General features: G+C 62.5%; 111 protein-coding genes and 4 pseudogenes (1 of these 115 cut by a window edge). 30 read left to right on the top strand and 85 right to left on the bottom strand.

Annotation, left to right across the window (positions count from 1 at the left end):
• The 3 genes from AC56KW_RS13210 to AC56KW_RS13200 all read right to left on the bottom strand — a co-directional run.
• On the bottom strand, positions 1 to 312 hold the beginning of the coding sequence (locus tag AC56KW_RS13210; RefSeq protein ID WP_497171185.1) for a phosphoethanolamine transferase. Its footprint begins 1,329 nt before the window's first position; the window shows 312 of its 1,641 coding nt (coding positions 1–312); the start codon lies at positions 310 to 312; its stop codon lies beyond the left edge, outside the window.
• Positions 313 to 397: 85 nt separating this feature from the next.
• A complete protein-coding gene (locus AC56KW_RS13205; RefSeq protein ID WP_497171184.1) occupies positions 398 to 1,651 on the bottom strand; it encodes a sensor histidine kinase in 1,254 nt (417 codons plus the stop codon).
• Positions 1,626 to 2,315: a response regulator transcription factor gene (locus tag AC56KW_RS13200; RefSeq protein WP_273161511.1), complete on the bottom strand. Its 690-nt coding sequence runs from the start codon at positions 2,313 to 2,315 to the stop codon at positions 1,626 to 1,628. Before AC56KW_RS13200 ends, AC56KW_RS13205 begins: the two co-directional genes overlap by 26 nt.
• Positions 2,316 to 2,594: 279 nt before the next feature.
• On the opposite strand from AC56KW_RS13200, the gene AC56KW_RS13195 reads away from it, so the two are divergent.
• Positions 2,595 to 3,794 (top strand): cation:proton antiporter, encoded by a 1,200-nt coding sequence (locus AC56KW_RS13195; protein WP_497171183.1) that lies wholly within the window; start codon positions 2,595 to 2,597, stop codon positions 3,792 to 3,794.
• A gap of 5 nt (positions 3,795 to 3,799) precedes the next feature.
• Here AC56KW_RS13195 and AC56KW_RS13190 read toward each other — a convergent pair whose 3' ends face one another.
• The 21 genes from AC56KW_RS13190 to AC56KW_RS13090 all read right to left on the bottom strand — a co-directional run bounded on the left by AC56KW_RS13190 (position 3,800) and on the right by AC56KW_RS13090 (position 20,760).
• Positions 3,800 to 4,411: a YeeE/YedE thiosulfate transporter family protein gene (locus AC56KW_RS13190; protein WP_497171182.1), complete on the bottom strand. Its 612-nt coding sequence runs from the start codon at positions 4,409 to 4,411 to the stop codon at positions 3,800 to 3,802.
• Complete coding sequence (locus tag AC56KW_RS13185; protein ID WP_497171181.1) at positions 4,404 to 4,910, bottom strand: YeeE/YedE thiosulfate transporter family protein; 507 nt, start codon at positions 4,908 to 4,910, stop codon at positions 4,404 to 4,406. The genes AC56KW_RS13190 and AC56KW_RS13185 overlap by 8 nt, the downstream gene beginning before the upstream one ends.
• An 18-nt stretch (positions 4,911 to 4,928) precedes the next feature.
• Positions 4,929 to 6,308, bottom strand: a complete 1,380-nt coding sequence (locus AC56KW_RS13180) for an MBL fold metallo-hydrolase (RefSeq protein ID WP_497171180.1) — start codon at positions 6,306 to 6,308, stop codon at positions 4,929 to 4,931.
• 331 nt (positions 6,309 to 6,639) lie between these two features.
• Positions 6,640 to 8,367: a bifunctional metallophosphatase/5'-nucleotidase gene (locus AC56KW_RS13175; protein ID WP_497171179.1), complete on the bottom strand. Its 1,728-nt coding sequence runs from the start codon at positions 8,365 to 8,367 to the stop codon at positions 6,640 to 6,642.
• 175 nt (positions 8,368 to 8,542) lie between these two features.
• Positions 8,543 to 8,965, bottom strand: coding sequence for a DsrE family protein (locus AC56KW_RS13170; protein WP_497171178.1), 423 nt, complete (start codon positions 8,963 to 8,965; stop codon positions 8,543 to 8,545).
• 27 nt (positions 8,966 to 8,992) lie between these two features.
• Positions 8,993 to 9,991: an MBL fold metallo-hydrolase gene (locus AC56KW_RS13165; protein ID WP_497171177.1), complete on the bottom strand. Its 999-nt coding sequence runs from the start codon at positions 9,989 to 9,991 to the stop codon at positions 8,993 to 8,995.
• 43 nt (positions 9,992 to 10,034) lie between these two features.
• Positions 10,035 to 10,541: a GlcG/HbpS family heme-binding protein gene (locus tag AC56KW_RS13160; RefSeq protein ID WP_497171176.1), complete on the bottom strand. Its 507-nt coding sequence runs from the start codon at positions 10,539 to 10,541 to the stop codon at positions 10,035 to 10,037.
• Positions 10,538 to 11,035 (bottom strand): thioredoxin fold domain-containing protein, encoded by a 498-nt coding sequence (locus tag AC56KW_RS13155; protein WP_497171175.1) that lies wholly within the window; start codon positions 11,033 to 11,035, stop codon positions 10,538 to 10,540. Before AC56KW_RS13155 ends, AC56KW_RS13160 begins: the two co-directional genes overlap by 4 nt.
• 13 nt (positions 11,036 to 11,048) lie before the next feature.
• Positions 11,049 to 11,651, bottom strand: coding sequence for a rhodanese-like domain-containing protein (locus AC56KW_RS13150; RefSeq protein WP_497171174.1), 603 nt, complete (start codon positions 11,649 to 11,651; stop codon positions 11,049 to 11,051).
• A 10-nt stretch (positions 11,652 to 11,661) separates the two neighbouring features.
• Positions 11,662 to 13,374: a thiosulfohydrolase SoxB gene (gene soxB, locus AC56KW_RS13145; protein WP_497171218.1), complete on the bottom strand. Its 1,713-nt coding sequence runs from the start codon at positions 13,372 to 13,374 to the stop codon at positions 11,662 to 11,664.
• 60 nt (positions 13,375 to 13,434) lie between these two features.
• Positions 13,435 to 14,055, bottom strand: a complete 621-nt coding sequence (soxX, locus tag AC56KW_RS13140) for a sulfur oxidation c-type cytochrome SoxX (protein ID WP_497171173.1) — start codon at positions 14,053 to 14,055, stop codon at positions 13,435 to 13,437.
• Positions 14,056 to 14,064: 9 nt separating this feature from the next.
• On the bottom strand, positions 14,065 to 14,862 hold the full coding sequence (gene soxA / locus AC56KW_RS13135) for a sulfur oxidation c-type cytochrome SoxA (protein WP_497171217.1): 798 nt from the start codon (positions 14,860 to 14,862) through the stop codon (positions 14,065 to 14,067).
• Positions 14,863 to 14,945: 83 nt separating this feature from the next.
• Positions 14,946 to 15,257: a thiosulfate oxidation carrier complex protein SoxZ gene (soxZ, locus tag AC56KW_RS13130; protein WP_497171172.1), complete on the bottom strand. Its 312-nt coding sequence runs from the start codon at positions 15,255 to 15,257 to the stop codon at positions 14,946 to 14,948.
• A 28-nt stretch (positions 15,258 to 15,285) separates the two neighbouring features.
• Positions 15,286 to 15,747 carry a thiosulfate oxidation carrier protein SoxY gene (gene soxY / locus AC56KW_RS13125; RefSeq protein WP_497171171.1) on the bottom strand — a complete coding sequence of 154 codons (462 nt, stop codon included), beginning with the start codon at positions 15,745 to 15,747 and terminating at the stop codon, positions 15,286 to 15,288.
• A 49-nt stretch (positions 15,748 to 15,796) separates the two neighbouring features.
• Complete coding sequence (locus AC56KW_RS13120; protein ID WP_497171170.1) at positions 15,797 to 16,231, bottom strand: pseudoazurin; 435 nt, start codon at positions 16,229 to 16,231, stop codon at positions 15,797 to 15,799.
• A 54-nt stretch (positions 16,232 to 16,285) separates the two neighbouring features.
• Positions 16,286 to 17,359, bottom strand: a complete 1,074-nt coding sequence (locus AC56KW_RS13115) for a c-type cytochrome (protein ID WP_497171169.1) — start codon at positions 17,357 to 17,359, stop codon at positions 16,286 to 16,288.
• Positions 17,343 to 18,692 (bottom strand): sulfite dehydrogenase, encoded by a 1,350-nt coding sequence (soxC, locus tag AC56KW_RS13110; protein ID WP_497171168.1) that lies wholly within the window; start codon positions 18,690 to 18,692, stop codon positions 17,343 to 17,345. Before soxC ends, AC56KW_RS13115 begins: the two co-directional genes overlap by 17 nt.
• Positions 18,693 to 18,811: 119 nt before the next feature.
• A complete protein-coding gene (locus tag AC56KW_RS13105; protein ID WP_497171167.1) occupies positions 18,812 to 19,150 on the bottom strand; it encodes an ArsR/SmtB family transcription factor in 339 nt (112 codons plus the stop codon).
• Positions 19,151 to 19,322: 172 nt separating this feature from the next.
• Positions 19,323 to 19,892: a DUF302 domain-containing protein gene (locus AC56KW_RS13100; protein ID WP_497171166.1), complete on the bottom strand. Its 570-nt coding sequence runs from the start codon at positions 19,890 to 19,892 to the stop codon at positions 19,323 to 19,325.
• A 597-nt stretch (positions 19,893 to 20,489) separates the two neighbouring features.
• On the bottom strand, positions 20,490 to 20,630 hold the full coding sequence (locus AC56KW_RS13095; protein WP_497171165.1) for a transposase: 141 nt from the start codon (positions 20,628 to 20,630) through the stop codon (positions 20,490 to 20,492).
• Positions 20,631 to 20,694: 64 nt separating this feature from the next.
• Positions 20,695 to 20,760: a hypothetical protein gene (locus AC56KW_RS13090; protein ID WP_497171216.1), complete on the bottom strand. Its 66-nt coding sequence runs from the start codon at positions 20,758 to 20,760 to the stop codon at positions 20,695 to 20,697.
• Between the two features lie 302 nt (positions 20,761 to 21,062).
• Between AC56KW_RS13090 and AC56KW_RS13085 the strand changes: the two genes are divergently transcribed.
• Positions 21,063 to 21,224 carry a hypothetical protein gene (locus AC56KW_RS13085; RefSeq protein ID WP_497171164.1) on the top strand — a complete coding sequence of 54 codons (162 nt, stop codon included), beginning with the start codon at positions 21,063 to 21,065 and terminating at the stop codon, positions 21,222 to 21,224.
• Between the two features lie 216 nt (positions 21,225 to 21,440).
• On the opposite strand, the pseudogene AC56KW_RS13080 reads toward AC56KW_RS13085, so the two are convergent.
• From AC56KW_RS13080 to AC56KW_RS13030, 11 genes and pseudogenes are all read right to left on the bottom strand, one after another.
• Positions 21,441 to 21,554: pseudogene (locus AC56KW_RS13080) on the bottom strand (STAS domain-containing protein); the annotation flags it as partial.
• A 42-nt stretch (positions 21,555 to 21,596) separates the two neighbouring features.
• Positions 21,597 to 22,847: an IS256 family transposase gene (locus AC56KW_RS13075; protein WP_497171215.1), complete on the bottom strand. Its 1,251-nt coding sequence runs from the start codon at positions 22,845 to 22,847 to the stop codon at positions 21,597 to 21,599.
• A 74-nt stretch (positions 22,848 to 22,921) separates the two neighbouring features.
• Positions 22,922 to 23,770, bottom strand: a pseudogene (locus AC56KW_RS13070) (SulP family inorganic anion transporter); the annotation flags it as partial.
• Positions 23,771 to 24,265: 495 nt separating this feature from the next.
• Positions 24,266 to 25,524 (bottom strand): IS3 family transposase gene (locus AC56KW_RS13065; RefSeq protein WP_497171163.1). Its coding sequence is split into 2 segments (ribosomal slippage): positions 24,266 to 25,194 and positions 25,194 to 25,524, totalling 1,260 coding nucleotides; the frame shifts between segments, so codons are not numbered across the junction.
• A 513-nt stretch (positions 25,525 to 26,037) separates the two neighbouring features.
• Positions 26,038 to 27,198, bottom strand: a complete 1,161-nt coding sequence (gene ccsB / locus AC56KW_RS13060; protein ID WP_497171162.1) for a c-type cytochrome biogenesis protein CcsB — start codon at positions 27,196 to 27,198, stop codon at positions 26,038 to 26,040.
• 155 nt (positions 27,199 to 27,353) lie between these two features.
• A complete protein-coding gene (locus AC56KW_RS13055) occupies positions 27,354 to 27,983 on the bottom strand; it encodes a class I SAM-dependent methyltransferase (protein WP_497171161.1) in 630 nt (209 codons plus the stop codon).
• Positions 27,984 to 28,091: 108 nt separating this feature from the next.
• The gene (locus AC56KW_RS13050; protein WP_497171160.1) at positions 28,092 to 28,790 is read right to left on the bottom strand and encodes an MBL fold metallo-hydrolase; all 699 of its coding nucleotides are present in this window, start codon (positions 28,788 to 28,790) and stop codon (positions 28,092 to 28,094) included.
• A 45-nt stretch (positions 28,791 to 28,835) separates the two neighbouring features.
• Positions 28,836 to 29,642: a sulfite exporter TauE/SafE family protein gene (locus AC56KW_RS13045; protein ID WP_027868008.1), complete on the bottom strand. Its 807-nt coding sequence runs from the start codon at positions 29,640 to 29,642 to the stop codon at positions 28,836 to 28,838.
• 27 nt (positions 29,643 to 29,669) lie between these two features.
• Complete coding sequence (locus tag AC56KW_RS13040) at positions 29,670 to 30,107, bottom strand: YeeE/YedE family protein (protein WP_027868007.1); 438 nt, start codon at positions 30,105 to 30,107, stop codon at positions 29,670 to 29,672.
• 12 nt (positions 30,108 to 30,119) lie between these two features.
• Positions 30,120 to 30,551, bottom strand: a complete 432-nt coding sequence (locus tag AC56KW_RS13035) for a YeeE/YedE family protein (protein WP_497171159.1) — start codon at positions 30,549 to 30,551, stop codon at positions 30,120 to 30,122.
• A complete protein-coding gene (locus AC56KW_RS13030; protein WP_497171158.1) occupies positions 30,548 to 30,907 on the bottom strand; it encodes an ArsR/SmtB family transcription factor in 360 nt (119 codons plus the stop codon). Before AC56KW_RS13030 ends, AC56KW_RS13035 begins: the two co-directional genes overlap by 4 nt.
• 286 nt (positions 30,908 to 31,193) lie before the next feature.
• On the opposite strand from AC56KW_RS13030, the pseudogene AC56KW_RS13025 reads away from it, so the two are divergent.
• The 3 genes and pseudogenes from AC56KW_RS13025 to AC56KW_RS13015 all read left to right on the top strand — a co-directional run bounded on the left by AC56KW_RS13025 (position 31,194) and on the right by AC56KW_RS13015 (position 34,416).
• Positions 31,194 to 32,859: pseudogene (locus AC56KW_RS13025) on the top strand (bifunctional protein tyrosine phosphatase family protein/NAD(P)/FAD-dependent oxidoreductase).
• Between the two features lie 60 nt (positions 32,860 to 32,919).
• On the top strand, positions 32,920 to 33,390 hold the full coding sequence (locus AC56KW_RS13020; protein ID WP_497171157.1) for a methyltransferase family protein: 471 nt from the start codon (positions 32,920 to 32,922) through the stop codon (positions 33,388 to 33,390).
• 234 nt (positions 33,391 to 33,624) lie between these two features.
• Complete coding sequence (locus AC56KW_RS13015; protein WP_497171156.1) at positions 33,625 to 34,416, top strand: OBAP family protein; 792 nt, start codon at positions 33,625 to 33,627, stop codon at positions 34,414 to 34,416.
• Positions 34,417 to 34,511: 95 nt separating this feature from the next.
• Here the strand turns inward: AC56KW_RS13015 and AC56KW_RS13010 are convergent, their stop codons facing one another.
• Both AC56KW_RS13010 and AC56KW_RS13005 read right to left on the bottom strand, forming a co-directional pair.
• Positions 34,512 to 35,474, bottom strand: coding sequence for a c-type cytochrome (locus AC56KW_RS13010; RefSeq protein WP_497171155.1), 963 nt, complete (start codon positions 35,472 to 35,474; stop codon positions 34,512 to 34,514).
• Positions 35,471 to 36,199, bottom strand: coding sequence for a c-type cytochrome (locus tag AC56KW_RS13005; RefSeq protein WP_497171154.1), 729 nt, complete (start codon positions 36,197 to 36,199; stop codon positions 35,471 to 35,473). Before AC56KW_RS13005 ends, AC56KW_RS13010 begins: the two co-directional genes overlap by 4 nt.
• A gap of 446 nt (positions 36,200 to 36,645) precedes the next feature.
• Here AC56KW_RS13005 and AC56KW_RS13000 point away from each other — a divergent pair, with 446 nt between their 5' ends.
• The 5 genes from AC56KW_RS13000 (at position 36,646) to AC56KW_RS12980 (ending at position 40,281) form a co-directional block, all read left to right on the top strand.
• A complete protein-coding gene (locus tag AC56KW_RS13000) occupies positions 36,646 to 36,894 on the top strand; it encodes a hypothetical protein (RefSeq protein WP_497171153.1) in 249 nt (82 codons plus the stop codon).
• Positions 36,891 to 38,390 carry a cbb3-type cytochrome c oxidase subunit I gene (locus AC56KW_RS12995; RefSeq protein WP_497171152.1) on the top strand — a complete coding sequence of 500 codons (1,500 nt, stop codon included), beginning with the start codon at positions 36,891 to 36,893 and terminating at the stop codon, positions 38,388 to 38,390. Before AC56KW_RS13000 ends, AC56KW_RS12995 begins: the two co-directional genes overlap by 4 nt.
• 67 nt (positions 38,391 to 38,457) lie before the next feature.
• Positions 38,458 to 39,075 (top strand): cbb3-type cytochrome c oxidase subunit II, encoded by a 618-nt coding sequence (locus tag AC56KW_RS12990; RefSeq protein ID WP_497171151.1) that lies wholly within the window; start codon positions 38,458 to 38,460, stop codon positions 39,073 to 39,075.
• Positions 39,065 to 39,721, top strand: coding sequence for a c-type cytochrome (locus AC56KW_RS12985; protein WP_497171150.1), 657 nt, complete (start codon positions 39,065 to 39,067; stop codon positions 39,719 to 39,721). Before AC56KW_RS12990 ends, AC56KW_RS12985 begins: the two co-directional genes overlap by 11 nt.
• Positions 39,718 to 40,281 carry a hypothetical protein gene (locus AC56KW_RS12980; RefSeq protein WP_497171149.1) on the top strand — a complete coding sequence of 188 codons (564 nt, stop codon included), beginning with the start codon at positions 39,718 to 39,720 and terminating at the stop codon, positions 40,279 to 40,281. Before AC56KW_RS12985 ends, AC56KW_RS12980 begins: the two co-directional genes overlap by 4 nt.
• Here the strand turns inward: AC56KW_RS12980 and AC56KW_RS12975 are convergent.
• The 14 genes and pseudogenes from AC56KW_RS12975 to AC56KW_RS12910 form a co-directional block, all read right to left on the bottom strand.
• Positions 40,259 to 41,161, bottom strand: coding sequence for a CopD family protein (locus AC56KW_RS12975; protein WP_497171148.1), 903 nt, complete (start codon positions 41,159 to 41,161; stop codon positions 40,259 to 40,261). The genes AC56KW_RS12980 and AC56KW_RS12975 overlap by 23 nt on opposite strands.
• Entirely contained in the window at positions 41,118 to 41,411 is a 294-nt protein-coding gene (locus AC56KW_RS12970; RefSeq protein WP_497171214.1) for a copper resistance CopC family protein, read from the bottom strand. The genes AC56KW_RS12975 and AC56KW_RS12970 overlap by 44 nt, the downstream gene beginning before the upstream one ends.
• 386 nt (positions 41,412 to 41,797) lie before the next feature.
• Complete coding sequence (gene cydB / locus AC56KW_RS12965) at positions 41,798 to 42,799, bottom strand: cytochrome d ubiquinol oxidase subunit II (protein ID WP_497171147.1); 1,002 nt, start codon at positions 42,797 to 42,799, stop codon at positions 41,798 to 41,800.
• Positions 42,800 to 42,806: 7 nt separating this feature from the next.
• A complete protein-coding gene (locus AC56KW_RS12960) occupies positions 42,807 to 44,222 on the bottom strand; it encodes a cytochrome ubiquinol oxidase subunit I (RefSeq protein ID WP_497171146.1) in 1,416 nt (471 codons plus the stop codon).
• A gap of 304 nt (positions 44,223 to 44,526) precedes the next feature.
• Positions 44,527 to 45,354, bottom strand: coding sequence for a cytochrome c oxidase assembly protein (locus AC56KW_RS12955; RefSeq protein ID WP_497171145.1), 828 nt, complete (start codon positions 45,352 to 45,354; stop codon positions 44,527 to 44,529).
• 5 nt (positions 45,355 to 45,359) lie between these two features.
• A complete protein-coding gene (locus tag AC56KW_RS12950) occupies positions 45,360 to 45,830 on the bottom strand; it encodes a DUF2243 domain-containing protein (RefSeq protein ID WP_497171144.1) in 471 nt (156 codons plus the stop codon).
• Positions 45,831 to 46,005: 175 nt separating this feature from the next.
• On the bottom strand, positions 46,006 to 46,242 hold the full coding sequence (locus AC56KW_RS12945) for a YgaP family membrane protein (RefSeq protein ID WP_497171143.1): 237 nt from the start codon (positions 46,240 to 46,242) through the stop codon (positions 46,006 to 46,008).
• Between the two features lie 70 nt (positions 46,243 to 46,312).
• On the bottom strand, positions 46,313 to 47,062 hold the full coding sequence (locus tag AC56KW_RS12940; protein WP_497171142.1) for an MBL fold metallo-hydrolase: 750 nt from the start codon (positions 47,060 to 47,062) through the stop codon (positions 46,313 to 46,315).
• Positions 47,063 to 47,096: 34 nt separating this feature from the next.
• Positions 47,097 to 47,546 (bottom strand): hypothetical protein, encoded by a 450-nt coding sequence (locus tag AC56KW_RS12935; protein WP_497171141.1) that lies wholly within the window; start codon positions 47,544 to 47,546, stop codon positions 47,097 to 47,099.
• Between the two features lie 10 nt (positions 47,547 to 47,556).
• Positions 47,557 to 47,973 carry a hypothetical protein gene (locus AC56KW_RS12930; protein WP_497171140.1) on the bottom strand — a complete coding sequence of 139 codons (417 nt, stop codon included), beginning with the start codon at positions 47,971 to 47,973 and terminating at the stop codon, positions 47,557 to 47,559.
• Positions 47,974 to 48,441: 468 nt separating this feature from the next.
• Positions 48,442 to 49,227, bottom strand: a complete 786-nt coding sequence (locus tag AC56KW_RS12925) for an extracellular solute-binding protein (protein WP_497171139.1) — start codon at positions 49,225 to 49,227, stop codon at positions 48,442 to 48,444.
• Between the two features lie 117 nt (positions 49,228 to 49,344).
• Positions 49,345 to 50,784 carry a bifunctional metallophosphatase/5'-nucleotidase gene (locus AC56KW_RS12920; RefSeq protein WP_497171138.1) on the bottom strand — a complete coding sequence of 480 codons (1,440 nt, stop codon included), beginning with the start codon at positions 50,782 to 50,784 and terminating at the stop codon, positions 49,345 to 49,347.
• Between the two features lie 366 nt (positions 50,785 to 51,150).
• Positions 51,151 to 53,028, bottom strand: a complete 1,878-nt coding sequence (locus tag AC56KW_RS12915; RefSeq protein ID WP_497171137.1) for an ATP-dependent nuclease — start codon at positions 53,026 to 53,028, stop codon at positions 51,151 to 51,153.
• Positions 53,029 to 53,249: 221 nt separating this feature from the next.
• Positions 53,250 to 53,910: pseudogene (locus tag AC56KW_RS12910) on the bottom strand (efflux RND transporter permease subunit); the annotation flags it as partial.
• 47 nt (positions 53,911 to 53,957) lie between these two features.
• On the opposite strand from AC56KW_RS12910, the gene AC56KW_RS12905 reads away from it, so the two are divergent.
• Positions 53,958 to 55,154, top strand: coding sequence for a tyrosine-type recombinase/integrase (locus AC56KW_RS12905; protein WP_497171136.1), 1,197 nt, complete (start codon positions 53,958 to 53,960; stop codon positions 55,152 to 55,154).
• A gap of 70 nt (positions 55,155 to 55,224) precedes the next feature.
• Here AC56KW_RS12905 and AC56KW_RS12900 read toward each other — a convergent pair whose 3' ends face one another.
• A complete protein-coding gene (locus AC56KW_RS12900; protein WP_497171135.1) occupies positions 55,225 to 55,464 on the bottom strand; it encodes a helix-turn-helix domain-containing protein in 240 nt (79 codons plus the stop codon).
• Positions 55,465 to 56,196: 732 nt separating this feature from the next.
• Between AC56KW_RS12900 and AC56KW_RS12895 the strand changes: the two genes are divergently transcribed.
• Positions 56,197 to 56,853, top strand: a complete 657-nt coding sequence (locus AC56KW_RS12895; protein ID WP_497171134.1) for a hypothetical protein — start codon at positions 56,197 to 56,199, stop codon at positions 56,851 to 56,853.
• Here AC56KW_RS12895 and AC56KW_RS12890 read toward each other — a convergent pair.
• The 9 genes from AC56KW_RS12890 to AC56KW_RS12850 form a co-directional block, all read right to left on the bottom strand.
• A complete protein-coding gene (locus AC56KW_RS12890) occupies positions 56,850 to 57,311 on the bottom strand; it encodes a Wadjet anti-phage system protein JetD domain-containing protein (RefSeq protein ID WP_497171213.1) in 462 nt (153 codons plus the stop codon). The genes AC56KW_RS12895 and AC56KW_RS12890 overlap by 4 nt on opposite strands.
• Before the next feature lie 138 nt (positions 57,312 to 57,449).
• Positions 57,450 to 58,289 carry a hypothetical protein gene (locus tag AC56KW_RS12885; RefSeq protein WP_497171133.1) on the bottom strand — a complete coding sequence of 280 codons (840 nt, stop codon included), beginning with the start codon at positions 58,287 to 58,289 and terminating at the stop codon, positions 57,450 to 57,452.
• A 385-nt stretch (positions 58,290 to 58,674) separates the two neighbouring features.
• On the bottom strand, positions 58,675 to 59,640 hold the full coding sequence (locus AC56KW_RS12880; protein WP_497171132.1) for a hypothetical protein: 966 nt from the start codon (positions 59,638 to 59,640) through the stop codon (positions 58,675 to 58,677).
• Positions 59,641 to 60,178: 538 nt separating this feature from the next.
• Positions 60,179 to 61,198 carry an AAA family ATPase gene (locus AC56KW_RS12875; protein WP_497171131.1) on the bottom strand — a complete coding sequence of 340 codons (1,020 nt, stop codon included), beginning with the start codon at positions 61,196 to 61,198 and terminating at the stop codon, positions 60,179 to 60,181.
• An 8-nt stretch (positions 61,199 to 61,206) separates the two neighbouring features.
• The gene (locus AC56KW_RS12870) at positions 61,207 to 63,210 is read right to left on the bottom strand and encodes a Mu transposase C-terminal domain-containing protein (RefSeq protein WP_497171130.1); all 2,004 of its coding nucleotides are present in this window, start codon (positions 63,208 to 63,210) and stop codon (positions 61,207 to 61,209) included.
• A complete protein-coding gene (locus tag AC56KW_RS12865; RefSeq protein ID WP_497171129.1) occupies positions 63,207 to 63,854 on the bottom strand; it encodes a hypothetical protein in 648 nt (215 codons plus the stop codon). The genes AC56KW_RS12870 and AC56KW_RS12865 overlap by 4 nt, the downstream gene beginning before the upstream one ends.
• A gap of 549 nt (positions 63,855 to 64,403) precedes the next feature.
• Entirely contained in the window at positions 64,404 to 65,264 is an 861-nt protein-coding gene (locus tag AC56KW_RS12860) for a protein phosphatase 2C domain-containing protein (RefSeq protein WP_497171128.1), read from the bottom strand.
• 592 nt (positions 65,265 to 65,856) lie between these two features.
• Complete coding sequence (locus AC56KW_RS12855; protein WP_497171127.1) at positions 65,857 to 66,147, bottom strand: EAL domain-containing protein; 291 nt, start codon at positions 66,145 to 66,147, stop codon at positions 65,857 to 65,859.
• Positions 66,148 to 66,340: 193 nt separating this feature from the next.
• The gene (locus tag AC56KW_RS12850; RefSeq protein ID WP_497171126.1) at positions 66,341 to 68,122 is read right to left on the bottom strand and encodes an amidohydrolase; all 1,782 of its coding nucleotides are present in this window, start codon (positions 68,120 to 68,122) and stop codon (positions 66,341 to 66,343) included.
• A 208-nt stretch (positions 68,123 to 68,330) separates the two neighbouring features.
• On the opposite strand from AC56KW_RS12850, the gene AC56KW_RS12845 reads away from it, so the two are divergent.
• Positions 68,331 to 68,609 (top strand): hypothetical protein, encoded by a 279-nt coding sequence (locus tag AC56KW_RS12845; RefSeq protein ID WP_497171125.1) that lies wholly within the window; start codon positions 68,331 to 68,333, stop codon positions 68,607 to 68,609.
• A 20-nt stretch (positions 68,610 to 68,629) separates the two neighbouring features.
• Here the strand turns inward: AC56KW_RS12845 and AC56KW_RS12840 are convergent, their stop codons facing one another.
• Positions 68,630 to 69,790, bottom strand: coding sequence for a tyrosine-type recombinase/integrase (locus AC56KW_RS12840; RefSeq protein ID WP_497171124.1), 1,161 nt, complete (start codon positions 69,788 to 69,790; stop codon positions 68,630 to 68,632).
• 81 nt (positions 69,791 to 69,871) lie between these two features.
• Positions 69,872 to 70,207, bottom strand: a complete 336-nt coding sequence (locus tag AC56KW_RS12835; protein ID WP_497171123.1) for a four-helix bundle copper-binding protein — start codon at positions 70,205 to 70,207, stop codon at positions 69,872 to 69,874.
• 188 nt (positions 70,208 to 70,395) lie between these two features.
• On the opposite strand from AC56KW_RS12835, the gene AC56KW_RS12830 reads away from it, so the two are divergent.
• On the top strand, positions 70,396 to 70,791 hold the full coding sequence (locus AC56KW_RS12830) for a hypothetical protein (RefSeq protein WP_497171122.1): 396 nt from the start codon (positions 70,396 to 70,398) through the stop codon (positions 70,789 to 70,791).
• Between the two features lie 89 nt (positions 70,792 to 70,880).
• On the opposite strand, the gene pnuC is transcribed toward AC56KW_RS12830, so the two are convergent.
• Both pnuC and AC56KW_RS12820 read right to left on the bottom strand, forming a co-directional pair.
• Positions 70,881 to 71,459, bottom strand: coding sequence for a nicotinamide riboside transporter PnuC (gene pnuC / locus AC56KW_RS12825; protein ID WP_497171121.1), 579 nt, complete (start codon positions 71,457 to 71,459; stop codon positions 70,881 to 70,883).
• A 75-nt stretch (positions 71,460 to 71,534) separates the two neighbouring features.
• The gene (locus tag AC56KW_RS12820; protein WP_497171120.1) at positions 71,535 to 72,029 is read right to left on the bottom strand and encodes a pyridoxamine 5'-phosphate oxidase family protein; all 495 of its coding nucleotides are present in this window, start codon (positions 72,027 to 72,029) and stop codon (positions 71,535 to 71,537) included.
• Between the two features lie 174 nt (positions 72,030 to 72,203).
• Here AC56KW_RS12820 and nadB point away from each other — a divergent pair, with 174 nt between their 5' ends.
• The 4 genes from nadB (at position 72,204) to AC56KW_RS12800 (ending at position 76,762) form a co-directional block, all read left to right on the top strand.
• On the top strand, positions 72,204 to 73,832 hold the full coding sequence (gene nadB, locus AC56KW_RS12815) for an L-aspartate oxidase (protein WP_497171119.1): 1,629 nt from the start codon (positions 72,204 to 72,206) through the stop codon (positions 73,830 to 73,832).
• A gap of 3 nt (positions 73,833 to 73,835) precedes the next feature.
• Positions 73,836 to 74,741, top strand: a complete 906-nt coding sequence (locus AC56KW_RS12810) for a DMT family transporter (protein ID WP_497171118.1) — start codon at positions 73,836 to 73,838, stop codon at positions 74,739 to 74,741.
• 93 nt (positions 74,742 to 74,834) lie between these two features.
• A complete protein-coding gene (locus tag AC56KW_RS12805) occupies positions 74,835 to 75,731 on the top strand; it encodes an NAD-dependent protein deacetylase (RefSeq protein WP_497171117.1) in 897 nt (298 codons plus the stop codon).
• Positions 75,728 to 76,762, top strand: coding sequence for an alpha/beta fold hydrolase (locus tag AC56KW_RS12800; protein ID WP_497171116.1), 1,035 nt, complete (start codon positions 75,728 to 75,730; stop codon positions 76,760 to 76,762). The genes AC56KW_RS12805 and AC56KW_RS12800 overlap by 4 nt, the downstream gene beginning before the upstream one ends.
• 2 nt (positions 76,763 to 76,764) lie before the next feature.
• On the opposite strand, the gene AC56KW_RS12795 is transcribed toward AC56KW_RS12800, so the two are convergent.
• The 9 genes from AC56KW_RS12795 to queE all read right to left on the bottom strand — a co-directional run bounded on the left by AC56KW_RS12795 (position 76,765) and on the right by queE (position 84,547).
• Complete coding sequence (locus AC56KW_RS12795) at positions 76,765 to 77,085, bottom strand: hypothetical protein (RefSeq protein WP_497171115.1); 321 nt, start codon at positions 77,083 to 77,085, stop codon at positions 76,765 to 76,767.
• 35 nt (positions 77,086 to 77,120) lie between these two features.
• Positions 77,121 to 77,984 carry a carboxylating nicotinate-nucleotide diphosphorylase gene (nadC, locus tag AC56KW_RS12790; RefSeq protein ID WP_497171114.1) on the bottom strand — a complete coding sequence of 288 codons (864 nt, stop codon included), beginning with the start codon at positions 77,982 to 77,984 and terminating at the stop codon, positions 77,121 to 77,123.
• The gene (nadA, locus tag AC56KW_RS12785; RefSeq protein WP_497171113.1) at positions 77,981 to 79,120 is read right to left on the bottom strand and encodes a quinolinate synthase NadA; all 1,140 of its coding nucleotides are present in this window, start codon (positions 79,118 to 79,120) and stop codon (positions 77,981 to 77,983) included. Before nadA ends, nadC begins: the two co-directional genes overlap by 4 nt.
• 61 nt (positions 79,121 to 79,181) lie before the next feature.
• Positions 79,182 to 80,780: an ABC-F family ATPase gene (locus tag AC56KW_RS12780; protein WP_497171112.1), complete on the bottom strand. Its 1,599-nt coding sequence runs from the start codon at positions 80,778 to 80,780 to the stop codon at positions 79,182 to 79,184.
• Positions 80,781 to 80,873: 93 nt separating this feature from the next.
• The gene (gene ldcA, locus AC56KW_RS12775) at positions 80,874 to 81,791 is read right to left on the bottom strand and encodes a muramoyltetrapeptide carboxypeptidase (RefSeq protein ID WP_497171111.1); all 918 of its coding nucleotides are present in this window, start codon (positions 81,789 to 81,791) and stop codon (positions 80,874 to 80,876) included.
• A complete protein-coding gene (locus AC56KW_RS12770) occupies positions 81,788 to 82,717 on the bottom strand; it encodes an alpha/beta fold hydrolase (RefSeq protein WP_497171110.1) in 930 nt (309 codons plus the stop codon). Before AC56KW_RS12770 ends, ldcA begins: the two co-directional genes overlap by 4 nt.
• Positions 82,718 to 82,946: 229 nt before the next feature.
• On the bottom strand, positions 82,947 to 83,453 hold the full coding sequence (tadA, locus tag AC56KW_RS12765; protein ID WP_497171109.1) for a tRNA adenosine(34) deaminase TadA: 507 nt from the start codon (positions 83,451 to 83,453) through the stop codon (positions 82,947 to 82,949).
• Positions 83,450 to 83,893, bottom strand: a complete 444-nt coding sequence (gene queD / locus AC56KW_RS12760) for a 6-carboxytetrahydropterin synthase QueD (RefSeq protein ID WP_497171108.1) — start codon at positions 83,891 to 83,893, stop codon at positions 83,450 to 83,452. Before queD ends, tadA begins: the two co-directional genes overlap by 4 nt.
• 18 nt (positions 83,894 to 83,911) lie before the next feature.
• Positions 83,912 to 84,547, bottom strand: coding sequence for a 7-carboxy-7-deazaguanine synthase (queE, locus tag AC56KW_RS12755; protein WP_497171107.1), 636 nt, complete (start codon positions 84,545 to 84,547; stop codon positions 83,912 to 83,914).
• Positions 84,548 to 84,879: 332 nt separating this feature from the next.
• Between queE and AC56KW_RS12750 the strand changes: the two genes are divergently transcribed.
• A complete protein-coding gene (locus tag AC56KW_RS12750) occupies positions 84,880 to 85,869 on the top strand; it encodes a sensor domain-containing diguanylate cyclase (RefSeq protein WP_497171106.1) in 990 nt (329 codons plus the stop codon).
• An 87-nt stretch (positions 85,870 to 85,956) separates the two neighbouring features.
• Positions 85,957 to 88,824 carry a M16 family metallopeptidase gene (locus AC56KW_RS12745; RefSeq protein WP_497171105.1) on the top strand — a complete coding sequence of 956 codons (2,868 nt, stop codon included), beginning with the start codon at positions 85,957 to 85,959 and terminating at the stop codon, positions 88,822 to 88,824.
• A 236-nt stretch (positions 88,825 to 89,060) separates the two neighbouring features.
• Here the strand turns inward: AC56KW_RS12745 and AC56KW_RS12740 are convergent, their stop codons facing one another.
• The 3 genes from AC56KW_RS12740 to AC56KW_RS12730 form a co-directional block, all read right to left on the bottom strand.
• The gene (locus AC56KW_RS12740) at positions 89,061 to 91,163 is read right to left on the bottom strand and encodes a hypothetical protein (RefSeq protein ID WP_497171104.1); all 2,103 of its coding nucleotides are present in this window, start codon (positions 91,161 to 91,163) and stop codon (positions 89,061 to 89,063) included.
• A gap of 249 nt (positions 91,164 to 91,412) precedes the next feature.
• On the bottom strand, positions 91,413 to 91,676 hold the full coding sequence (locus AC56KW_RS12735; RefSeq protein ID WP_497171103.1) for a hypothetical protein: 264 nt from the start codon (positions 91,674 to 91,676) through the stop codon (positions 91,413 to 91,415).
• 9 nt (positions 91,677 to 91,685) lie between these two features.
• On the bottom strand, positions 91,686 to 92,474 hold the full coding sequence (locus AC56KW_RS12730) for a DNA/RNA non-specific endonuclease (RefSeq protein WP_497171102.1): 789 nt from the start codon (positions 92,472 to 92,474) through the stop codon (positions 91,686 to 91,688).
• Positions 92,475 to 92,698: 224 nt separating this feature from the next.
• Between AC56KW_RS12730 and AC56KW_RS12725 the strand changes: the two genes are divergently transcribed.
• The 5 genes from AC56KW_RS12725 (at position 92,699) to AC56KW_RS12705 (ending at position 96,488) form a co-directional block, all read left to right on the top strand.
• Complete coding sequence (locus AC56KW_RS12725; protein ID WP_497171101.1) at positions 92,699 to 93,049, top strand: hypothetical protein; 351 nt, start codon at positions 92,699 to 92,701, stop codon at positions 93,047 to 93,049.
• A 90-nt stretch (positions 93,050 to 93,139) separates the two neighbouring features.
• Positions 93,140 to 93,415 carry a DUF5985 family protein gene (locus AC56KW_RS12720; protein ID WP_497171100.1) on the top strand — a complete coding sequence of 92 codons (276 nt, stop codon included), beginning with the start codon at positions 93,140 to 93,142 and terminating at the stop codon, positions 93,413 to 93,415.
• A gap of 4 nt (positions 93,416 to 93,419) precedes the next feature.
• A complete protein-coding gene (locus AC56KW_RS12715) occupies positions 93,420 to 93,689 on the top strand; it encodes a DUF5985 family protein (RefSeq protein ID WP_497171099.1) in 270 nt (89 codons plus the stop codon).
• Between the two features lie 93 nt (positions 93,690 to 93,782).
• Complete coding sequence (locus AC56KW_RS12710) at positions 93,783 to 94,043, top strand: hypothetical protein (RefSeq protein WP_497171098.1); 261 nt, start codon at positions 93,783 to 93,785, stop codon at positions 94,041 to 94,043.
• 99 nt (positions 94,044 to 94,142) lie between these two features.
• The gene (locus AC56KW_RS12705) at positions 94,143 to 96,488 is read left to right on the top strand and encodes a hybrid sensor histidine kinase/response regulator (protein ID WP_497171097.1); all 2,346 of its coding nucleotides are present in this window, start codon (positions 94,143 to 94,145) and stop codon (positions 96,486 to 96,488) included.
• Positions 96,489 to 96,612: 124 nt separating this feature from the next.
• Here the strand turns inward: AC56KW_RS12705 and AC56KW_RS12700 are convergent, their stop codons facing one another.
• The gene (locus tag AC56KW_RS12700) at positions 96,613 to 97,791 is read right to left on the bottom strand and encodes a glycosyltransferase (protein WP_497171096.1); all 1,179 of its coding nucleotides are present in this window, start codon (positions 97,789 to 97,791) and stop codon (positions 96,613 to 96,615) included.
• Positions 97,792 to 98,177: 386 nt separating this feature from the next.
• On the bottom strand, positions 98,178 to 99,380 hold the full coding sequence (locus AC56KW_RS12695) for a hypothetical protein (RefSeq protein WP_497171095.1): 1,203 nt from the start codon (positions 99,378 to 99,380) through the stop codon (positions 98,178 to 98,180).
• A 146-nt stretch (positions 99,381 to 99,526) separates the two neighbouring features.
• On the opposite strand from AC56KW_RS12695, the gene AC56KW_RS12690 reads away from it, so the two are divergent.
• The gene (locus AC56KW_RS12690) at positions 99,527 to 100,819 is read left to right on the top strand and encodes an NCS2 family permease (RefSeq protein WP_497171094.1); all 1,293 of its coding nucleotides are present in this window, start codon (positions 99,527 to 99,529) and stop codon (positions 100,817 to 100,819) included.
• A gap of 104 nt (positions 100,820 to 100,923) precedes the next feature.
• The gene (locus tag AC56KW_RS12685) at positions 100,924 to 101,727 is read left to right on the top strand and encodes a DUF481 domain-containing protein (protein ID WP_497171093.1); all 804 of its coding nucleotides are present in this window, start codon (positions 100,924 to 100,926) and stop codon (positions 101,725 to 101,727) included.
• On the opposite strand, the gene AC56KW_RS12680 is transcribed toward AC56KW_RS12685, so the two are convergent.
• From AC56KW_RS12680 to AC56KW_RS12665, 4 genes are read right to left on the bottom strand one after another with little or no spacing between them, the layout of a single operon-like run.
• On the bottom strand, positions 101,715 to 103,058 hold the full coding sequence (locus tag AC56KW_RS12680) for an MFS transporter (RefSeq protein WP_497171092.1): 1,344 nt from the start codon (positions 103,056 to 103,058) through the stop codon (positions 101,715 to 101,717). The genes AC56KW_RS12685 and AC56KW_RS12680 overlap by 13 nt on opposite strands.
• 40 nt (positions 103,059 to 103,098) lie before the next feature.
• Positions 103,099 to 103,587 carry a GNAT family N-acetyltransferase gene (locus AC56KW_RS12675; RefSeq protein ID WP_497171091.1) on the bottom strand — a complete coding sequence of 163 codons (489 nt, stop codon included), beginning with the start codon at positions 103,585 to 103,587 and terminating at the stop codon, positions 103,099 to 103,101.
• Positions 103,584 to 104,879 (bottom strand): MFS transporter, encoded by a 1,296-nt coding sequence (locus tag AC56KW_RS12670; RefSeq protein ID WP_497171090.1) that lies wholly within the window; start codon positions 104,877 to 104,879, stop codon positions 103,584 to 103,586. The genes AC56KW_RS12675 and AC56KW_RS12670 overlap by 4 nt, the downstream gene beginning before the upstream one ends.
• Positions 104,876 to 105,196 carry a thioredoxin family protein gene (locus AC56KW_RS12665; RefSeq protein ID WP_497171089.1) on the bottom strand — a complete coding sequence of 107 codons (321 nt, stop codon included), beginning with the start codon at positions 105,194 to 105,196 and terminating at the stop codon, positions 104,876 to 104,878. Before AC56KW_RS12665 ends, AC56KW_RS12670 begins: the two co-directional genes overlap by 4 nt.
• A 176-nt stretch (positions 105,197 to 105,372) precedes the next feature.
• Here AC56KW_RS12665 and AC56KW_RS12660 point away from each other — a divergent pair, with 176 nt between their 5' ends.
• The 3 genes from AC56KW_RS12660 (at position 105,373) to AC56KW_RS12650 (ending at position 107,156) form a co-directional block, all read left to right on the top strand.
• Positions 105,373 to 105,549, top strand: a complete 177-nt coding sequence (locus tag AC56KW_RS12660; protein ID WP_497171088.1) for a DUF3606 domain-containing protein — start codon at positions 105,373 to 105,375, stop codon at positions 105,547 to 105,549.
• 155 nt (positions 105,550 to 105,704) lie between these two features.
• Entirely contained in the window at positions 105,705 to 106,544 is an 840-nt protein-coding gene (locus AC56KW_RS12655; protein ID WP_497171087.1) for a glucose 1-dehydrogenase, read from the top strand.
• Complete coding sequence (locus tag AC56KW_RS12650) at positions 106,545 to 107,156, top strand: M23 family metallopeptidase (protein ID WP_497171086.1); 612 nt, start codon at positions 106,545 to 106,547, stop codon at positions 107,154 to 107,156.
• On the opposite strand, the gene AC56KW_RS12645 is transcribed toward AC56KW_RS12650, so the two are convergent.
• Positions 107,083 to 109,590: a penicillin-binding protein 1A gene (locus tag AC56KW_RS12645; protein WP_497171085.1), complete on the bottom strand. Its 2,508-nt coding sequence runs from the start codon at positions 109,588 to 109,590 to the stop codon at positions 107,083 to 107,085. The genes AC56KW_RS12650 and AC56KW_RS12645 overlap by 74 nt on opposite strands.
• 108 nt (positions 109,591 to 109,698) lie before the next feature.
• Entirely contained in the window at positions 109,699 to 112,512 is a 2,814-nt protein-coding gene (locus tag AC56KW_RS12640) for a bifunctional diguanylate cyclase/phosphodiesterase (protein ID WP_497171084.1), read from the bottom strand.
• Positions 112,513 to 112,684: the final 172 nt, after the last annotated feature.

The raw sequence follows: 112,684 nt of genomic DNA, 5'->3' as shown, positions 1-112,684 counted from the left end.
CTGGACCATGGCCTTATCGATGACGATCCCATAGGACGCCATGAAATAGCTGGCAGCCGATGCCGTCAGTATCAATGCGATCAATACCGGTTTCGCGACATAGCGGAAGCTCGCCATGGTCAGGCACGCGTTGAAGAACAGGACAAGCATGAGGAATGCCCCTGTCAGCAAGGGCAGCCTGTCCAGCGAGGCGCCGCCTGTGGCCTGTGTAAAGGTCGACCAGAATGTCTGGTTGCTGGCGCTTGCCAGCAACAGTGCAACCGCCAGCGTGAGAACCGGCGCATCAACCCGCCGTGCAAATAGTTTTTCCACTCTCGTATCCATTCAAAGCTGCCGCCCACAGGGCAGCTTGCTTGAAGGATAGAGACGCGCCTATGAGGGCATCGTCAAGGTCGCGTTAGGTTTGCGTGAAACCGGGAGGAAAGATGATCGAGAAGCGGCTGCCGCCGTCCGGACGGTTCGCGTAGTCGAGCGATGCACCCAGGTATCCGCAAATACGTCTCACCAGCGACAAGCCAAGGCCTGTCCCGGCCGAGCCACTGGAGGGAATGGCAGTGGCGCCCTGCCTCAAGGTTTGTCGCACCGCATCCGGCAATCCCGGTCCGGTATCTTCCACGATCACGCGCCCGGGCTCGAGCACGACCGTTACCGAACCCTGCTCCGTGTACTGGCATGCATTGCGTATCAGGTTCGCTATTGCAGACTTGCATAATTCAGAAGGCGCGCGCACGCTGATCTCAGCACTACCCACACACAGCAGCTTGACAGGCTTGTGTGCCAGCATGGGCTGGTAACGTTCAACCTCGCGTCGCGCAATCTCGCTCACGGACACTGGTGCGAGCAAGCCGACTTCCGGTGCACGGGCCAGCATGAGCATGACACCGACGCATTCCGTGGCCTCTTGTGCCGCGCGATAGATGCGCTGTGCCGGTGCCTGGATTGCCGTGTCCTGGCTTGCTTCCAGCAGGATCTCGGCCGCCCCCATGATCACGGTGAGCGGCGTGCGCAACTCATGACTGACGTCGCCGGTAAAGAAGCGTTCCCGGTCGAGAACCTCCCGCAACTCGGTCGTATGTGCGGCCAGCGCCCGCGCAAGTACGCCAAGCTCGTCCCGGCGTTCGGTGAGCGGCAAGGTCGACGCACCGCGCTCGACCGCTTCGACGAGCGCGCGAACCGGCGCAACGATCCTGCGCCCGACAAAACGGCCAAGGAAGACCGCCAGCAGCACAAAACCTGCAAAAAACCCCGCAAATACCGAATACACCAGCAGCTCGACCTTCTCGTAGTCGCTTTCATGATCGACGACGACATAGGGGCCACGCGCGTCCGCACCCGACAGCACATGCAGGCCGATGCCATCCACGATTGCGTCCGACACGCCGGCTGGCAGCCCGCGCAGCGATAACGGGATCTGTTCGCCACGGTGGAAACGCAAGCCAGCCGGCAGGTCCGCCGCCAGCCCCGCAGCTTCTCGTGGACGCCCCCATTTCTCGACTTCGGCCAGCCGGTTGTCGACCAGGTAGACCTCGATTCCTTCGACAGCCAATGCAGCCAGCACCGCAAAGAATACGGACAGGACGATGCCAAATAGGAGGAAGGCGGCGACGATCGGCCGGCTCAAGGAATCAGCCTGGCGCATCGGGAAGAACAAGCCGGTAGCCAACGCCGGGAACAGTATGGACCATGGGGAGGGCAAAAGGTTTGTCGAGCGCCTGGCGAAGCGCGTGGATGTGCGTACGCAAAGCATCACTGTCAGGTCGGTCATCGCCCCAGACAGCCTGCTCGAGGTCATCGCGCGGGACGATCCGCGGAGCGGCACTCATCAGGCAGCGCAGCAAGACATAGCCTGTCCTGGTAAGCACGACTTTCTTGCCGTCGCGGGAAGCATCGAGCACATCGGGATCGAAGACCAGTCCGCCAAAGCGCAGCGCGCGCCCCACCAGAACCGATCCGCCGGAACGACGCACCAGGGCTCTCAGCCGGACCTCGAGCTCCACCAGGGAATAAGGCTTGACCAGGTAGTCGTCCGCGCCGCTGTCGAAGCCGGCAACCTTGTCGGGCAGGCTGTCGCGCGCCGTCAGCATCAGGACCGGTGTCGGTGCACGGAGCTCGGAGCGCAGTTTCCGGCACAGTTCCAGGCCATTCAAGCCGGGAAGCATCACGTCCAGGATGATCACGTCATACAGGCTTTCGGAAGCCAGGGCAAGCCCGCCGTAGCCATTGCGGGCGGAATCGACCGTATATCCCTTTGGTTCCAGGAAGCCGTACAAATTTGCCAGGATATCCGGATTGTCTTCTACGATGAGGATACGCATCCATGCATTGTAAGGCGAAACAGTCCTTGTCGAGCAGGGTCCGGCCCGCTAAATTTGTTGCAGGCAGGCATGACGAACGCCATGCAGTGCGCGTACGGCAGCAGCAGACGTGACGCCGGCCCGGACGCACGGGCCCCTCGACCCGCTTTGGCCGTAGCTGTACGGCATTGCGCTCGCCCACCAGTGCAATTGTTCTTGCAAGCATTTGAACAGTCGGGCGATACTCGCCGCTCACGTATTCGAGATACAAGATCACGCAGAGACGATATGCACGCAGCAATGGGCACGACCGAGATTTTCCTGATCGCCATGGCGATCATTTTCAGCATTCCCTACCTGATCTGGCGCTTGGGCGACACGGACTATTACGCCCCGCTGGTGGTGGTGCAGATCATTACCGGCATCCTGCTCGGACCAGGCATTCTGGGCAGGGTTTATCCGGAATACTATGGCTTCGTGTTCAATCCCGAGGTAATCCGGTCGCTCAACGGCATTGCTTGGTGGGCCGTGATGATCTTCGTGATGATCGCTGGCATCGAACTCGACCTCAAAGCGGCCTGGGCGCACCGCCGAGAGAGCATGATCACCGCATCGCTCGCGCTGGGTACGCCGCTGGTGTTCGGCTGCGTCGCCGCGCTCGGCATGCTGGGCTACGCCGGCTGGATCGGTCCGAAGGCCGAGAGCTGGCAATTCGTGCTGGGAGTCGGCATGGCGTGCGCCGTCACGGCCTTACCGATCCTGATTCTGCTCATGGAGAAATTGGAAATCCTGCGTCAGCCGATCGGGCAACGCATCCTGCGTTATGCAAGTCTGGATGACATTGCGATCTGGGGCGTGCTGGCCCTGATCCTGCTCGATTGGGATCGCGTCGGACGCCAGCTCGGGTTCCTCGCTTTGTTCGCCGTGGCCACCGTGTTGTTCCGTAAACTGATGGTCAAGTTACAAGAACGCGACCGCTGGTACGTCATCCTGATCTGGCTGACGGCCTGTTCCTTCGCAGCCGACTGGGCCGGACTGCACTACATGGTTGGCGCCTTCCTTGCCGGTGCGGTAATGGACTCGGACTGGTTCGACCAGAAGAAGATGGATTTGATGCGTCACCACGTACTGCTGGTCATCATGCCGGTGTTCTTCCTTTCTACCGGCTTGCGCACCAACTGGGCGATGGGTGGGCCGGCGGTGTTCCTCGTCGCCGCGGTACTACTGCTCGCCTCGGTGAGCGGCAAGCTGGCCGGCACCCACATCGCCGGTAAAATCCTCAGGTGGGGTGAGGGCGAGGCGTCCATCATCGGCTGGCTGTTGCAGACCAAGGCGCTGATCATGATCATCTTCGTCAATATCCTTCTGGACAAGGACATCATCACCAGCGAAACCTTCACGGCCCTGCTCCTGATGGCCGTCGGCAGCACCATGCTCACCGTTCCCGTGGTCTACCCAAGGCTGCGGCGCGTTGCCGCCCTGGTGTTCAAGGCCAGCTGAATTTGCTACGGAAAATACAGGTACAGCAGCCACAATGCCACGCCCAGCAAGGGCACGAACACGATCAGGAAGGGCGTGGTGCGCACTCCAATCAGATCGGGCAGCTGGATGCAGCCGCGGTCACCCCAGGCCAGCACGTTCGAGCTGAGGCTTCTGGACAATTCGGCGTAGAGATAGCTGCCCGCCAGGAGTCCGGCGATCCCGGCGACGGCATCCAGATTCCCTTGTCCCAAGGCTGCGGCGCCTGTTCCTGGGCAATATCCGATCAAGGCAAACCCTGCTCCGAAGACCAGGCCGCCAAGCACATTGGCCGCATACTTCGTGGGTTTGAGCTGCAGCTTGACGAGTCCGAGAGCGTGCATGGCGAAAATGCCGATCATCCCGACAAGAATAGCCGCCAGCATGATTTTCATGACCGTGAAATCGGTCAGCAGAAGCGCCCCCAGCAGAACCTCATACTTGGCAACGCCGCCTTTCTGCAACAGGAAACCGAAGATAATCCCAAAGAAAAGGCCCAATGCGAGCTGCCTTGGCGCGTCGCTTTTCCCGGCCCCGCCATCCGTGCTTCCTGGTGGCTTGGCGTGGTGAACGCCGGCCTTTGCGGATGTGTTATCCATACATCACCTGCGCTATCAGGGAACCGCCTGCGAAGAAGCATGCCAGCGCAATCCACGACCCGACCGACAGTTGCAGTGCGCCGCTGATTCCGTGGCCACTTGTGCACCCGCCTGCAAGCCGCGCCCCGAACGCCATGATCACTCCGCCAACGAAAGCGACAGACAGACGCAGCGGTACAGAGTTTCCGAAATGCGCCTCCCACAGCGGGGGGATCACGCTGGCATGGAATTCTCCACCCGACAAGGCGGCGAAGAATGCCCCGATGACAATGCCGAATGCGAGCATGACTTCCCACTCGATTTTGGGAGTCTTATCCTGATAAAACGCCAGGGAGTCGGTGTGTTCCCTGGAGACCAGGTAGCCCAGCAGGCCGGCCATGCGTGCGAAAGCAGTCGACACGCCCAGCGGTTTGCTGGAAAAGTAAAATGTCGCCATCGAGAGGACGCCGATAAGGGCGCCGACCACATACGGATTCCATGCGCCGCCAGCCGTGTTCATGTCCGTCTCCTTCGCGCGTTATTCGACCTGATTCCTGTTTAATGGCAGTCCGAGCTTGTCCCATGCCGTTATACCGCCAAGCATGTTAAAGACGTTCGTATACCCGTTACGCCGAAGGATACTGACCGCAAGCCCGGAGCGATGCCCCACGCTGCAGTGGGCGACGATCCGGCGATCCTTGGGAATCGCGGGAAGGTTTTCTTCGAGATGGCCCACGAAGCTATGGTGCGCGCCCGGTATGTGTTTCTCCTTCCACTCCATGTCGTCGCGCACGTCCAGGATAGTCAGGTCCCCTTCCTCGTTCCAGCGCGCAGCCTCGCTGGCGCTCGTCGTGCCCAATGCTTCGATGGGCAGGCCCGCTTCGCGCCATGCCTCGACCCCGTTCACAAGCACTCCCTCGACGCGGTCGATGCCGATGCGTGCAAGCTGTGCGATTGCCACAGGCGCCTTGAAGGGATGTTCCACGATCAGGAAGATGGGTGTTTGTTCGTCTGCGAGCCAGCCGCCAAAGGTGGACAGCCCCTCCAGCCATACGTTGTACGAGCCCGGAATGTGTGCACCTGCGAAGGCATCAGGCGATCGGGTATCGATCACTACCCCGTCCCTGGTGCGCTCCTGGAATGCCTTTGGCAACAGCACGCGATCGTCGGGGGATGAGGGCACGGGCCGTCCTGCCTCCAGGTTGACCACTTCCATGTGCGAGAAATACGGGGGCCGCGGCAGATGCTCACCGGCCTTCTGCGCCATGAATTCCGCGCGGCTTTTCGTGAATACGGGATTGGTCGCACGTTCGATGCCGAGTGTCGACTCGTCGCGCTCGGAGATGTTGCCCCCGCATGCGGACCCCGCCCCGTGCGCCGGCAGCAGGATCGCCTGGTCGCCGAGCGGCGCCAGTTTCTGGTGCACCGAATCGTAGAGCAGGCCCGCATTTTCTGCGGTCTTTTCCGGGTCCGACAGATCAGTCCTCCCAGTATCGCCCACGAACAGGGCGTCTCCGGTGAACACGCCCCAGCACTGGTCGCCGGCGTCATTGGGATAAACCGCATAGGACATGCTCTCGGGCGTATGTCCCGGGGTGGCCAGCGCGACGAAACGCGTCGTTCCCACCGTGAATTCCTCGCCATCCGCTACCTGCACATCGACGCGGCCGAACAAGGGATGTTTGCCCGCCAGAATCTTGGCGCCGGTGATTTCGGCCAGGCTTGCGGACCCGAACTCGAAATCCTCCTGGCGATGCGTTTCGATGCAATAGGCAATGCTCAAGTCATTGTCGCGTGCCAGTTGCAGATACTCTGCCACGTCCCGCCGCGGATCGACGACCACTGCAAGCCCGTTGCCGCATCCGAGCACATAGGCGTTGTGGCCTAATCCCTGCGTTTTAACCCGTTGAAAAAACATGTTCCGCTCCTTTCGTTGAGTCAGTCATGCCTGCGGGACGGCTGTGATTGCCGTCCTTACTGTCGCACAATGCGCTGCCGAGCAGCGCACATGTTGCGATGCGCAGGGCCTCCGTGCGTGTGGAATCGTTCGCCGTCGCCGATGCGCATGAGTCCCAGATCGGGCTCCATATAGCCGTGCAGATCACTGATCTGCATGATGGCCGGGCAGTGCTTCGTCGTTACCTCCATGGGCCCTTGACCTAGTGTCGCCACCCAGGATTAGCTGCACGTTAACGGGCGCGAGCGGGAAATGGTCGTGCCGCCAGATTTTCCCTGCCGCCCTCTGGTGCTTACCGGGCGACGGCGCCGAGCGGCTGTACCTCGACGATACCGTGGTGCGCGGCCGGAAGCGGCTTGACCAAGCGGATGCGGTCCAGCTCCAGCCCGCCTTTCGTCAGGCTCTTCCCCGGCAAAGAGTCGAGGTACGTCTTCACGACGTCGGTGCCGTCCAGCGGTGCTCCCTTCTCGTCCTTTACCACCACGACCCCTTGGGCCGGCAACCTGTTGACGAGGGCCGGAATCTCCTTGTACCAAAGTCCGGCCACGGTATAGGTCGCGTCCATGCGCATCGGCTTGCCATTGATGCGCATATTGCTCACACGCGAACCCTGCGGCGCCTGCGGGTTGAAATCCGCCGTCAGTCCGCTGATTCCCGCGGTCCAGCCATTAATCCATTCACCGGACCGGGCCTGCGTGTTCTGGGGATTGCCCTCGAGTGCTTTCTTGATCTGGATCCCGGTCAGCTCGCCGCGTGCGATCTGGGCTCCCACCGGCAGGAAGTGGTACAGATCCTCGAGCTTGATCGGCCCGGGCGCTACCGCCGTGCCATAGCGAAAGCCCGTGATCATGCCGAGCTGCGCCCCGCTCTGCCGGCGGAAGGCATCGGTCAGGAAGTCGTGCGACGAACCCTCGATCACCGCCGGCATGCGCTCGTTGCTGAAGTTACTGCGGTGCAGCGGGACTTCCGTCTGTCCGACCACGGTGTCGATCGGGTAGCGCAGCAAGGCGCCGCTGAACGGGTTGGCAATGGCGCCCGGTTTGAACGCAGGGCCGCTGACCAGCGGCGCCCGCACCTGCGCGACCATGGCGGCAATACGCTTGTCTTCGGCCAGCTGCTCCGTGATCCTGTGCGACACGTAGCGCCTGTCGGCGACCACGCCCTTGTGCACGCGCACCTGCAGTTCGCCCACCACCTGGCCGTCCATGCCCTGTTCCACGATCAGGGTGCCATTGCGGGACACTACCGGCTTCGGCGTGATCTCATGCTTGTCCGACGAAAGGATCACATCGACGCCAGGAATGGCATCGGCCAGCGTCAGGTTGCCGTGCAGGCCCAGCTCCGAGATAACGACGAGCAGGTCGACATCCTGCGCGCGCACTTGTTGCACGTACTTCGCATATTCTTCCTTGCCATCGGTGAAACGCAGGCCTGCCGTGACCTTCTGGTCACCCGCCTGCGGGCCGCGGTCCGAAGTAAAGCCTATGATGCCAACCCGAAGGCCACCGACCTGCTTGATGAGGTAAGGAGGAGCTACGGTCTGTCCATTCTTTGCTTTCAGACCGGGATAGTTATCGTAGTACAGGTTCGCGATCACTGGGTTCCAGCGCGCTTTCGGGTTTGGACCGGTAAAGTACGACAGGAATTTGTCTGCCCCGTAGACATAATCCCAGTTGCCGGGCGCATAGGCGTCGAAGCGGAAGGCGTTGAGCACCTCGATCATCGCTTCCCCCTTGGTGAACAGTGCTTCGGCTCCGCCATGCAAGGTGTCGCCTGTATTGACCAGTAAGGTCTTTTCGGGATTGGCGTGGCGGATCTGTTCCACCAGCGTGTAGATGCGCGCAACGCCGCCTTCCGTCTTGCCCGCCGCGTCGCTGCGCACGCTTGCGTGTGGCACCAGGTGGCCGTGAAGGTCGCCCATGTGGATCAGGGTTACCTCGCCCGTACGGTCCGAGGCGCTCGCCTGCGCTCCCATGCCGAAGACCAGGCCGGCGAGGGCAAACGTCGCTGCTTTATGCAATTTCATTCGAAGCTCCTTGAGTGGGACTGCCCCGCGCAACGGTCAATGAGGACCTGCGCTGGAGCGCTGCCCAATCGTAAGCGGCCGCGATTAAGGCAGCGTTATCGGCAGTACGGATATGCCGGCAACGCAGTCCTGCACTGGGCAGTGTCCACTACCATGGAGGCGCCGGGCTTCAAGGCTTGATGTAGGCGTACCCCTCCAGTGACTGCAGTCGCGCCACTTCCGCAACACCGGACGGCACCACGGTCGCTTCCGGAAGCACCCGCTTGCGATCGATCTTGCGCCCCTCGAGGGTGTTATTGCATACCCGGAACTGGACCTTGCGGTTCGCGAGTTCCTGGACCACCGCGTCGTAGGGATTGCCGTTCTTGTCCTTGGCGTCCTCGAGCAGGAAGTCGATCCCGGCGCCATGGGTGACCACGACGATGCTGGCCTTCGGACTGGCGTTCAAGTGGTTACGGATATTACCGAGCGCCTGCATGGCGTTGCTCGCGTCGCTGATGTGGTACACGACCTTCTCGGGCCGCCCGGCGGCGCCGGCGCTCACGGCAAAACTCAGGAACAGCATGGCAGCGATTACACGGAACAGTTTCATATCGTCTCCTTTGGATGGTAAGCGGCGTTACTTCTGCTGCAGGCTTTCCCGCTCCATGAGCAGGAAGGTGCCGTAGGCGTTGATGCGGTTGGCCTGCGCAAATGCAGGATAGCCTGCGTACGCGCTCCAGTCGACCTTCGCATAGGCTTCGTCGAAGGTCGCCAGCTCCGCGACCGCCTCGCCCATCACCTTGCGCAGGAAGATCAGGTAGGAGCGAGTCAGAGCAAGGTCCTTGCCCGGATCGCGCGACACATCGCCATGGCCGGGCACCACGACGGCCGGGGCCAGCGCCAGCATGCGCTCGAGTGCGCCCAGCCACACGCGGCTGTCGGCATCGCCCACAAAGGGCAGCCGGCCGGTGAAGAACAGGTCGCCCGCGAAGAGCAAGCGGTCTTCGACGACGGCCAACATGATGTCGTCCGGCGCATGGGCGCCGCTGGTGTCGATCACTTGGAAGTGCAGTCCGCCCATCTCGAACGCGATCGGCTTGCCTCCCGGGAAAGAGAGCCAGCGGTCCGCCGGCAGCAGGCGCGTGCGGCCGTCGACCCACGGCTTGAGAGCTTCCTTGCGCTGCGCCAGGCGCAGTGCGGCCGTGTCCGAGGCCAGGTAGGCGCGGCCCTGCTCGTGCGCCCAGATCTCGGCACCCGCCGTCTTGAATGCCTGGAGTCCGTAGAAATGATCAGCATGGTAGTGGCTGACGATGACGCGGCGGATCGGCTGTTTCGTCACGCTGCGAATGGCCAGCACCATCGCCTCGCCCAAGGCCGGCGTGCCGAGCGCGTCGAAGACGACCACGCCATCCCTGGTGACCACGAAGCCGGCGTTCGACATGAAGCCGGCGTTGGCCTTGTCGGCCATGCCGGAGTGCCCCCTGAACATGTACGCGTGTGCGCTGACCTTGATGGGCTGCAGCACTGGAAGCGGCGCAGCGGTGGCGCCAGCCGCCAGCCAGGACAAGGCGGACAACACCAGCAGGAGGCGCCGCCCCCTGTGCAGGAATGCCGCGGCGATACGAATCGACTGCATGTTCAGGTCCTCCTGCGCACGGTGGCGCATATCAAGAAGCGGGTCAGAAATTCAGGTCCTCGGCCACCGCTGCGATGCCCGCGCGTGCGCAGGTGTCGTCGGCGGCACCACCGGGAGCACCGGAGACGCCGATCGCCCCCACCAATGCACCGTTGGCCTCGACAGGAATGCCGCCACCGACGGCCAGCACGCGGCGGATGTGCCGGATCCCGCTGGCCTCGGCGCCCTCCTTGGTGGACAGCGCGAGCGCCGTGGTGCCCATCTTGAAACTGGCTGCGGTCCAGGCCTTGTCGGCCGCTGCGTCCACCGTATGGCTTCCCGCCAGGCGGTCGCGAAGCACTACCTGCACTTGGCCGCCGCGGTCGGCCACCGCCACCGCCACCTGGTAGCCGGCCTGGCGGCATGCGGCCAGCGCGGCCTGGGCCATACGCAGGGCCAGTTCGGGACTCATCAGGGTGACGGTGTAGGTGGCAGGCGCAGGCGCCTGCGCCGCGGCGGAGCCGGCGTTCAGCGCCAGCAGCAGCGCGCCGCCGAGGATGCGCAGTCTCATTCGGTTCTCCTGTTATTGGATGCGGCCAGCGCGCGGCGCGCGCCGGCCAAGGCTTCGTCGAGATAGGCGCCGTACATGCCGGCGACGTCCCCGCCCTCGAGCACAGGCACCAGCAGTTTACCGTGGCCGTCGAGTATGGCCACGCTGGGCGCCACCCGGATACCGTAGCGCGACGCCAATGCCTTGCCGCTGCTGGCCTGCTTATCGAAGCCGCGCAATGGCGCGGTCGACGCCAGGCCGGCTTCGCGTATGATCGGGCGCTGGCCCGGCACACCTTCCCGGGACAGAGGCAGAAGGTAGTTGCGCCGCACCGTTTCGCAGTAGCTGCAGTCAGGCAGCGAGAACAGAATCACGAGCGGTACGCGGCGCTGGGCGGCATCGCGGCCGTCCGCGGCCAGATCGCCCGAGGCAGGTAAAGCCGTGTGCTGCGCTGACGCGCCACTACCGGCCACGCACGCCGCCAGCAGCGCCGTGTGCACAATGGCGCGCAGCACAACCCCTGCACGCTCAGTAGGCCGGGAAGTAAGCACGCGTCTTGCCCAAGTCGTAGGACCACGGCAGGCCGGCGTTCTTCCAGCCATTCAGGATCCGCTGGCCGCGCTTCTCACCCGATGCCACGGCGTCTCCTTCGAAGCCGTCGACGACCGTGTAGACCGATGTGTAGCCCAGTTGGCTCAGCAGGTTGGCCGCGCGCGCGCTGCGGTCGCCCGAGCGGCAGATCACGAGCACGGGCGCATCCTTGCCGAGTCCCGCCGCCTGCAGCCGGCGCGCCAGTTCCGGGCCGAAGTCGCTGTTGACATCGAGCTTGAAACGGCCGGCCTTGTCGTCCCATGGGGCGTCCTCCGGGTGTTCGACATAGGGAATATTGGCATCCACCACGGTCGGCAGGCCGACGTAGGCGACTTCGTAGCGGGTCCGCACGTCGACGAAATAGGCGCGCGGGCCCAGCTCGCGCTTCATCGCGTAGGCTTCGCGTGCATCGAGGTAGCGTCCCGCTGTGGTCTGCTTGTTCCTGGGCACCGCACTCGCCTCGACCGCCCAGGCATGCGCGCAGGCAAACAATGCCAGCGCGGCCGCCAGGCCCCTGCCCTTCCGGATTATCATCGCCATCCTCACCTCCTCAGGCCATGATGCCTGGATTGCCCTGCACGCCGAGCAGCCGCGGCGTGTTCAGCTTGCGCGGCTTGACGACTTTCTCCGAACGCAGCCATTGCGCCACCACGTCCCACACCGGCTCGCCGGAAGCCCCTTCCGCCACCGGCGCCCAGCCGGCCACCTTGTAGGTCTTCCCCGCTTCGAGCAGCTTGCCGCCCAGGCGCATGTCGCTGATTCGCGAGCCCATCGGTGCGGTCGGATCGATCGCGTAGCTCATGCCGCCCACCCTCACCATGTCGCCGCCCTGCTGGTAGTAGGGATCGGGATTGAACAGGTTGTCGGCCACATCCTCCAGCACGGTCTTGATGGTTGCGCCCGTCATCGCGGTGAGCGTGGAATGCGAGTACGTCGTGGCGGTCTGGTCCATCAGGTGTTCCATCAGGATCGGGCTGTCCGGCAGCAGCGTGGTGCCCCAGCGGAAGCCAGGGGAGAACGCCATATCCGCACCCTTGACCGCCATCAGCGCATCGATGATCAACTGATCGAAGGTGCCGTTGAAGTTGCCGCGCCGGTAGAGCGTGCCTTCGGTGACCGCCAGCTTTTCGTTCAGGCGGGCTTCATAGGGCTTGCGGACCTTCCCCACCAGGGCCGCCATCTCGCGGTCGGCAGGCAGGAAATTGGAAAACACCGGCAGCAGACGGTACTGGAACGCCTGCACCTTGCCGCCGCGCACGTCGAAGTCGAGCACGCCCAGGAACTTGCCGTTGCTGCCGGCATTCGTCACCAGGGTCTTGCCGCCGCCATTGCTGACGATGACCGGCACCGGAATGCCATCGTGCGTATGCCCGCCCATGATGGCGTCGATGCCGCGCACGCGCGATGCCATCTTCAGGTCGACGTCCATCCCGTTGTGTGACAGCACGACCACCGCTTTCGCCCCCTTGGCGCGGGCCTCGTCCACCATCTTCTGCATGTTCTCTTCCTGGATGCCGAAGCTCCAGTCGGGGACCAGGTAGCGCGGGTTGGCGATCGGGGTGTACGGGAAGGCCTGACCGATGATGGCCACCGCCACACCGTTCATTTCCTTGATCACGTAGGGCGGAAACACCGGGTCGCCGAAGTCGTTGGTCTTGACATTCTGGGCCACGAAATCGACCTTGCCCTTGAAGTCCTTGCCAACGATTTCCTGTACCCGCTTGTCGCCCAGCGTCATCTCCCAGTGCGCGGTCATGACGTCGACGCCCAGCAGCAGGCCGGCGTCGACCATGTCCTGACCTTTGGTCCAGAGCGCCGTGCCGGAGCCCTGCCAGGTATCGCCGCCATCGAGCAGCAGCGCGCCGGGACGCTCCGCCTTCATCTTCTTGACCAGGGTGGCCAGGTGGGCGAAGCCGCCGACCTTGCCGTAGGTGCGAGCGGCCCGTTCGAAGTCGAGTGCCGTGAAGGCATGTGCCTGCGGCGTGTGGGGCGCCAGCCCGCTTTCCTTGAGCAGGGCTTCACCGACCAGGTGCGGCATGCGCCCCGCCGCCGGCCCGAGTCCGATGTTAACGCTCGGCTCGCGAAAATAAACCGGCATCAGCTGCGCGTGGCAGTCGGTGAAATGCAGGAAGTGGACGTTGCCGAAGCGCGGCAAGTCGTACAGGGCGCCCGGCGACGGCGCCGCCATGGCGCCCCGCGAGCCGAGCAGCATGCCGCCGGCGGCGGCAATCCCGAGCAGTTGCGCGAATTCGCGCCGATTCATACCCATGCTATGTCCTTGATACTGTTGGCCGGCTGGCATCCGGATGCCAGCCGGCGTGGTTCATTGGTTGACGGGCGAGGTCGGATCCATCAGCAATGCCATCACATCCTTGAGCTGGGCCTCCGTCAGAATGCCGCTGTGGCCGAAACGCGGCATGTTGGAGCAGGCCGTATAAGCCTGGGCGTTATAGATTTTCCCCCAGGTGTACTTGAGCATCTCGTCGCTGCTGCCGCGGATCTTGCCGTAGTTGTAGAGGCTCGGCCCGATATTGCCGAACGAGATTTCCTGCTTCGAAATCTGGTGGCAGGCGTAGCAGTTGCCGCCGTTGATGCCGCCGAGCTTGTCGGACGACTGCATGCCGCGCCCGTTCTGGGCGATCTTCTCGCCCTCTTTCCAGTTGCCCAGGTACTTGCCGTCGGCGGGCTGGCGGATGTTCTTCATTTGTGTGGCTTCGATCCGGGCCGCGACCTCGGCCGGGCGCTCCTGCGGATATTGGCTGCACAGCTGCTGGGCTTCGTCCTGAGTGGTGACGCGCTCCAGCGTCGCCGGCCCCTTCGAACGGAAATCCTGCTTCAGCAAAGCGAGCGCGGCCTGCCGGTAATCGGGCTCGGCTGCGACAGTTGCGCAGCCGGCGGCAGCGGCGCCCAGCACGACGATCAGCGTGGTATTCAGTGGTGTCATGCCGGTCTCCTATCGTTTCAGTGCCGGGCCGGCGTACACGCCGCCGTTCGCGTTTTTGGCAAGGAACATCGTGATGGCGGTGATCGCCTCCGATGCGTACATCGGCTCGGGGAAACGCTGCTGGCGGAAACAGTCGTTCAGGCGGTGCTGCATGGTGCGTACCTCGCCCTGGGAAACGCGATAGGCCGGCCACGTGGTGTAGGCAGCCTGCGCGTTGGCTTTCTCCAGGATGTTCGGCAACTCCTGCAGGCGGATGCGCTGGCCGGAGGTGGAATGGCAGGTGGCGCAAGCGAAGTCGTGTGCGCCCCCACGGTAGAAGAACAGCTGCTTGCCCGTCTCGTACGCCTGCTTTTCCTTCGGATGCCGGGTCGACACCGCCATCGTGGCGCCACGCGACTCGGCCGTGATGTAGGCGACGAGCGCTTCGATATCCGACTTCTTGCCGGACGCGCCGAAATGCTGCTTGGTGGCCTCGGCTTTACTAAGTCCCTGCAGGGTCATGCGGCAATGCAGTAAACGTTGTTCGAGATCCATGACCTTGTCGACGTCCTGGAAGTAGCGCGGCAGTTCGGCATACGCGCCCTTGAGCACGCCCGGCCCCTTACCGAAGTCGCATCGCTCGAGTGAAGCATTCTTCGGACCCGCTTTCTTCTTCCACAATTCCTCACCGCTCATTTCCCACAGCTCGGCGGGGTTGCCGTCGGCCAGCATCTGGCGGTATTTGGCGATCTCGTCGGTTGCCGACGATTGCGCCAGCGCCGCGGCGCATATGGCCAGCAGCGACACTGCGACGAAACCGGAACGCATCCTGGTCATGGCTGTCTCCTTTGAATATATCTGCGCGGTCTGGCGCCGCGCATGTCTGCGCCGCGGTCCGGGCGCCTCGTGTTTCAGCTGATGGTGCCTTCGTCGGTCCGGGTGTCGCCCGCGGTGTCGGTCCAGGTCACGCTGACCTTGTCGCCCTTGGCGGCGCCCTTGAATTTGAACGCCAGGAACGGGTCCTTCGATACCGAGGGACCGAAGTTCGCGTCGAGCACGACCTTGTCCTTGACTTTCGCTACGAGCGTCTTGATGTAATGGGCCGGAATCACTTTGCCGGACGCGTCCTTGCGCTGTCCGGTTTCCATGTCGTGCCGCATCAGGACCTTCACCTCGACCGTGTCGCCGGAAAGGGTGGCGCGGATACGCATTGGGTCTGCCATGTTATTTCCTTTTAATAAGCTTGATTGATCAGCCGCCGCAACCGCCGAGCGTAACCTTGATTTCCTTGGTGGCGAGCAGCCACTTGCCGTCGGCGCGCACCAGCGCGTGCACGTTCGAGGTCCCGCCCATCTTTACCCGGGTGGTCACGGCCGCCTCGGTGCCCGCCGGGATGTTGAAGCTGGCCGACATGGTGCTCGGATTCTTTTCCACCAGCACGGCCATGAAGTCGGTGTTCGGCGCCTTACTGGCGATCGATACCGGCACCACGGCGCCATTCTCGGCGATGTCCGGCCCGGTGATCGACACATCGGTGCTGACAGTGAACTTGTCGCCACCCAGCTCCTTGACCGCCGCCTCGAGGCTCTTGGCGTCAAAAACCTTCTGGCTCCATTCGGCCGCAAACACGTCAGCCGGTTTCAGCACACCCGCGGCGAACGCGGCCCCCAGGATCGCGCTGATGCGCATGACATTGCGTCGCTGTTGATTCATAACATCCTCCATTTGTTGTAAACGCCAGCCGCCGGAGCGGCATGCATGCTCACTTCACCTGCGCCATGTACTTGTCGAGGCGATCCTTGCTCATGACGAAGGACTTCGACAGGGCGTCCGCACCCTTCTTCGCGTCCGCCAGGTTGACCGGCTTGCCGACCTGGATCACCCCTGCCATGGCCATCATCTTGTGTGGCTCGCACACGTAGACGTAGACCCCTTCCTGGTCGAGCTTGACCGAGATTTCCTCGTCCGGTTTGCCTTTCCACGCGGCGGCGCCAGGCGGGGTAACAACCGAGGCGCTGTTGTGCGACACATCCACCTTGATGAACCTGACCGTGTCGCCCTTGGCGACCTTCAGGAAGCCCGGCTCGAAGACCATGGTGCCGTCTTTGCCGGTATTGAGCATCTTGACCTGGTGGTCGGCGGCCATTGCGCCTGCGCAGGCGAGCGATAGGAGGAGTCCGGTTACGACATGTTTCATATTGCTACATCTCCGTTAAGTATTGTTAACGGTACGGCTTGCCGCCGTACCGGTTTATTGCGGTGCCAGGATCCAGCCCACCAGCACCTTCAGGTCTTCCTCCTTCACGTGAGCCTGGGGAGGCATCGGTACCGGCCCCCAGGCGCCACTGCTGCCCTTCCTGATCCTTTCGGCGAGCAGCGCGGGCGCAGCGGCATCGTCCTTGTACTTGGCGCGCACCGCGGCGAAGCTCGGGCCCATGACCTTGTTGTCGATGCCATGGCAAGCCAGGCAGGCGTTCGCCTGCAGCAGGGCGGTCGGCACGGAGGCGGCCGCGGCCTTGGCCGGTGCCGCCGGCGCTGTCACTGCTGCCGGCACCGCAGCTGCACTGGCTGCAGCGCGGGTGGCTGACGCGGGACGGGTGGTATCGACGCCGCGGGTGGCGCCGAAGCCGCGGGTCTGCAAGGCCAGGTTGCCGTGGGCATTGCGCGCCGCTTCGGGCAGAGCCGAACGGGGCGCCGGATCGACCGGGCAGTTCTTCATGCAGGCCACGCTGCGCACGTCGGGCTTGCCCTTGACATCCCACATCCCGTGCTTCGTCACCATGCCATTGCGGTTAGGTATGCGCGCCTGGGCCTGCGCCATCGTTTTATCGGACAGCACGAAGTCCTCGGGAATGATCTCGCCCATGTTCAGCATGTAGGCGGTCACCGCGTAGACTTCGTCGGTGGTGAGCGACTTCGGAGCGGTCCACGGCATTGCGCGGTTGATGTAGTCCCAGAGCGTCGAGACGGTGGCGACTTTCATCAGGGTGGTTTTCTGCGGCTGGCGACCGTTGGCGAGCGCGGCAACCCGGCCGGTCTTGACGTCTTCGGCCGTCGTGCCGCCGACCAGCGGCGTGAATACCTCGTTCGACTCGCCGAAGGTGCCGTGGCAAGACGCACATTTACCTTCCCACACGACCTGGCCGGCCGCCACGGTGCCGGAACCTTTCGGCAAGCCCTTAAAATCGGCCCGCACGTCGATATCCCATGCCGCGACTTCACTGGGCGTCGCTGGGCGCCCAGGCAAGGCCTGGGGGCCGGCGAACACGGCCGCTGTCGCGACCGCCAGCAGCGCACCCGCCGCGAGCTCAATAGACCTGGACATTCGACACCTCCCCCGATTGCTCCACTTGCCAGGACTGGATCGCATTGTTGTGATAGATCGAGCGCGTGCCGCGCACCGCGCGCAACTCGTTGATCTTTGGCTGGACGTAGCCGGTATCGTCGATTGCCCGCGATTGCAGGATGGTCGGCGCGCCGTTCCATTCCCAGTCGATGTTGAAGCGGGTCAGGCATTTGTCCAGCACCGGTGTTTCCAGCCGTGCCGTGCGCCAGTTGCGTCCGCCGTCGACCGAGACGTCGACCCGCTTGACCTTGCCCCGTCCGGACCAGGCCAGACCGGTAATGTTGTAGAAGCCGGTGTCCAGCAGGCGCTGGCCGGCCGACGGCGTGGTGATCACCGATTTGCACTCCTGGATCGAGGTGTACTGGCGGTAACTGCCGTCGGGCATGGCGTCCATGTAATGGATCGCCTCGTCCTTCGTCGCGTAGGGCTGGTCGCCAACCTCGATCCGGCGCAGCCACTTGACCCAGGAAACGCCCTGGATGCCGGGCACGACCAAGCGCAGCGGGTAGCCGTTCTCCGGACGCAGCATTTCGCCGTTCATGGCCCAGGCGACGATGACGTCGTCGAGCGCCCTGTCGATGGGGATTGTGCGCGTCATCGACGAACCGTCCGCGCCTTCGGCCAGCACGACCTTGGCCTTGCGCTTGTCGTAGCCGCAGTCTTCCAGCAGCACCGACAGCGGCACGCCGGTGAACTCGCTGCAACTGAGCATGCCGTGCGAATACTGCACCGACGGGACGGCCACGTTGCCCCACTCCATGGCGGTATTCGCCCCGCATTCGATGAAATGCATGCGCGACACCGAGGGCATGCGCATCAGGTCATCCATCGTATAGACCTTCGCCTGCCTGACCAGTCCATTGATCATGAAGCGATGCTTGCTCGGATCGATGTCGTGCCATCCCTGGTGGTGGCGTTCGAAGTGCAGGCCGGAGGGCGTAATGATGCCAAACAGGCCCTGCAATGGAGTAAAAGCCACGGAAGCCGCCGAGACGCGGGTCAGCCCGGGAGATTCTCGACGTTGCAGGTTGGCCTCGAACTGGGACGGCATCCCGTAGGGCGCCGAGGCGACCGGCTTGCCAAGCGTGCGCGCATGTTCGGGCAGCGTCAGGATGTTCGGATCGCCCTCGCCTGCCTGGGCCAGGACTCCACCACTTGCCATTGCCGCACTGGCTGCGAGAAAGCTGCGGCGCAGAAATCCACGTCGCTCCTCGTTTAGGCCGTGCGCGCTGATGTCATTGATTAGAGAGTGCTCGACAAAATTTTCTGGCGCCTTCACTACACGGCCGAACTTGCGAATCGGGTTACCCATCTACTCCATCCTTACGATGAACAATAAAATTACCGCATGATCATATGCCTATATGAGCATATGATCATATGGTCATATAGAAGCTGAGCGTCTTCTACTTCGTCTTACCCGACAACTTATTAGCTTCCTGTCATGAAATTTTCGAGCGCTGCCTGGTCTATCTGGCGGCTTTTCTTCACCTTTTCTGCCATGTGATTGCACACGGTGCGGCACAAGGCGATGGTGTTCTGGTCTTCGATTCGGTAGTACACCTGCGCGCCGTCCTTGCGGCGCCCCAGGATGCGGGCACGGTATAGCATGTTCAGCTGGCGCGAGACGTTTGCCTGGGTTGCCCCAAGTTGCGTCACGATTGCCCCAACCGAACGCTCGCCATTACACAGGGCGTGGAGGATCTTCAAGCGTGTTGGTTCTGAGAGCAGGCTAAAGTAGTTCGAGACTTCTTCGAATACTTCTGCCATCTCCTCCTTGTCGAGATCCACATCCATCGATTCAGTGCGCTGTGAAGTTATAAGCTTATGTGTTTATAAGCATATAACCATTAAGATCGATGTACAGCAAGATATTTCGATGCTGCAAAGCGGCATGCAGTGGCTTGTCGTGGTCCAAGCCACTATCGCTAACACAAGAGGCTTAGAATTCTCCGTTCGCAGCGCGATCAAGCATCTTCAGCATAGTTGCACGCACCTGCGTGACTCTCGTACGGAGATCGGGTGGCATAGGCCTCCCCAGTTTGATCAGGATGTCCATGTTCATCGCGTAGATCCAGAGGCCGTCGTGCTGCTCTACAACGGAAATCCGGCAGGGAAGGAACGCTGCCATCGCCGGACTGAAGTCGACAATCGCACGTGCAGTATCAGGATCGCAGTACGAGTAGATTTTCAGGAACCTCTGCGCCCGCCCGGAGCGCAGCGCCAGTTCGTTTGAAAGAAACAATTCGCCGACTGGTCGGAGGTTGTCTTCTGCTGCGACACTGGTGAACGCTTCTTCGATCTCCTGGATCGACACGCCAGGAGCGACCTTGCGCGACCAGGTGGCTGCCACAGCGGCATCGCCGCCGGCGTGTACCCACTTGCCAAACACCGTGGCAGCTTCGTGTCCGGCGCCCGGCTCGGTGCGCGCAAGGACGCCCAGGGTATTGCAGCCCGAAATCGTAGCTGCAAACGAAATGACGAGAGTGATTTGGCGAATGGAGGGATGCATGAGTTTGCTTCAGCCGGGAATCGTGCCAGCAGCATATTCTTCAGGCAATTCCTGCGCAAGTAAACCATGCGTACCTCTCATGGCTCGATCCGGGAACGCGACCTTTCCGAACATCGAAACAGGCCTACGTAAGCGCGGCCGTCGCACCTGAACCGGTGCAACGATCGCTTGCACTCATCATCAGCAACGACATTGAAACTGGGCCGCGCACTGGCAAAGGCGGAGAGGGAATAGGATCACGATTGACTTTAGACGCCCAGCAAGACCGTTCGACATTCCGCCAACAGATGAGCGAGCATGCAAGCGAAAGGAGTGCCTGAGAGACTTCTCCCCGTCGTTCATGCGATGAGCAGATGCAAATCGTGGACCTGCACATCTGAGAGCTGGGCTACCAGAGGCAGTCCAAGTTCGTACACCAGCAAATGATGTTTGCAGCCGAGTTTTCCACGATCAGTTAGGTACCGGCCGATATGCTCGCCACTAGCCGATACAGGCACACTAGCAGCGTCGACGCTCGCTTGACCTAAAAAAAATTTGGTCATACTCGCGGAGACGTCGTAAAACTGGTTTATGGACGCTGACAAACGCCTGCTTGCATCATTCGCGAAGGCAACGCCAGCACGTCATGTCGGTACCGCAGCCGAGCTCCCGCGGCAGGTATTCCCAAGGTATTCCGGTCGTTAGGCTGGAAAGGATGCCGGTCAGGGTTGCGCGATCGTCGACACGTGTTTCTATCAAACAGGGCGATGACGATGATCGCGCCCAGGTCGTCCATCATCAACCAACGCCGTCAGGAAGATGTTCAGCGATGCCGGCACCTGCCGAGCAAAGCCCATACGCCAAGCGCAAACGTGATGTCGGTTGCCATTGGCACGCCAACGCCTGCCTGAGTTGGCGTGCTGCGTTCATGCCAAAGTGGAGCAAGGGCGGCACTGCGATACCGCTAGCCGCAGCCAACATCGGTAGCCGGGCATTGCTCGTGTCGGACAATTCACCGCTCTACGGTACGCGTTCACGTTCCAGACCGATGAGCAGGAAGAACACCTGCCATGAAGCCGTCGTTGACCCAATGCTCGAGGTTCAGTCCCGCGACAACCCGGCCCCAAAGCCGAGGTAACTAGCATCAGAGGAGAAGTTTGCAATTGATAGGCAGACAAGCGTGCAGACAATATGCACGATGCAGCCAACCTTGCTGGATTCAATGAATTGCTTGAGGTATCGGAGAGACCGCGTTCGACGCGAATCATGCTGCCTCCCAGAGGGCAGGATGAAAGGGGCAAAGCAGCGGGCAAGAAGAAGGATTTGCTTGATGGACGCGAAAAAGCCGCGTGACGGCCCGGCCACCGCGCGTCCTGTCGTACCCCTACAATATCAGCACCCAGCAAACATTACAGATGGACGTCGTGGTGCAGCACGCTGTTGGCAACGGCCACGGCTGAAGATTACCAAGCATGACAGGAGCGGACAACGCCCGTACTCAGCCGACCCCTGACGTCCCTGGACGGCAGCTTCCACCCGAAACGAACCTTCACAAGCAGAGTGTCAAGGCTAATGACCGACGAGCACATCATGGCCGTCATGCTTGTCGTGGACACCGAATTTGTCGACCAAGGTGGCACTTGCTTCGTTGAGGCCTTCCACTTCTACTTGCGTGCCAAGCCTGGGACCTGTCAGAAATTCTGTGTGCGGGGCCAGAATTCTTAGTTAGATAATTGCGTTCGTGAAGCGCTCGCCGAACATGATGGCGAACTGGTTTGCAGCCTGCTTCCAGGTACGCTGCGGCATCTTCCAATCTTTCTCGATATTACGCAAGGCCAGGAACAATAATTTGGTCGCAGCCTCGTCGCTCGGGAAGTGGCCGCGGTTCTTGACGATCTTTCGTAGGCGCATATGCAGGCTTTCAATGGCGTTGGTCGTGTAGATGATCGTGCGCACTTCCGGCGGGTAGGCGAAGAAGGGAATGACCTGCTGCCATTGGCGCCTCCACATCGCGGCCACTGTCGGAAACCTGGTGCCCCACGGGCCAGCCGCAAACGCATCGAGCGCCGCTTCAGCCAGGTCGGCATTGGCGGAGTGGTAGATTGGCTTGAGAGCTGCCGCCAGCTCCTTACGGTCCTTCCAGGCCGCCAGCGTGGTCGAGTTGCGGATCAGGTGCACGATGCATGTCTGGATCTGCGCTTGCGGATAAACCGCCTCAATCGCTTCAGGGAAACCGCGCAGCCCATCAACGACGGCAATCAGGATGTCGTCCAGGCCGCGGTTCCTGAGTTCGTTGAAAACCTTCAGCCAGAATTTGGCGCCTTCAGTTTGTTCGATCCACAGTCCCAGCACCTCCTTGCGGCCATCGGCACGAATGCCTAAGGCCAGATAAACGGCCTTGTTCTTGACAGTGCCTTCGTCCCGGATCTTCAGACGCAACGCGTCGAAATACACGATCGGGTACATCGCTTCGAGCGGCCGCTGCTGCCATTGCGTGACCTCTTCGAGGACCTCGTCGGTGATGGTCGAAATCAGGTCTGGCGAGACCTCAGTGCCGTACAACTCCAGCAGGTGCGCCTGGATCTCGCGCACGCTCATCCCGCGCGCGTACATGCTGATGACGTGATCGTCGAAACCCGACATCCGGCGCTGATGCTTGGCCACCAGCTTGGGCTCAAAGCTCGACAGGCGATCGCGCGGGATATCCAGATTCAGCTCGCCAACAGGCGTCAGCACCTTCTTCGGGCTGCTGCCGTTGCGGTGGTTTTTGCTGCCTTCTTCTTCGTTGGCCAGATGGTGATTCAACTCGGCCGACAGCATGCGCTCAGCCAGCATCTTCTTAAGCTGCCCGGCCAAGCCAGACTCGCCAAGGATCGACTCGGCGTCCTTGTTCTCAACCTGGGCTAGCAACTGGTCGATCAGTTCGACTGGGAATGGGTACGCTGCTTTCTGTTTTTTGGGCTTTTTGGTGGTCATTACGTCGGTCATGGAACAGTCCTTTCGGCATTATTTCATGACCCCGCTCCACACAGAAATTCTGACAGGTCCTTGATGACCGACTGACCGATCATCGCGCAACCAGCCATACCTCCGATGAAACCGGTCGCAATGTTTGCGACGCCTTGACCTACGCATTCCCGGTTCTTATCGCTCTTGGTGTCGGTAAGGTCGTCGACGATCGTAGCCGTCATCAGCGACTCGAGCAGGCCTACCACCATTAAGGTTGCCGAGTATGGGAGGATGATTTGAAGGGTCTCGAGATTGAGCGGCACGTTCGGGATTAGGAAAGACGGCAGGTTGTCCGGGAGCTGTCCCATGTCGCCCACGGTACGTATATCCAGGCCTAGTGCGATCGAGGCACCTGTCAGAACTACAATTGCAACTAGTGGGGACGGGATTGTGCGCGTCACATACGGCAAGCCATAGATGATGGCAAGACCAGCGGCGGTGACGGCGTATACGTGCCAGGAAACATTCGTCAGCTCTGGCAACTGGGCCAAGAAGATCAGGATGGCAAGTGCATTCACGAAGCCGGTGATCACCGAGCGTGACACGAAACGCATTAGCCGACCAAGCTTGATCCATCCGGCAGCGATTTGAAGAGCACCGGCAAGGATCGTCGCTGCGAGTAAGTAGTCTAGGCCATGGGTTTTAACCAGGGAAACCATGATGAGCGCCATTGCGCCGGTAGCGGCCGAAATCATTCCGGGACGGCCACCGAAGAAGGCGATCAGGGTCGCGATGGAGAATGAAGCATACAGGCCGACCTTCGGATCAACGCCAGCAATGATGGAAAAAGCAATGGCTTCTGGAATGAGTGCAAGTGCGACAACGAGACCTGCAAGCAGGTCATTACGAACGTTTGAAAACCAATCCTGGCGAATTGTTTGTAGAGACATAGATTTACCTTCTCAGGCGTATATCGCCGAGTACAGATGAATGAGCAACGCTGCGCGAATACGTACGCACAGCAGATCTGAAACAAGCATTGAGAGCCCGCTGCCGCAGAAAGCGGCATCGGTCTACCTGTCGATGAGAAGGTGTCTTACGGAGGAGTAACGGAGCAGAAATAACCGCGTGGCAAACCTACGCCTGGGTAGGAGGGCTCATCACGACCGAGACATGTACAAGCGCACTCAGCGGCGTACTTCCGGCGCGAAATGGTGTCGGATGTTCGGAAGGGATCGGTCATAGTGCGCCATTCTGCATTGCAGCATAGATACAGTCAAGGAGAGCTTACTGTTCGCTTTAGCCCTACCCTGAGTAAAAACGCAAATCGACGCTGCAGTAGAAAGGAATATGCCGAAGCGAGTACCCGCACGAAGCTGTGCCCGGCAGCGACGTATTCAAGCTGGCATGTTCTTGCCCCGCTTTTCCCGGACACAGCCTGATGCCTATTTAGCGTCAGTTTCCAGAGCCTGACGGCGTCGCTCTTTCCTAAACATGCGCGGCGATTTGTAGCCGAGCGCCGAATGCGGATGCACCTCGTTGAAGTGCTTGAAGGCGTCGGGCAACTGGGCAAGCACGACAGCGCCGCTACTGCGGTCCATGCAACCGACGTAATCGCGTTTGAACGTGTTCACGAAGCTCTCTGCCATGCCGTTCGACTGCGGGCTGTTCACTGGGGTATGCACTGGCTTGATGCCCAGCTCATGGGCCAGGGCATGCGTTTCGATGGCCCGGAAAGCTCCGCCATTGTCACTCAAGAATTCAACAGTAATCGCGCGCTCGTCCGTGCTGCCAAAACGCGTTTCCACAGCCTCGATCATCATGTCCCGCACCGGTTCACCAGGCAATCCTCGGCCGACCCAGGCACGCCAGGCGATGATCTCGCGGTCGCAGCAGTCCTTCATGAAAACACCAGTCACGACTTCGCCGTTGTCGCAGGCGATCTCGAAGCCGTCCGAGCACCAGCGCTGGTTCGATTCCTCGACCATCACTTTGCCATCGTGAGCACGGCCGCTATCACTACGCCTAGGCGATTTGGGCAGCAGCAAACCCTGCTGCTTCATCACACGGTACATGCGCTTGTGGTTCACGGGGCGCAGGCCCATCAGGCTGCGCGTGCGGTTCACCAGGGCGCCGGCACGACGATAGCCGTAAGTCGGCAGTGCCGTGATCTCGGCGCGTACGGCGTCGGCAATCATCGCGTCAGCTACTGGATCAAGCTTGGCGACGGTGCGCTTGTCGACCCAGTCTGCAGGTCGGGCAAGCAGGTCAGTCACGTGCGAGCGCGCTACACCAAGGACAACGCAGACAGGCTTCACTGCCCGTCCTTGTCCAATAAGGGTGAGCGCGCAATCCACTTTTTTTCGCGAGCCAGCTCGACCGCTTCACGCAGGATCTCCGCCTCCATCGTCTTTTTGCCCAGCATGCGCTGCAGTTGCGCGATCTGGGCGCGTGCCGCTGCCAATTCGCTCGCCGGCACGACCGATTCACCTGATTGCACCGCGACCAGGGCGCCTTCCCGCTCGAGCTTGCGCCAGTTGAACAGCTGGCTGGCACTGATGCCGTGCTTGCGGGCCACCAGCGACACGCTCATGCCCGGCTCGTACGTTTCCTTGACCAGCGCAGCCTTTTCCTGCACTGACCAGCGGCGGCGTCGCTCTTCCGACACCGTCACGACTTCGATGGTTTGCTTGTTACTAGTCATATTCACAGTCTTATTCCTATCCGTAAGGATACAACATCGACTGTGTCTGGTGAATCAAGGGGCTATCTCAGGCAAGAACGGTTCTGGCCGCGGTCATACTGCTGATCACTTACCCGAGCACAAGGTCTCTCTAGTGGCCAGGTCGGAAAAAGTGGGCTCGCCTCGCACGGGTTTTTCTCGCCAATGTCACGCTGCTATCAACGACCGCCTATCCAAGGCAATTGGTTACGAGTGCCGCCTCACTCCCTTCCTGCAGACTTGCGCAGATACTGAATTCGTACGCGTTGCGCTCTACGGGCTCCCGCTCAAGCCTTCCTATCGAAGGCCGAAAGAAAGCAATCAAGCTGGATCGTAGCTGCAAGGTCCACTGGCAGTCCCCGCCCTGACCCGTCTAGCTTTCAAGCGACGATGCCAGATGCCAGCGCAGTTGTTCTCGACTCCCGCACTGCCTTTCGTAGATGACTCGATATCAACATGGACTACGTCGGCAACAAGGAACGTTACTGTCGTGGATCACAATTCTCCATACGAGTGCAGGCCCGACAGAAACATGTTCACGCCGATGAAGGCGAAGGTCGTCACCAGCAGGCCCACCACCGACCACCAAGCTGCGGCGCGGCCGCGCAGCCCGTTCATCAGGCGCAGGTGCAGCCAGGCCGCGTAGTTGAGCCAGACGATCAGGGCCCAGGTTTCCTTCGGGTCCCAGGACCAGTAGCCGCCCCAGGCCTCCGCCGCCCACAGCGCGCCCAGGATAGTGGCGACGGTGAAGAAAGCGAAGCCGACCGAGATCGACTTGTACATCACGTCGTCCAGCACTTCCAGGCTGGGGAGGCGGTCGGCCAGGATGCCGTGGGATTTCAGCAGGTATGCACAGCCGACCATCGCGGCCAGTGCGAAGGTGCCGTAGCCGATGAAGTTGGCCGGCACGTGGATCTTCATCCACCAGCTCTGCAGCGCCGGCGCCAGGGGCTGGATTTGGGCGGCATCGCGCGACACCGTGTACCAGAGTAGGAAGACGACCGCCGCCGCGATGATCAATAGGACGAAGGCGCCCAACTGGAGCGTGGCGTAACGCTCCTCGTAATACAGGTGGAACAGCGCGGTGATCAGCGCGAATAGGATGAACACTTCGTACAGATTCGACACCGGAATGTGGCCGACGTCCGCACCCATCAGGTAGGACTCGAACCAGCGCACCGCCATGCCGGTGAAACCCAGGACCACGGCGGCCCAGCACAGGCGGGAGCCGAGCGCACTGCTGGCGTGCGAGCGTGCCAGCATGCCGATCCAGTAGAACACGGTCGAGAACACGAACAGCACGCTCATCCAGAGGATCGCCGACTGGCTCGACAGCATGTATTTCAGGAAGAAATTCTGTTCCGCCGCCGCCAAGGAACCGTCATAGAGCGACACAGCCCACAAGGACAGCAGCGCGCAGAAAGGGAGCAGCCAGCGCACCGGCTTCCAGTGCCAGCCGAGGGCCGCCAGCGTCGGTGCGGTCAGCAGCAGGATCGCACGCTCATAGCCATCCATGAAAGCCGCATACCGGTTCAGAGCGAACAGCGCGGCGGCCAGCAGGCCGGCGCCAAACATCCAGTCAAAGCCCGTCAGACGACGAAAATAGCCGGGTGCCACCTTGTAGGCAGCGCCCGGATTCGGTTGGGATGCTTCCATGCTTGTCTCCATCAATCATTTTTATAATTGCGCCTTGTTGGCGCACACTAGCGAGTGCTTTCGAATGTCGGCCTTCCTGCGCAGGGACTTCGTCGCCACCAAAAGCGCGACAATTCGCGCGACTCAGCAGAGACCGGCAAGACCACCGATGGCGATTACACGGCTTTTCTCGCGACCAGGCCGATGAGTGCCGAGCGCCCTGCGTGTTGCGTTCCTTCGTCAAGATTTGCCTCGTATTCGCGCAGCTCGACAATGTCTAGCGCGCCGAGTCCCGTGCGGAGCATTTCCTCGGTATAAAGATTCTCCAACACCCCAGGACCGCCTGTCTTGTACACGAGCTGCTTGGGCGTATATCCATGCAAAATCAGGATGCCGCCCGGCTTCAGCGTGGCGATGATGTTTGCGAACAGGCGAGCCCGCAGTGCCGGGTCGGCAAACTGAACGAAGATCGCAGCGACCATGTCGTAATATGCCGGCTTCCAGCTCCAGGCATCGCAATCGGCAATGTGGAAGTCCACCGCCACCTGCGCATCGCTGGCAAGCAGCCTTGCCTTGCCGACGGCCACTGACGAGACATCGAAGGCGTCCACGCTCAGGCCCTGGCGGGCGAGCCAGACGCTGTTACGCCCCTCCCCGTCCGCGACCGCCAGCGCCCGCATCCCCGGCCGGAGCAGGTGCCGCTGGCTGGCCAGGTAGTCGTTGGGCGCGGTCCCGAAGAGAAATCCAGGTGTGGCGTAACGCTGGTCCCACAGGCTTGCTGCCATTGCCGCAGAATCGTCCGTCATTGCAATCCTTGTCATCCGACAGGCTCGCCGCAGTCTGCCTGTCATGTATTGTTCATTATCCGGGAGGCGCAGCGCTCAATCGGCCGTGAGGGGCGAGCGCTGCATGCGTCAGACGCTATGCGGCAAACCCAGGTTCTGGTTCGCCGGCACGGCGACGTCGATCCGTTTCGGTTTTGGCAGGTTCAACTCGCCCATCAACTGGACGAACTCGTCGCGGCTGCGGTTGGACAGCCGCGCGTTGTGCTGCTTCTCCCAACCGATCGTCGATACCACCTGCCCCTTGTAGTCGTGTCCCGGCCACATCAACATGTCGTCTGGAAGCGAAAACAGCTTTTTCGTCACGCTGTCGAACAAGGCGTCGGCGCTGCCGCTCTGGAAATCGGTTCGGCCGCACCCGTTGATCAAAAGGGTGTCGCCGGTGAACACGTTGTTGCGCCACACATAGCTCATGCTTCCTCCGGTATGGCCGGGTGTATGCAAGACCAGGATTTCTTCGCTGCCGAAGCGAAGCACATCGCCGTCATTCAACTGGATGTCGGCAGGCGGGATACCGCAGCCGCTCGGGACCGCCGCCTTTGCGCCGGTCAGCTCGCGCAGTTTGCCGGCCGACGTGACGTGATCCGCGTGGGCATGCGTTTCGAGGACGTAAGCCAGCTTCAGGTTGAGGCGCCGCAGGTGCGCCAGGTCGCGCTCCCAGTGCTCGTCGACAGGGTCGATCAACACTGCCTCGGCGCCAGCCTGGGTCGCGAGAATATAGGTAAAGGTCGAAGACTCGGGGTCAAACAGCTGAATTGGCCTGAGATTCATGGCAGTTCTCCTTGAATAGGATGAGCGCCGCATGGGCGGCTAGAATTATCGGTACAGCACCTTGGCGATCATGCCCACCGCGACGAGTGCCGACACAGCGGCAAAACCGATCTGCAACTGCGGACCGGCGAGCCGGTCCGATACAATGCGGCCGCCCAGCATGCCAGCCAGCGCCCCTGCGGCAAACGGCAGGGCCACCGCCCAAGTCATCGAGCCGGCAAACGCACTTGATGCTACGCCAGTCACCGACACCAGGGCGATCACCGCCAGCGAAGTCGCCACGGTCGATTGCATATCCAGATTGGTATACCGCTGCAGCGCAGGCACCATCACGAAGCCGCCGCCAACACCGAGCAGGCCGGACAGCAAGCCCGCGACCGTGCCGGACAGGGCGAGCGAACGCGCGCAACGCGCAGTCCAGACAAAGCGGCCTGTGCCGCTGTCACGCATACATGGCTGCTCGAGGTCGTCGGCACTGTCCTGGCGGACGGCCTGCTTACTGGTGGCACGCCGGAATGTCTTAAACGCCACAAACAACAGGACCAGTGCGAACAGTACGCTGAGCCAGCGATTGTCGATACGGTGCGCAAGCCACAAGCCGACTGGCGACAATAGCATCCCTGTCGCCGAGATCAGGACGGCGGCCCGGTAGCGTACGATCCCGGCTTTTAAACCCAGGATGGCGCCGAGGGCCGCAGCCATGCCGACCGCCAGCAGGCCAATCGGACCGGCCTGGGCAACCCCCATCTGCATGCCAAAGACGAGCAGCGGCACCGCGAGAATGCCGCCGCCGGCACCAGTGAGCGCAAGCACCACGCCAACCACTAGACCAAGCCCCAGACTGATCAGCATGACGTTGCCCTCACCGTGGCGTTGCGGTTACGCACGCTGCTTGCTTGGGGCAGCTGGCAGGCGCTCCAGCAGCTCGAAGATCGCCATCCCGGCCAGCAGTGCGCCGGTAAAGATGAGCGGCTTCTCACCACCGCCGACCAGCGACACCAGCGCCGGCCCCGGGCAATAGCCCGCCAGGCCCCAGCCCACCCCAAAGGTCAGGCCGCCGAAGACCAGGCGCCGGTCGATCTGCGTGGCGGTTGGCAAGCGCATGGCATCGCCGAGCAGCGACTTTTGGCGTCCGGCGGCAAAATGGAAGGCGATCAGGCCGACTGCAATCGCTCCGCCCATGACGAATGCCAGCGAAGGATCCCAATTGCCGGCCAGGTCGAGGAAGTTCAGGACTTTCGCCGGGTCGGCCATGCCCGACACAAGCAGACCGATACCGAAGACAAGCCCGACGATCAATGCCATTACGATTTGCATGAAAAATTCTCCTTAAACCATTAGGTGACGCACGACATACACGGTGACAAATCCGGCCAGCATGAAGCTCGCCGTGGCGACCAGGGAACGCGGTGAACGCCGCGACAGGCCGCATACGCCGTGGCCGCTTGTGCACCCTGCCCCATAGCGCGTGCCTAGGCCGACCAGCAATCCGGCGACGACCAGCGTTCCGGTGCCGGCGTCGATGCGGGCCTCCGGCAGGGCGGCAAACATCCCGTACACCAAAGGTGCACCGAGCAGTCCCCCAAGAAACGCGACACGCCAGGCGATGTCGCCCCGAAGTGGTCGCAGCAAGCCGCCGAGCACGCCGCTGATGCCAGCAATCCGCCCGTTGAACAGTACAAACAGTGCGGCCGATAGACCGATCAGCAAGCCGCCGAACAGCGACGCCCACGGCGTGAACTCGCTCCAGTTGATGGTCATGATTTACTCTCCTTAAGCGTTTTACAGTACAGCTCGTACAGAACTTCCATCACTGCCATCGCGTCCTTGCTCGCGATGGTGTAATAGATCTGCTTGCCCTCCCGGCGTGTATTGACCAGCTGCTCATCACGCAGCACGCCAAGCTGTTGCGAGAGCGTCGGTTGGCGAATGCCGGTCAAGGCTTCGAGCTCGCTGACACAGAACTCCCCTTGGGTCATCTGGCAAAGCAGCAGCAGGCGGTCGGGATTGCCCAGCGCCTTCAACAGGCCGCAAGCCTGCTCCGCGGCGTGGCGCATCGATTCGATATCGATGCCGTCGGCAGGACACAGCCCTTTTTCTTCATCCGTTGTCAGCATCCTACTCACCATTCAAAATACATTTTCATAGTATATCGTGTCTCGAACTATTTTCAAGTATATTGTCACTTGTGTCGGCGATCGGCGACATTGTGTGTGCGTGCCGGATCGGGAGTCAGGCGTATGCTTAGAAATGTCACCTGAATTGCTGCAGGCGAGGAATTGTTAACACGACAACTTTTGACCTTCCTTGATCCGCATGGCCGGGCAGCGGCGCTCCTTCTGGCGGCTGTCAGCTCGTAAGCACAGTTGGTCAGACGGAAAAATCAACCATCCAGGAGATCCCATGAAATTCAAGCAGCTCAGCCCGGACCTCGCGGTCTCGCAACAGGTTCAACTTGAGGACATCCCCGCCTTGGCACAAGACGGTTTTCGTTCAATAATCTGCAACCGGCCGGATGGCGAAGGACCAGACCAGCCTGCGTTCAGCCAGATCGAGCAGGAGGCTGCACGGTTCGGCATGGAAGCAAGGTATCTTCCTGCGGCACCTGACAATGTCACCGACACCCATGCGGCCGCGTTCAAGCTACTGATGGCCGAATTGCCAAAGCCGGTACTCGGCTATTGCCGCACCGGGCGGCGCTCGACGTCGATGTGGGCGCTTTCTCGTGCAGGGGAGGAATCACCCGCCAAGTTGCTGGAGGCGGCCTCGCAGGCCGGCTACGATCTCGGCGCACTCGCGCCACGCCTTGAAAAAAAATAACCCGGAGGTAGACATGTCCGCATCACATGAGGTGCTCATCGTCGGCGGCGGCGCGGCCGGTATCGCAGTGGCGGCCAGTCTGCAAGCGCGGCTGCCCGGCATCGACATCGCCATCATCGAACCTGCCACCACCCACTTTTACCAGCCTGGCTGGACCATGGTCGGGGCTGGGATTTTCAAGGCCGGCGATACCGCGCACGACATGGCTTCGGTCATGCCGCGCGGAGTTCGCTGGATCAAGGCCGCGGCTGCCGAGTTCGCACCGGAACGCAACGCAGTGGTGCTTGCCGACGGCAGCGAGGTGGCTTACCGCAGCCTCGTGGTCTGCCCGGGCTTGAAGCTCGACTGGCAAGGCATCGAGGGCCTGGCCGATGCGCTTGGCCGCAATGGCGTCACGTCGAACTACCGCTTCGACCTGGCGCCCTATACCTGGGAACTGGTCCAGCAGTTGCGGCGCGGCCGCGTCCTGTTCACCCAACCCGCCATGCCAATCAAGTGCGCAGGAGCGCCCCAGAAAGCGATGTATCTGTCGGCGGACCACTGGAAACGTACAGGTGTGCTTGACGAAATCGATATCGACTTCTGCTCCGCCGGCGCAGTGCTGTTCGGTGTCGCGGACTATGTGCCGGCACTCATGGAATACGTGCAGGCCTACGGAATCGGGCTCAACTTCGGCGAGAACCTGACCGCGATCGACGGCGAAAGCAAGCGGGCTACTTTCACCCGGACAGGGGCCGACGGCGTCAAGCAGACGGTCGTCAGGGACTTCGACCTGATCCATGTGGTGCCGCCCCAGGTCGCTCCAGATTTCCTCCGCAGCAGCCCGTTGGCCGACGCTGCCGGATGGGCAGACGTCGACCCTGCCAGTTTGCGGCACCGGCGCTATGACAACATATTTGCGCTTGGGGATGCATGCAATACCAGTAATGCCAAAACCGCTGCGGCTGCGCGCAAGCAGGCTCCGGTAGTGGCGCACAACCTCCTCGCCCAGCTGGGCAAGGCCCAGGGGACGGCGAGCTACGACGGTTACGGTTCCTGCCCGCTAACCGTGGAACGGGGCAAGATCGTTCTTGCCGAATTTACCTATGGCGGAAAGCTCGCACCGAGCTTCCCGCCCTGGCTGATCGACGGCACCAGGCCGTCGCGCCTGGCCTGGCACTTGAAAAAAGACATCCTTCCAGCACTGTACTGGGATGGAATGCTCAAGGGTCGCGAATGGATGGCGCGGCCCCAGACAACGCAAGCGTGAAGCTGAGATAGCAAGCGCTTCGGCTTGAGGGACGCGCTCGCTTCTCAGGGGAAACTGGAGATGGCGAATCAAAACCATTTCGGCAGCCGCGGCGAAGCCTGGGTACTGATCCAGGTCCTGCTATTTGCCCTGTTCCTGCTGACGCCCCAAATCGGGCCGGCCTGGCCTGCGCCGACGGTATTCCGCTTCTTCGGAGCGACCGCTGTACTGATCGGAATCGCCGTTCTTGGCAGTAGTGCCGTCTCGCTCGGGAAATCGCTCACCCCCTTCCCGCGGCCCTTACCTACGGCAGAACTCGTCACGAATGGCGCCTACCGTCTCGTGCGGCATCCTATCTATTTCGGCCTGCTGCTGGCTGCGCTCGGGATTTCCTTATTTACCTTGAGTCCCTTGCGCCTTTTATTGACGTTGCTACTGGGCGTGTTTTTCGACTGCAAGGCAACGCGCGAAGAAAAGTGGTTGCTGGAGCGTTATCCCGGTTACCCCGCATATCAGGCAAGGGTCAGAAAACTGGTGCCCTACCTTTATTGAGCCCCAAGTACGGGTGCGCTGTATATACGTGCGCAAGCGACTGTGCTGGCCCGACACGATCGGCTTGCAGTTGAATGCGCGCGCCAGTCTAACCTCAACCGTGTTAACGTAATCCTGGCAGTGCGCTCCGTATCTGGCGTATTTCATCGAGATCCTGGCGTCAGTGTGGCTGGCCGCCGCACTGCAATTTACTGGAAATCATTGACGTGATTATCTACAAATGAGGAGCTCGCAATGAAGTTGAATGTACCTACCGCAGCAGTAATTTTTTTTGTCGCACTCGGGAGCGGATGCGCGACTGCGCAGTCAGGATCGCCGCCCAAGACCACGCCAGAAGGCGAGGCAAAATATGGCGATACCAAAATGCTCGAAGCTGGCGCGAAGATCCTGCAGAGCAATGCGCCTCTTAAAGGATTCGATGTGTATATGGACGGATTCCATCCGATGAAGGACAAGCCGGAAATGCAGATGGAGGCGCACCATTACTGCCATCAGATGAACGAGGACTTCGCGCAGTGTGTGCTCTTCGATGGCAATACGAAAACCGCCAATATGAATGGGGTGGAATATATTATTTCGGAAAAGCTGTTCAATACACTTCCTCAAGAGGAACGGAAATACTGGCATCCGCATAACGGCGAAATCCTGTCTGGCCAGTTGATTGCGCCAGGCCTGCCAGAAGCCGCCGAACATGCCCTGATGAAGAAGAAAATGAACAGCTACGGAAAGACTTGGCATGTCTGGCATACGGGAAACCAAGGCATGCCAGGCGACAAGATGCCGCTGGGTGAAGCCATGCTTGCCTGGTCGTTCAACCGGGACGGCGAGATCATGCCGGGCCTGGGCGAGGCGCGCGACCGGCAGTTGAAAGTCGATACAGCCAAAAAACGTGAGCAGCGTTCCGACTTGCGCGCACTGGCCAGGCCGCAATCGGGAGTGGACGACATGAAGGGTAAATTTCCGCGACCGACACGAGACATCCCGGGCGTCGTTGACCAGAAAGCCGCTGGCACAAAACCGCTTTGATTGCCTGCCTTTATTGCATAAGACATCAAATCGGGAGTGCCAGCTGACAGTGGCATGCGGTCCTGACGATTGGGTCGGGACCGCGACAGCCACGCTTACGGAGCGGTTTTCCCTGAAGCCACGGACTTGCTGCCAAGAACGTAACCGTTCACTTCGATCCCGTACAGCGAGCTAGGTTCATCGTGGTATTTCTTGCGTGTTTCCGCGACCGATCCCTTGAAGCGCGGATCCTGGGGCCGCTCGTGGCTGTTCATGAAGATCGCGACATCCCACGCTTCCTGGTCACTGAGTTTGCCGCCTTGCCCGAGCGGCATGTTGGCCTTGATGAAGCCGGCGGCGTTCTTGATGTCGTGCATGCCGGCGCCCCAGTTGAAGGACTTCGGCCCCCAGAGTGGGGGAAAGACCGTCTTGCCACCACTGACTTGTCCCTCACCATTGGGGCCATGGCATACTGCGCAGTTCTGCGCATAGACCTTTGCGCCGCGCGCGATGTCTGGCGGCATCGCCGGCTTCGGTAGTTTCAGATAGCCCCGTCCCTTCACGTTGGTGCGCACCGGCGCGCCAGTGGCCAGCCAGTATGCATAGGTTTCCAGTGCGATCAAGGTTGGGTCGCCGAGTGGGGGAGCCTTGCCGTTCATGCTGTAGCGGAAGCATCCCTGTATCCGCTCGGCCAGCGTGTTGACGTGGCCATTCTTGCTTCGATAGGCCGGATACGAGATATAGGCGCCCCACAAGGGACTCGAGTCAGCCTTGCGCCCGGCGTCGAGGTGGCAATTCACACAATTCAGGCTGTTGCCGACATACTGGCGGGCGTTCTGCTGCGTGTTTACGAATATCTGCTGCCCTTGCCTGACGACCTTGCCAAAATCGTCATTCGGAATGCTATCGGGGGGCGGCGGCGTGAATGGGACCGGCTTCTTCGGCACCATCGACTCGGCCGGAGCCGCCGGTGCCGGAGGCCCGTCCTTGCTGCCGGCAATTTGTTTCGCGGTTTGCGCCACCGCGCTTGCAGCCACGCACAGGATCGCGAGCTGCAACCCAAGCTTACGCTTCTTCATTTCATGCTCCTTACGCGGTCCGTTCCCTCCGCCTGGCCGGCCGAACCGAAGTGATTGGCAATGGCGATCACATCCGCATCCGACAAGCGCTTTGCTACCGCCCCCATGAGATTGCCGGGTCCGCCAGGGCGCTTGCCGGACTTGAATGCTCGCAACTGTGCCGCGATGTAGGCTGCGGACTGGCCTCTCAAGGGCGGGAACACGGCGCCAACCCCCTGCGCTCCGGGCCCATGGCACTGAATGCATGCGGGTATGTTCTGTTCCCAGCGCCCGCGCATGATCAGCGAGCCGCCGGCATCGCGCGCCATGCCCTGCCCGCCCCCGGGGGCGCCAGCCACGGGCGACCAGGGCATGGAGCCATAGAAGCGCGCCAGCGTCGTCTTTTCGGACGGGGTCAATCTTGCCGCGATTGGGCTCATGACGGCATTTGGTCGATAGTCGCGCGCGAAATTACTCAGCTGCTCTTCGATGTAACGCGGGTCCAGGCCGGCCAGTCGGGGAAAGCCCGCAGCAAGATTGCCTTCGCCGACACTTCCATGACAGGCCACGCAGCCAAGCGCCCCGTTGGATCCGCCCCGCGCGGCGATCACGGCCCCGGTTGCGCTGTCCGGCTGCGCGTAGGCAGGCTGCAATGCCGCGTGTGCCGCGACTGTCATTGACGCCATGAAAATCAGACGATTCGTCATCTGTGCCATAGACCTGGCTTTCTCTTGAATACGAAGCATGCATATGCCCGATTGCCGACCTGCACCCGGCAGCCGGCGCGCAATCCTTAGTCGGCACGTCGATCAAAGCGGTCGGTTGCGGCGACGGCGTTTCGCCCAGAGATGACACCGCAAGTCACAGCGAAGCGCCAGTCCGCCGGCACGTCTTCCGATGGTACCGGAATGTCTTTAGCAACCGCGCACGGGTAGGCGATATCGCGCCCCAAGCCCCAAATGGTAGCGCACCTGCCGGCAAGCGAATCCGACGGCCCAATCGTGCGCCTCTACGCTTCCCCAAGATGATACTTTATCTACACGCATCATCATGCCGTCGCGACTGTCTGCGCCTGCGTCCCGGGGACGAAACTTATCGGCTGGCGGCCGCCCAATGACGGAAGCATGTGAAGCGCCGCATCGAGTTTTGAAGCGGCACTTGGCCAGCTGGACATTCTAAAATTGGGGGAACCATGTTTGCGAACTCGCCAGCCGTCGTCCTCCTCGGCCTCGTCATCGGGCTGCCGGCACTGTTCCTGCTTCTCTGGGCTGCCGTGAACGGGCATTTCGATGCGCCCGACGCGACCGCCTATGTCATCTTCGAAGACGGAGAGCTGAACCAGTTGCGCCCGTGGGAAACGCCAACACAGGCGCGCGAACGAGTGACAGCATACGGACTGCCCGACCAGGAATCCCAGCCGGCCTGGAAGCAATGGCTATGAGCGCGGCCTCTTCCGAGCCGGGCGGACCCCACCCGGTGGACGCGGCAACCCGGCGCGACAGCAGCCAGCCCCATAGCGAGATGCGCATGTCAGTACGCAATGCCGCCCGCTTCGATGCGTCCAGCCGCGCGCCCGTGCTTCTGGGATTCGCGCTGGCCCTGTTCTGGCTGCTTGCCGGCTCCTTGCTGGGCGATATTGCAAGCTTCAAATTCGATTTCCCCGACTGGCTTTCCCAACCGGCAGCCATGACTTTCGGGCGGGTGCGCCCGGCCCACCTGAACGTGATGATCTATGGGTGGGCCTCGACCGCCATGTTTTCGGTGTCGCTCTGGATCATTCCGCGCCTGTCCTGCACCGTCCTGCACTGGCCGCGCCTGGCCGGCGCGGGCATCCTGGTCTGGACGCTGGGTGTCCTGATCGGGCTGATCGGCCTGCTTTCCGGCCGCAGTGACGGCCTGGAGTGGCTCGAATTCGACCGCACCACAGCCGACCCTTTCCTCATCGCCGGCGCTCTGCTGGTCGGAGCATCGATCTGGCGCACGTTGGCTGCGCGCCAGGTCAAGCACCTGTACGTGTCGGTCTGGTATGTGGCCGCTTCCTATCCCTGGTTCCTCATCATCTTTGTTGCCGGAAACCTGCCGCACTACACCGGGATCGATTCGGCCGCGATCAACTGGTTCTACGCCCACAACGCACTCGGCCTGTGGCTCACCACGGTCAACCTAGGCCTGATCTATTACCTGCTACCGAAAATCATTGGGCGCCCGATCTACTCCTACTGGCTGTCGCTGGTGGGCTTCTGGGGGCTGGCGCTGTTCTACTCGCTCAACGGCATGCATCACCTCATCGGCGGCCCGATGCCTTCCTGGATGATCGCCACCTCGATCGTTGCCAGCATCCTGATGGTGATTCCGGTCGTCGCCGTCGGGATCAACCAGCACATGACGATCGTCGGCCGCTTCGGCGCCATGCGCTACTCCCCGACCCTGACCTTCCTCGTGCTGGCCGCCATGTCGTACACGGCGGTATCCCTGCAGGGCATCATGACGGCGCTGGTCAGCGTCAACCGGGTGACGCACTTCACGCACTGGACCATCGCCCACTCGCACCTCGGCGTGTACATGTTCGTCACCATGAGCCTGTTCGGCGGCATGTACTACATCCTGCCCCGCTTGACCGGGCGCGAATGGCCGAGTGCCATGCTGATTCGCGCTCACCTGCTGCTGGTCGTTGGCGGAATGGTGCTGTACGTGGTCGCGCTCGGCGCCGGTGGCGTGCTGCAGGGCTTGGCCCTGCTCGACCCGTCGGTACCGTTCCAGGCATCGGTGCTGGCGGCCAAGCCATGGCTGGCCGCGCGCAGCGTGGCCGCCGTCATCCTCACAGCCGGTCACCTGGTCTTTGCGGTCCATGCATTCATGCTCGTGCGCAAAAAGCGCGGCGCCGAGATCGATCAGCCGGCCTTTTTCTTCATTCGTCCGGTGCTGGTGAAAAAGTGAACGTCACTCAGGCAAGCGATGTCGCCCCATGCCGGGCCTTCCATAAGACTAACGGGGGACGCGCCAGATGACCCGTATTTCAGTACTGCTGCTGGGCGCACTGGCGGCTGTGATCTTTGCCCTGATCATCTTGATCATCCTGCCGACCACCCTGATGGCCGAGGTGCCGCGCCCCGCCGGGCTGCGGCCCTACACTTCCCAGGAGCTGCGCGGGCGCGAAGTTTACATTGCGAACGGCTGCGTGTACTGCCATAGCCAGCAGTTGCGCGACCGCCACTTCACGGTCGATGTTGCGCGCGGCTGGGGCACCCGCTCCTCGGTGCCGGCAGACTATGTGTACGACAGCCCCCATTTGATGGGAACGATGCGGACCGGTCCCGACCTGTTCAATGTCGGAATCCGCCTGCCTGATCCGCAGTGGCAGCTGCTTCACCTGTACCAGCCGCGCGCCGTGGTGCCCTGGTCGATCATGCCCTCCCATCCTTTCCTGTTTCAACACAAGGAGTCGGCAGTGCCGGGCGATCAGGTGCTGGCCCTGCCGCCCCAGTTCGCGCCGGCCTCAGGCGTCATCGTCGCCACCCCCGACGCCAAGGCGCTGGTCGCTTATCTGCTCGCACTGAAGCACGATTATCCGGCGCCTGCCCACGACGCATCCGGTAGTCGGGAGGATGGCGATGACCAATGAGGACAAGCCGCGCGAGGCGCCGGCGATCGAAGGGGAAGCGTCCACCCTGGACATCCACGAGGCTATCATGCGCGAGTCAGCCGACCCGGACGAGGGTGTCGATCCTGGTCCGCGCTGGTTCTATGCCTTGCTCGTGTTTGCCTTGATCACCGGCGGCGTGTATTTCAGCCGGCACTACGGCAGCCTGGGTCCGGCGCCGCATCTCGGCTTTACCGAAGCGTTCGATACGATGCGCAAGGATCCCCGCTCAGCACAGCAGACAATATCTGGCGCGGCGATCTACGCTGAACGATGCGCGAACTGCCACCAGGCGTCCGGCTCCGGGATTCCCGGAGCCTTCCCTCCCCTGGCCAATTCTTCCTATGTGCTGGGCGACCCCACCGTCCCTACCTGGATGGTATTGCATGGCCTGCGCGGTCCCCTGACGGTGGAGGGCCAGGATTACGACGGCATCATGCCCGGCTGGGCGGACAAACTGAGCGATGGAGAAATTGCTGCGGTGATCAACTTCATCCGCAACGAGCTCGGCAAGAACAAGGCGCCCCCGGTGAACGCGGCATTCGTCGCTGGGGTGCGCCGGCAGACGCTCGCCTCCGCGCCCCCCTCAGGCGCACAGCCGCACCCGAGTACAGGAGCGCCGCAATGAAACCAGCACCGCCCAGCCGTGCTGCCGAAGAACAGGCATCGTTCACCGTATCGGCATTCTTCTGCGACGAGCGGCAAGCGCACGATGCCATGTGGGCCTGCCTCCGCCTCGGAGTTCCGCGCGACCTGATGGACGTGGCGGTCTCGGAAGACGCAGCAAAACAATTTTTCTCCGGCCAGGCCCAGCCCTACCGCGACGGATGGTTTTCCTGGGCCGGGCGCGGCGCGCTGGCCGGCCTGTTGCTGTCCGCCGCGTTCACGCTGGGACTCATCCTGTTCCCCGGCCTGAACACCTCGGGGTGGATGGCCATCGTGCAGTTCCTGGGGCCGGATATCGGCGTCATCGTCGGCGCCGCGCTCGGCGGGCTGTATGGGCACCTGCGCAAGACAGACGTGAAGCCCCAGATGAGGCGAGCGCTCGAACGCGCGGACGCGATGCTGATGCTGGTCCACCTGCAACCGCAAAGGGAAGCGGAACTGATCGGCCGCACCCTCGAGGCGCACCATGGCGAAAGCGTCCGCATCGACCAGGACTCGGCTAAGTCGGTGGGAGCTGAGTAAGCAGCGATGTCGCAAAAACGACCAGTGCCGCAAAGAATACCTCGGAACTGAGTCCATTGTCGTAGCGCCGTTCCCACGACCGGTCGCCACTGTCGCGCAGCTGCCGCCGCAGCCCGGCCGCCGCCACGACAACACCGAGCACCGCGCCAAGCTTCAAGCCCAGCATCAGGAGGTAGGCGCCGCCGAGATAGGCGCCCTGCTCCTCGTATTGCACATACAAGCGCACCAGCCCGGTCAACAGGATGGCGCCGAACATGGGCAGGGCGATACGGGAAAAGCGCAACAGGGCGTCCCGCTCCGGCGCCCATGTCTTCCCCAGCCGGCCCGCCACCAGCAGCGCGAGTGCACCAAGCCACATCAGCGCAAAAGTCAGGTGCAGCAGGTCGATCCACAGCGCGGGCCCCGACCAGCCATATTCGCCAGCGTGGCCTGCGAGCGCCAGCGCAAGGCCCATCCCGAGAACCGCCGCCCATGCGACCGGGCGGTAATTCCCGAAGACCGTCCCCAGCACGAGGCATGCGGCGTAACCCAGCCACGCATTGCCGAAGGTGGTGCCGAGGAGCACTGTGTGGAGCTCGGCCAGCGTCGCGATTCCCAGGTCCTGTCCCTGTGGTCGGAACGGCGCCGCCAGCTCGACCGCGGTCGCGTTGAGCGCGATCAGCATCCCCACGAGCCCGCAAGCGGCTGCCGACACGCGCAAGCCCACCAATGATTTCAGGTCGACATCCCGGACCAGGTCCGGCCACACCCGGATGCCAAAACACAGGGCGAGGCCGAAGTAAGCCAGCGCCCGACCCAGCCCCCCATCCAGCATATGGGGATGGGTGCCGAGCGCCTCAGCGAACTGTAAAGTCCAGTTTCCCATCTTGGGAGTGCCCATCGCGAGACAGTACCCGCCATCGTACCCTGTAGGGTCCGGGATCGAGCGCAGGTAACGCGGCACGCAGGCGCGAGCCATCCTGTTCGGTCACCAGGGCTTGCCACTGCCCCCCGCGGCGCAGCTCGATCCGGTTGAAACGCGGTTCGGGCGGAGCGGAGAACACGAGTACGATCGCTGCTGGCGGTAGATCGACAAGCGCCCCCGGCTGTGGAACACTGCCCAGCAGGCGAGTGTGGCCCCAGGCGGGCATCAGCACCGTACAGGAAAGCAGGAACAGAAAACGCTGTTTTGTCAGTCTTGCCAGCGATGGACGCCACATGATGTGCCGTGCTGACAAAACAGCCTGCCCTGCGGGGGGAGCTGAGGATTCTTCCATTCCCAGTGGCTTTCCAATGATTCCGATCGACCGGCTCAGCATACCCTGCTCAGCTGACGAATGGCGCACCCGAAGAAGCCTGGCAGAAGTCCGTCAGGCTCATGCGCACTATGCACTCTTCAGCACAAAACGGATCAGCAAGGCGAGAACCGCGAGTACACCGACGCTCGCGGCCCATATCCCCACCATCCAGAGCAAACGGACGGCAAGTGGCGCCGGCCTTACTTCCTGATCCTTTCGCCCGCTCCTCGGCCATTTCATCAGTGGTATCCCTGGCTGTCGACTTTTCCGCGGAAAACCCAATATGCCCACGCCGTGTAGGCAAGGATCATCGGCATGATGATGACTGTGCCGACCAGCATGAAAGCCTGGCTGTTCGGGTCGGTCGCTGCATCCCAGATCGTCAGGGCGCCGGGTACGATATAAGGAAATATGCTGATTCCAAGGCCTAGGAAGCAAAGAAAGAAGACAAACAGGGCCAGCAGGAAAGGCGCCAGTTCCCGGCCGGACTTCATACTGCGATAGAAGGCATAGCTGGCAAGCGCGACCAGCAAGGGCACCTGTGCGACCAGCAGGACGTTCGGATAGGCGAACCAGCGTTCGAAATACGCACCTTGCAGGAATGGCGTTGCGGCACTCACGAGCACGACGGCTGCCAGGGTGCCGGCGCCTGTTTTCCAGGAAAGACGGGTGGCGCGCTGCTTCAGGCTTCCTTCCGTCTTGAAGATCAGCCACGTCGAACCGAGCAAGGCATAGGCCACGACAACGCTTATCCCCGTCAGTATCGAAAAGGGCGTAAGCCAGTCCCACCAGCCGCCGCCGTATGCGCGTCCGCTGAGTTTCATCCCCTGCAGCAGCGCGCCCAGGATGATTCCCTGCGAAAAGGCCGCAACAAATGATCCTCCTGTGAATGCAAGATCCCATGCCGGACGGTGGGCGGGATCTCGCCATCTTGCTTCAAATGCCACGCCCCGGAACACCAGCGCAAGTAGCATGGCAATGATGGGGGCATACAAGCCCGAAAGAATCACCCCGTAGGCCAAAGGGAAGGCGGCAAGCAGCCCGCCCCCGCCAAGCACGAGCCAGGTTTCATTTCCGTCCCACACAGGCGCAATACTGTTCATTGCCGTGTCGCGATCGACGCCAACTCGAAAGCACGGAAAAAGAATGCCGATGCCCAGGTCGAACCCGTCCATCACCACGTACACGAAGACCGAAAAAGCAATGATGAATGCCCACACGATTGTCATATCAAGATACATGGAACACTCAGCTCGGGATGTGGGTGGAAGTATGCGCAATGGCTGGCGCCGGCGTGATGCCGGCCGTTCGAACCGGCAAGTCCGGCAGCTCCGGCTCATGGGAGACAGGCGGCTTGGACAAGAGCTTGAATATGTAGAGCACGCCAGCCCCAAACACCAGAAAATAAATGACCACAAAGGCGGCCAGCGAGGCCGCTACGGCGGGAGCCGCAAGCGGCGACGCCGACTCGGCAGTGCGCATCAGGCCATATACCGTCCAGGGCTGGCGCCCAACCTCGGTTGTCACCCAGCCTGCCAGTACTGCAATCAGACCGGACGGCCCCATCGCTACGGCAAATCTCAGTAGCGGACGTGATACGTACAATCTGCCCCGATAGCGGGCATATAAACTCAATAGCCCGAGACCGGCCATTAAAAAGCCAAGCCCCACCATGATGCGGAATGACCAGAACACGATGCCGACAGGTGGGCGGTTCTCGAGGGGAACCGTATCGAGGCCCGCCAACGGCGCATTCAGATCGTGTTTCAGGATCAAGGACGAGGCCTTGGGAATTTGGATGGCGTAATCGACCCGGTTCAACGCTGAATTTGGAATGCCAAAAAGGATCAAAGGCGCGCCGTCCTTGTGACTCTGGAAATGACCTTCCATCGCCATCACCTTGACAGGCTGATGCTCGAGCGTATTCAAGCCATGCATGTCGCCAATGAAAATTTGCAGCGGCGCAACAATCGCCGCCATCCACATCGCCATCGAAAACATGATCCGGGCCCGTGGGTTGCCGCTGTTTTTCAATAGATGAAATGCGCCGATACTGCCGACAATGAACGCCGTGGTCAGGTAAGCGGCGGATACCGTATGGACGAGCCGGTATGGAAAACTGGGATTGAAAATGATATCCAACCAGCTCCCGTCGGGAATGAACTGGCCGGCGGCGTTGATTGCGAACCCGGCCGGGGTCTGCATCCAGCTGTTGACCGACAGGATCCAGAAAGCTGAGAAGAAGGTACCCAAGGCAACCATGAGAGTGGCAAGGAAGTGCAGCTTCTTGCCGACACGATGCATACCGAACAACATCACCCCAAGGAAACCCGCTTCGAGAAAGAAAGCAGTCAACACTTCATAGGCCATCAATGGGCCGATCACCGGGCCCGCTCGATCGGAGAAAACAGCCCAGTTGGTGCCGAACTGGTAAGACATCACGATGCCGGACACGACTCCCATGGCAAAGACGAGTGCGAAGATCTTGACCCAGTACTTAAACAGGTCCATGTACTCCGATCTGCCCGTTTTTAGCCATAGTCCTTCGAGCACGGCCAGGTAGCTCGCAAGTCCAATCGTTATTGCCGGAAAAAGGAAATGGAAACTGACTGTGAACGCAAATTGCACACGTGCCAGCAACAAAGCAGTTGGAAGCTCAAACATGGTGATCTTTCATCAATTTGGCGCGCCTTCTCTCGCCGCCCGACAAGCCTCAGTAGCTGAAGACGACACTCCGCTGTGCTTTGGCACACTGCAATGATATCGGCTCGAGTGACATCGAAAAACTAAGCACAACGGCATTCGCAGCGGCGGAAAAAGGCAAGTGCCGAGCTCATTGCTCAGCTGTCAACAAAGATTACGCAATTAACACCCCATCCGCAAGCGGACAAATTGTCCCAGGGTGGAGCCGAATGAACGATAAGGTGGGCATAGCGCTACTGCACGGGAAATATACCCGCGCTACAAATTAAGCGTTTTTTGCCAGGGGCGATGCCAAGCGGCCGCGCTCCTTGCGAAACCAAATCGCAAAGAATGCGATCGCAAGCAGGATTTCGGCAAGATCGCCCCCGTAGTACATCAGTTTTGCCGACGCTTCTATTTCTGCTATGTCGCGCCCAGTTCCTCGCGGAAAGCCATACGCGTACAATGACTTTGACAGCGTTGCGTGAACAGCAGTGCCAATGAAAAGCACCCCGAGGCGCAGAACAAGGCTAGGTCGATGGGGCGCAGGGTCGGGTCCGGCGATAGACCAGGTATAGAGGTAACCAGACAATACGAAATGGAGGTGAACCAAAAAGTGGATCGTCGGATTGGTCGTGCTTATCACATAAAGAGGGCTCAGGTAGAGTAGGCACATGCCTCCCATGTCCAACACTAGCGCGGTGACAGGATGAATGAGAAACCGTACCGGCCTCGTATCGAGCAGGGCGACCAATCGCCTGGCTACCTCCGTGCGTATCGATCGCAGCAGAAGGGTCCCGGGGGCGCCGAGCACGAGCGCCAGTGGTGCGAACATGCCCAACAGCAAATGCTGGACCATGTGCCCGCGGAGGTCTGAATGGGCATAAGAAATAACGGGGGGCGACAGCGCAATTCCAAGGAGAATAATCCCGACTGAAAAGCTGATTGTGCGCCACATGGTCCATGTGGAGGCCGACGTTCTTGTTTTGATAACAGCTGCGAAATAAAGTAGTAACAGAGCCCCCAGTAAGAAAATTACCCCATAAGATTCCGGGCCGCTTGCATGATCGTGGACGCGCAACGTCGCGTGCTCGACCGTACGGTATGCGTGCATTTACTTCACCGAGCAGCGGCAGACGAACGTACGCACATTGCCATCACAAGGCCGACTAGCAGCAGTACCACCCCAGCAGCATTCCATACAACGTCATAGGTCAACAAGTTATCGACGCCATATCGAATCTGATGCAACCGAAGAACTTTGTGATCAATCAATCCATCGAAAAGCTGAAATGTGCCCAAGCCCAAGAACAACCCTGCCCACCCTGCACGCGAAGAAAAAACATGCTGGGACCGCAAGTTCGATAACATGAAAGAACCCGAGACCAAGAAAATCAATTCAGTGGAATGAAGCAAACCATCGGAGACCAAGCCAATTGCAGGTGTTGCCCGATCATAAAAATGATGCCAGCTGAGGATCTGGTGAAATATGATCTCATCCACCGCCGCCATCAAGCCTATACCGATCAAGGTTGTGGCGACCATGGATTTCTTAATATTTTGATAGGCTGCAAGCGGGTTATTTTCCATAGCAAGATCTCGTTTGGAGCGAAACAGATACATAAAATAACCGTGGGAACTCCGTAGCTATCGAGGGCGACGCACCATTACCAAGCCCGGACGGCATAATACAGTTGCTCGCTTATTGGAGTTTCCAGCTCAAGCGTGACTTTGTCCCATGTCAGTCGGCAAGCGGTGCGGCGTACTATTCCGCCCGCTCGTCGCCGCCGCTGCGCATAGGCTTCATTGCGCCTAGCGACAGATTGCAAGAGTCAACTCCAAGTATTGCGTACGTGGGGCAAAAGCGAATCAAGCCCGACAGCACCGGCACGGCTCCGAGCCACCCCCACCGGCCGACGAGGCCCGTAGCGGCAAGTCCCACGGCGGTGGCGCCGACGACAACACGCAGACGTGCGTCGAATCTTCCGACATTGGCTTTCATGTTTTACCTTTCTTTACGACAATAAAATGGTGGTGTAAACTTCAGTTCGGGCCTCCGGCAGCACTTCATCTCACCCTTGGGGGCTCTCCGTCATTTCCCGACAATATTCTCCTAAGTGCTCGGGCAAATCGTCCGGACATACCCCGCAGTGCCGGTTCCCAGGGACGGCATGGTCGATAAACTTCGGATACGGTAGGTTTAGCCCTCCCATAATCTCCCTGAAGCGCGCCAGGTCGGTGCCCTGCTTCAGCCGTGGATTGCGCTTGCGCTCCTGCTCGATGGTCGACACCCTGCGGTCCTGGTAGTCGTGCGCCGGGTACACCAGCGTATCGGGCGGCAAGGCGAACAGTTTGTTGGCCACGCTGTCGTATAGGGCATCGGCGCTGCCGTTCTGGAAATCGGTTCGGCCACAGCCGTCGATCAACAGCGCGTCGCCGGTAAACACGCGGTCGCCCAACAGGTAGGCGAAGTGGCCATCGGTATGACCTGGCGTATGCAACGGTTGCAGCAGCACGCTCCCGACCTGGAACGGTACCCCTTCCTCGATGCCGACATCGGTGCAAGGAAGGCGGTCATACGCAGGGGCGGCGATGCTGCTGCCGGCACGCCGCTTCAGTTCGAGTGCAGCGGTGATGTGGTCGGCGTGGATGTGCGTATCGACCGTATACGCAAGCTTCATCCCCAATTTCGCGATCTCGGCGAGGTCGCGCTCCATGCTCACGATGACCGGATCGATCAGTATTGCCTGACCGGTCTCTTCGCAGCCGAGAAGATAAGTGTAGGTGCTCGACAGCGGCTCGAACAACTGACGAAAAATCATCGTTTCTCCTTTTTGCTAACAGCTACGGCAAGAGCTAGGCGCGAACCGCGTGGACGATCGCGTCCGGATCCTGCGAGCGCTCGACCTCATCGAAGTCGCCACGCAGCGACTTCAGTGCAAAGCGCTCCTCGGCGATTTCCCTCGCCGTGCGCACACCCAGGCGGCGCAGTAAGGGAAGCGGCGGACACCAGCCTTGCAGCGCGTGCTGCACCATGAAGGCAGGAACACCGGCTGCCAGTACCAGCCAGCGCTTGTCGCTCTTGAGTGCGAGCGCGAGACCGATGAGCGAGAGGGTAGCAAAATTGGTCTGAAGGGTACGCTCGACATCCCACTCGTGCTCGAGTTCCTTAAGGCGACGGGTGATCAGGGCCTTCCTGTCGTTGCCTTCGTATTCGGCGATCCGTTCCTCCGTTGCGTGCCGAATGTGCTCATTCAGATGCGCGGAGGTGTGGCCAGATACTTGCGTCGCGGTGGCTGCGAACATGATGGGCTCCTTAATGAACTGTGGTTGCCAGCGTGGATTTTTCGCCTAGCAATGCCTTCAATGCCATGCGTTCCTGTTCGATCTCCTCGGCGGTACGCAGTCCTGCGGCACGAAAGACGGGCAATAGCGGGTACCAGCCCTGCAGGTTGTGCAGAATGACCATGCTCGCCGCCATCGCAGACACCGCGAACCATTTACGATTGCTCAGGCTGCCCAGTGCTAGGCCGAGCAGAATCATGCTCGGCGCCTCGACCTCGATCGCCCTCTCGACATTCCATTCACGGTCGAGTTCGTTCAAGCGCTGCTCTATCGCCTGCTTGTCCGCCCCCTTGAGTCGCGCGATATTTTCTCGTAACTGCTGGTCGAACCGCTGCATGGCCACCGCTGACGTATTACGTTCGGCTTTTTCAGTTGTTGCAGGAAACATCGGAGCCTCCATTTCATGGTTGAAGTCTGAACAGCTCTGTCGCCAGTCCGGGATAGGTCTGATTGCGAATACTAACAGGGCCGAATGAGGCCTTTACAACCAATCTTAGACCAGTTTATGGGAATGGCATGTACCGTTCCCCGTTGCAAAATCAGTCGTTTTCCTGGTCAAGTCGTGGACGCCGACGCGGGTTTCATTTGCCTATGATCGCTGATGACTAATGTACGCTGCGTATCTTGTAAGCAAACCCATAGGCCTTTTGGGATTTTCCTTTTCTCGGGGCACTCCCTGCTGCGGGGCTGGTGTCCAGAGAGGCGTCGTGTTGAGCAGACGCGCGTACTCCAGCGATCTGCATCGACCGGCGTCATGTACGCCTCGCAAGCTGAGCTCGCGATAATTATGCCTGGTGCGATACTCGGACACAGGACGCGGCAGTGGCCGCGCCGTCCTTGTCGCGCCGGATAACAATCAAGTTTTCCATCCCCACTTGGCAAAGATCCGTGCGCCCTCCTTCGATTGCAGGAAGTCGACGAATTGCCTGGCCAGCGGCTTTTTCACGCCTTGCTGCGACAAGGCGACGCCGGTGTCACGGTAGATCGCATAGTCCGGCTCGATCGGCACCGTGTCGGCCAGCTTCGGGTTTGCTACCTGCCAGATATTCCAGATCAGCCAGACGTCGATGTCGGTCTTTTCCGTCCAGATTGTGCGGGCCGCCGCGCTGTTCGGTGCGTAGCTGACGATATTGCTCCGCAACTGGCGTACCGTGCCGATATCGCCTTTGCGGCCGGCGACGTCCTCCCAGGCGCCGTTCTGGCCGGCGCCGTTGACGACCAGGATCTTCATGCCCGGCTTGAGCAAATCCTGGAAACCGGCAATGCGCTTCGGATTCCCGGGCCTTACCAGGATCGACATCGGACGAAGGTACAGGGGCATGATCGTCTTCTCGTCGATACGGCCCTCCATCGCCACCACGAAGTCGGTCATCATGGTCTCTGAACCGCTGTAGATGACGTCGGCGTTCTGCCTGGCCTTGTCGATCCAGCTCGGCGTGGGCCCGGCAGTCACTTCGACTTGCACGCCATGCTGGCGCTGGAAGGCCGCGGCGGCTTCCTTCATTGCCGGCGCCGGTCCACCGGGACCGTAGACGAACAGCGTATCGGCAGCGAGCACGCTCCCGCCATTGGCGAAAAAGACCAGCCCGAGCGCCAGCATCGCGATCGTGCGACGTCCCTGCGAATGACCATTCTTGTTCATTTTCCCTCCAGAGTCTAATGAGATGAGACGTCCGTGCCATGTACGGCGTTCATGGAGCGAGCCCCTCATCTATTGTATGCTTCGCATGAGAAGCATCGCGCACGTCAACCTGAACCGCTATACTGCGGTTACCGAAGCATTGCTGCGACTGCCGGCTGTCGAGAGCGCCAGGTAGCGCTGAAGCGCGTCAATGGCGCGCGTGTCGAGCACTGTGCGCTTGCATCCGAATTTCATGGGGACGCCCTGGTCGGTCACGAATACCGCCTTGTAGCGGCGGTCGGGATCGACGGGTGCACCAAGTACGAACAGGCGATCGACGCGGCTCCCGACCGGGTTCTCGATCTTCACATACAGCCGGACGCCGCGGCAGCGCTTCACATATCCGCCCATCTGTTGGTACGGGTCGGACGAAAACGTGCGCTCGAGGTTCTCTTCCAACATGACGCGGATTTCCTCGCCTGTCAATTCCACCGTCTCGACTGCTGGATTCGTAGGAATAATATTCCATAGATCATTCATGGTAATCGGGCCTGGTGGTATTGGCGCGCCATAGCGCCAGCCATTCGAGAACGCGATTTCGGTGCCGGCAGCCAGTGCGATAGCGTCGAGCAGCAGATCGTCCATCGAACTCTGCAGTGACTGATAACGAGTCAGCGCTACATTTGTATGTCCAACGATCTCCGAGAGCATGGTCCGATACGGAGCCATCGCGGTATCAACCTGCTCCTGCATGTCCGTGTCAGGAGCGAACTTTTCGTCGATCGCGATCAGTTGGTGATGGTGTCGCACGATGTCACCATCATCGATGTCCAGATCGAGCCGGCCGATGAACACGCCATGGCACCCGGACTGGAAAATGATGGCGCCATTCTCGATGATGGGCGCTTCCATCCAGTTGTGGGTATGACCGCTGACCAGGACATCGATGCCGTCTACTTCGGAGGCAAGTTTCACGTCCTGCGGAAAACCGAGATGCGAGAGTACAACCACCAGATCAGCACGCTCATGCTCACGCACATGACGAATCCATTCTGGAAGCTCCTCACGGCCAAGGCTGAAGCGCAAGCCCTTGCTGAACGCGGGCGGCATCGTCTTGTCGACGATATGACAAGCGATGCCGATCACCGCGATGCGTAAGCCGTTTCTTTCGCAAATCCGGTACGGTCGAAAAAATAGTTCGCCATCGTCCCGATAACAATTGATGGCAAGAATCGGGTAGCTAAGCCTAGTTGCCAGCCGTTGTACCTGGTCCGGACCGTAGGCGAACTCCCAGTGCACCGTCATCGCATCCGGCTCAAGGGAGTTCATGAGGGGAACAAGCGCTTCGCCTTGTGACTGCACCGCGAGGTAGGTTCCGTGGAAGGTGTCGCCGTTGTCGAGAAGCAGTACTCCATCCTGCGAACCGGTACGGATCTGTTTCACCGCCGTAGCGATACGTGCGAGTCCGCCGAGTGTTTGGAACTGGTCACCCTGCGCACTCCGGACGAGTTCAGGATGTGGCTCGATATAGCCATGCAGATCGTTAATCTGCAGGATGGTTAGACGCTTTATCATCATCTTCTCCAGTCGTTCTGTGGCACAGAATGGTGGATGCCGATTAAGCGCACATTAACCACGATAGCTTGTCGCAGAGACAATAAGGGGATCTCGCTCAATTTTTTCTGCGTGGAGGTTCCAAAAGACAGCTCGCCGGCAACTGTGGCTGGATCAATCGATTACAACGCGTCGCGGGCTGCAATAACGGACTCAGCCATTGGTCGCAGGGAAATCAACCTGTACCAGTTCAACGTGAGGCGAAACCAGCTTTGGCTTCCAAAGTTTCGCCTGGCACCATATGCTGATGAGTTGCCGTAGCACGCTTATCCTTTACCCGGCAGCGTGCCACGGTCCCGCTTTTGTCGCTCTCTACGATCTATTGTTCGACTAGGCTGCAGGGTTCGCGGTCTCTTCAGTGGCGGCTGCAGCGACAACAGCCTCGACAGCTTCCGCTGCCTCCACGAGGTCCACTGTTTTCAAATATACTGAGACGGCACTCTCAAGCTCATCCTGCGTTCCCCACGTGAGGGTTCCAGCCGGAGTCTCGCCCTTCCCCTCCACCAAGCAAGACAGTAATTGGGCTACTTTTGCCCTGCCCTGCTCATTCTTCCTGACCTTCTCCCAGGCTGCGTAGGGCTTTTCGCCCTTTGCCGGCTTGCCGAACATGGCAACTTCGAAGTTGGGAAGCGACGCGACGACCACGGCGCCGTTTGGAGCTTCGGCCGCAATGTCCTTGATCTGCTGGTTTGCAGCCCAGGCCGGATTTTTTGCCGTCCCTTTTTTGGTAGTGATTGTCGGGGTATCGGCATCGTGAAGTACGGCATAAGGATTGCCGAACTGATTCAGGATCTTGCACAGCGCGATGATCGTGTACTTGCCGCGAGCCCGTACAACGTGCACGTCCTTGAATCGTTCCTTATCGGCCTGAATGATCTCCCTGAATGCGGAATGCTCGGTATCGCCTTCGACGACGACCGTACGCCCACCAAAAAAGAACTCGGCAACATGGGGATCGTACATGTTGAGCAACTTGAGTTCTTCCTTTTCGTCGGCACTCAACTTTGCCTTGGTTGGACGATAGATCGTTGTTCCGGTTACGTTGCCTCCCGTCCCGCGCTCTACTCGCACAATTGATGTGTTGTCACGAGAAAGATCGATGAAGACTGGCGAATGAGTGGTAACCATCACCTGCCACTTCTTCGTGGTTGGCAGGGAGTACAACACATTGCAAGCATCACGAATGGCGTTCGGATGCAGGCACATTTCTGGCTCGTCCAGCAAGAGCAGGTGCGGCCGTTCGGACGCGGCACCGTCCTTCTTGGCGGGCAACCTTTTGTGCTCAGCTAGAATGCGCAGTGCGGTCCAGAGCAGCGTTCGGCGTGCGCCACTTCCCTGCCGTTCAAGCGACGACTGGTAGCCATCATTTGGGCCCATTCGAAGAGATGGCGCAATCTTGAACAAGGAAATCGTTTTTTCGACGTCATCCTCCGCCTTGGCGTCGAGAGCGATCGCATAGCCAGGGAATACCTCAGCCAGCGATTCATTCAGGCTCTTCCTGACGTCGTCAATTGCATTTGCAGCATCCTCGGCCACCTCCTTCCGTAAGGTCTTCACGGAATCCAGGAGCTTTTCATAAGAGCTCTTTTCTTGCCCCTCTTCGCTCTTTGAGCCGGTGACCTCCTTCACCTTTTGCTTGATGGCCTCCTCGAGCAGACTGACGATTGCCGCAGCCTGTGTTGCCGGATTATCGAAGGCTTCGATCCGATGGGGTTCTGGCCGATTGACTTGTGCAACACCTGCGGCTCCCCATGGCCCATGTTCGTCATCCCAACGATCTTTCTCGACATCAAAACCTACCTTTTTCGGCGCACCAGGTTTCTTCCACGTCCAGCGTTCTCGCACGTGGCGCTCGCCGGATGGCTTTTCGTCGATCCAATGCGCAGCAGGCGGCTTGCTTTCCGCGTACAGAACCGTTTCCAGCTCAATGGTGGGGACCACTTCAGAGTCCGCATCAGGCAGGACGCCATTTGGAAAATCGTCGAGCTCCAGATGTCCTTGGTTCCCACTTTGCATTACTACCTCGTAGGCCCTAAGGATAGAACTTTTCCCTGCGTTGTTTGGCCCTACCAGGACGACGATTTCGTCCAGTTCGATCGTTACAGGAATCTGTCCGATGCCCCGGAAGTTCGAAATGGTCAATTTGTGTATGCGTGCTCGTGGTGCTGTTTCTTGTTCAACGTTTGCCGCTTTTTTCGCTGTCGCCATGCTTGCTTCCCTAGTATGTTGTTGTCGTTCTCCACTGCCGCTGAAGCCGTGTCATCGTGCAGTCGTGATAACTATACATAATGAAAATTTACAAACAAGCAACTTTTTGTAACGCAAGCGTGAACCGATGCCGATGATTCGTTAAATCGAATGCATCTCGCATAGCAAGCAATTGGTAGGAGTGGTCCGCGTATCACAGCAGTCGTGCGAGGCGGTAGCTGAAGCCTGTTCAGCACGGCCACGCCGACATGGGCAACGAAGCCAACTGCGGCCGCGATCGACATGGGGATGTCACGCATCCATAGGGCAAAAATCCCGCCCGTCAAGGCAAACAGTATCAGGTAGACACCAGCAGGCCGTCCTTGACGTTATTAAACATGACGAACAGCAGTGCGAACACCAGCAGCAGCGAAACCGGGATAACGATCTGCAGCCGCTTCGCCGCTATTTGCAAGTTTTCGACTGCCCACCGCACGTCGTCCAGTGACCGGCTGCGACCTTGACCGCCGCCTGGATGCGTTGCTCCGCTTCCTAGACAAAGGGCCCGATGTCGCGGCCGCGCACATTGGCCGTGACGAAGCCCTGCGCTTGCCCTGCTCACGGCTCATCTGGTCTGGACCGGGCGCCGTATCGAATGAAGCGATCTCACTCAGGGTAATGAAGTGGTGAGGTGCGTCTGGGCCGACCGCAGGCAATGGGGTAGGCAGGGGCGCTTGGCATCGATATGCTGCGTATTGCCTAGCGCAGCCGCACGACAATGTCGAACCGCCGATCTCCTTCGAACAGGGCGCCGGCTTCGCGCCCTGCGGTCGCGGTCGCGATCAGATCCTGTACGTTCGCAATGTTCAGGCCCATCCTGGCGTGATTCACTCGTTTAATTTGCCCTGGTTTCCTATAATCGACGGACAATCCTTTAACCCTCCCTCCTCATGCCTGATTCGAACAGCGTCCTTGCCACCTCATATTCCATTGCGCCCCTTGAATCGATTGTGGTACCAGCACATATCGATGGTTCAAACGGAAGCAATCGGGCACATGGGGGCGCGCGCCAGATCCGTGCCGACAACGATATCGATGCGGTCAAGGCCTGGCTGGCGCGCTTTCTGGATAAGCAGACCACGTTCGATAACTATCGCAAGGAGGCTGAACGGTTGCTACTGTGGTCCACGTTGCAACTCGGTAAGCCGCTTTCATCGCTGACCCACGAGGATTGGCTCGTTTATCAAGGATTCCTGCGTGATCCCAAGCCAGCCAACCGGTGGATTAGCGCCGAGGGTCGCAAGTATCCGCGGAGCCACGCCAGTTGGCGACCGTTCGCCGGGCCGCTGTCGGCATCAAGCCAGCGTCAGGCCGCGGTTATCCTCAACACCCTGTTCTCCTGGCTTGTCAACGCGGGTTACTTGGCCGGCAATCCACTTGCGCTCTCGCGCGAGCGTCGGCGTCGGCCCCAAGCAAGGGTTACTCGATATCTCGATGACGAAATGTGGCACGAGGTAAAGATGACGGTCGACACGATGCCGCGGGAAACACCTCGTGAACGCGAACGCTATTTGAGGTTGCGTTGGCTTGTTTCGCTCTCCTATGTCTGTGGGTTGCGTATTTCTGAAATTACCAGCAACAACATGGGTGGATTTTTTCGCCGACGCGACCGCGACGGCGAAGAACGATGGTGGCTGGAAGTGCTCGGAAAGGGCGACAAGTTGCGCATCGTGCCAGCAACCGACGAGCTGATGGTAGAGCTGGGCCGCTACAGACGTGAGCTGGGACATTCTCCGTATCCCGTACCCGGCGAGTCCACGCCGCTGCTGTTGCCGATAGGGGGCAAACTGCGCGCGATGACACGCGGCGGTGTTCACGAAATTTTCAAGGTGATATTTGCCCAAACCGCCGATCGACTAAGTCAGCGTGGTCCCGAGTACGCGGCGGCTGCCGCCCGGATGACGCAGGCGTCAGCACACTGGTTGCGACATACGGCGGGTTCCCATATGGCCAACAACGATGTCGATCTTCGGCACGTGCGCGATAACCTCGGGCACGAGTCGATCAGCACGACGAATACCTACCTGCATTCTTCGGATGACGCTCGCCATGCCGAGACAGAGAGCAAGCACAAGATTGGGTGGTGACCCGTGGTTCGTCGTGATCCTGGCAATCCGATAAAGGCAGAGCCTAGCGTCGGCTGGTCGGGCTACTGAACTATGGGCCAGGGTCTTGTTCGACCAGTTCCTGAGTGAGTTGAATCAATCTCACTGGCTCGAGCTTTAAGGCGGCTGCGAGCCTGAAGAGTACACGAACGGTCGGCTGACGCTCGCCGCGCTCGATTAGGCTGACAAATGTCCGGTCTATCTCTGCAGCGTGGCCCAGTTCTTCCTGCGTCATACCGACTTCCTTCCGCACTACCCGCAAAACTTTACCAAACGCCAGTCCTGGATCCAAAGAATTCTCCCGATTGCATAGGAGAAATCATGTCCCTGCTGTATCATTTCGTCTTCGGACTATAGTCATCATTTTGGCGGCGCAGAATCCGGGTTTTGCCTAACCCAGGCTCCCGGCTAATGGGCGCTGCACGCCTCCCTGCCTCATTCTTCAACGATGTCAACCAGCTTTCCTTTTCTCTGCTTTCTTACCGATGACCCTCTCCATCAAGCCTTCTGCCTAAGGTACTGGGCTGTCAACGAGGGAGCATGGGTCGAAAAATTCGACTCAATACTGCACGATTCAGGAATCAGCAAACCTAAACTGCTTGAGATACTGAAGTCCAGCTGCCGCGCATACTTGCGTCACTTTCCCTGTGTGGAATGCGGTGTTCCTATGGAGATACGAAATAGAAGCCAGTATGCGCCACTGAGCGGGCGGCCGGTTGGCTCCGCGTACTATAGGAGAGTGAACCGGTGTGGATCCTGTTCAGCTGCAGCGCTCGCCGCAGAAAAGAGGGCTATTGAACTCGCGTTGGTGCAACACAGGGCTCGCGTAACGCAGGCACTGTCGCGTGTCCGAGGGGACGCCTCATCCATTGATTATTCGGGATTAAGCTATGTACAGTCGTTTTTCCTGTACTCCGCACTGGTCGCAGCCAATTCGGGATGGGAAGGTAGTCGGATCGCGCCACTGGACTCACAGCCAGGGGAACTAGGTCCCACGCTAGACCTCTCAGAGCGTGTCTACAAGGTGCTCTACGAAGACGGGATCATTTTTCCTGATCCTGCGTCCGATGCTCGGACGTTCAGAATTCCCGATGAGGACGGAGACATCGACTTCTGCTTCGGCAGCGTCGCTTGGGTACTGGCACCTGATGCATCCGGGCGCAGCATGAAAGAGGTCTTTTCCCTACTGCTCAAGCGTCTAGACGACCCGGAGCCGGAAGCCGTTGAGCATCTGTGGTTCATGGTCGCAGAAAGCGAATGCCGCCGGTACTTCCTCAAGCAGTGTGAGCGGTATCGCTTTTTTCAACCGGACATCTATTCTGCAAAGGTCGCGGCCGCGGTACGTGACTTCCTGCCCCACTATTCCATTGGACAGATGTGGAACGTAATTTTCTACGTACTAAAGGACATTGCCGCGCTATCGCAAGAAAGGAGTTACGCCCGCCAGCACGTTTACAATATGATTCCTGGAAACATTCGGCGCTACCTCGACTACCGCTTAAGCAACAACAAAACGATACGCCCGTGGAACCGTCCACCGCCCATAACCGAATCGTGGATGACCAGTATCCTTCTAGACAAGGTTCTGGGCGATGGAAATGTGTCGTTTGAAATGCTAACCGGGCAGTCGGTGGCGGCGCATGTGGAGTTCACGCACCGGTTGCCTGAACAGAACGGCTAACTACTGGCTGGACCAGCAGATCTGCAGCATATTGCGAGGTTCTCCAGTTCTTCTCCAAGGCCCGGAAGTAAGACTACTGGCTCATGCTCAAGCCATCGATGGCGGGTTGCAAGCCACCTCAGCACTCGGTTCTCCTGGACAGCTTGTGGCCAAACACGCTCAGGCCATGGCGACTCGAGCGGCAAGCGGTGCGTTTCAAGCAGCTCGGTGGCCGTATGAGGTATCCACGCTATGGGCCGCCGACCTTGTCCGGCACTGCGGATCGACAACGCGATATCAAGTCCGGCAGGGTCCAGGTCGCCGAAGTGGACCCAAGGAATTTCTGCTGGAAGACGTGCCACGAAGCGCGTTGCGAGCGCGGTGTTTCGACCCTGTGCATGTACCAAGAGCAGCCATGGTGGTGCCGAAAAATCGACAAACGCTCCGATGTTTTCAACGGTCAAGATGAGTTCGGGCATGACGCCTGAAACGAACCAATTACGCCCAAATGCCCGCTCCGGCACCATCACTTCTCCGAACAGCGCTTGCAAGCCATCGAGCGGGAGCGAGGAATCTCTCCTCGCTCACGATGTGCAAGCCGACACTGGCCCTTAGCCTCAGGTCGCGCCCTGAACCAGCAGCACCGGCGTCGCTCGCATCAGCAGCTGGTAGTACGCGTTTCCGGAAAAATGCGGCGCGACATCGCGGACAGCAGCCACAATGTCTATCTCTCCTACTTCTTTCAGGCGTTCTACCAGCGCCGCTACAGCCAGATCGATTTCATCCGGGGGCGGTACCGCATACTCGGCCAGCTTCTGGCTCGTGAGAATCTCTTGCGGTACTGCCCGTGGTGTTGATGCAGCAGAGCGGGTGACGTCGCGCAGGTGCAGAAGCGGCTCGGGAGCGACGACTACGAGTCGGTATGGGCGATCCTGGAACTTGCGGATCTGCTCCGTCATCCGGCCGCGCAACATGTTGTTCGGATCGGTCTGGACAACATCACGGATGAACACCTGTACATTGCGGTAGTAGCCGTGCCAGTCCTCGTAGCGCCGGGTAACCCAGAGTTGAAGGCGCAGTAGCTGAGTGCGGGTGCGGTCCAGCAGTATCGGAAGGTCGGGATGTCGTTCAACGTTTGTGGAAAGCTCGAACAGCTGACGGTCGAGGTGCTCGACATGTTCACTCAAGACTTCGTTCAATTCGCGCAAGGTACGGTCAACCCGGCGAATCATTCCCACGCAGGTGCCAATGGCGTCGGCCCATTCACTGTCGACAAGCTCGGTGATTTCCTTTCGCAATACCTTGTGCGCTGCATCCAGGCCGCGCTGTCGCTGGTCGATCATGCGGATCAGTTCGGCTACTATGTCCCGCAGCGGCCAGACAACCTGACTCTCCCATTCCTGTCCCGAGTCAGCCTTTGCTGCTGAGGAAAGAACCTGCTCCAAAACGGCACGCATATCGCGCGTTGGGTCTCGCTGTCGGTGCCTGGCTGGGCCAATTCATACACGGGCTCGAAGATGCAGCGGAGAGTTTCGTCATCCACGCTCGGGTCACGGGCGTCGAGCAAGTACGCATGAATTACGGCAATAAAGGCTGATTCTTCCCTGTCCAGATTGAGCGCAAAATTGGTATGCCAAGCCTCCGCGATGAGTTGGGCGACGGACGCTGGCGCGTCGGATTCTTCGGCGGAGTCGTCGATACCCATGCTGTGTTTAGGCAGGAAATAGCCGAACGACGAGTGTACTCAGCGCTGACAGCAATATCTTGACGTATCACACGACAACGGGGTCCTGTTAGGTGGGAGGTGGTTGCGGCACTTTTCCTGGACCTGACAGCAGGAAGCTATCGATAGATTGTCGAGAGACGTGCCATGTGGTTTTTAAAATGAGCCCGCCGAGTAGCTTCAGGAATTCGAGGGTGAAATGCTGGCATCGGCGATCGCACATATACATAGGTTGGGCGGTCGGCACAGTCGGCCCCTCCGACTGCCCAGTATGTGTCGTAACGGGAAACAGTGCGTTGGCGGAGCCAGTATGTTTTACCTCGCTCTGAGTTTTGTTGAGCCACCGCTAGCAGTTCCCGGAAACTTTCAATGCAAGCACTAGAAAATATATGGGCGAGCACCCAAACTTGTGTCGCCGCCGACCAGTGCGCTGGGCAAGGAGAAGCCCGAGCTGACAGCCAGCCGACAATACCGTACATTTCAAGATCGGTTTCGCTAAAAAGATATCGTGGAGTGCCGCAGCCTTCCCAGATCATCCTCCATCGGATAAAAGCCTCGGCGACTGGACAGAAACTGCTGGTGATCTCTCCTTCTACCCGCCACCAGAGATGCTGCGCGGCGGTGAAAACACAATGACGATGGGAACATACCACGCGCCGCCATAACCGCCGGCGCAGGGCCCGATACACAGTCTTTAAGCTCGCCAATTCGGCATCGCTCTTTGATGCAACTGTACGTGCAGCCGAGAGGTCAACGTCCGCGGAATCATCTGCTGAAGGGTCGTCGTCTTCAAATAGAATGGTACGAGATACACCTCGCTCACAATGTTCAACGCGCTCCATTTTAAGATGCAGCTGCTGATTACCTCTGCCGTATCCGGATTCTTCAAGTACATGTGAAACGAATCCGAGGTATCTTGAGATGTAGCCGGAGCGTTCGAGTGGCGAGAATGAAATTTCCCCCTGTGCGAGCTGGAGGGTTTTCTTGCCGATTTCGAGTTTCGAGGTAAGCACACGATCCTCGAACTGAAAAAAACGCTGGAGCCGAGTTAAGAAACCGTGTTCTTTTAACCGAGGTATCAACATGTTCGCACGCGGCGCGCGCAACCTCGGAGCCCAGTCCATTCCGCAATGGATGCATGCAAAGGGTTTTGAGAATATATCGGACCTCAACCTATAAGGCATCTCAGAATTGCATTGAGGACATGCAGAGCGAATAGCAGTCCGATGAATAGGGCAATAAGCCGCCATCGAGACTTGAAATATAGCTGGATGGAACCCGCGTTGGAGGCATAATTCACACCAACGTAGATTGTCGCTTGATCTAAGCCTCCCCTCAGGCAGAATTTCTTGGAGAAATGCCGAGCGCACTTGAGTTTGACCAACTCGAAAAATATTGCTCATCTCGTCAAGATCGAACACGTCCGCGCTCCGGAGGTCGACATCGGGTCGACCACATATCGCAGCCCTCCTCCGGCAATTTACACTTACGAATATTTTTGCGAGCTCACGAGCGGACAGCGCGTTGAGCATAGCAAACTTCATAAGCAGGCCGAAGCTTGAGTCAATTCCGCTGTACCAGTCGTCGCGCCAGGTCCATCCAGCGACAGGTGGCCGAACAGTATCAAGAATTATTCGTGCGCTCTTCATTACGCTTCTTCGCGGCTAAATCCGTCGCCGGTAACCCTAAGCGCAGTTCTTCCTGCGCTTCTACATACATGGCATCTCGGATCGCCTTGTTCCAGATATCCCGGCTGAATCGAAAATCAGCCGCGTCAAGATGCTTATTCTCGGACAACGCGATCTCTACAGTATGGGCGAAGTACTGCATAGGAATCTCGATGTCAAAAGTGAAGCCTGCATTAGCATGCGCCGAGCAAAAGGCTTCCCATACGACGTTTGCCTGATCAAGCAGCCTTAGGCCATTGTCATAAGCATTCGGATAGAAGAACCTTGTGTAGGACCAATCGGATCCTTGAGGAAAATAAGCTTCGTCGTATGCTGCCAAACAAGTAGCTATGTCCTCGGCGCTGCAAAGCCCATCGAAGCGCATCTCTACAATCATGAAACGTAATACGATCTGGGTATGGTTACTTTGGCGCAATGCTGTCTTCTGATGAAGCAATTGCGGCTGCCCCACCAAAAAAGTGATCATTCGGATCCCTCTCCGTTCTAGCTTATCGTGCACATCGCGCAACCATTCGTATTCCGTGACCCCGAGCTTCTGTGCCTCGTCCCCGAAAAAAACAACCCAGTTGTGCCCCGATCTGTCGACAAGCTCACATATTCGCTCAATCAGTCGTATACGCTTCTTCGTTACCGACCCTGGCGCCGCTCCCTTATGCCCTACTGCTTCAAGAAGGTTCGCGAAGAAGCCATCTTCCGATGGCGCTTTCTTAAACTCACATCCAAAACTAATAAAAACCGATTCGGGGAAGTCTGCCTGGAGGACATTAATGACGTAGCGAATACTGTAGGTTTTGCCGAAACGGGGATACGCGTAGATAATCGCACCAGGAGTTCGTAAACGAATCAGGCGTTTGACACGTTCAGTTAGAGCATCGATCGAAGGCGTCGGAACAATGTAGGTCTGCTGTGTTACCGGATGCTCAGCAAAGGTGACGGGACGGAGATAGGTTATCAAAGCAACTCCTAGAATGTAACAGTACGACGGATTTTAAGAACCCGTGGTTGTGCTGGAGTCAGATCGGAAGAATTTGGTTCAGCGGGGTTTTCTTTTTGCTCATCGTTGCTTGCACCGGATGTCCGGCTAGCTAAACTGTTCTCCGGCACTCGCGGGACATTTGCCGGCGGAAGCATCGAAACGTTCACATGTGCTTTCGCTAAGTCATTTGCCGCCTTCTTGTTTGTTCGAACTTGGCTCCACTTGTACTTTTCCCACAGTTCGATCGGGTTTTCACCTTCTCGGACGAGCAGCTTTTTCTCTGCTATCAGACGATGTATCTCTTGTCGTACTCGAAGCGAATGCGGCGTAAAGCACCATGGCCGTGCCGCCGTTAAAATTCCGAGTTCCGACCCATCCTCAAAGAACGCCTTCACAACTCTAATGTCCCGAACGTCATAATAGATTCGCAATTTTTTTCCAATTAATCCAGCATTTCCGGCCAGCACTTCATTGGTATATCGAGCGTTCGAGAAATTGATGTGAGGACGAACACCGTTACGAAGCGACCCCTTCACTGTAACGACACGGGCTTCCTGCAAAAGGCAAAGACTTGATCGCAGGAATAAGGGAAGCTTTCGTATATATCCAGGTCGGTTCACTGAATATGCAATGGCTTCCAATGGAGTGCGGCCACCAATGCCGCCGTGAGGTTCGCCGTTATAGTTTCCGAGGAGAACTTCGATCAGTTCTTCCAGTTCGTGATACTCCACTAGCAGAGAGATATCAGATCCAGGATCGCTGAGTGCCTTCTCTATTGACGATGGATCACTTCCGAGATTTCCAGGCAATCGATGTGCAAAGTGAAGTGAGATAAGATGAAAAAAACGCTCAATAAACGGTCGCTCGTTTGGCTCGCCAGCCGGTCCATTGTCCGACCAACACCCGATAATCTGGTTCAACCTGATTTGCGTATCGACGGCGAGATGTGACTTTGCGCCGTCGACACGCAACCAGTTCCAGCAGGCGTACGCGGCCCCCGGAACCGCTGAGGATGGAAAACCCCCTCCGGACTTTATTTGGAGCCCAGGAATCGTATATGCCCGTGGCACAAATGGGTTGAGTGCGGACTGCAACGCGGTTGCCACATCGTCCTTGTTATATTCTTTTCCTAGGGCGAGCGAATACCCGATGACGCTTCTCGAATAGACATCGAGAAGCACAAGAATCCAGATGCGATGAAGTTCCAGACACTGCTCGAACCCGAAGGGGTCCTTTAGTTTTACCGTCAGCCGTAAGTCAATTTTGTGTCCGTCAAACTCGACGACTTCGAATGCGCGTGTCGCAGCGGGCGCCTGTTCTTTGCCGCTTACCGGTGCACCTGCCCTGGCACCGCCAGCATTGGTCACTGCTGTCCCGTATTCCTTCTCTGCCATAGTCTTGAAATACTTTTGCAGCGTGCGGAAGCCGAGTCGACTCTCGGTGAACGGGTATTCATTTGGCTTGATCCCTTCTGTACGGCACGCTTTGAGGAACAGGGCGTGGATCTCTCGGAGAGGCTTGCGCACTTCGCGCGCAGACTTGATTTTCTCGTTACGCTGCACTGCATGCTTGTTCAGAAGCTTTTCGATGCGAGGGTAGTTACGTAATAAGCGCTGGAATGCACCCGATGAGCCGCCGTGCCCCAACATTGCCTCGCGTATTTCCGCGGATCGTTCGTATGCCTTCAGTCGACTATAGGGAATGGCCCCTCGGAACCCGTAGATCCGCCCATCAGGGTGCTTTTTCCAGCAACGTGCCAGCGCACGATACAGTGAGGCCCTCGTCACTCCGGTGGTCTCCAGGATGATGGAGACAGGGGTGTGTGGGTCTGTCAGGAAAATTGTGAGTGCTTCGCAAAGTTGCTTGAAGGAGGATCGCGAGTCCTCTGAAAGTGCCATCGGATCGACGGCCGGCCAGCTCGTGAGGTCAGCCAAGTGCTCAGGTATCGAGAATCTGTCAAACTTTAACGCCCCGTAGACTAGCTCTTTCATGATTTAGCCTCGATCACAGTACGGGACGAGAACGTCTCGCTTCCAAGGGTGCTGCATCCTGCACGCCCCTGGTGAAGTAAGGACACGACCGCAACACGTAACAGTACGGGATCCTCCTCAGGGAAATGTTGCTCGAGTTCGGTCAGGGTTTTAAAGGAAGGAAGCGCTTTTAGTACCCGGTCCGATAATGTCTTTGGGACATATCTTCCAAAAGCAGAGAGGTCGCAAAGGAAAGACTCCCAATTCGACAACAACAATTTTTGCAGCGCGATGTCATCAGGATTCACGAAGGCAGGCTCGACGTTAGAACTAGCAGCCCAGGCCCGGAATGCTGGGATTGAGGAAGGATGATCTAACCTGGATGCCAGTTCGCTGGGGCGTAGTAGAAAGATGAACTCTTCGCGTTCCTTCCGGCAGACCCAGAAATCGACTACCCGCTTGCGCTTTAGGTCGGGGAGGCTAAGCGGACGCTCGCAATAGGCTACGACGTCTGGATCGGCCTCAAGCAGAGTCCATGCATCGAGTGAGTCACGCCCGAAGAGTGCCAACTGCCGCTGTATCTTGGGGCCGAACACATCATAGCGATGGCTTCCGTGCGGACGACTATTGTCAGCCGGACTTGCAAACCTCAGTGGAACAGACATGACACCTCCTGAACCCAACGTTAGCGATTAGGCAATCTTAACTTAGAGAATCTTTTTGTGCTATAACATTTTTCGGCGGCCTACTCGACCCTCTGACCCGCTACTAGGCGTTTGAGTCTAAGATCGTTCCATCGAGTTTTTGGTTGAGAAGTCTACGAATCGCGACATTGAGGCCGCGCAAGATGGCTATGATGAAGTCTATGCTGGTGTCTGCGAGATATAAAGGGACCTTATGAAAGGTCGCTGAGTGATCTCGATAGAATGCAGCGTGAAGACCTTCCCAGCTGGCTCGCACAGTTGAAACGGCGCTAGTTGGCGACGCCCAATAGGCTAGAGCCATCGCGGAGTTTCAAAATTAGTTCGCGCGTTCGTCAAGTTTCAAGATTAGTTCGCGGGAAGGCGAACTAATCTTGAGACATCAGAATAGAGGAATCACATAGAATCAAGTAGTTACGCGCGAACGAAACGGGTCGAATTTAGTTCGCCGGACGACTAGGTCAACCACTCCACCTTCCATAAGGCATCACGTTGTCGCGCATCGCGCGGCAGTCACCATGCAGTCCAGATCGCCGCCGAAGCGTCATCCGCTGCTTTGACCGCACGCGCTGCAGTGCTACCGACAACGGACTCGTGGTTGCGCAACTCGTCCAGCATCGCGGGCAGTCCACGTTCGAGGCAAGCATCCAGGAGCCCCGCGTCCGTGTAGCGGCCATAAGGATCGACCAGTCGATAAAAGCCATCCGTCATGATCAGGAGGCTCGCTCCCGGATCCAGGTCGATGCTCCGTACGCGTGCCCGGAACGCGCCGTTCGGGCGAAGACACAACACCGCAGGTGCCGGCTCGGTGTTCTGGAGTTCGCGCCGGGCACGCAGCATCGGCAGCATGCGCTCACGCCGCTGATCCGGGTCGGTCAGGCCCGCCGCGCGCAGCGTCGTAATCTCGGACTGGAGCACTGCGTCTTGGGGGTTCACGAATGGATCCAGGTCGATGCAGCCGCCGTCTGGCGTGCGCAGCAGGCTCTTGCAGTCGCCAAGGCTGTACAGCGCTGCCCGGTGCAAGCCATTGGGCTTGCTGATGCGCACCCAGGTCAATGCGGCGATCGGCCATGCATATGGCGGTATCCCGGACTGGTCTATCGAATGCACGAGTCTGGCGCGAACACGGTCAACCGCGGCGTGCACGCAATCCTGCTTGCTGCTCCCAGGCTGCAGTTCCTGCTCCAGCGCCTGTGTGAATGCGTGCACGAACCAGGCGACGTCGCCTTGGACCGCATCGATATGGTCCCGGTCGGCCACCGAGGTGCCGCCATCGATCACAATGATGTCAGTGGTGCCGGCCTGGGCGAATACGGCAACGTGGTCGTCGTTGCGGTCTGAAACTGATCCTGCAGAAAGATGCGCGACGTTCATCTGATGTGTGATTGGTTCAGCATGTACGATGGACTCTACCCGCGCGCTGGGCGGAGAACAAGTCCGCTACCTGAACCTGCATTTAACTCGACAATATATATGCTAATGTCGAGTTAAATAGGCGCATCAAGCACCGGTTGGAGACGCATTGGCGGCGAGCCCTCTGAACGAGGACGCTGAACCAAACAGTTCACCGCACGACATGCATTCGCCTCCATACTACCCGCCCGGTTGCCGCCGCCGTCAGCTGCCATGGATATCGACCAAATGCAGCCCTGCTGGCCACATTCAGCAGATTTGGTGTGTTTCGCTGTGCGCCCATGCGAGCAAGACTCGATCATGACCTTAGCCACGGCGTCGTCGGTCGCCACTTGCCTGCCTGTCGCGGTCGGCGTGCACTACTGCATCATCCGGCGGCGATCTGATTGCATTGTCTTCCCTGCCCCGAGGCCGACGCCTTGGTCGACGACAAGCGCGACGGGTGCCAGGTCGGAAAATTGCCGGTTGGAGCTCGCTGCATGCCATGAGGCGCACTTGCAGGCTGGAACATCGGTGCATGCATCAGGCGCACCATAACCACGGCCGTGGCGGATCAGAGCGGCACTCGCCCCGCCCCGCCGCCGGTCTCACGCTTGCCAGCCTCGACGGCGCCGGCCGTCGAGGCCAGCCAGGCCTCGAATTCCCGCGCCGGTATGGGCCGCGCATGCAGGAAGCCCTGCGCCATATCGCGGCCGTGGGCAATCAGGAAGGCCTGCTCGGCCTCGGTGTCGACGCCCTCCGCCACCACCATCAGGTGCAGGCTGCGCGCCCTCGTCATCGTCATCGCCATCCCAGCGCGGCCACGCCCCCCGAGGTGCTCGGCATCGGTGTCGACATCGGTCACCGCGATCCGTCGACCTTCGGTTCATCTGGCCGCAATCGACTGATATAGCCGAGCCACGAAGCCGGTGTCGAAATCGTCGATCGCCGTTCGTGCGCCGGGTCGCCTCCCACTCTCGGCGTGTGCGGGAACGGGAGCAAACAGCGGGTCAGGCGACGCGCCGGCGCAGCCGCTGCCGGAAGGCCCGGCGACGGATTCAGCGCTTCTGGTAGCCGCCGAAGTGGCGCACCGGGCTCCAGGCTGGCGATACCGCGGGCAGTGACGGCGACAGCTTCTCGAACGTGCCGGCGCCATATACCACCTGGCCATTCACCACCGTCAGCACGCTCTCGAGATCCTTGATCCTCTCCACGTCCATCGTGAAGTAATCCTGCGGCAGCACCGCGAAATCGGCGTACTGGCCGACGGTCAAGCGGCCCTTGACCTCTTCTTCCCCGCTCATCCAGGCACTGCCCCGGGTCATGAGCTGGAGCGCCTCATGGCGCGTGAGCACGTCCCTGGCCTGCCAGGTCGCCAGTCCTCCGGCGGTCTTGCCCGTCAGCGCCCAATAGATCGACGGCCACGGGCCATAGCTGCTCACGCGGGTGCCATCCGTGCCGAGGCCGACCGGCAAGCCCAGTTCGAGCATCTTGCGGATCGGCGGCAGTTGCCGGGTCTGGGCGCCGTAGCGCTTCCAGTACGACTCGCCCTGGAAATACAGACGGTTCTGTACCGCCACGCCGCCGCCCAGCGCCTTGATGCGCCTGAGCTGGTCGTCGGTTACCGTCTCGGCGTGGTCGACGATCCAGCGCAGGCCATTCAAGGGCGTGGCGCGATTTACCTGCTCGATCACGGCAAGGTCGCGCTCGATGCTTTCGCCATAGGTCGCATGAATGCGGAACGGCCATCGATTCTTGACCAGCAGGGTCACGACCCGGCCAAGCTCGTCTTCCATCTGGTGCGGCAGCTCCGGACGTGGTTCCAGGAAGTTCTCGAAATCGGCTGCGCTCGAGACCAGGTTCTCGCCCGCGCCCTCGGTCGTGAACCCGTTCGCATAGAACATATGCTCGTTGCGATCGGGTTTGGTCATCCTGATCCAGCGCTCATAGTCTTCCAGCTCCTGTCCAGCCTTTTGCGCAAACAGGTAGTACGAGGTGCGCACCGTAAGCTTGCCCGCTTTCGCCAGCGCGATGGTCACGCCATAGTCGTCCGGATAGGCCTGGCCGCCGCCGCCGGCGTCGATCGCGCTGGTCATGCCGAGGCGATTGAGGTCGCGATAGAAATGCAGGGTCGAGTTCAGCTGGTCGGCGCGATCGAGCTTGCCGGTCTTGGCCAGGGTCGAGTACAGGATCATCGCGTTCGGCTTGGCCAGCAGCAGGCCGGTCGGCTCGCCGGCGGCGTCGAGCGCCACCTCGCCATCGAGGTACGTTGTCTGCTTGCCGTAGCCGAGGGTCTCGATGCCTTTCCGGTTCAGGAAGGCCTTGCCGTATAAATAGAGGATGAAGACCGGCTTGTCCGGCACCGCTGCATTGATGTCGTCCAGTGTCGGCAAGCGCTGATCTTCGAACTGATGCTCACTCCAGCCGCCCACGACCTTGACCCATTGGCCTTCGGGCGTGCGCGCCGCCTGTTCCTTGAGCATCTGCATCGCCCGCTTGAGACTGCGCACGCCGTCCCAGCGCACTTCGGCGTTGTAGTTCAGTCCCGCGCGGATCACATGGGTGTGCGAATCGTTCAGGCCCGGGATCACGGTGCGCCCGCCCAGATCGAGCACACGGGTGTCTTTGTTCCGGAGGCGCAGCACGTTGTCGTTGCTGCCGGCGGCGGCGATCTTGCCGTCCTTGACCGCAAGCGCATGGACAAATTCACCTTCGCTGGCCATGGTGGCGATCTTGCCGTTCATGACGATCAGGTCGGCCTGGGCCTGGGCGGCCGCGGCGGCCAGCATGCCGCCGGCAAGCAGCGCCGGGGGCAAGAGCAGTGCGCTGAGCTTGTTCATGGGTGGACTCCCTGTGGTTTGAATGCCGTCCAGTATCGGCGGCAGGGAGAACGTAGAAAAGCGGATAATTTTGACGATGGCGTTCGAATTCATCGACCGTCGCTACCGGCAGACCGAGAGGGGTGCGCACGGCTGCCGACCAGTGTTTGCACGCGATCCTTGGCTGCGTGACAATGGCCTTACACGAACTGATCACCAAAGGAAGAGCATGAACATCACGGTCCAGAATACCGTCCCCGACACCGCGCGCATCACCCTGGTCGGCGAAATGCAGGATGGCAGCTTCAAGGCGAAGGTCATGACCGAAACCGCCGTTCCGTACACGCCCTACTGGGACAACCTGCTCGAACAGCGCATCGTGTATATCCAGCCCGACGACGAGCAATTGGGTGCAATCCTGGCGGCGCTGAACGACCGCCGTCTGTCACTCGACGAGTTGCAGAATTACGGCAGTTCGGACGGCGGTTCGTCGTCGATCCCCGTATAAATCGGGCCCCTGCCCCGCCATCACAGGATGCCCTTGCCCGAGCCGAGGATCTCGTCGTGACGTTCCTGGTCGGTCTTGTGCAGATAGCCGGCGGTGGTGGCGATGTTCGCGTGGCCGGCGGTATCTTGCAGGGTCTTGAGCTGGACCCCGCTATTGGCGTGGTTGGTCAGCATGCTGTGGCGTAGCCAGTGCGGCGAGGCCTGGCGCAGCATGCTCGCGCTGTCCCCGTCCCCTCGCGCCGCCGCCTCGCCGGCCGCGAGCTGGAAGATGGCCTTCAGGGCTTCGGCGGCCGCCTCGTCGGTGACCCGGACATGGTCGCGCGTACGGCTCGACAGCACCAGCGGCATGTGGTCGCCGCGGCTGGTCTGTTCGAGCAGGCCGAAGGCGCGCCGGTAGTCGCGGTAGGCGGCCAGGGTGGCGGGCGGCACCGGCAGCCGGCGCGGCTTGTTGCCCTTGCCGACGACATCGAGCCACCAGCGGCCGTCGCCCTCGCTATAGATCGAGCCCATGCGGGCGCTGACGATCTCGTTCAGGCGCGCGCCGGTCTGGGCGAAGGCGATCAGGAGAAAACGGTCGCGGGCGCGCTGGCGGGCCGCGGCGTCGGAATCGGCATGGTTGGCCTCGGCCGCCGCCAGCGCATAGGCCAGCGCGGCCGGCGTCAGGTAGCGGGTGATGCGGCCGGCGTGCGGCGGCCGCACGTTGCGCACCAGGCGCGCCGGATTGCGGCGCAGGTAGCCGGTGTGTTCGGCGTAGGCCAGCAAGCCCTTGATGGCGATCATCGACTGGCGCCGGCTGGTGTCGGACAGCGGACCCGAGAACGGGCGGTAGCGCGCGTCGTTGCGTGGCCACTTGGTGGTGCATACCCAATCGGGCGGCGGGTTGCGGATGAACTCCTTGTAGGCGTTCAGGTCGGCCACGGTCATTTGCTGAAACGTCTTCTTGGCCTCTTCACGGCACCAGGTCAGGAAGCGATACAATTCTTTTTGCAGGTTGGCGATCGACTTGGGGCTCAGTTCGCCGTGCGAAATGTATTCGCGCGCCAGCTCGGCATCGTTGCGGGCCGATGTGACCGGTTCGTCGTGCACGCCGGAAAAGATGCCGGAGTCTGGACGACTCGCCGCCGCCCGCTCTGGATGTTCCGCGGGCAATGGGTCGAGATCGATCGGCAAGAAGGCGGGCATGATGACGCGATGGATTACTGTATGAATATACAGTATAGCACCACCTCCGCGCCTCAGGAAGGGGATATCGGACAGGCCCCGTCAAGCGGTGGCAGCCATGCTCCGGCAGGCGGCGGCGCACGCACGGCAGGCGCTCGCGCAAGCCTGGCAATGGTCCATCGGGTGGCTGGCGCATTCTGCGGCGCAGCGCTCGCAGGCCTCGGCGCACACGCCACACAGGGGGCCGGCGATCTCGCCGCCGCGCGCCATGACCGCGGCGGCCAGGCGGCATAGTTGCGCGCAATCGATGTCAAGCGCGATACAGCGCGCCATCATCTTGACGTCGTCTTCGCGCAGGCAAGCGGCTGCGCAAGCGTCGCAGGCGTCGGCGCAGGCATTGCAGGCTTCGATGCAGGCGGCATAGTCGGGGTGTTCCATGGCGCTTCCTCCATATAATGATTGCGGACACCGTAGCATTCGTTTCGATGGTCCCGCGCACGTTACAGTCAGCCACACGCACCGATGACGCATGCGCCATTCTCCTACACCACCCCGCCGCCGGCGCCGATATGCCGGCCCGGCGCGGCGCGCCAGAATGGCCGCAACCCATCACAAAGGAGGCGCACATGAACCACTCCCCAGCGACGACATCAGGGCACGACGACAGCGTGACGGTCGGCGTCGGCGGCCAGACGAGCGGCCAGCAAGGCGCGACGCCGAGCCACGAGAGCCAGACGGAAACCGGCGGCAACGGCGGCCCGGGGCTCACCCGCAACCAGTCCGGTCCCTATGTCAATGCCCCCGACGGCACGGACAACGCCCGACCGGACGCGGCCGCCACCAACGCCGGGACGCCCGCTGCGGCGCCGCGCACCGAGTCGGTGGATGCGGCCATGACCCATGCCAATCCAGGCGCCCAGGACACCCGGTCGGGCCAGGCCGGCCCGCGCGAGACGGGTCTGGGCACACCCGAGACGGGCGGCACCCACGATGAACAGGATCTGCCGCCAGTCCGTCCCTGATCAGGCATGCGCTCGCCGGGCGCCATGACGCTGAGCCCGCATTACGCTTGAGCCCGATCACTGGCGAGCGTGATGACGTCTGTGCCTGATTACGCTTGCGCTTGATCCTGCTGGCGCCTGGCCAGCCGGCTCCACCAGAACCACGACACGATCGCATTGATCCAGAAGCACAGGTAGAGAAACGCCGTGAGGTGCAGCCCGCGGCTGAAGTACAGCGGTACGGCGATCGTATTGACCAGCAGCCATACCGGCCAGTTCTCGATTCGCCGCTGCATCATGAGGAGCTGGGCGATGACGCTGAACACCAGCACCGCCGAGTCGATGAAGGGCGCATAGGCGTTGGTGTAGAGATGCAGCATGGCGCCGTAGGCGGCGGTGGCGGCGATGCCGGCCGGGACCATCCAGGCCAGGGTGCGCCAGCCGGCGTGGGTGATCGGCAGCGGCGCCCCATCGTTACCGTGCAGCCAGCGCCACCACCCCAGCGCGCCCGTGCCGACAAAGAACATCTGCAGGACCACATCGGCGTAGAGCCGGTTCTGTGCGAACAGCACGCCAAACAGCGTGCAGCCGACGATGCCGGCCCACCAGGTGTGGACGTTGTTGCGGCCGGCCAGCACGATGGCGGCTGCCGTAAAGGCGTTGGCCGCCATTTCGAGCGGGCTGGTCATCGTATGCGCTCCAGGATGCGGGAGCGCTACTGTAAGGCAGACTCGTGCCCGACCGCAACAAACTTCAGCGTACCGTTACAGCTTGATCGTACCGTGTTCGCCGTCCACGTCCGGCTGGTTGCCGGTCACGGCCGCCTTGGCCATGGCGAACATGCGCACCATCTTGCTGTCGCTGGAGTCCCAATACTCGGCCGCGTGCGGATCGACCCGCACCAGCACCGCGTGCTGGTCGCCCGGGCCGGCCGGGAACCAGGCCTGCACCATCGGGTTCCAACGCGCTTCGACCTGAGCGCGGTCGACGACGCGTTCGGCGCGGCCGCTGACGGACACGTAGGTGCTGTCCTCGTTATCGGCGAAACTGACGTTGACCTCGGGCTGGTGCGCGATGCTTTCCCACAGCTCGGTCGTGGAGTTCACGAAGAACCAGAGGCCGCCTTCGGCGTCGACATCCTGCTTGGTCATCGGCTGGCTGACCAGGTGGTCGTATTGGTCGCGGAAGGTGAACATGGCGAAGCGCATCGAGCCGATCCGGTCGGCGAGCGCGGCTGCGTGGTGGCGGTCTGCGGTCATGGTGGTTTCCTGATGGATGAGTAAAACCCCATCCTAGCCCGCCTTCGGCCCGCTTTCGGTGCGCGGCCGTACCGTGGCGGCCAACGCGTCTGCGCTGGAAGCGACCTTTCCCCGACCTGACGTCAAGACCACAAATCGCTTATAGTGATGCCTCTTTACAAATATGACATTGCCATGAAATTTGACGTCGCGATCGTCGGCAGCGGCCTGGCCGGACTGTCCGTTGCCCTGCACCTGGCCCAGACCCGCAAGGTCGCCATCATCTCGAAGCGCGCACTGCTCGATGGGGCAAGCAGCTGGGCCCAGGGCGGCATCGCCGCCGTGCTCGATTCGGGCGACAGTCACGACCAGCATATCGATGACACGCTCGTCGCCGGCGCCGGCCTGTGCGACGAAGGCGCGACCCGCGCCATCGTCGAGGGAGGCCGCGCCGCCATCGAGTGGCTGATCGAACAGGGCGTGCCCTTCACCCGCGACCCCACGGCCGAACTGGGCTTCCACCTGACCCGCGAGGGCGGCCACAGCCAGCGCCGCATCATCCACGCCGCCGACGCCACCGGCCACGCGGTGCAGGTCACGCTGGAACAGAAGGTGCGCGCGCATCCGAACATCGCGCTGTTCGAGCAACACGTGGCGATCGACGTCATCACCTCCGACAAACTGGGCCCCACCGGGGTGCACTCGGGCGCGCCCGCGCTGGTCGGCCAGCCGCGCTGCTACGGCCTGTATGTGCAGGACATCGAGAGCGGCAAGGTGCTGACCTTCGAGGCCGAGCATACCGTGCTGGCCACCGGCGGCGCCGGCAAGGTCTACCTGTACACGACCAATCCCGATACCGCCACCGGCGACGGCATCGCCATGGCCTGGCGCGCCGGCTGCCGGGTGTCGAACATGGAATTCATCCAGTTCCACCCGACCTGCCTGTACCACCCGTATGCGAAATCGTTCCTGATCACCGAGGCGATCCGCGGCGAAGGCGGCTTGCTCAAGCTGCCGCAGGAAGCCGGGCCGCTGGCCGGCACCCGCTTCATGCCGGCCCACGACGAACGCGGCGAACTGGCCCCGCGCGATGTCGTCGCCCGCGCCATCGACTTCGAGATGAAGAAACGCGGCCTGGATCACATGGACCTCGACATCAGCCACCAGGACCCGGAGTTCCTCAAGGAGCACTTCCCGACCATTTATGCGCGCTGCCTCGAACTGGGCATCGACATCACGCGCGCGCCGATCCCGGTGGTGCCGGCCGTGCACTTCACGTGCGGCGGCGTGGTGACCGACCTGGCCGGGCGTACCGATATACCGGGGCTGTACGCGGTGGGCGAGACCGCCTGCACCGGCCTGCACGGCGCCAACCGCCTGGCCAGCAATTCGCTGCTGGAATGCGTGGTGGTGGGCCGCGCCTGCGCCGAACACATCCGGGCGAGCGGCCCGATCGAGAACCCGGCGCTGCCGGCCTGGGACGAGAGCCGGGTCACGAACGCGGACGAAGAAGTGGTCATCGCCCACAACTGGGACGAGCTGCGCCGCTTCATGTGGAACTATGTCGGCATCGTGCGCACCACCAAGCGCCTCGAGCGCGCCCAGCACCGCATCAAGCTGCTCAAGGAAGAAATCGACGAGTACTACCGCAACTTCCGCATCACGCCCGATCTGCTGGAACTGCGCAATCTGGTCGAGGTGGCGCACCTGATCGTCCAGAGCGCGCTGTCGCGCCACGAAAGCCGCGGCCTGCATTATTCGCGCGACTTCCCGGACACCTTGCCGAAGGCGCTGCCGAGCGTCCTGACGCCGCGCCGGCGCTGACCGATGTCGACGCCAGGCTACCGGCTGACCCCGGCCACCGCCCTGCTCCTGACCATTCCGCCCGTGCTGTGGGCTGGCAATGCCGTCGTCGGGCGCCTCGTGCGCGACGCGGTGCCGCCGATGACGCTCAACCTGATCCGCTGGTCGATCGCGCTGGCCGTGCTGCTGCCGCTGGGCCGCGCCGCGCTGCGCCCTGGCAGCGGCGTGCTGGCCAACTGGAAGCGCTACAGCATGCTCGGCCTGCTGGGCGTCGGCTTGTACAACTCGCTGCAATACCTGGCGCTGCAAAGCTCGTCGCCGATCAACGTGACCCTGGTCGCGTCGGGTGTACCGGTGTGGATGCTGCTGGTGGGGCGGCTGTTCTTCAAGGTACCGGTCAAGCGCAGGCAGATAGCGGGCGCGGTGCTGTCGATCGCCGGGGTGCTGGTCGTGATGTGCCGCGGCTCGCTGGCCGAGCTGGCGGCGCTGCGGCTGGTGGCGGGCGACCTGTACATGATCCTGGCGACCATCGCCTGGTCGTTCTACAGCTGGCTCCTGATGCAGCAAAAGGACGTGCCGGCGCTGCGCGCGGACTGGGCCGCCTTCTTGCTGGCCCAGGTCGGCTTCGGCGTGCTGTGGTCGGGCGCGCTGGCCGGCGGCGAGTGGGCGTTGAACGGTGTGCACATCGCCTGGAGCTGGCCGATCGCCGCCGCACTGCTGTACGTGGCGCTCGGGCCGGCCATCATCGCCATGCGTTGCTGGGGCGCGGGCGTGCAGCGCGCCGGTCCCAGCCTGGGTTCCTTCTTCATCAACCTGACCCCGCTGTTCACGGCGCTGTTGTCCTCCGCCTTCCTGGGCGAGGCGCCCCACCTGTACCATGTGGTGGCGTTCGGCATGATCGTCGGAGGAATCGCGGTCTCCGCCCGTTGAATGAACCGCTGATCGGGGGAATCGTGTGTCCTCGGCCGAATCGCTGATGTTACGATCCCATGCATGGGAGGCGCATTTTCAGGAGCAGGCAGCATGGCAGAAGGTTTCAACACCCACGACGGAGTCGACGCGCTGGCGTCGTTTCTCGAACGGCACCCGCGTACGCTGGTCCTGACCGGCGCCGGGCTGTCGACCGCCTCCGGCATCCCCGACTACCGCGACCGTGACGGCGCAAGGCGGGGCCGGCTGCCGATCCAGGGGCCCGAATTCCGGCGCGACCGCGCCACCCAGCGCCGCTACTGGGCGCGCAGCATGGTCGGCTGGCCGCTGCTGGCGCGCGCCGCGCCGAACGCGGGACACCGGGCCTTGGCCGCGCTCGAAGCCGGCGGCAGGCTTGGCTTCATCCTGACCCAGAACGTCGACGGCCTGCACCAGCAGGCCGGCAGCCACGCCCTGCTCGAATTGCACGGCAATATCCACCACGTGGCCTGCCTCGGCTGCGGCGCCCGCTTTCCGCGCGCCTTCGTGCAGACCCAGCTCGAGTTCGCCAATCCGGCCCTGCTGCAGGCGATGGCCGCGCCGCTGCCGGACGGCGATGCGGCGCTCGACCCGGACGCCGTCACCGGCGTCGAGATTCCCGCCTGCGTGCACTGCGGCGGCGTGCTGATGCCCGACGTCGTCTTCTTCGGCGATAACGTGCCGCCGGCGCGCACCGCCTGCGCGCTGGCCCAGATGGAATCGGCCGATGCGCTGCTGGTGGTCGGCTCTTCGCTGATGGTGTATTCGGGCTTTCGCTTCTGTCGGCTGGCCCAGGCCGCCGGCAAGCCGATCGCCGCGGTCAACCTGGGCCGCACCCGCGCCGACGACATGCTGGCGCTCAAGCTCGAAGCGTCGGCCGAACAGGTCCTGCCGCTGGTGGCGCAGTTGCTCGAGGCGTACCTGCCGGCGCCTTTACCTTCCGAGCTTATCGACCATAGGGGAACCTTGTGATCAGTACCTATCGTAAGCCACGCGCCACGCGGCGCCTGTCGACCGGCGCCGCCGTTGCCGGCCTTGGCCTGCTGGCTTCCTGGCTGTTCGTGCGCGCCAGGTCGCGCCGCGCCGAGCGCGAACATCCGCCCACCGGACGGTTCATGACGGTCGATGGCGTCAAGCTGCATTACCTCGAGCGCGGCCAGGGTCCCGCGCTGGTGCTGTTGCATGGGAACGGGGTCGACGCCACCGACTGGGAGCACAGCGGCCTGCTCGATGCCGCTGCCGAGCATTACCGCGTGATCGCCTTCGACCGTCCCGGTTTCGGTTACAGCGAGCGCCCGCGCAGCACGGTGTGGACGCCCGCCAGGCAGGCGCGCCTGCTGCATCACGCGCTGCAGGAATTGAACGTCGAGAGCGCCATCGTCGTGGGTCATTCCTGGGGCACGCTGGTGGCGCTCAGCCTCGGGCTGCAGGTGCCGGATTTCGTGCGCGGGCTGGTGCTGGTGTCCGGTTACTACTATCCGAGCGTGCGCCTGGACGTCATGGTCGGTGCGCCGCCCGCCCTGCCGCTGGTGGGCGACGCGCTGCGCTACACGGTGGCGCCGCTGGCCGGCCGGCTGATCTGGCCGGCCGCGATCGGACGCGCGTTCGCGCCGATGCCGGTGTCGGAAAGCTTCAGCAGGGTGTCGCCATGGATGGTGTTACGCCCGGCCCAGCTTCGGGCGAACGCCGCCGATGCCGGCCTGATGGTGCCGGCCACGATGTCGCTGGCGCGGCGCTATGGCCGCCTGAAGATGCCGGTGCAGATCCTGTCGGGCGCCCAGGATGGCGTCTGCGACTGTGCGCACAATGCCGAAAAGCTGCATGCGGCGCTGCGGCATAGCGAGCTCTCGGTGACGCCGGGCGTGGGCCATATGCTGCACTATGCCGAGCCGGGCAAGGTGCTGGGGGCGATCGATGCGATCGCCGCGCAGGTCGGGCAGCCGGCGCACTTGCCGGGCGCACGGGAGAACGCGATTGCCGCCGCCGCCGAGAGCGGCGTGTAGGATCAGCTATTGCCGAGCTTGATCGCCAGGCCCGCGACCAGGCTGGCCGCCATGCCGAGCGACAGCAGGCCATGCAGGCCGGTCGAACCGATCGAGGATTCGGCCGCCGCGTCGTCGCGCTTGAGCGCCATCGCGCGGCCCAGCACCACCGGGCGCAGGAAACCGCGGATGCCGACCAGCAGCATGCCGATGCCGAAGAACAGTTCGCCCTTCATGTCGTACATGATGCCGTCGAGTAGCTGGGGCACGCCCAGCAACAGGCCGAAACCGAGCCAGAACAGGCGAAAGCCGAGCGAACGTTTCAACTTGTCGGAAGTCGTCATGAATATCCTGTCAAAATAATGGTTCGTACCGAGGCTCAGACAATGCGCAGCGAATAATCGGTGGCGCGCACATCCTTGGTCAGGCTGCCGACCGAGATGCGGTCGACGCCGGTGCCGGCAATCGCACGCACGGTCTCCAGATTGATGCCGCCCGACGCCTCCAGCAGCGCGCGGCCGGCGTTCACCGTTACCGCCTCGCGCATGCGTGCCAGGTCGAAGTTGTCGAGCAGGACCGACTTGACGCCGGCGCCCAGGGCTTCCTCGAGCTGGGCGATGGTCTCGACCTCGATCTGCACCGGCGCACCCGAATTCAAACTGGCGGCCGCCTGCAGCGCGGCCGTCACGCCGCCGGCCGCCGCGATATGGTTTTCCTTGATCAGGATGCCGTCATAGAGCGCCATGCGCTGGTTCTTGCCGCCACCGACGCGCACCGCATATTTCTGCGCCAGCCGCAGGCCGGGCAAGGTCTTGCGGGTATCGAGGATCGCCGCATTGGTGCCGGCGATGACGTCGACGTAGCGCCGGGTGGCGCTGGCCACGCCCGACAGCAGCTGCATGAAGTTCAGCGCACCGCGTTCGGCGGTCAGCAGAGAACGCGGATTCGCCTGGATCGTACAGACGGCCGAATCGGGCGTCATCAGGTCGCCTTCGGCGTAGTGCCAGTCGACCTCGGTATCCTGGTCGACCGCCAGCATCAGGCCTTCGAACCACGGCGCGCCGCACAGCACGGCCGCCTCACGCACGATCACGCGCGCCGTGACGCGGGTGTCGCCGGGCACCAGCATGCCGGTGAGGTCGCCGGTGCCGACGTCTTCCAGCAGCGCGGCGAGGATGTTTTGCTCGAAGGCCGCCTGCAGTTTGTCGTCGAACTGGGCGTGGGGATTCTTAAGTGTCGTCATGCCGGTCCTACCCCCGAGAACATCGGGGCGTTGTTTTCCAGTTTGCCGCTTGGCAGCGCCTTGGCGCGCCTGGCGGCGGCGAAATCGAGCATGCGGTCGATCGAGCGCCTGGCCTGCAGGCCGACGGCGGGGTCGACGTGCACCTCATTGGCGCCGGATTCGAGCACCTCGGCCAGGTTGCGCAGGCCGTTCATCGCCATCCACGGGCAATGCGCGCAGCTCTTGCAGGTCGCGCTGTTGCCGGCGGTCGGCGCCTCGATGAAGGTCTTGCCGGGCGCGGCCAGCTTCATCTTGTGCAGGATACCGTTGTCGGTCGCGACGATGAAGTGGGTCGCGTCCATGGTCTGGGCCGCGTTGATCAGCTGGGTGGTCGAGCCGACCGCGTCGGCCAGGGCCACGACAGCGGCCGGCGACTCCGGGTGCACCAGCACCTTGGCGTTCGGGTATTCGGCTTTCAGCAAGTCGAGTTCGATGCCCTTGAATTCGTCGTGCACCAGGCAGGAGCCCTGCCACAGCAGCATGTCGGCGCCGGTCTTGGCCTGGATGTACGAACCCAGGTGGCGGTCGGGCGCCCACAGGATCTTCTTGCCCTGGGCGTGCAGCTCGGCCACGATGTCCAGGCCGATCGACGAAGTCACCATCCAGTCGGCGCGCGCCTTCACGGCGGCGCTGGTGTTGGCATACACCACCACCGTGCGGTCCGGATGCTGGTCGCAGAAGGCCGCGAACTCGTCGGCCGGGCAACCCAGGTCGAGCGAACAGGTCGCATCAAGGTCGGGCATCAGGATGGTTTTTTCGGGGCTCAGGATCTTGGCGGTCTCGCCCATGAAGCGCACGCCGGCCACCACCAGGGTCTGGGCCTTGTGGTCACGGCCGAAGCGCGCCATCTCGAGCGAGTCCGACACGCAGCCGCCCGTTTCCTCGGCCAGGTCTTGCAGGTCGGCGTCCACGTAGTAGTGGGCCACCAGCACGGCGCCCTTCTCCCTCAACAGGCGGCGGATGCGGTCCTTCAGCTCGGCGCGCTCGGCCATCTCGGGCGCGCTCGGCACTTTCGCCCAGGCCTGTGCGGTGCAGGCCAGGCCGGCCTGGGGCCGGTCGTATTCAAAGGTCTTGATAGGTACTGTTACGGCGTTCATGCTCGCGTGTCTCCTCGCGTCGGCGGGGTCGTGGCCCCGCCAATTCAACTCATTCGACGGATCAGTCGATGCCCTGGCTACGCAGGTATTCCTCGTAGCTGCCCTGGAAGTCGACGACGTCGTTCTCGCGGATCTCGATGACGCGGGTGGCCAGCGAAGACACGAACTCGCGGTCGTGCGAGACGAAAATCAGGGTGCCGGCGTACTTGTCGAGCGCGATATTGAGCGACTCGATCGACTCCATGTCCATGTGGTTGGTCGGCTCGTCGAGCAGCATCACGTTGTGGCGGCCCAGCATCAGCTTACCGTACATCATGCGGCCCTTTTCGCCACCCGACAGCACCTTGACCGACTTCTTGACCTCGTCGCCACCGAACAGCAGGCGGCCCAGGATCGAGCGCACGGCCTGGTCGTCGTCGCCTTCCTGGGTCCAGCGGCCCATCCAGTCGGTGAGCGTCTCGCCGCTGGCGAATTCCTCGGTCGGATCCTGCGGCATATAGCCGGGATTCGCGTTTTCGGCCCACTTCACGCGGCCGGTGTCCGGCTGCAGGCCGCACAGGTCGCCGCCGATCGCGCGCAGCAGCGTGGTCTTGCCGGCGCCGTTCGCGCCGATGATCGCGATGCGCTCGCCAGCCTCGACCATGATCGAGAAGTTCTTGAACAGCTGGCGGTCATAGGCCTTTGAGATGTTCTCGGCCTCCACCGCCAGGCGGTGCAGCTTCTTCTCGCCCTCGAAACGCACGAACGGATACGCGCGCGAGGACGGCTTGAACTCCTCGATCTTGATCTTGTCGATCTGCTTGGCGCGCGACGTCGCCTGGCGCGCCTTGGATTTGTTGGCCGAGAAGCGGCGCACGAAGTCCTGCAGCTCGGCGACTTTCTCCTTGGCCTTGGCGTTGTTCGCCAGCTGCTGGTTGCGCGCCTGGGTCGAGGCCAGCATGTAGTCGTCGTAGTTGCCCGGATATACCTTCAGGGTGCCGTAGTCCATGTCGGCCACGTGGGTGCACACCTGGTTCAGGAAGTGACGATCGTGGGAAATGATGATCATGGTGGAGTTACGCTCGTTGAGCATGTTCTCGAGCCAGCGGATCGTGTTGATGTCCAGGTTGTTGGTCGGTTCGTCGAGCAGCAGGATGTCCGGATTCGAGAACAGGGCCTGGGCCAGCAGCACGCGCAGCTTCCAGCCGGGCGCCACGGCGCTCATCGGGCCCTGGTGCAGGTCGGTGCCGATTTCGAGGCCCAGCAGCAGTTCGCCGGCGCGCGCCTCGGCCGAGTAGCCGTCGTATTCGGCGACCTTGCCTTCGAGTTCGGCGGCCTTCATGTAGTCGTCGTCGGTCGCTTCCGGGTTGGCGTAGATCGCATCGCGTTCGGCGATCGCATTCCACAGCTCGGTGTGACCCATCATGACGACGTCCAGCACGCGCACGTCTTCATACGCGAACTGGTCCTGGCGCAGCTTGCCGAGGCGCTCGCCCGGATCCAGGCTGACGTTGCCGGCGGACGGCTCGAGGTCGCCGCCCAGGATCTTCATGAAAGTCGACTTGCCGCAGCCGTTGGCGCCGATCAGGCCATAGCGGTTGCCTTCGCCAAATTTGACGGAAATGTTCTCGAACAGCGGCTTGGCGCCGAATTGCATCGTGATATTGGCTGTGGATAGCACTCTATTACCCCAAAAAGCATATTTGATTAACCGGCTATTTTACCATTGCCTGCCCCTGGCGGCGAACGGGGCGGGATTTTCGACAGCCGCGGCTCAGGCGCGGCGCAAGGTCGGATAGTCGGACAAGGTCAAGGTGAAGCCGTCGGCGTCGGACACCAGGTGTCCCTGGGCGCCGAACGGAATGGTGACGCGGTGGTCGATGTGGCCGAAGCTCAGGCCCGTCAGCACGGGCGCCGGCAAGGTATCGCGCAGATAGGCCAGCATGGCGTCGAAGTCGTAGCCGTTGTCGAGCGGCCCCAGGCGGTAGCCGGAGAAGTCGCCCAGCACCACGGCCTGTTGATGGTCCAGCACGCCGGCCTGCATCAGCTGCAGCAGCATGCGTTCCACCCGGTATGGGTGCTCGCCGATATCTTCCAGCCACAGGATGCCGTCGTCGATGCGCGGGAAATACGGCGTGCCGATCATCGAGGAGATCATGGCCAGGTTGCCGCCCCAGACGGTGCCGCGCAGGTCCAGCAGCGGATTGCCTGCCGCCCGCTCGGTGATCGTATGGGTGGGACCCGTCAGGCAGGACCAGAAATCGTCGATCGTGAACGCGACCTGGTCGATGGCGCCGAAGTCGCCCGCCACCATCGGCCCGGCATAGCTCAGGCCGCCCGACTTCGCCATCAGGCCCATGTGCAGCGCCGTGATGTCCGAAAAACCAACCACGATCTTGCCGCTGGCGGCGATCGCCCCGAAATCGATGCCTGGAAGCAGCCGGCTCAGGCCGTAGCCGCCGCGCAGCGCGATGACGAGGTGGATGTCCGGATCGGCGATCGCGGCATGCAGATGTTCCAGGCGCGCGGCATCGGTCCCGCCGAAGCGCTGGTGGGTGCAGCTGTGATCATAGTAATTGCGCACCAGAAAGCCCTGCTCCTCGAAGCGCGCAATGGCGCGCTCGAGCGCCGAGGGGTCGGAAATACAGCCGGCGGGCGCCACGATGGCAATGCCGAGACGGGAGGTGATCACTGTTTGACGAAGAGCCGGGGTGTTGAATTTGGCAACATCTTACCCCGCGCATGGGAGTCGATCAAGGCAAGGATGCGCTCGACCAGCTGCGGTGGCAGGTCGTGGCCCATCCCCTCGATGATTTCCAGCCGCGCACCCGCGATATGCGCGGCGATATCGTGCCCGCAGGCGGGGGGCAGGAGCGGGTCGGCGGCGCCATGGATGACGAGGGTCTGCGCCGTGATCGTGGACAGGAGCGCGCTGCGGTCCCCCGCGGCAATAAGCGCCAGCATCTGGCGCGCACTGCCGCTGGGGCAATAGCAACGGCGCATGGACCGAGTAATGCGCTTGCGCAGTTGCTTCTCTGGCGTCGGATAGGACGGGCTGCCCAGTTCCTGCAGCAGGGTGACGGCGTGGTCGATGACGCTGTCGAGGTTGGCCGGATCGGCTGGGCGGCTGGCCAGCGCCTTGCGCACCCTGGCGCTTGGCCCGGGCAGGCCGCGCCGGCCGCTGGTAGCCATGATGGCGCTCAAGCTCCTCACCCTTTGCGGATGGCTCACGGCCAGGTGCTGGGCGATCAGGCCGCCCAGTGCCGAGACGCCCACCAGGTGGGCCCGGGCGACGCCCAGCGCCGACAGCACACCGAGGGCGTCGGCCGCCATGTCGTCGATACCGTAGGGAGGGCGCAGTGGCCAGCCGATGGCCGACTTGATACGCGCCAGCGCAAGGCTGGGTGTGCCGGCGTGGTCGAACCGGGTCGACAGCCCACTGTCGCGATGGTCGAAGCGAATGACGTAAAAGCCGAGCTCGACCAGGCCATCGACGAAGTCGTCCGGCCAATTGGTCAGTTGCATGCCGAGGCCGTGGATCAGGAGCAGCGGCGCGGCCTTCGGGTCACCCGCGGTGTCGAAAGCGATACGCAGTCCGTTGGCGTTGAGAGTGGGCATGACGACAAATTCGCGATGCGCAAGGCAGCGCAGGAAATCGTTCGAAAATCGGACCTGGGAAGAGAGTCGCGTTCATAGGCTGCACGGGCACATGCCCGCCACAGCACGGATCGAGCATACCACCTTCGCTGCCCCACGTCGCAGAGTAGAGCGCATTCGTGTGCAGTCCGTGATCGATCGCGGTGTCGCCTGCACGCGCTGGGGCTGGCGGCGCAGGCGGCCGTCGGGCTCAGGCGGCCGGCTTGCGCGCCGCGGCGCGGCGTTCGGCGAAGAACGCCCTGAGCAAGGTACTCGCGTCGCCCGCCAGCACCCCGCCCACGACCTGGGTGTGATGGTTCAGCTTCTGCTCGTCGAACAGGTTCACGACCGAGCCACAGGCGCCGGTCTTGGGGTCGGTAGCGGCATAGACGACCCTGGACAGGCGCGCGTGCATCATCGCGCCCGAGCACATGATGCAAGGCTCCAGCGTCACATACAGCTCACAGCCTGGCAACCGGTAATTGCCGAGTTTTTCAGCAGCGGCGCGCAAGGCCACGATCTCGGCGTGCGCGGTCGGGTCATGGCCGCTGATCGGCTGGTTGAAGCCCGTCGCGATGACCTCGCCATCCTTGACGACCACCGCGCCGACCGGCACCTCGCCGCGGTCCCAGGCCAGCTGCGCTTGCGCCAGGGCCAGCGCCATATATTCCTCGGCCTGCGGGTCGAGTGCGACGTCGGATGCTGGATCCGGCGTCATTCCGCGATCTCGGCCCAGCAGTTCGGGGTTTCGTGCAGCACGAGCTTGTGCAGCCGCAGGCCGGTGCCGTAGCGGTCGATGAAGACGGCCCTCAGGATGTCGAACGCCACCTTGGCAAGGTTTTCGACGGTCGGGATGCGGTCGATCACGACCGTCTTGTGGTCCGGCAGCGACGACAGGAAGGCCAGCACCTTGTCATCCTTCTCATATACCAGGAAAGCATGGTCCCACACGTCGACCAGGTGCTGTTTTGCCAGCGCCTTGACGTCCGAGAAATCCATGATCATGCCATTGTCGGAATTGCCATCGGAATCGATCACCTCTCCGGTCAGCGTAATCTCAAGGGTATAGCGGTGCCCATGCAGGTTGCGGCACTGGCTCTTGTGGTCGGGAATCCGGTGTCCGGCGTCGAATTCGAGCTTGCGGGTAATGGTCAACATTGCTGCGTGAGGATCTTGTTAAGGAATCTGAAGGAGTTTATGGGTCTGGAGGCTGAGCTTCCACTTCGGGTTGGCGCGGCAGGTCTCGATCGCCAGGCGGATGTTCTGGGCCGCCAGCGGGCCGTCCATTGCCTGCACATAGTAGTGCTCGAAGTCGAGCCCTTCGTAGGCGGCCAGGTCCTGTCCGGCCTGCGGAATGACGACCTTGATCTCGCTGCCCTTGTGCACCACCAGCGTGGAACCCATTTTGGGGCTGACACAGATCCAGTCCACGCCTTCCGGCACCGGCAGGGTGCCATTGGTCTCGATCGCGATGGTGAAGCCGCGCGCGTGCATGGCGTCGATCAGCGGGCGGTCGAGCTGGAGCAACGGTTCGCCGCCGGTGAACACGACATATTTGCTGGCCGGGTAGCTGGCCGGCCACAGGCTGTCGATCTCGGCCGCCAGCAGGTCGGCTTGCTTGAATTTGCCGCCACGCTCGCCGTCGGTGCCGACGAAATCGGTGTCGCAGAACTGGCAGACGGCGTTCAAGCGGTCGGCTTCACGACCGGTCCACAGGTTGCAGCCCGAAAAGCGGCAGAACACGGCCGGCCGCCCCGCGTGGGCGCCCTCGCCCTGCAAGGTATAGAAGATCTCTTTGATGCTGTAAGTCACGTTAAGCCTCTCGTCAACCTTCCATTATAGCGCGCCGGGCGCCGGGACGTCGACGGCGGCGGCTGTTCCACGCACGCCAGGGCAAGCACAAGGACGTGAAGCAAGATGATGTTTCTACCACCAGCGGGCGGTATGGCCCTACGGATGTTCGAATGACGGAAAAGCGCATAGCACGTGGGCGCCGCCCCGGCGGTGTGGAATTCCACCTCGCCAACGTCCTTGCTATAAATCAATAGCTTGAACCTGTGCAGGCAGCAGAATCGGTCCCTATCGGCAACTCACGGCTTGCCGCTACCGATACCGATACCGCAATCTGACGCAGAGGATGGCTCATGAGTTTACCAAGCACCGGCGCCGGCCCGACAGCCCTGGTCCAGGATGTGGCCTTCGTGGGACAGTTGATGGAAAGCCTGTCGGTGCCGGTGTTCGTGCTGGACACCGAGGCCCGCGTCACCATCTGGAACCGGGCCTGCGCCCAGCTGACCGGGGTGCCGGCGGCGCAAGTGCTCGGCACGGGCGACCACTGGCGCAGCTTCCATCAGCTCCAGCGGCCCACCCTGGCCGACATGGTGCTCAAGAGCCAGCGCGCGCCGCATCCAGCGCGACCGCGGGACCTGGCGGCGCAGTCCGCCGCCCGTGGCCCGCTCGCCCTGTCGATCGAAAGCTGGTGCGATATGCCGCGCGCCGGCCGCCGGCGCTACCTGGCGGCCGACGCCAGCCCGATCTTCAACGCCAGCGGCCAGTTGTCGGCGGTCGTCGAGACCCTGCGCGACCTGACCGATGAGAAAATGGCCCAGATCGCGCTCGAGCAACTGGCCACGCGCGATGGCCTGACCGGCCTGGCCAACCGGCGCTGCTTCGACGACACCCTGCAGGCGGAATGGACGCGCGCATTGCGCCAGATGCAGCCGCTGTCGCTCCTGATGGTCGACGTCGACAACTTCAAGGCCTATAACGATGCGCATGGACATATGGGCGGCGACGAGTGTCTCAAGCGGGTGGCGCGGGCCGTGGCCAGCGAGATGCGCGCCAACGACCTGGTGGCCCGCTACGGCGGCGAGGAATTCGCCGTCATCCTGCCCAATCAGTCGCTCAAGGGCGCGGCCATCGTGGCCGAGCGCATCCGCTGCCGGGTCGAGCAGTTGCGACTGCCGTGCCGCTTCGCCGCCGGCCACGTCACGGTATCGATCGGCGCCGCCACCGCCATCCCGGGGCCGGACAACCACGCGGGCCAGCTGGTGGCGATCGCCGACGCCGCCCTGTACCGGGCCAAGCACCTGGGCCGCAACCGCATCAGCCTGCCGATGACCGCAGCCGCGTAAAGACGCGCATGAGCTGTGCTTCGACGGCTGTTCTTTCCTTGTCGGATAGACTATCCTGCGCGATTGTCTATTTTTCAAGGAGACATCGTGTTCCAATCGACCCTGTCGCGTACCACGCTCGCGATCTTGATTTCCGGCGTGCTGCTGGCCGGTCCGGCCAGCGCGGCGCCAGGCGCCGCCCCGGCGCCCAAGGCGGCTTCGGCCGATGTCCTCCCGTTCAAGGCGACCGAGAAGCTGCTCCCCAACGGCCTGAAGGTGATCGTGGTGCCGACCGGTTTCCCGAACCTGGTCTCGGTCCACATCCCGGTGCAGACCGGATCGCGTAACGAGGTCGAGCCGGGCAAGTCGGGCTTCGCCCACTTCTTCGAGCACATGATGTTCCGCGGGACGCCGGCCTACCCGCCCGAGAAATACCAGGAGGTGATCACGAAGGCCGGCGCGCGCCAGAACGCGTACACCAGCGACGACCTCACCAACTACTACACCACCTTCGCCAAGGAGGACCTGGAGACGGTGCTGAAGGTCGAGGCCGATCGCTTCCAGCACCTGTCGTATCCGGTCGCGGCCTTCAAGACCGAGTCGCGCGCCGTGCTGGGCGAGTACAACAAGAACAGCGCGAACCCGATGTCGAAGCTGTTCGAGGTGCAGCGCGACGCCGCCTACACCACCCACACCTACAAGCACACCACGATGGGCTTCCTCAAGGATATCGAGGACATGCCCAACCAGTACGATTACTCGAAGGTCTTCTTCGACCGCTGGTACCGCCCCGAGAAGACCACCATCATCATCGCCGGCGACGTCGAACCGGCGACAGCGATCGCGATGGTCGAGAAATACTGGGCCGGCTGGAAGCGCGGCGCCTTCACATCGAACGTGCCGGTCGAGTCGGCGGCGCGCGGCGCCCGGTACCGCCACGTGGCATGGCAGACGCCGACGCTGCCGCTGGTGACGGTCGCCTACCGCGCCCCGAGCTTCGTCGCCCGGCAAAAGGAACAGGCGGCGCTGTCGATGGCGCTGTCGCTGTCGTTCGGCCGTACCTCGCCGCTGTACAAGCGCCTGGTGCAGGACGAGCAGAAGGTCGACCAGCTGTTCGATTTCACCCCGAACCGGGTCGATCCGACACTCGCCACCATTGGTGCGCGCGTGAAGAACCCGGCGGACGCCCTGATGGTGCGCGACGCTATCTTGCAGACGGTGGCCAGGCTGCGTGACGAACCGGTGAGCGAGCAGGAGCTGGAAGCGGCCAAGTCGGCCCAGAAGTATGGCCTGATCCGCTCCCTGGACAACACCGAGGCGATCGCCTCGACGCTGGCCTCGTACGTCCACTTCGAGCGCTCGTACGACACGCTCAATGCATATTATCGCGCGATCGACAGCTTGAGCCCGGCCGACCTGCAGGCCGCCGCACGCAAATACCTGGTCGACGACAGCATGGTGGTCACGACCTTGTCGCACGCCGCGCTGCCGAAGGGTATCGAGCAGTTGCCGAAGCTGGCGACGTTCGCGGCGCAGGCGAGCGACGCGAAGTTCGACGTGCTGGTGCAGAAATCGGCCCTGCCGCAGATTCGCTTCAAGCTGCTGTTCGCGGCCGGCTCGGCCCACGACCCGAAGGGCAAGGAAGGCCTGGCCGCCTTGAGCGCGGCGATGGTGGCGTCGGGCGGCTCGCGCGAGCGCAAGATCGACGAGGTGACCAAGGCGCTGTTCCCGCTGGCCGGCAGCCTCGCCGAGCAGACCGACAAGGAAATGACGACCTTCACCGGCACCATCCACAAGGACAACTGGGACCAGTTCCTCGGCATCGCCATGCCGCAGCTGGTGGATCCCGGCTTTCGCGAGGAAGACTTCCGGCGCCTGAAGGACGCCCAGCGTAATGCGCTGTTGCTGGACCTGAAGGACAATAACGAAGAAGAGTTCGGCAAGGAGCGGCTGCAAGCGAACGTCTTCGCCGGTACCGGCTACGGGCACCCGGTGCTGGGCACGGTGGCCGGCATCGACGCCATCACCCTCGACGACGTGAAAGCCTTCTACGCCCGGGCCTATACACGCGGCGCCGTGAAGGTAGGAATCTCGGGTGATGTGTCCGAGGCAATGACCGCCTCGCTCAAGGCCCGGCTGGCGCGGCTGCCCGAAGGCGCCGGCCTGCCGGCGACCAGCACACCGAGGGGCGCCATGCCGGACGGCCTGCAAGTCGACATCGTCGAGAAGAACACCCGCGCCACCGCGATCTCGTTGGGCCTGCCGCTCGAAGTCACGCGCGGGCATCCCGACTTCGCCGCCCTGTGGCTGGCCAAGACCTGGCTCGGCGAGCACCGCTCCTCGAGCGCCCACCTGTACCAGCGCATGCGCGAGGAACGCGGCATGAACTACGGCGACTATGCTTATATCGAGGCCTTCCCGCGCGGTATGTTCCAGTTCTTCCCGAACCCGAACCTGGCCCGCAAGGCGCAGCTGTTCGAAGTCTGGATCCGTCCGGTGGCGCCGCAGAACGGCCACTTCGCACTGCGCGTGGCCCTGCACGAGCTGGGCAAGATGGTCGACGGGGGCATTCCCCAGGCCGACTTCGAGACCACCCGCGATTACCTGCTGAAGAACGTGTTCGTCATGACTGCAACCCAGGACCAGCAGCTGGGCTACGCCCTCGATTCACAGTGGTATGGCACGCCGGAGTTCACGAGCATGATGCGCGACGCGCTGGCGAAGCTGCGCGTGGCCGACGTCAATGCCGCCATCAAGAAGCATTTGTCGGCCAGGAACCTGTCGGTGGTGATCATTACCAAGGATGCGGCAGGTCTGAAGCAGGCGCTGGTAAGCGATGCGTTCTCGCCGATCAAGTACGATGCCGACAAGCCCCAGGCCCTGCTGGATGAGGACAAGCGGATTGGCGAGATGAAGTTGAACATCAAGCCGGAGGCGGTCAGGATTACCCCGGCGGCAGAGGTGTTCGCCAAATGAGCTGGCTGGAAAACGTCGTCCCCGCCTGGGCGGGGCCCGGGTTTTCCAGCGCTGCAGCATTTCCATGGTGAGAGGTGCTGCGGGCTTGCCTCGGGCCCCCGCCTGCGCGGGACGACGTGCATGCTGCGACTTAGAGGTTCGAAGTCTGACGTTAAAAGTTCGTGGATCGCAGATCGACGTCATCGCAAACCCTGGAGTGCGAACTTATCGCAACTCCAGGAGTTCGCTTTAAGCGCTTATCGCATCATGCGATCCCAGCCGTGACGCACGGCCGATTTCATCTTCTCCCAGGTCGACTGATCCGCCGGATAACGGGTATCCCAATCGGTCCGCAGGTCGGTCTCGACATCGTTCCACGGACGGCCGCGGTACTTGTCGTTGAGCGCCATCTCGGAACCGTAGCTGTACGCCGGACGGTATTCGTCATATGCCTCGCCCGTCGCGCCATACACCGAGTTCCAGTGATTGCGATAGTAGGCATCGTCGTCGCCATCCGTCATGCGATCCCAGCCGCGACGCACGGCCGATTTCATCTTGTCCCAGGTCGAGGGACCGCCATCGCCCGGATAACGGCTGTCCCAATCGCTGCGCAGGTCGGTCTCGACCGCGTCCCAGCTACGGCCGCGGTACTGGTCGTTGCGCGCCATTTCCGAGCCGTAGGCATAGGCCGGACGGTATTCGTCGTACGAGCCGCCGGCGGCGCCGTAGGTGCTGTTCCAGTGGTTGCGGTAGTAGACATCATCGTCATTGTCGTCCGTCATGCGGTCCCAGCCATGACGCACGGCGTTCTTGACGCGGTCCCAAGCCGACGGCTCGCTGGTGTCGCTGCCGGTGGTGCTGAAGTCGCGGGTGCCGTCGATGCGGTTGTCCCAGCCGGTACGGAGCGAACCTTCGACATCGTCCCATGGCTTGTCGCGATACAGCTCGCTGCGGCGCATTTCGCTGCCGTACGAATAGGCCGGCTTCAGTTCCTCGAACCTGGTGCCGCTGGACGCGTAGGTGCTGTCGTAGTGGCTGCGATAGCCATCGTCGTCATCATCGCGGGTCATGCGTTCCCAGCCATGGCGGACGGCGGCCTTCACTTTTTCCCAGGCCGATGGCTCGCCGCCGGCGGCATGGCGGCTGTCCCAGTCGCTGCGCAGGTCGGTCTCGATATCGTCCCAGGCACGGTTGGTGTAGCGGCCGCTGCGGGCCGCTTCGCTGCCATAGCTGTAGGCCGGCTGGTAGTCGTCGTAGGACGCGCCCGTCGCGCCGTAGGTGGTGTTGAAATGCTGACGATAATAGCTGTCGTCGTCATCGTAGGCCGACGAGGACGAGCTGGCGCCGAGCCCGGTGGCCATCGGCGACGCGTCGGACTGGCCGCGCGAGAAGATGCGCACGCCGCTGCGCTGCTTGTCCAGGTTCGAGCCGCCGCCCGACAGCGAGCCTGCCTGGGTGTCGCGCTGCAGCGAATCGCTGCGGATCGAGCCTTCCAGCGCCGAACCCTGGATCGAGGAACCGCCGGCGGCTGCGCCGAGCGAGCTGCCGGCCAGCGGGCTGGCGCCGGCTGCCGGGGCGCTCGAGCCCTGGTTCGCGTCCTGGGCGGCGATGCGGTCGTTGTCCAGCTGCGCGCTGCCGGCCGACAGGCCGCCCTGCTGGCTGCTGTCGAGCGGCGAATTCTGGATCGGGTCGTCGCGCAGGGTCGAGCTTTGCAGCGAGGTGCCGCCGGTGGCGGTCAGGCCGCTATTGGCCAGCGGCTCCTGGTAGGTGCCGCCCACCGGACGGTCCTGGTTCAGGGAGCGCTGCTGGAACAGTTCGCGGTCGCCCGGATTGTCGAGCGTCGGTGTGGTCGATGCCTGGGCGTTGCCCAGCGGGCCCGATTGGGCCGACATCGACGCCGATTGCTGCATGCCGGCAGCGCTGCCCATGCGCATCGCGCCGGCGCTGATGCCGCCTGCCGCGAGGTCTGGGGTGTCGGTGGCATTCTCGTCGATGTCGGTTGGACCGTAGCGCTCGACGACATCGGCCGCGCGCTCGACTTCCGGCAGCGAATCGGCGACCACGGTCAACACGTGGTGGCCGCGGGTCACCGCGCCTTCGTAGCGGCTGACGTGTTCGGCGTTGTCCGAACCGAACAGGTCGCTGAAGAAGTTCTTGATACTGGCGGTGATGCCGGTATCGCCGTCGGCGCTGCGCTCGGTATCCAGGTCGGAACGGCCGCTCGGACTGTCGGTCTGTCCGGTCGGGTCGGCGTTGGACAGGCGGACATCAGTACGGGCGAAACCCGAAGACAGCAGTTCGTTCATCGCGTTCTGCGCATCGGTGCGGTTGTCGAACACCGCGACAAGAGTATGTTGCATGGTCGTTCCTCCGAAAGGTGGGGTACAGGCGCTGACGGCGATGTTGTCGCTCGATTGCGCTTTGTTGTCAAGATTACTCCAATACTGCTGGGGCACGCACACCATTGACCGTTGGAAAAATCTTGTCGGATGAGAACGACCTGAGTCGTGGGAGGCTCGCCTTACTGCTGTGTAGGCGCAGGATTGCAGGACAGCAAAAGGCCGGGCAAAAAGCCCGGCCGGGAAGGCTTCGGAACGGGCCGGTTGCGATCAGGCGAACGGATTGTCGATCGTCTTGATCTCGGGCGGCGGCAGTTCGTCCGGCAATTCGCGCGCCTCGAGCGCGGTCACGATCTCGCCCACCAGTGCGTGCAGGCGGCGCGCGCGCTCGAGGCCCGGCACGTCGGCGGTCAGGTCCACGTCGCCCGAGATCGTGATGCGGTCGACCCGGTTTTCCAGCATCAGGTCGCCGATGGTGACAACGTCGGCTTCATTGGCGAATGGCGTGAATGCGGCATTCTTCTTCTTGCTCATGATGGTCCTTTACGATCGGTTCTTGCGCTGCTTGATTTTCGGCAGGCGCAGCATGCGCTCCTTTGCCTTCGTCGACAGCGACGGCAGCAATTCGATGCCGACGATGCGCTCCAGTTCGGCCACCGGCACCACATTGATGGGCGCGTCGGCGCGGTTTTCGGTGAACCAGGCCGCGGCCAGCTTCTGGCGCGGACTGTACACCACCTTGTACAGGTGGGTCGGCACGATCACGTTGCCGACCTTCTTGAGACTGGCGCCCAGGAAGGCCGGGCCGGTGATGACATACAGCTCCCCTTCCTTGTTGGCCATGGTGCGCACGGCGTTCTCGATCGGGGCCCAGATGTGGCGGTTATGGTCGCGGTCTTGCGGCACCATATTGGCCAGCGAAAAGCTCTCGCGCTGGGTACGGCGGTCGGGCATGTTCGCATTGGGCGCCAGGTGGCCGCGGTCGAAGCCGCTGCGCGCATAATCCGACAGTTCGGCGCGCTGGCCGCGCGGCAGCCGCTGCTCGGCATGGAATTTGTCGTCGCGGTCCAGGCCCTTGGCGCGCTTGAGATTATCGGCGCGCACGTACTCGGCCGACCACAGCGGCGTGCGGGTCACGCCGGAATGCACGACCCCGAACACGCCGTAGCACAGCTCGCGGGTGGAGGCAGCCAGTTTCTGGTTGTGGATCTCGGGCGCCTGGCCGTCGAGGTAATGGACCGGGCAACTGGCGGCCTGGACCGCGCCCGAGGCAAACAGGGCGCCAGCGATGGCGTAACGGGCAAGGATCTTGCCCAGGGTAGAGCGAAGCATGATTGAAAGGCAATGATGAACAAAGCGGGCATTCTAGCTGAGCATGTGCTCCTGGGCATAATGGTTCATGGCGTGTGCGTGGAAGCGCGCGCGCACGATTGACTCGGCAGTTCCGTCTCGAATGATTTAAAATTGCCGTTTTCTCAATATGATTTTCCTTTTGGGAAACACGCACGCCACGAATGACCCACCCGCCGATCCCGGAGGATCTACGCCGTTTCGTCTTGACGAGCATCCCCTCCGTGCCCTTCCTGGAAGCCCTGCTGCTGCTGCGCGCCGATCCGAGCCAGCAGTGGGAGAGCGCCATGCTGGCCAGCCGGCTGTACATCCGCGAGCGGGTGGCCAGCCAGCTGCTGGCCGACTTGTGCACCGCGGGCATCGCCCGCCCCTGCGAGCCTCCGGCGGCGCACTGCCACCGCTACGCCCCCGTCAGCGACGCCTTGCGCGAACGGATCGATCGGCTGGCCGACCTGTACGCAAGACAGTTGGTCGACGTGACTCATCTGATCCATTCCAGCCTCGAGCGCCAGGCGCAGCAGTTTGCCGATGCCTTCCGCCTGAGGAAAGATGAGTGAGGATGTACGGGCAAGTACGTTCGACCTAATTTGTATGCAATAAACTCAACGCAACAAGCAGGCGCCAGACAACAATCATGTGCATACCTTTTGAAACGAAGTGATATGGGCGAAGTGATCTACACCCTCTGCATGCTGACCTCGCTGACCTGCGCCGTGCTGCTGTTCGCCAGCTACCGGCGCACGCGTCACCGCCTCCTGTTCTGGAGCGGAGCCTGCTTCGTGGGCATGACCTTGAATAATTTATTGCTCTTGCTGGACAAGGTCGTCTTCCCGACCCAGATCGACCTGCTGTCGTGGCGCCTCGCGAGCGCGCTGGTAGCCTGCCTGCTCTTGCTGTACGGCCTGATTTACGAAAAGGACTGAGGTGATGACCCATCTGCTGGCCGGCGCCATCGCCATGGCTTCTCTCATCATCGCCCTGTTCTTCTTGCGCTTCTGGCGCGCCAGCGGCGACCGCTTCTTCTTGTATTTCGCCTTGTCGTTCGCGATCGAGGGCCTGCACCGCGTGTACGCAGCGATGCGTGACGGCGGCGGCGAGGATTCGCCGCTGCACTACCTGATTCGCCTGCTCGCCTACGGCTTGATCCTGTGGGCGATCCTGGAGAAGAACTTGCCACGCAAGAGGCGCGAACCGTGAGTTTGGCGCACCCGGCGGCGGCGGCTTGCGTGCGCCCGCCACGAAGGCGCTGCGCCATAATTGGGTCATGTCAAACAGTCCATGGAGCTCAGCATGAACACTCCCGCTAATTCAGACCGCAAGCAAGGCGTCCCGGTTGCCGGCGCAGGCCAGGATAACCGTTCCGACAACCTGCTTCCGGGCGACGAGGGCGCCGAGGACGGCCGCTTCGACGTCGCCGAAGAAGTCAGCCTCGACCAGCACTCGGACGAAGCGCGCCGTATCGGCCAGGCCCCGTCGCAAGGCATCGCCGACGCGCTGCCCGAGTCGCTCAAGACGCCGGTGCCGTCGCAGCCGGTGCCGGACAAGTCCTGAGGCGCGAGGACTTTGCGCCGGCACGGCGCAACCGCGTTGACATGGCCCGCTGGGGCACTTAGATTGCCGACATCAATATATTGACGGGCCGCTATCATTTTGATCGACAACATACCGAACGGCAGTCACAGGAGCGTTCTCTTCATCTGCAAGCGGGCGATCGATGACCCGATCGTCAACCAGGTGTCGCGCGAGCTGCGCCAGGCCATCATCCGTGCGACCACGCCCGCCGATGGCCTGGCGCAGGCGCGCGGCGGCGATTTCGCCCTGATCCTGGTCGGCTACTCGGACGACGCCGAGGGGATGATCGAGACGATCCGCGCGGTGCGCGCCAATCCACGCTCGAGCCGCACGCCCATCGTCGCGATGGGCCTGCCGCAATCCCTGCCCTTCCCCCAGGAGCTGCTGTACGACGCGGGCGCGATCGCGGTGCTCACCGAACCGCTGTCGCCCACCATCCTGCGCGCCAAGGCGCGCTTCTACATCGACGCCTTCAACAGCCAGCTCGAACGGCACCGCGCCGAAGCGGAGCTCGAGCAGACCCGCTCGCGCCTGGAGCGCATCGTCGAAGCCGCCGAGCTTGGCATCTGGTCGTGGGACATCGATGCCGACCGGGTCGAGGCCGATGCCCGCATGGCGGCCCTGTTCGGCGTGCCCCGCGAGCGCCGCATGGATGCGCCGCTGGCCGCCTACCTGGCCGCCTTCCATCCGGACGACATCGAACCGACGATGGCCCTGATCAATGCCGCCATCGACGGCGAAGGCGCCTATTACGCCACCTACCGCGTCCGCGCCGCCGGCAATGGCTGGCGCTGGATGATCGCGCGCGGCCACATCGAATACGATGGCCACGGGGCGCCGCGCGAGGTGCATGGGGTGGTGATGGACGCCACCCGCCAGCGCGAGGCCGAACAGCTGCTGCACGCGACCGAGGAACGCTACCGCACCGTGTTCGACTCGATCGACGAGGGCCTGTGCGTGATCGACATGATCTATGACGGCGCGGGCAAACCCTGCGACTACCTGTTCATCGAGGCCAATCCCGCCTTCATCAAGCATACCGGCCTGGCCGACGCGGTCGGCAAGACGATGCGGCAACTGGTGCCCGCCCATGAACAGCACTGGTTCGACATCTACGGCAAGGTGGCCGAGACCGGCGAAGCCGTGCGCTTCGAAAACGAGGCGAAAGGCCTCGACCGCTGGTACGACGTGCACGCCACGCGCCTGGGCGCGCCCGAGAAGCGCCGCGTCGCCATACTCTTCACCGACATCACCGAGCGGCGCCGCTCCGAAGCGGCGCTGCGCATCATGGCCGCCGACCTGTCCGAGGCGAACCGCCTCAAGACCGAGTTCCTGGCCACGCTGGCCCACGAGCTGCGCAACCCGTTGGCCCCGATCCGCAGCGGCCTGCAGTTCATCCGGCGCTCACCTGGCGATCTCGACGCCGTGGGCAGGGTGCACGACATCATGGAGCGCCAGCTCGACCATCTGGTCAACCTGGTCGACGACCTGCTGGACGTGGCCCGCATCACGCGCGGCCAGGTCGAGCTGCGCTGCGAGCGGGTCGACCTGGCCACGATCCTGGCAGCGGCGGTGGAAACCAGCATGCCGCTGATCGAGGCGGCGCGCCATGGCTTCGACCTGCAGCTGCCCGACCAGGCCCTGGTGCTCGAGGCCGACCCGACCCGCCTGACCCAGGTGGTGAGCAACCTGCTCAATAATGCGGCGCGCTATACCCCCAAGGGCGGGCGCATCCGGCTTGCCGCCATGCGCGAAGGCGAGCAGGCGGTGGTGACGGTGTCCGACAACGGCATCGGGATCGCGCCCGAGGCGCTCGATGAGGTGTTTCGCATGTTTACCCAGGTCGGCCAGGCCCAGCAGCCGGGGTCAGGCGGCCTGGGCATCGGCCTGTCGCTGGTGCGCAGCCTGGTCGAGCTGCATGGCGGCAGCGTGAGCGCCGAGAGCGCCGGCACCAATGCCGGCAGCGTGTTCAGCGTGCGCCTGCCCCTCGCAAGTGCCGGCGCCCAGCCTGAGGTACCGCCGGCGGACGCTCCATCGGCGGACGCACCATCGGCGCGCGAGACGCCGATGCGCAACGTGCTGGTGGTCGACGACAACCGCGACGCGGCCGAGACCCTGGCGGCGCTGCTGAACATGATGGGCCACCAGGCGCCGGTCGCCAATGACGGCCGGCAGGCCCTGCGCATGCTGCCGAGCCTGATGCCCGACGTGGTGTTCCTGGACCTGGGCATGCCGGGGATGTCGGGCTACGAGGTGGCGGCCGCGATCCGGCAGGATCCGCGCCTGGCGGGTATCCGGCTGGTGGCCCTGACGGGATGGGGCGGCGAATCGGACCGTGCCAGGACGGCGGCGGCGGGGTTTGACGAGCACCTCACCAAGCCGGCGACGGTGGAGGCGATCGAGGATGTGCTGGGGCGAGTCTAGAACGAGCGGCCGCGGGGTGGGCGACGTCCCCTGTTCAAACAATACCTTCTGGTCAGGGGGCGATGTGAATTGAACGCGTGGACGGCGCAGCCGTCCACGCCACGGTGTTTTTTTCGTATCTGCTTTAGCCGACTTGCGCGACCGGCAGCGTATCGGCCTGCGCGCGGGCCGCGTCCTGGCTGGTTGCGAAGAACCGTTCGACCTTGTTGCCCGGCTCGGCGCTGCCGATCAGCTCGTGCATGCGGCTGGCGGTCAGGTCCCACGAGGTGCCGGCCACCACTTCACGCATGCGCTTGGCCATCGCCTGGCGCGCGTCGGCGGTAAGCGCCAGCTGGCGCTCGCAGGCGGCGATGAATTCGTCGTGCGACGCCGCGATTTCCACCACGTCGCCATACGGCACCTTGACGTCGGTGATCGGGGTCGAGACCGACGGCAGTTCGGCCGCCATGTACTCGAGTACCTTGGTCGGGCTGATGAACTTGGTCGAGTCGTTCATCGCAAACGGCAGCAGGCAGACATCCCAGCCGGCCAGGAACTGCGGCAGCTGGTCGTAGGTGCGCTGGCCCATGTAGTGCACGTTCGGCTGCTTCGGCAGGGTCGCCGGGTCGATCTTGACGACCGGGCCGACCAGCACGATCTGCCATTCTGGATGGGCGTCGGCCATGCTCGAGACCAGGTCGACGTCGAAACGCTCGTCGATCACGCCGTAGAAGCCCATGCGCGGATGCGGGATGTGCGCCTGCTCCGGGTGCGACAGATCGCGGTCGAGCGCCTGGCGGAAGTGCTTGGCGTCGACGCTGCTCGAGAAGCAGTGGGCATTGGCGTGGCGATCGCGCTTGGACTGGTACAGGCTCGGGCCGCCGGTGAAGACGACGTCGGCGATGTTCAGTAGGGCGCTCTCGCGCTGCAGCAGCTGCTTCGGCGCATTCTTGAACATGGCCAGTTCGTCCATGCAGTCATAGACCACTTTGGACGGCTTGAAGACCTGCAGCAGCGGCAGCGCCATCGGGGTATAGAACCAGACGACCGGCGCTTCGTCCGACGGCACCAGGTTCGCCAGCAGCGCCTGCATGGTCGGCAACTGGTCGTCATGGAAGCCGAATTGCTGGATCGGCGTGTGCGGACGGCAGACCGTGATGTTCGGTGCGACCTCGGTTTTCTCCAGGCGTGCCTCGCCTTCCGTGTGCATTGGCTCTTCGATGAACAGGATGTTGTAGTGTTCGGCCAGACGGGTCATCAGGTGCTGTGGACGCTGGAAGACGAAGTCCCAACGGAGGTGGCAAAACACGATCAGGGTCGGCATGTCGATTTCCTTTCGCCTCGACGGCGTTCTAGTAGTTGGCAAGTAAAACCGGACCGATTCTTTTCTCTCTCAAAAGACCGTGGCTTCGCACGGCTACTCGGTCGGACCGATGAATCGTATCATGCAATTTTCCCAATATTTTCAGTTGTGCAAAGCAATATTGCGGGGGATGTAACTAAACATTCTCCTCATATTGATGAGTTTCATAGGGAGAGTCCGTCTGCACGGCAATTTTCTGTAAGGGGCGTCCTACATCAAGACAGGAAAATCAACTACGAAAAAACGGCAAAAACTTTACCGTTTGCATGGGAATCGGGGGCCTGAATTACCGGTTTACCGCCCTTGCAGCCAATGCCCTAATTGTTCGGCGGTTCGTTTCCGGGGCGTCAGGCAGGGCGATAGGGTTCCGCGCCTTCGGCATGGCCATCGGCGCTGAACCCCGTCGCGATGGATACGCCCTCCAGGCCGAGCGACAATAGTGCATCGCACAACTCATCCACTTCGGCGGCCAGGTCGGCGGCCAGGTCGACCGGCTTCTCGACGCTGCCCCACGGCTGGCCGCCGTCGAGTGCATACAGGTTGGCGCGCAGCACCACGTGCTCGCCCATGTCGAGCGGCGCCACCGCGGCATGCACCGCGTCCGGGTCCAGGTCCTTGGACGCCAGCAGGCGCTTGGCTTCGGCCAGCACGCCGAGCGTCGCCAGTTCGGCCACGCCCTGCTCCTTGGCGCCATAGAACAGGTCCTGATACAGGAAGTTCAGCGCCAGGCGCTCGGGATCGCGCGCCAGCACGCGCGCCACCAGCGACGCCACGGCCTCGGTCCAGGCACGGTAGCGCTTCATGCGCGCCGCGAAGTAGTCATCGCTGGCCGCAGCGTCCTTCGGCACCCGGTAGAACGGATCGTCGCTGCGCTTGAGGGAGAAGCCGAGCAGGAAACGCAGTTCGAGCGCGGTCTCGTCAGGCGCCACCGGTTCGCCGGTCCAGCCGCGCATGCTGGCCTCGATGGTCGGCGCCGGCTGCAACTTCTTTTCGAGCAGCGAAGCCGCGGCCTCGCGCAGCATCTGGTGCAGGGTGCCGTAGGCCACGTGGTCGATCTCGGCCAGGTCGTAGGCGTGCTGCAGCAGCACCACTTTCGCGCCCGCGCTGTCCAGCCCGTGGGCCTGGAAGCTGGCGGCCAACGCCTCGAAAGCTGCTTCGTCCTGGAACGTCTCGCGCGCATCCAGCCCGCCCTGGCTGCGCACGAACAGCGGCACCAGGAAGGCATCGATCTCGTATTCAGGGCCGTCCTCGCGCCGGAAGCGCAAGGTGGCCGCTTCTTCTTCCACGCGGGCGCGCAGCAGGCGGCAGGCCAGCGGGTCGGTGTAGCGCGCCAGCTCGATCGCCTCGTACAGCACCTCGTCATGCTTCTTGCGGATCGCCTTGCGCACCAGGCCGGTCAAGGCTTCCTCTTGCTCGCCGCCGGGCGCCGCGGCGTCCTCGCGCTCGGCGATCTCGAGCGCCATATCGGCCATCAGCCGGGCCTGCGCATCGGTGTCGGGTTCGCGCGTATTATTCGAGGTGCGGGGGGCGGGACGCTTGTTCTTCGGCATATCGTAAGGCTCATGGAAAGATGGATGATCGTGCCGGCATGGTAACACCGCGCACGGGCACGGCGGGCCCCGCATGGCGCGCCGGCCCTGCAGGCGCCCGGCCCCGGTGTTATGCTTCGGGCAAAAACACCTCCTGAAAGCCCACCATGCTCGAAAAACTCTTCAAACTCAGCGAGAACAACACCACCATCCGCACCGAGATGATGGCCGGGCTGACCACTTTCCTGACGATGGTGTACATCATCTTCGTCAATCCCTCGATCCTGGGCGACGCCGGCATGCCGAGGGAGTCGGTGTTCGTCGCCACCTGCCTGGTGGCCGCCGGCGGCACCGCCATCATGGGCCTGTACGCCAACTACCCGATCGCGATGGCGCCCGGCATGGGCCTGAACGCCTACTTCGCCTACGCCGTCGTGCTCGGCATGGGCATTCCGTGGCAGGCGGCGCTGGGCGCCGTGTTCATCTCGGGCTGCCTGTTCATCGTCGTCACCATGGTCGGCCTGCGCGCCATGATCGTCGACGGCATCCCGCGCTCGATGCGGGTCGCGATCACGGTGGGCCTGGGCATGTTCCTGGCCCTGATCGCCCTCAAGAACGCGGGTATCGTGGTCGCCAACGAGGCCACGCTGGTCAAGGCCGGCGACCTGCACCAACCCGCCGCGATCATGGCCGTCACCGGCTTCTTCGCCATCGTCGCCCTCGACCGCCTGCGAGTGCGCGGCGCGATCCTGATCGGCATCGTGCTGGTGACGGTGCTCAGCTTCTTCTTCGGCGGGAACACGTACCAGGGCTTGTTCTCCGCGCCGCCATCGATCGCGCCGACCATGTTCCAGCTCGACATTCCGGGCGCGCTGGCGGCCGGCATCCTGAACGTGGTGCTGGTGTTCTTCCTGGTCGAACTGTTCGACGCCACCGGCACGCTGATGGGCGTGGCGCGCCGCGCCGGCCTCCTGGTCGAGGGCAAGATGGACCGCCTCAACAAGGCGCTGCTGGCTGACAGCGGCGCCATCGTCGCCGGCAGCATGCTAGGCACCTCGAGCACCACCGCCTATCTCGAGAGCGCCTCCGGCGTGCAGGCCGGCGGACGCACCGGCCTCACGGCGCTGACGGTGGCGGCGCTGTTCCTGGCCTGCCTGTTCATCGCGCCGCTGGCGGCCGTGGTGCCGCCTTACGCCACCGCACCGGCGCTGTTGTTCGTGGCCTGCCTGATGCTGTCCGACCTGGGCGACGTCGAGTGGGGCGACAGCACCGAAAGCATCCCGGCCGCGGTCACGGCGCTGGGCATGCCGTTCACCTACTCGATCGCCGAAGGTATCGCGTTCGGCTTCATCAGCTATGCGGTGCTCAAGCTGCTGACGGGCCGCGCGCGCGAGGTCAAGCCGGTGGTGTGGGTGATCGCCGCGCTGTTCGCCTTCAAGATCGTGTACGTGGGGACCTGAGGTCGTGCGCCGGCAGCCGCCAAACGGCGGCCCATACATGCTTGAATGCATCGCATCGCGCTGTCTTTGCGTTACAATGTCCGCCAACTCGCGGCTTTACCTAGATGCTGATGAAACCTTCTTCGATCCTGGCGCTGGCCCTGGCCGGCCTCCCGGGTGCGGCGCTCGCCACTCCCGACCTTCCCCAAATCGGCGACGTCCATGCGCCCCTGGCCGTGATGATGCCCGCCATTCCCGACGGCGGCTGGTTCACTTCCGCCGAACTCGGTGCAATCACGACCTCGGGCAACACCAACGGCACGTCGGTCACGGGCAAGATCGACGCCCGCCACGAGACGACGCGCTGGAGCCATGAATTCATCGCCAGCGGCTATTTCAAGGAAGACGAGTACGAGGACGAATTCGGCGAGCCCGTGAAAAGCCGCTCGGCCCAGCGCTGGGCCACCTCGGCCAAGGCGTCGCTCAAGCTGCTCGGCGAAGGCCGCCGCGCGTTCGTGCTGGCCACCCACACCGACGACCGCTTCGGCGCCTACCGCAAGTACTCGACGATCGGTATCGGCTACGGTTCGCGCTGGTACACCGCGCCGGACAAGACGCTCGACGTCGAGATCGGTCCGGGCTACTCGTTCGGCGAGCGCGAGAACGAAGACGAGGAAAACGGCATGACGGTGCGCAGCGCCGCCCAGTTCCGCTGGCAAGTCAGTCCATCGGCCTTCTTCGCCCAGACCGTGAGCGTCGAGAAAGGCACCGGCAACACCCATTCGGTAGCCGAGACTTCGCTCAGCACCAAGATCAACGGCAGCATGCAGATGAAGGCCGGTTTCAGCGTGCGCAACGACAGCAGCGTCCCTGAAGACAAGAAGAACACCGATACCCAGACCTCGCTGACGATGGTCTACTCGTTCTGACAGATCGCCCCCGAATCGACCGCCTGGTGGCGGCCGAGCAGCACCAGCGCCACGAAGCTGACCAGCGAGGCCGCGCTCAGGTAGTGGCCGACATGGCCCAGGCCGTGATTGGCGCCCAGCCACAGGGCGATATAAGGCGCCACCGAGGCGCCGAGGATGCTGGCAAGGTTGAACGTCAACGAAGCGCCGGTATAGCGCACCTCGGCCGGGAACAGCTCGGCCAGCAGCGTACCGAGCGGGCCGTAGGCGCAGCCGACCAGGCACATGCCCAGCACCATGAAGACACCGACCGGCAGCCATGCGCCGGCGCCGAACAGCGGACCGTATAGCAGGCCGAAGGTCCCGATCGCCACGCTCGCCAGCATCAGGGCGGCGCGCCGTCCGAGGCGGTCGGCCAGCAGCGCCGACAAGGGAATGGTCAGCGCGAAGAACACTATCGCGAACAGTTGCAGCAGCAGGAATTGCTGGCGCGTGAATCCCAGGCGCGTCGTGCCCCAGGTAAGCGCGAACACCGTCATCAGGTAAAAGAAGGCAAAGCCGCCCATGGCCGCGAACGCGCCCAGCAGCATCGTGCGGCCATGCTCGCGCAGTACCGTCGCCATCGGCATCCTGACGCGCGCGCGGCGCTCGAGGACCTTCTGGAAGTCGGGCGTCTCGGTGATCTTCAGGCGGATGTACAGGCCGATCGCGACCAGCAAGGCACTCCCCAGGAAGGGAATGCGCCAGCCCCAGCTGAAGAAGGCCTCGTCGCTCATCACTTCCCCCAGCAGCAGGAAGGTGGCGCCGGACAGGAAGAACCCGATCGGCGCCCCTAGCTGCGGGAACATGCCGTACCAGGCGCGCTTGCCCGGCGGTGCGTTCTCGGTCGCCAGCAGTACCGCCCCGCCCCATTCTCCGCCCAGGCCCAGGCCCTGGCCAAAGCGGCATAGCGCCAGCAGCAGCGGGGCGGCAACGCCGATCTGGGCGTAGGTCGGCAGCAGGCCGATGACGACGGTCGAGATGCCCATCGTCAGCAGGGCCGCCACCAGGGTCGATTTGCGTCCGATACGGTCGCCGAAGTGGCCGAACAGGGCCGAGCCGACCGGACGGGCCAGGAACGCGATGGCGAAGGTGGCCAGCGACTGCAGGGTCGCCGCCCCGGGGTCGCCGGCCGGGAAGAACAGCCCCGGAAAGACCAGCACCGCTGCGGTGGCATAGATATAGAAGTCGTAGAACTCGATCGTGGTACCGATCAGGCTGGCGAACAGGACGGTGCGCGGCTTGCTGGCCGGGGCGCCTGTGCTGTCAAGCGGTGCGGCGGTGTCGGGGGGCGTGAGTGCGGGTGCGGGCATGGCGGATCTCCTTGAAGGTCTCGCATACACGCCGCACGCTTCAATCCGGATGCAATGTCCCGTTGGTCCACATGAGTTCCAGGGTGGCGCCCTGGTCGCGCATGGTCACGAAGCTTAACCCTGCATACAGTGCGCGCGCAGCCGCGTTGTCGGCCCGTACGCGCAGTGCGATGGCATCGCTTTCTTGCTGCAGGGCGAGTAATACGGCGCGCGCGATGCCCCTGCGCTGCGCCGCCGTCGCCACCGACAGGTCGACCATGCGCAGCACGTCGTCGGTACGATCCAGCACCACCCGCGCCACCGGCATACCGGCCTCGATCGCCAGCCAGGTCTCGCACGCCGGATAGCGCCGCGCGTAATCGTCGAGCTGCAGCCTGCGCTGGTGCCGCCCGATGCCTTCGATGACGCTGCGCGGGACCGGCAGCGCCCCGAGATCGGGACGCGTGTCCAGGTATAGCGCCTCGAGAAAATCGTCGTCGGCCGGCGTGGGCGAACGCGCGTCCAGGCGGCCGAAGCGGCGCCGGCTCACCGGGCGGCGGACGGTGCCAGGCCCTTGGCCACCGCCAGCGCCGCCAGGCTGATCATGGCGGCGGCGCTCAGGTAGTAGCCGACGAACTCGAGCCCGTAATTGGTGCCCAGCCACAGCGCGATATACGGGGCCACCGAGGCGCCCAGGATGCCGGCGAAGTTGAAGGTCAGTGAACAGCCGGTATAGCGCACCTCGGCCGGGAACAGCTCGGCCAGCAAGGTGCCGAGCGGGCCGTAGGTGAAGCCGACGAGGCACATGCCGAGCACCATGAAGACAGTGACCCCGACCCAGCCGCCGGAGCCGAACAGCGGGCCATACAACAGGCCGAACAGGGCGATCGCGGCGCTGACCAGCATCATCGCGCTACGCCGCCCGCGGCTGTCGGCCAGCAGGGCCGAGGGCGGGATCGTCAACGCGAAGAACACCACCGCGACCAGCTGCAGCACCAGGAATTCCTGGCGCGTATAGCCCAGCTGGGCGGTGCCCCAGCTCAGCGCGAACACCGTCATCAGGTAGAAGATGACGAAGGTCGACAGCGCGGTCAAGGTCCCGAGCACCAGCGCGCGGCGATGGTCGCGCAGCACGGCCACCACCGGCACCTTGACCCGCGCCTTGCTGTCGAGGACTTTCTGGAAGTCGGGCGTCTCGGTGATCTTCAGGCGGATATACAGGCCCACCGCCACCAGCACGGCGCTGGCCAGGAAGGGAATGCGCCAGCCCCAGGCGAAGAAGGTATCGTCGTCCATCAATTCGCCGAGCAACAGAAACACGCCGCCGGACAGGAAGAAGCCGATCGGCGCCCCCAATTGCGGGAACATCCCGTACCAGGCGCGCTTGCCCGGCGGGGCGTTCTCGGTCGCCAGCAGCACCGCCCCGCCCCATTCTCCGCCCAGTCCGAGGCCCTGGCCGAAGCGGCACAGCGCGAGCAGCAGCGGCGCCGCGACGCCGATCTGGGCATAAGTCGGCAACATGCCGATCAGGATGGTGGATATCCCCATCGTGAGCAGGGCCGCGACCAGCGTCGCCTTGCGTCCGATACGGTCGCCGAAATGGCCGAACAGCGCCGAACCCACCGGCCGCGCGAAAAAGGCGATGGCGAAGGTCGCCAGCGACTGCAAGGTCGCGGCGCCCGGGTCGCCGGCCGGAAAGAACAGGCGCGGGAACACCAGCACCGCGGCGGTGGCGTAGATATAAAAATCGTAGAACTCGATCGTGGTGCCGATCAGGCTTGCGAACAGGACGGTGCGAGGCTTGTTGGCGGCTGGCGGTGGATCCAGTACGGCGTCGTTCATGCACCCGCCTGGGCGAGCGCCTCGCGCACGGCGTCGGCGCCGGTAGGACGCACCACGCGCGCCACTTCCTGGCCATCCTTGAGCACGACCACGGTCGGCCACAGCTTGACGCGGAACGACCGGCCCAGCGGGCGGCCGGGGCCGTCCTCGACCTTGATGTGCCGGGCGCCCGGATAGTCGCCCAGCGCCTGCTCGATCAGCGGCTCGGCGGCACGGCAGTAGCCGCACCAGTTGGTGCCGAAGTCGAGGGCGACCAGGCCCGGGGTGGCGTCGATGGCGGTGCGCTCGGGTTGGGACGATGCGTAAGGTGCGGCCATGGAGTCTCCTTGTTCTTGCGATTCGAGTACCGCAAGCGTACCTCAAATCCCGCTCCTTGGCATGTCGGCGGCGGCTCGGCGCCACCCGCGGATCGTGCGCCAGCGTGAGGCAGCTAACGGAAGCGGCCGCCCGAGGCTGTCACGCTGTGCTTCATCGTCAGTGAAAGGAGCACATCATGTCCGATGACCTCACCAAGCGCGGCCAGCAAGACCGTTCGCGCATCAACCTGCATGAAGATCACGAGGTCCGCTACTGGACCGAAGCCCTGGGCGTGACCCGCGAAGAACTGGAGCGCGCCGTCGGACAGGTCGGCGTCAGCGCCAGCGCGGTGCGCGAGCACCTGGGCCGCTGACACGCCAGCCTGATCCCGGTTCGATCGCGTGGGCCAGCCCCAGGGCCGGTCCGCGCTCTCTCTTGCGGCGCCGGCCGCGCCTTGCCGCAGGTCGCGTCATGTCCGCGCGAGGCGGCGTCGCACTTCACGCACCCAGTCAAGAAACGGAGCTACCGATGGAAATTCCGAAGCAACAGCAGCAACCGCCCGGCCATGAAGCCCAGCTTCACCCGCAAGCCGACCACGGCGAATCCAGCTACCGCGGCTGCCACCGCCTGCAGGACAAGGCCACCGTGATCACCGGCGCGGACAGCGGCATCGGCCGCGCGGTGGCGCTGGCTTACGCGCGCGAAGGCGCCGATGTGCTGATCGCCTATCTGAACGAGCATGACGACGCCAAGGAAACGGCGCGCCTGGTCGAGGAAGCCGGGCGCCGCGCCATCCTGGTGCCGGGCGACCTGGCCGACCCGGCCCACTGCCGTGCCATCGTCGACAAGGCAGTGGCCGAGTTCGGCCGGATCGACGTGCTCGTCAATAATGCCGCCTTCCAGATGTCGCGCGACTCGATCGAGGAGATCCCGGACGAGGAATGGGACTACACGTTCAAGGTGAACATCACCGCGATGTTCCATATCTGCAAGGCAGCGGTGAAGCACATGGCGCCCGGCTCGTCGATCATCAACACCACGTCGATCAACTCGGACAAACCAAAGCCCACGCTGCTGGCCTATGCGACCACCAAAGGCGCGATCGCCAACTTCAGCGCCGGCCTGGCCCAGCTGCTGGCCGAGAAAGGCATCCGCGTCAATTCGGTGGCGCCGGGACCGATCTGGACGCCGCTGATCCCGTCGACCATGCCGCCGGAAGAAGTCGAGAGCTTCGGCAGCCAGGTGCCGATGAAGCGCGCCGGCCAGCCGAAAGAGGTGGCGCCGGCTTTCGTCATGCTGGCGTCGGATGAAGCCAGCTACATCTCGGGCGCGCGCATCGCGGTGACCGGCGGCACGCCGATCCTGTAGATGGCCGTCTTCCTGCGCAGCCTGTTCGTCGCCATCGTCCTGGTGCTGGCTTATGGGCTCCTGGAGCCGTATATCCAACGGGCTCTCTACACGGCGCGCCTGGTCGCCATGCCGACGCCCCAGGCTTTGCCGGTGCCGGTCGAGGGCGTGCGGCCACGCGCGCTACGCGATACCTGGGGCGGCGCGCGCAGCGAAGGGCGCAGGCACGAGGGCATCGACATCTTCGCCAAGCGCGGCACGCCGGTGCTGTCGAGCACCGAAGGCATCGTCACGAAGGTGGGCACCAACCGCCTGGGCGGCCTGGTCGTATGGGTGATGGGCCCGGGCGGCCAGCGGCATTACTACGCCCACCTGGACCGCTACTCGGACGTCCAAGCCGGGATGCGCATCGAGGCCGGCCGGGTGCTGGGCTACGTCGGCAATACGGGCAACGCCAAGGGCACGCCGCCGCACCTGCATTACGGGGTGTACGACACGCAAGGCGCCATCAACCCTTATCCGCTGCTCAAGGCCGATCCAGCCTTGATCGCGGCGCCGGCTACAGCTCCGACGGCTGCGGCGCGGGAATCGGATCGCCAGACGGGGTCGGGACGCCAATCGGCGGCGCGCTAGGCTGGATCGGTGCAGGCTCGATCGGCTCGATGGGCTGCACCGGCTCGATCGGTTCGGGCGCCGGGGCCGGCAGTGCCTGCATCTCCTCGGGGACTTCCACCGGCAGCACTTCTTGCGCTTCGTCCGTGAAGATCTCTTCGACTTCTTCTTCCTCGACATAGCGGCGCGGCGCGGGCGCGCGCCAGCCGGGCAGCGTGGCCTTGGCGTCCAGGCTGCCGGCATCGAACGCGCCACGGAAGAAGTCGCCCACCACCAGCGCCGCATTGTGGCCGCCCTGCCCCCAGTAGCTGCTGCGGATCGTGACGCGGTTGTCGTTGAAGCCGACCCAGGCGCCGGCCACCAGGTTCGGGTGCATCATGATGAACCAGCCGTCCTGGTTGTTCTGGCTGGTGCCGGTCTTGGCGGCCAGGTCGCCGCGGATGCCGAAGCGGCTGCGCACCCCGTTGCCGGTGCCGCGCGTGACCACGCCGCGCAGCATGTCGATCAGCTCTTCCGCCGATTCGCGCGACATGGCCTGCTCCGGCTGGCCGCCGCCGAAATCGGCAATGACGTTGCCTTCGCGGTCCTCGATGCGGCTCACGAAGATCGGCACGTGGTACTGGCCCAGGGCCGCGATCGTGGCGTAGCTGCTGACCATTTCCAGTAATGTGACCGGACTCGTGCCCAGGGCCAGCGACGGCACCGCCTCCAGCCGGCTCTGGCGCACACCCAGGCCCCGGGCCAGGCGCACGATCGGCTGCAGGCCGACATCCTGGCTCACCTGGGCGGTGATCGTGTTCTTGGAAAATACCAGGCCGTCGCGCATCGGCATCGACCGTCCGCTATTGCCGTCCATGTCGGTCGGTTTCCACACGCTGCCGTTATCGCCGCGGAATTCCTGCACCACGTCGCGGTAGGCCTGGTCGGGCGCGATGCCGTGCTCGAGCGCCGCGCCATACACGAAGGGCTTGAAGGTCGATCCCGGCTGGCGCGCGGCCTGGGCCACGTGGTCGTACTGGTCGCGTTCGAAATCGCGGCTGCCGACCCAGGCCTTCACCTGCCCGCTGGCCGGATCGATGGCGACGAACCCCGCCTCCAGGCGCGACTTGGCGCTCTTGAGCGATTGCATGAAGCGGCGATCGGCCTTCAGGCGCTTGAGCGCCGCGGCCGGCTCTTCACCGCCCTCGAGCGCGCTGCGGTATTCGGCGCTCTCGCGCACGAAGGCGTCCAGCACGCGCGCGTGGGTGATCCAGTAGTACGAGAACGGATCGATGTTCGGTCGCATCGACGTGTACATGGCGGTCGCGGTCGAGCGCGGCACATTGGGGTTGGCCCATTCGACGTCGGCGATCGCCTGCAGGATGTCGGCCTGGCGCCGCACGGCGCGCTCGGCCGCCGCCTGCAGTTCGGGGTCGAGCGTGGTGCGCACCACCAGGCCGTCGAGCTGCAGGTTGTAGTCGTTCTCGTCGGCCCAGTCGAGCAGCCACTTGCGCACGTGATGGGTGAAATGGTTGTCCTTGCCGCTGCGGTCGGGCAGTCGCGCAAAGCGCAGGCGCAGCGGGCGCCTGACCAGCGCCTCGTAGCGTTTGTCGTCGAAGGCGCCGTGCTTGCGCATCTGGCCCAGCACCACGTTGCGGCGCGTCAGCGAGCGCTCGGGATTGGCCACCGGGTTGTAGTAGTGGGTGCCCTTGAGCATGCCGACCAGGGTGGCCGCCTCGAGGATGTCCAGCTTGCGCGCGGGCTTGCCGAAATAGGTGCGCGACGCCATCTCGATGCCGTAGGCGTTGTACAGGAAAGGCACCGTGTTCAGGTAGGCTTCGAGGATTTGCGTCTTGCTGTACGTGTTCTCGATCTTGATCGCGGTGATCAGTTCCTTCATCTTGCGGTTGATGCTGCGCGCACGGCCGATCTCTTGCGGGAACATATTGCGCGCCAGCTGCTGGGTGATGGTCGAGCCGCCCTGCGGGTCGCCCTTCACGCTGGCCCAGAGGGCGCCGGCGACGCGCTTGAAGTCGACGCCGTGGTGGTCGTAGAAGCGGTGGTCCTCGGTCGAGATCAGTGCCTTGACCACGTGCGGCGAGATCTGCGACAGCTTGACCCGCTCCTGCAGGCCCTGCTCGAAAGTGCCCAATGGGCGCCCGCCGGCGTCCAGAATGACCGAGGGCCGTGAACGGCTGGCCTGCTCCAGGTCGTCAATGCCGGGGGTAAATGGAATCAGGATCAGGAGCCAGGCCAGGATCGCCATCAGGCCGGCGGCCATGCCCCACAGGGACAGCAATGCCAGCTTGACCGGCAGCGGCCGGCCATGCAGGCGCTCGCGCGCGTTGGAGGTGAGCGCGCCGGCCCGGCTCGACGCGCCGGCGAACAGGCGCCGGGCCATCAGTTCGATGCGTTGCTGCACGGTGGGCGCGTCGTGCACGGTATCCGTGTTCTCGTTGTCGTGTTTCTGGTCCACTCGCTAATCCTGCCTGGTCAAACAATCAATGTGCGGCAAGTATAGCTGACCGGGGCGCCGGCCATGGTACGGCACAAATGCGCCAGGCTGCACTGGGAACGACACGCCTCAGGCCGGGCTGGTGACAGGCTCCATGCGGCCGGCGCGCAGCAGCGCCTCGATCCGCAGCGCCGGCTGCGGACGGCTGAATACGTGGCCCTGCACCTCGTCGCAGCCGCAGCCGCGCAGGTAGTCGAGCTGCTCGATCGTCTCGACGCCTTCGGCGATCACCTGCATGCGCAGGCCGTGGGCCAGCGAGATGATGGCGTCGACCAGGGCCGCGCCGTCGGGATTGCCCACGATGTCCTGCACGAAGGAGCGGTCGATCTTGAGCACGTCCACGGGCAGGCGCTTGAGGTATTGCAGGCTCGAGTACCCCGTGCCGAAGTCGTCGATCGAGAGCTTGACGCCCATGCGCTTGAGGCATTCCATGGTGTGGATGGCGGCGTCGGCATCGGCCATCATCATGCTTTCGGTGAGCTCGATCTCGAGCGAGGCCGGCGGCAGGCCGGTATCGCGCAGCACCTGGGCGACGGTGTCGATCAGGTCGGGTTCGGCGAACTGGCGCGCCGACAGGTTGACCGCGATGCGCAGCGGTCCCAGGCCGGCGCGCTGCCAGCGCCGGTTCTGGCGGCACGCCGTTTGCAGCACCCAGGCGCCGATCGGGACGATCAGGCCGGTCTCTTCGGCCAGGGCAATGAAGCGGTCCGGGCGTACCGTCCCCAGCAGCGGATGGCGCCAGCGGATCAGCGCCTCGGTGCCGACCACGCAGCCGGTGGCCAGGTCGACCTGGGGCTGGAAGTGCAGCTCGAACTGTTTGTCCTGCAAGGCCAGGCGCAGCGCGCTCTCGAGCGCCAGGCGGTCGAAGGCCTGGGCATTCATGTGCGGCGCATAGAACTGTACCCCGTTGCGGCCACCGGACTTGGCGCGGTACATCGCGATCTCGGCGTGCTTGACCAGGGTATCGGCATCCAGGCCGTCGGCCGGGAAGGCGGCCACGCCGGCGCTGCAATTGAACACCAGGCGCTGGCCGGCGAGGTGGATCGGCTCGGCCACCGCCTCGCGCACCAGCTGGATGCGGGCCGCGGCCTGGCGCTCGTCGGCGACACCCACCAGCACCAGCACGAAATCGTCGCCGCCGACCCGGGCCGCGGTGTCGACCGCCCGCAGCGTGCCCTTGATGCGGCCGGCCAGCAGGCGCAGCGCCTCGTCGCCGGCGCGCCGGCCAAGGGTATCGTTGATCAGCTTGAAGTGGTCGAAGTCGAGCAGCACGGTCCATACCGGCATGCCGCCGGCATTGGCGATGGCGCGCTCAATGCGGTCGGACAGCAGCGAACGGTTGGCCAGGCCGGTCAGGGTGTCGTAATGCGCATGGCGCTCGAGCTCCTCCTCGTAGCGCTTGGCGGTGGTGACGTCGTAGATGGTGACCACGAAATGCCCGGCCTGGCCGTCGGCCCGGCGCACCGGCGCGATATACACGTCGCTGATCAGTTCGGCGCCGTCGCGCGTGTGGACCGTGACGAGCGCATGTTCCTCGCGCTGCTCGTGCAGGGCGCGGCGCAGCGCCTGCACCGCCGGCTGGTCGGCATCCAGCCCGGCGAGCAATTCGAGCGGCTGGCCGGCCAGTTCGCGGATCGGATAGCCGAAGGTGCGCTCGCAGGACGGATTGGCGTATTCGATCGGGTAGCCCGGTTGCTGGGCGTCGACCAGCAGGATCGGATTGGCGCTCGCCTCCATCGCGCGCTCGTACAGGCGCAGCGAACCGGTGGCGCGCTCGAGGGCCGAGGTGCGCTGCTCGACCAGGGCCTCGATGCGGCGCGTGCGCGCCACCCGCTGCTGGACCAGGCCGGCGGCGGCGAAACTCAGGATCAGGCCGAGCACCATGGCGACCAGCTCGGCCATGTGCTTGCCCAGGGCCGGCGGCTGTTCCTCGACGACTACCTGCCACGGGCTGCCGGCGATCTCGAAGGTCTCCGCATGCCGCAGATTCATGCGGTCGAGCACGTTTTCCCACCAGCCGATGGGTTCGGCCAGGGCCCCGTGCTGGTAGGCGGTGACGATATTGCCGAGCGCATCCGGGCCGCGCAGCGACAGGGCAAAGTTGTCGTCGTCGAGCAGGCGCACCGATTCGAGCGTGCCGCCGACCAGCTGGGCGACGTCGATCACCACCTCGGTGTCGCCCACGACGTCCGCGCGCCGCGCCGCCGTCCCGAGCGGACGCGCGCCGGTCCGGTACACCGGCAGGGTGATCAGGACGCCGTGGCGGGCGCCGCCGCCCTGCAGCAGGTCGATGATAGGGCTGGCGGCGGGTTCGCCGGTGTCGATCGCGCGCTGGGTATAGGCGCGCTGCGGCGCATACGACCAGGCATCGTAGCCGAAGGTGACTTCGTTGCCGACGATCGGCGCCACGTAGTCGTTGACCAGGTAGCGCTCGCGCACGCCGGCCCGCACCAGACTCTTGGCGCCGTCGCCCCCGCGTTCGCGGATCTCGAAGCCGGGCCAGAACGCGCGCCGTTCGGACTCGAAAGCGGCGCGTTCGGCGTTGCCGACGAAGCGCTGGAACACCAGCGCCTGCAGGTAGCCGTGGCGCGCCACCAGCGGTTGCGCGAAGGAATCGAATTCCTCGCGCGTGATCTCATCGGAGGCGCGGAAGAACAGGTTGACCGCGCGCGCCGCATCGGTGGCTTCGGCGAAGGCGCGGGTGACGGCCGCGACCCGCACCACGGCGCGCTGGTCGAATTCGGCCTGGGTGCGATCGAACTCGATCTTGCGCACCGCGCCGCACAGCAGTGACGTGAGCAGCAATCCGAGCAGAAGCGTGCCCATCGCGGCCCGGGACAGGCCGCGTCCCGGAATACCAGGGCTGGCGGATGCGTTATCCATGAATCGATGCTAGCGCAGAACTGGGCTTTCTGGAGCACCGGGGTGCAAAGAAAAAGGCGATGTACACGTTAAATATGGATGAGCGTTGAACTGTTGAGCTGCCCGGCGGTCCAACCCCTATCGTCGTCCATAGGAGTGAATCGTGAAGGCGCCCCGGTTCAAAAAGCTGGTT

The organism is Telluria sp. RT2P19 (genome assembly GCF_059685725.1).
The sequence above is the reverse complement of the archived record's forward strand: the minus strand, read 5'-3'. Positions and strand labels throughout refer to the sequence as shown.

Bases quoted from the DNA above. Each gene is read 5' to 3' on its own strand.
- soxA (WP_497171217.1), bottom strand. From the start codon at position 14,862: ATGCGTTCCGGTTTCGTCGCAGTGTCGCTGCTGGCCATATGCGCCGCG.
- AC56KW_RS13055 (WP_497171161.1), bottom strand. From the start codon at position 27,983: ATGACGGACGATTCTGCGGCAATGGCAGCAAGCCTGTGGGACCAGCGT.
- cydB (WP_497171147.1), bottom strand. From the start codon at position 42,799: ATGTATCTTGATATGACAATCGTGTGGGCATTCATCATTGCTTTTTCG.
- AC56KW_RS13040 (WP_027868007.1), bottom strand. From the start codon at position 30,107: ATGCAAATCGTAATGGCATTGATCGTCGGGCTTGTCTTCGGTATCGGT.
- soxY (WP_497171171.1), bottom strand. From the start codon at position 15,747: ATGAATCAACAGCGACGCAATGTCATGCGCATCAGCGCGATCCTGGGG.
- AC56KW_RS13105 (WP_497171167.1), bottom strand. From the start codon at position 19,150: ATGGCAGAAGTATTCGAAGAAGTCTCGAACTACTTTAGCCTGCTCTCA.
- AC56KW_RS12835 (WP_497171123.1), bottom strand. From the start codon at position 70,207: ATGGAACACCCCGACTATGCCGCCTGCATCGAAGCCTGCAATGCCTGC.
- AC56KW_RS12770 (WP_497171110.1), bottom strand. From the start codon at position 82,717: ATGCCCACTCTCAACGCCAACGGACTGCGTATCGCTTTCGACACCGCG.
- AC56KW_RS12925 (WP_497171139.1), bottom strand. From the start codon at position 49,227: ATGAACAAGAATGGTCATTCGCAGGGACGTCGCACGATCGCGATGCTG.
- AC56KW_RS12700 (WP_497171096.1), bottom strand. From the start codon at position 97,791: ATGCCGACCCTGATCGTGTTTTGCCACCTCCGTTGGGACTTCGTCTTC.
- AC56KW_RS13180 (WP_497171180.1), bottom strand. From the start codon at position 6,308: ATGTTTTTTCAACGGGTTAAAACGCAGGGATTAGGCCACAACGCCTAT.
- AC56KW_RS13115 (WP_497171169.1), bottom strand. From the start codon at position 17,359: ATGTCCAGGTCTATTGAGCTCGCGGCGGGTGCGCTGCTGGCGGTCGCG.
- AC56KW_RS12930 (WP_497171140.1), bottom strand. From the start codon at position 47,973: ATGTTTCCTGCAACAACTGAAAAAGCCGAACGTAATACGTCAGCGGTG.
- AC56KW_RS12850 (WP_497171126.1), bottom strand. From the start codon at position 68,122: ATGAACAAGCTCAGCGCACTGCTCTTGCCCCCGGCGCTGCTTGCCGGC.
- AC56KW_RS13020 (WP_497171157.1), top strand. From the start codon at position 32,920: ATGGCGAATCAAAACCATTTCGGCAGCCGCGGCGAAGCCTGGGTACTG.
- AC56KW_RS12940 (WP_497171142.1), bottom strand. From the start codon at position 47,062: ATGATTTTTCGTCAGTTGTTCGAGCCGCTGTCGAGCACCTACACTTAT.
- AC56KW_RS12860 (WP_497171128.1), bottom strand. From the start codon at position 65,264: ATGAACGTCGCGCATCTTTCTGCAGGATCAGTTTCAGACCGCAACGAC.
- AC56KW_RS12945 (WP_497171143.1), bottom strand. From the start codon at position 46,242: ATGAAAGCCAATGTCGGAAGATTCGACGCACGTCTGCGTGTTGTCGTC.
- AC56KW_RS12970 (WP_497171214.1), bottom strand. From the start codon at position 41,411: ATGCCCGCCTGGGGCCACACTCGCCTGCTGGGCAGTGTTCCACAGCCG.
- AC56KW_RS13075 (WP_497171215.1), bottom strand. From the start codon at position 22,847: ATGACCACCAAAAAGCCCAAAAAACAGAAAGCAGCGTACCCATTCCCA.
- AC56KW_RS12660 (WP_497171088.1), top strand. From the start codon at position 105,373: ATGTCCGATGACCTCACCAAGCGCGGCCAGCAAGACCGTTCGCGCATC.
- AC56KW_RS12995 (WP_497171152.1), top strand. From the start codon at position 36,891: ATGAGCGCGGCCTCTTCCGAGCCGGGCGGACCCCACCCGGTGGACGCG.
- AC56KW_RS12750 (WP_497171106.1), top strand. From the start codon at position 84,880: ATGAGTTTACCAAGCACCGGCGCCGGCCCGACAGCCCTGGTCCAGGAT.
- AC56KW_RS13030 (WP_497171158.1), bottom strand. From the start codon at position 30,907: ATGCTGACAACGGATGAAGAAAAAGGGCTGTGTCCTGCCGACGGCATC.
- AC56KW_RS13120 (WP_497171170.1), bottom strand. From the start codon at position 16,231: ATGAAACATGTCGTAACCGGACTCCTCCTATCGCTCGCCTGCGCAGGC.
- AC56KW_RS13045 (WP_027868008.1), bottom strand. From the start codon at position 29,642: ATGCTGATCAGTCTGGGGCTTGGTCTAGTGGTTGGCGTGGTGCTTGCG.
- AC56KW_RS12990 (WP_497171151.1), top strand. From the start codon at position 38,458: ATGACCCGTATTTCAGTACTGCTGCTGGGCGCACTGGCGGCTGTGATC.
- AC56KW_RS12830 (WP_497171122.1), top strand. From the start codon at position 70,396: ATGAACCACTCCCCAGCGACGACATCAGGGCACGACGACAGCGTGACG.
- AC56KW_RS13160 (WP_497171176.1), bottom strand. From the start codon at position 10,541: ATGAGACTGCGCATCCTCGGCGGCGCGCTGCTGCTGGCGCTGAACGCC.
- AC56KW_RS13100 (WP_497171166.1), bottom strand. From the start codon at position 19,892: ATGCATCCCTCCATTCGCCAAATCACTCTCGTCATTTCGTTTGCAGCT.
- nadA (WP_497171113.1), bottom strand. From the start codon at position 79,120: ATGAACGCCGTAACAGTACCTATCAAGACCTTTGAATACGACCGGCCC.
- AC56KW_RS12795 (WP_497171115.1), bottom strand. From the start codon at position 77,085: ATGACGACTTCCGACAAGTTGAAACGTTCGCTCGGCTTTCGCCTGTTC.
- AC56KW_RS12685 (WP_497171093.1), top strand. From the start codon at position 100,924: ATGCTGATGAAACCTTCTTCGATCCTGGCGCTGGCCCTGGCCGGCCTC.
- soxC (WP_497171168.1), bottom strand. From the start codon at position 18,692: ATGGGTAACCCGATTCGCAAGTTCGGCCGTGTAGTGAAGGCGCCAGAA.
- AC56KW_RS12935 (WP_497171141.1), bottom strand. From the start codon at position 47,546: ATGTTCGCAGCCACCGCGACGCAAGTATCTGGCCACACCTCCGCGCAT.
- AC56KW_RS12680 (WP_497171092.1), bottom strand. From the start codon at position 103,058: ATGCCCGCACCCGCACTCACGCCCCCCGACACCGCCGCACCGCTTGAC.
- soxX (WP_497171173.1), bottom strand. From the start codon at position 14,055: ATGACACCACTGAATACCACGCTGATCGTCGTGCTGGGCGCCGCTGCC.
- AC56KW_RS12715 (WP_497171099.1), top strand. From the start codon at position 93,420: ATGACCCATCTGCTGGCCGGCGCCATCGCCATGGCTTCTCTCATCATC.
- AC56KW_RS12820 (WP_497171120.1), bottom strand. From the start codon at position 72,029: ATGACCGCAGACCGCCACCACGCAGCCGCGCTCGCCGACCGGATCGGC.
- ccsB (WP_497171162.1), bottom strand. From the start codon at position 27,198: ATGGAAGCATCCCAACCGAATCCGGGCGCTGCCTACAAGGTGGCACCC.
- AC56KW_RS13005 (WP_497171154.1), bottom strand. From the start codon at position 36,199: ATGCTTCGTATTCAAGAGAAAGCCAGGTCTATGGCACAGATGACGAAT.
- AC56KW_RS13015 (WP_497171156.1), top strand. From the start codon at position 33,625: ATGAAGTTGAATGTACCTACCGCAGCAGTAATTTTTTTTGTCGCACTC.
- AC56KW_RS12655 (WP_497171087.1), top strand. From the start codon at position 105,705: ATGGAAATTCCGAAGCAACAGCAGCAACCGCCCGGCCATGAAGCCCAG.
- AC56KW_RS13185 (WP_497171181.1), bottom strand. From the start codon at position 4,910: ATGAACACGGCTGGCGGCGCATGGAATCCGTATGTGGTCGGCGCCCTT.
- AC56KW_RS12650 (WP_497171086.1), top strand. From the start codon at position 106,545: ATGGCCGTCTTCCTGCGCAGCCTGTTCGTCGCCATCGTCCTGGTGCTG.
- nadB (WP_497171119.1), top strand. From the start codon at position 72,204: ATGAAATTTGACGTCGCGATCGTCGGCAGCGGCCTGGCCGGACTGTCC.
- AC56KW_RS13085 (WP_497171164.1), top strand. From the start codon at position 21,063: ATGCACGATGCAGCCAACCTTGCTGGATTCAATGAATTGCTTGAGGTA.
- AC56KW_RS12810 (WP_497171118.1), top strand. From the start codon at position 73,836: ATGTCGACGCCAGGCTACCGGCTGACCCCGGCCACCGCCCTGCTCCTG.
- AC56KW_RS12640 (WP_497171084.1), bottom strand. From the start codon at position 112,512: ATGGATAACGCATCCGCCAGCCCTGGTATTCCGGGACGCGGCCTGTCC.
- AC56KW_RS12845 (WP_497171125.1), top strand. From the start codon at position 68,331: ATGAACATCACGGTCCAGAATACCGTCCCCGACACCGCGCGCATCACC.
- AC56KW_RS12985 (WP_497171150.1), top strand. From the start codon at position 39,065: ATGACCAATGAGGACAAGCCGCGCGAGGCGCCGGCGATCGAAGGGGAA.
- AC56KW_RS12740 (WP_497171104.1), bottom strand. From the start codon at position 91,163: ATGCAACATACTCTTGTCGCGGTGTTCGACAACCGCACCGATGCGCAG.
- AC56KW_RS12905 (WP_497171136.1), top strand. From the start codon at position 53,958: ATGCCTGATTCGAACAGCGTCCTTGCCACCTCATATTCCATTGCGCCC.
- AC56KW_RS12690 (WP_497171094.1), top strand. From the start codon at position 99,527: ATGCTCGAAAAACTCTTCAAACTCAGCGAGAACAACACCACCATCCGC.
- AC56KW_RS13050 (WP_497171160.1), bottom strand. From the start codon at position 28,790: ATGAATCTCAGGCCAATTCAGCTGTTTGACCCCGAGTCTTCGACCTTT.
- AC56KW_RS12840 (WP_497171124.1), bottom strand. From the start codon at position 69,790: ATGCCCGCCTTCTTGCCGATCGATCTCGACCCATTGCCCGCGGAACAT.
- AC56KW_RS12980 (WP_497171149.1), top strand. From the start codon at position 39,718: ATGAAACCAGCACCGCCCAGCCGTGCTGCCGAAGAACAGGCATCGTTC.
- AC56KW_RS12880 (WP_497171132.1), bottom strand. From the start codon at position 59,640: ATGTTGATACCTCGGTTAAAAGAACACGGTTTCTTAACTCGGCTCCAG.
- AC56KW_RS12695 (WP_497171095.1), bottom strand. From the start codon at position 99,380: ATGCCGAAGAACAAGCGTCCCGCCCCCCGCACCTCGAATAATACGCGC.
- AC56KW_RS12805 (WP_497171117.1), top strand. From the start codon at position 74,835: ATGGCAGAAGGTTTCAACACCCACGACGGAGTCGACGCGCTGGCGTCG.
- AC56KW_RS12890 (WP_497171213.1), bottom strand. From the start codon at position 57,311: ATGCCCGAACTCATCTTGACCGTTGAAAACATCGGAGCGTTTGTCGAT.
- AC56KW_RS12670 (WP_497171090.1), bottom strand. From the start codon at position 104,879: ATGAACGACGCCGTACTGGATCCACCGCCAGCCGCCAACAAGCCTCGC.
- AC56KW_RS12955 (WP_497171145.1), bottom strand. From the start codon at position 45,354: ATGCACGCATACCGTACGGTCGAGCACGCGACGTTGCGCGTCCACGAT.
- AC56KW_RS12730 (WP_497171102.1), bottom strand. From the start codon at position 92,474: ATGCTTCGCTCTACCCTGGGCAAGATCCTTGCCCGTTACGCCATCGCT.
- AC56KW_RS12950 (WP_497171144.1), bottom strand. From the start codon at position 45,830: ATGGAAAATAACCCGCTTGCAGCCTATCAAAATATTAAGAAATCCATG.
- AC56KW_RS12920 (WP_497171138.1), bottom strand. From the start codon at position 50,784: ATGATGATAAAGCGTCTAACCATCCTGCAGATTAACGATCTGCATGGC.
- soxB (WP_497171218.1), bottom strand. From the start codon at position 13,374: ATGAATCGGCGCGAATTCGCGCAACTGCTCGGGATTGCCGCCGCCGGC.
- AC56KW_RS12870 (WP_497171130.1), bottom strand. From the start codon at position 63,210: ATGAAAGAGCTAGTCTACGGGGCGTTAAAGTTTGACAGATTCTCGATA.
- AC56KW_RS13010 (WP_497171155.1), bottom strand. From the start codon at position 35,474: ATGAAGAAGCGTAAGCTTGGGTTGCAGCTCGCGATCCTGTGCGTGGCT.
- AC56KW_RS13035 (WP_497171159.1), bottom strand. From the start codon at position 30,551: ATGACCATCAACTGGAGCGAGTTCACGCCGTGGGCGTCGCTGTTCGGC.
- AC56KW_RS13170 (WP_497171178.1), bottom strand. From the start codon at position 8,965: ATGAAACTGTTCCGTGTAATCGCTGCCATGCTGTTCCTGAGTTTTGCC.
- AC56KW_RS12735 (WP_497171103.1), bottom strand. From the start codon at position 91,676: ATGAGCAAGAAGAAGAATGCCGCATTCACGCCATTCGCCAATGAAGCC.
- soxZ (WP_497171172.1), bottom strand. From the start codon at position 15,257: ATGGCAGACCCAATGCGTATCCGCGCCACCCTTTCCGGCGACACGGTC.
- AC56KW_RS13200 (WP_273161511.1), bottom strand. From the start codon at position 2,315: ATGCGTATCCTCATCGTAGAAGACAATCCGGATATCCTGGCAAATTTG.
- AC56KW_RS13195 (WP_497171183.1), top strand. From the start codon at position 2,595: ATGGGCACGACCGAGATTTTCCTGATCGCCATGGCGATCATTTTCAGC.
- AC56KW_RS13150 (WP_497171174.1), bottom strand. From the start codon at position 11,651: ATGGCGATGATAATCCGGAAGGGCAGGGGCCTGGCGGCCGCGCTGGCA.
- AC56KW_RS12885 (WP_497171133.1), bottom strand. From the start codon at position 58,289: ATGCGTGCCGTTTTGGAGCAGGTTCTTTCCTCAGCAGCAAAGGCTGAC.
- pnuC (WP_497171121.1), bottom strand. From the start codon at position 71,459: ATGACCAGCCCGCTCGAAATGGCGGCCAACGCCTTTACGGCAGCCGCC.
- AC56KW_RS12915 (WP_497171137.1), bottom strand. From the start codon at position 53,028: ATGGCGACAGCGAAAAAAGCGGCAAACGTTGAACAAGAAACAGCACCA.
- AC56KW_RS12960 (WP_497171146.1), bottom strand. From the start codon at position 44,222: ATGTTTGAGCTTCCAACTGCTTTGTTGCTGGCACGTGTGCAATTTGCG.
- AC56KW_RS12710 (WP_497171098.1), top strand. From the start codon at position 93,783: ATGAACACTCCCGCTAATTCAGACCGCAAGCAAGGCGTCCCGGTTGCC.
- AC56KW_RS12665 (WP_497171089.1), bottom strand. From the start codon at position 105,196: ATGGCCGCACCTTACGCATCGTCCCAACCCGAGCGCACCGCCATCGAC.
- AC56KW_RS12975 (WP_497171148.1), bottom strand. From the start codon at position 41,161: ATGGGCACTCCCAAGATGGGAAACTGGACTTTACAGTTCGCTGAGGCG.
- tadA (WP_497171109.1), bottom strand. From the start codon at position 83,453: ATGACGCCGGATCCAGCATCCGACGTCGCACTCGACCCGCAGGCCGAG.
- AC56KW_RS13190 (WP_497171182.1), bottom strand. From the start codon at position 4,411: ATGGATAACACATCCGCAAAGGCCGGCGTTCACCACGCCAAGCCACCA.
- nadC (WP_497171114.1), bottom strand. From the start codon at position 77,984: ATGACGACACTTAAGAATCCCCACGCCCAGTTCGACGACAAACTGCAG.
- AC56KW_RS13000 (WP_497171153.1), top strand. From the start codon at position 36,646: ATGTTTGCGAACTCGCCAGCCGTCGTCCTCCTCGGCCTCGTCATCGGG.
- AC56KW_RS13165 (WP_497171177.1), bottom strand. From the start codon at position 9,991: ATGCAGTCGATTCGTATCGCCGCGGCATTCCTGCACAGGGGGCGGCGC.
- queD (WP_497171108.1), bottom strand. From the start codon at position 83,893: ATGTTGACCATTACCCGCAAGCTCGAATTCGACGCCGGACACCGGATT.
- AC56KW_RS12865 (WP_497171129.1), bottom strand. From the start codon at position 63,854: ATGTCTGTTCCACTGAGGTTTGCAAGTCCGGCTGACAATAGTCGTCCG.